The organism is Streptomyces sp. NPDC052036, assembly GCF_040680495.1.
Lineage (GTDB): Bacteria > Actinomycetota > Actinomycetes > Streptomycetales > Streptomycetaceae > Streptomyces.
This window is the reverse complement of the sequence record NZ_JBFAWW010000028.1, coordinates 1-97,045: the sequence shown is the minus strand read 5'-3', so window position 1 is coordinate 97,045 and position 97,045 is coordinate 1. Positions and strand designations below refer to the sequence as shown.

Genomic DNA, 97,045 nt, shown 5'->3' with positions numbered 1-97,045 from the left:
CGGGGGGGCGGGCCTGGGGGGGGGGGGGGGCCGGGGGGGGCTCACCCTACCCGGGGGGGGGGGCGCACCGGTTCCGGTGCGCCCTCCCCCCTGTGTACGGGACGTACGTCTCAGTGCCCCGTCTGCGCCAGCCGCAGCAGGTGGTCCGCGAGCGCCTGGCCCCCGGTCGGGTCCCGGCTGATCAGCAGCAGGGTGTCGTCACCCGCGATGGTGCCGAGGATGTCGTGCAGTTCCGCCTGGTCGATGGCCGAGGCCAGGAACTGGGCCGCTCCCGGCGGGGTACGCAGGACCACGAGATTCGCGGACGCCTCCGCGGAGATCAGCAGTTCCTGGGACAGCCGCCGCATCCGCTCCTCCTTGGCCGACCCGCCGAGCGGTGCGCGCGGGGTGCGGAAGCCGCCCTCGCTCGGGACCGCGTAGATCAGATCGCCGTCGGAGTTGCGGATCTTCACCGCGTTCAGCTCGTCCAGGTCCCGGGAGAGCGTCGCCTGCGTGACGTTCAGCCCGTCGTCGGCGAGGAGTTTCGCCAACTGGCTCTGAGAGCGCACTGGTTGCCGGTTGAGGATGTCCACGATCCGGCGGTGGCGCGCGGTGCGGGTCTGCGGCACGGCTGGGCCCGTGTGCTCGTGGTCCTGCGCCTGGGTCATCGTCGTCTCATTCTCCGGATCGTCCGTCCCCGTTCAGTGCGCCGAGGACACCGGGAAGCGCCCGGAGGAACGCCGCCACTTCGTCATCGCCGAGGTTCAGCGGCGGCATCAGCCGTACGACGTTCGGGGCGGGCGCGTTCACCAGGAGACCGGCGTCCTGAGCCGCCTGCTGCGCCTGCTGTGCGAACGGCTCGCTGAGCACGATACCCAGGAGCAGTCCCGCACCCCGGACATGGTCGATCAGTGGGTGCCCCAGCGACTCGATTCCCTCCCGCAGTCGCTCGCTCTGCCGCTTGACGTTCTCCAGGAGGCCGTCGGCCGCGATGGTGTCGAGAACGGCGAGTCCGGCGGCGCAGGCGACGGGGTTGCCGCCGAAGGTCGTGCCGTGCTGGCCCGGCTGGAGCAGTTCGGCGGCGCGGCCGAAGGCGACGGTGGCGCCGAGCGGCAGTCCGCCGCCGAGCCCCTTGGCGAGCGTGACCACATCCGGCAGGACGCCCTCGTGGGCCTGGTACTCGAACCAGTGGCCGGTGCGGCCGATGCCGGTCTGCACCTCGTCGAGCACCAGCAGCGCCCCGGTGGCCGCGGTGATCGCCCGGGCCGCCTTGAGATAGCCGGCGGGCGGGACGACGACCCCGTTCTCGCCCTGGACGGGCTCGATGATCACGAGGGCGGTGTCCTCGGTGACCGCGGCGGCCAGTGCCTGCGCGTCGCCGTAGGGGACGTGCGTGACCTCGCCGGGCAGCGGCCGGAACGGTTCCTGCTTGCCGGGCTGGCCGGTGAGCGCGAGGGCGCCCATGGTGCGGCCGTGGAAGCCGCCGTGGGTGGCGACCATATGGATGCGCCCGGTGAGCCGGCCGATCTTGAAGGCGCCCTCGTTGGCCTCGGCGCCGGAGTTGCAGAAGAACACCTTGCCGTCCCGGCCGAAGAGCTGGAGCAGCCGTTCGGCGAGGGCGACGGGCGGTTCGGCGATGAACAGGTTGGAGACATGGCCGAGGGAGGCGATCTGCCGGCTGACCGCCTCGACGACCGCGGGGTGGGCGTGGCCGAGCGCGTTGACCGCGATACCGCCGACGAAGTCGAGGTACTCCGTGCCGTCGGCGTCCCACAGCCGGGTGCCCTCGCCGCGGACCAGGGGCAGCCTCGGGGTGCCGTAGTTGTTCATGAGCGCGCCGCGCCAGCGCCGGGTCAGCTCGCCGTTGGCGGAGTGCGTGACGCCCGCGGAGTCGGCGGTGGCATCGGTCATGCCGGTCATGCGGTGGCCCCCTGGCTGAATTCGTCGGGCACGACCATCGTGCCGATGCCCTCGTCGGTGAAGATCTCCAGCAGGATCGAGTGCTGGACCCGGCCGTCGATGACGCGGGCGGTGGTGACGCCGTTGCGCACGGCGAACAGACAGCCCTCCATCTTCGGGGCCATGCCGGAGGACAGCTCCGGCAGCAGCTTCTCCAGCTGGGAGGCGGTGAGGCGGCTGATCACCTCGTCGGAGTGCGGCCAGTCCTCGTAGAGTCCCTCGACGTCCGTGAGGACCATGAGGGTTTCGGCGCCCAGTGCCGCAGCGAGTGCCGCAGCCGCCGTATCAGCATTGACGTTGTAGACATGTCCGTCGTCCTGACTGCGGGCGATCGAGGAGACGACCGGGATACGGCCGTCGGCGAGCAGCGCCTCGATCGCGCCCGTGTCGATCGCAGTGATCTCGCCGACCCGCCCGATGTCGACCAACTGGCCGTCGATCTCGGGCCGGTGCTTGGTGGCGGTGATGGTGTGCGCGTCCTCGCCGGTGATGCCGACGGCGAACGGGCCGTGCTGGTTGAGCAGCCCGACCAGCTCGCGCTGCACATGACCGGCGAGCACCATGCGCACTACGTCCATGGCGTCCTCGGTGGTGACCCGAAGACCTGCCTTGAACTCGGTGGGGATGCCCTGACGGTCGAGTGCCGCGCTGATCTGGGGGCCGCCGCCGTGCACGACGACGGGCTTGAGGCCGGCGTGCCGCAGGAACACGACGTCCTGGGCGAAGGCGGCCTTCAGCTCGTCGTTCACCATGGCGTTCCCGCCGAACTTGATGACGACGGTCTTGCCGTGGTGACGGGTCAGCCAGGGCAGCGCCTCGATGAGGATCTTGGCCTTGGGCAGGGCGGTGTGCTTGCGCGTCTTTCCGGTGCTCATCGCGTCTTTCCGGTGCTCATGAGGAGTAGGCGCTGTTCTCGTGGACGTAGTCGGCGGTGAGGTCGTTGGTCCAGATGGTGGCGGTCTCGTTGCCGGCGGCGAGGTCGGCGACGATGTGCACCTCGCGGTAGCGCATGTCGACCAGCTCGCGGTCCTCGCCCACGGAACCGTTCTTGCAGACCCAGACGCCGTTGATGGCGACATTGAGCTGGTCGGGCTCGAAGGCGGCCCGGGTGGTGCCGATCGCCGACAGGACACGGCCCCAGTTGGGGTCCTCGCCGTGGAGCGCGCACTTGAGGAGGTTGTTGCGGGCGATGGAGCGGCCCACCTCCACGGCGTCCTCCTCGGTGGCGGCGCCCACGACCTCGACCTTGATGTCCTTGCTGGCGCCCTCGGCATCCCCGATGAGCTGGCGGCCCAGGTCGGCGCAGACCTCCCGGACGGCCTCGGCGAACTCCTCGTGCTCCGGGGTGATGCCGGACGCCCCGGAGGCGAGCAGCAGGACGGTGTCGTTGGTGGACATGCAGCCGTCGGAGTCGACCCGGTCGAAGGTGACCTTGGTGGCGGCGCGCAGGGCCCGGTCCAGGGTCTCCTGGTCGGCGTCGGCGTCCGTGGTGAGGACGACGAGCATGGTGGCGAGGCCGGGCGCGAGCATGCCGGCGCCCTTGGCCATGCCGCCCACGGTCCAGCCTCCGCGGGTCACCACGGAGGTCTTGTGGACGGTGTCGGTGGTCTTGATGGCGAGGGCGGCCTTCTCGCCGCCGTGCTCGGACAGCTGGGCGGCGGCCGTGTCGATGCCCGGGAGCAGCTTGTCCATGGGGAGCAGGACGCCGATGAGGCCGGTGGAGCAGACGGCGACCTCGATGGCGCCCCGGCCGAGGGCCTCGGCGACCTTCTCGGCGGTCGCGTGGGTGTCCTGGAAGCCCTTGGGACCGGTGCAGGCGTTGGCACCGCCGGAGTTGAGGACGACCGCGGAGACCTGGCCCGACTTGAGTACCTGCTCGGACCACAGCACCGGCGCGGCCTTCACACGGTTGGAGGTGAAGACGCCCGCGGCGGCGCGGCGGGGCCCGTTGTTGACCACGAGGGCCAGGTCCGGGTTGCCGTTCCCCTTGATCCCGGCGGCGACACCGGCCGCCGTGAACCCTTTTGCTGCCGTGACACTCACGGTGCGACTCCGATCGTGGAAAGCCCGGTGGTCTCGTCGAGCCCGAGGGCGATGTTCATGCTCTGGACGGCACCGCCCGCGGTGCCCTTGGTCAGATTGTCGATGGCACTGATCGCGATGATGCGATGCGCAGCGGCGTCGTACGCGACCTGCACCTGAACGGCGTTGGAACCGCAGACGGACGCGGTGGCGGGCCACTGTCCCTCGGGAAGCAGATGGACGAAGGGCTCGTCGGTGAAAGCCTTCTCGTAGGCGGCGCGGACGGCCTCGGCGGTGACACCGGGCCTGGCCTTCGCGTTGCAGGTGGCCAGGATGCCGCGGGGCATGGGCGCGAGGGTGGGGGTGAAGGAGACCGAGACGGCCTCCCCGGCGGCCGCGCTGAGGTTCTGGATCATCTCGGGGGTGTGCCGGTGGACGCCGCCGACGCCGTACGGGGACATCGATCCCATGACCTCGCTGCCCAGCAGATTCGGCTTGAGCGCCTTGCCGGCGCCGGAGGTGCCCGAGGCGGCCACGATCACGGCCTCGTTCTCGGCGAGGCCCGCGGCGTACGCGGGCAGGAGGGCGAGGGAGACGGCGGTCGGGTAGCACCCGGGCACCGCGATGCGCCGGGTCCCCGTGAGCCGGGTGCGGCCACCGGGCAGTTCGGGAAGGCCGTAGGGCCAGGTACCGGCGTGCGGGGTGCCGTAGAACCTCTCCCAGTCGGCCGCGTTCTCCAGCCGGAAGTCCGCGCCCATGTCGATCACCAGCACCTCCGCCCCGAGCTGCTCGGCGACCGCGGCGGACTGACCGTGGGGCAGGGCGAGGAAGACCACGTCGTGCCCGGCGAGCACCTCGGGGGCGGTCTCCTGGAGCACCCGGTCGGCCAGGGGCAGCAGATGCGGCTGCAGCGCGCCCAGGCGCTGTCCCGCGTTGGAGTTCCCGGTCAGAGCGCCGATCTCGACCTCGGGATGTGCCAGGAGCAGACGCAGCAGCTCCCCACCCGCGTATCCGCTCGCTCCGGCGACCGCCGCACGTACCGTCATGGAACCTCCTCCTGGATGGCATGACTATACGTTTCGCTGCACGTTTATGCAATCCGGGAGATCGAACCTCTTCCTCGATGGTGACCTCCGCGACGCGTCACCGCACCGGAGGCTGCGCCGGAGCACCCCTGTCCCGGGGAAGCATGATCGTCCGGGAGACGACGAAGGTGACGGGAATGGCCGCGGCGGAGGCGAGCAGCGGGGCCAATGTGTTCCCGGCGTGCAGGACGTCGACGATCACATACACGCCCGCCGTCGTGATCAGGAAATTGGTGGCGTTCGTCAGAGGGAACAGTAGGAATTTCCGCCAGGTCGGCCGCGTCCGATAGGTGAAATGTGCATTGAGAAAAAACGAACCGACCATGCTGAGGGCGAACGCGAGAACGTGCGCCGCAAGATAAGGCAAACGGAAGAGGAACAGAAGGTAAAGCCCGTAATACGTGGCGGTGTTGATGACGCCGACGACGGCGAAGGTGAGGATCTGTCTCGCCATAGGGCGCGTAGGTGCGAGGCGCATCAGGGAATGAGGTCCTTTGCCGTGCCACGGACCGCGCAGTCCTCTGCGCGCTCCACGTTGGTCGCCTTCACCAGGAAGTGCGGACGCCTCTTGACCTCGTAGTAGATCCGGCCGGTGTACTCCCCGATGACCCCGAGCATGATCATCTGTACGCCCGCGAGCGCCGTGACGGCGGTGATGATCGTGACATAGCCGGGTGTCTGCACACCATGGACCAGCGCGGCGACCACGATCCACGCCGTGTACACCCCCGCCAACAACAGCAGGCCCAGCCCGAGGTAGAGCGCGGCGCGCAGCGGCCTGTTGTTGAAGGAGAGCACTCCGTCCAGCCCGTAGTTGAGCAGGCTGCGGAAGTTCCACGAACTGCGGCCGTGCTCGCGCACCGCGTTGTCGTACTCGAAGGTGGTGCTGGGGAACCCGACCCAGGCGAACAGCCCCTTGGAGAAGCGGTTGTACTCGCTGAGGGACAGGACCGCGTCCACCGCGCGCCGGGACAGCAGCCGGAAGTCGCCGACGCCGTCCCTGAGCTCCACGTCGATGAGACGGTTGACCAGCCGGTAGTACAGGCGCGCCGTGAGCGTGCGGGTGATCCGGTCGCCGCTCCTGCTGCGCTGGGCTATCACCTGGTCGTAGCCCTGTCCGCACAGATCCACCATGCGCGGGATCAGTTCCGGCGGGTGCTGCAGATCCGAGTCCATGACGATCACGGAGTCCCCCGAGGCGTGGCGCAGCCCGGCGAGCAGTGCCGCCTCCTTGCCGAAGTTGCGGCTGAAGGAGACGTACCGCACCCGCGCGTCGAGGGCGGCCAGCTGCTTCAGGGCCGTGAGGGTTCCGTCACGGCTGCCGTCGTCGACGTACACGAACTCCATGTCGTGGCCGAGCGGAAGAAGTTCGTCCGCGACCTTCTGGACCTCGTCGTGGAATCGCCCGATGACTTCTTCTTCGTTGTAGCAGGGTGCGACGATCGAGATGAGCATGGTTCTCCCCTTGAGTGCGCGGTCGGGGTGTACGCGCGGTCGGTGAGCGTCGGTCATGCGCTCGGACGGGTGGTCGTGGGTGGAGCCGGGTGGGCCGCGGCACGTCGGCGGCGGACGGCGCTGACCACGCACAGCAGCACCAGGGACAGCAGCGAGACGGCCCCGACAGCCCCGCCCAGCCGCAGGCCGGGCGGATGGAAGGTGCAGGTGAGGCTGGTCGAGGAGCCGTCCAGCGGCACGGCGATCAGCCCGAGGTACTGCCCCGCGGGCACGGCGGAAGCATCACCCGAGGCGCAGCGCCAACCCGCGATACGGGGGGCCGCGATGACGGCGGTGCCGGTGCTGCCGGCGGGAAGCTGGGCCCGGACGGTGCCGTCCGAGACGGTCACCTCGGTGGCGCCGGTGGCCTTCAGGCGCTCGACGGCGGTGTGCAGCCGGCCGGTGTCCAGGCAGCCGACCGCCCCGTCCGGGATGAAGCCCGTCCGGTCGGGGGACAGCTCGATCCGCAGGCGGCCGGACGCCGGAACGCTGCCCAGCCGCTGCATGGCGGCGATCTTGGTGACGGGGTAGTCGGACCGGAACCGCCCGGTCGGGCCGGCGGCGGAGTCGCTCGCGAGCCGCGCGGTGCCCGAGAAGTGCGGCGCCCACAGATACACCTGGCCGCCCGCCGGGCAGTCGGCGGTGATGGCCGGCTTGCGCACGGCATCGGGTACGGCACCGATGCGCAGGCCCGGCCGCGCGTCCTCGCTGCGGCTCGGCGGCCTTCCGGCGCTGGTGCGCACCGTCAGCCGGGGCACGGTGTAGACCCGGGCGCCCAGCAGCAGTTCCTGGTTGCGGTACGGCGACGCGCCGAAGGACGTGAGGTCCCTGCGCCCGGCGGACGGCCGTACGGTGACCAGGGGCGGTACGTCCTGCCGGGACACGGTCACTCCGCTGCCGTCCTGCGGGAACCAGTTCTGGTGCGGGTCCGGCGGGGAGTGCACCCGCGCGCCCACGGAGAAGATCGCGTCCGTGACCGCGTTGTCCAGGCTCTGCAGATTCCGGCCCCGCGAGGTCCAGCCGTCTCCCAGGGCGGTCAGCGTACGGCTGAGGACGTCGGAGGTGAGGCTGCTGTAGTACTGGGCGCCCTGGCCGCCCACCAGCAGCGGATCGTTGCCGACGGTCTGCTCCCGGCCCGGATCGGTGCGGTACCGGGGCCAGCCGTCGGCCTCGGCGATCGCGTCCGCCTGCCGCTGCTGGCGTGCGCCCCAGGGCGCGTAGTCGTCCATGAGCGCGAGCCGCAGCCGGGTGGCCACGGCGGCGGTGGCGGTGGTCTCGCCGAACTGCCCGCCGAGGAGCAGTGCCACGGCGAGCCCGGCCAGGGCGGTGCGGCGCCCGCCCCGGGCGAGACGCCCGCCGTCGGCGAGGCCGAGCAGGGCCAGCCCGCCCAGGGCGCCCACGGCGGCGAGCAGCAGCACCGGCCAGGCGAAGGAACGCACCAGAGCGCTGCGGCCGGCCACGGCGGCGATCAGCGCCAGCAGCGCGCCCGCCGCGGCCAGCGCGCGCGGGCCGGGCACGCCGTAGGCGAACGCGTGCCACGCGGCGATCACCAGCAGCGCACACAGGACGAAGGCCTGCCGGTACGCACTGCCCTGCGGGGTGGTGAAGGCGTGCCAGACCAGACTGGTCGGCGCCCATTGCAGGGACAGGTCGACCGCGACCACCAGCAGCGTCCACCCCGTGCGCACCCGTCGGGGCACCCCGCGGTGGAAGGGCAGGGCGAGGGCGAGCAGCAGCGCGGTGATGCCCACGTACACGGCCGGTGTGCTGAAGCTGTAGGTCGTCGGCAGCAGGCGGGCCAGCAGGTCCTCGCTCGCCACCGGGACGAACCGGCTGGTCCTGCCCGGGTAGGCGTGCCTGGTGCCCAGGTACACCACCGTCACCAGCGGTGCCGCCAGACCGACGCCGAGGGCGACGGTGACACAGGCCCGGCCCATCGCCGCGAGCGCCTGCCGGCGCGGAGGCCCGGCGAGCCAGAGGCGGAGCAGCAGCACCAGAGACGCGGCGAGGGTCGCCATGTACGCGGTGTAGAAGTTGGCGGTCCAGAAGACCGCCACGACCAGGACCCCGAGCACCCGCCGCCGTCCGCTCAGCGCCCATTCGCCGACCAGACACAACAGCGGCAGGGCGATGAGGCCGTCGAGCCACATGGGGTTGTACGCGGCGTCGGCCACGCTCCACCCGCACAGGGCGTAGGACGCGCCCAGCACTCCCGCCCCCCACCAGCGGCCGGGGCGCAGGGCGAGCAGCAGCACGGCCATGGCGGCGGCCGCCGCGGCCGTCTTCAGCACCGTGATCACATAGACCGCGAGGTCGATCTCGTCCCGTGGGAACACCGCCACGAGCAGGGCGAACGGGCTGCTGAGATACGTACCGAGGTCGGGTAGGAAGCAGGCGCCGAAGCCGGACTGCCAGTTGACCAGAAGACCGCCGTCGGCCTTTCCGTGCAGCAGGTCCCACAGGTGCGCGTGGAAGGGCACGTACTGGTTGCCCAGGTCGTTGATGCTGCGGGTGCGGGGGCCGAGGGGGAAGGTGCGGGCGACGACACCGGCGGCGCAGGACACCGTGACGGTGATGACCGCCGCAAGCAGGGCGGCGGCCGGCCCCGGTCGGGTCGGCCGGGGCAGCCGGAGGCGCGGACGGCGGCCGGCCGGACGAGCCGGTGACGGATCGACAGGCCGGTGCGGGACGGGCACGGGTGGCCGGCCGACCCCCTGGGGCGCCTCGGTCTCCGGCTCGGGAGGGGTGGTGGGCTTCACGTCCTCTCCCTGTTCGCACGACGGCGCGGGTTTCCGTGAGGAATGTCTCTTCCATGGCGGGAACCGGCCGCGCTTTCCCGGAAGGAGCGGGCGGAGAGAGATTCGGCGGCTGCCGGAAGCACCGGGGATACATACGGATAACCGGCGATGGGCAGGGTCGGGCACACCATTTCTCGGCAGGCTCCCAGGGAATAGGGGACGCGAGACGTCCCATCCGGGGATGTCGCTCCCCGTACGTCATCGATTCGCCGACTTAGACCGGCAGTTCTTCGAAATGGTTGCACCCTCGCCGGAAAGTGAGGCGATTAATTCCGAATGCACACGGGGGTGTTGGGCCGCCGTCCTGGGCCGGGGGCGCGGGCGGTTCCGGGCACGCGCGGTCCCGGGCATAGGGTCGACGGCATGGATTCCAGCTTCTGGCCCGTGCCGGACGTGCTCGCTCATCTCGCCGGGCGGTGGAGCGTCGAGCGTGTCGTACGCGATCTCGCGAGCGGCGAGGAGGGCCGCTTCACCGGGACGACGGTGTTCTCGCCGCTGGAGGACGGCGGCGACGGGCTGCTGCACCAGGAGTCGGGCACGTTCGTCTGGCGGGGCACACCACGGCCCGCCGAGCGGACGCTGTGGTTCCTGCCCGGAGACTCCGCCGGCACGGCGCGGGTGCGGTTCGTGGACGGCCGCCCGTTCCACGACCTCGATCTCAGCACCGGCCGCCATGTCGCCGACCATCCGTGCGCGGCGGACCTGTACCGCGGCGAGTTCACCGTCCGGGACGCGGACCACTGGCGCACGGTGTGGCGCGTGGGCGGGCCCGCGAAGGACCTGGAGCTGACCACCGCGTACGCGCGCGAGCGCTGGCTTGATCTTTGACGTCGCCAGGCGTCTGGTGCCGCCGTCCGGTCTAGCGGGCCTCCGGCTCCAGGCGGAGGTTCCAGCGTCCGTCCCGTCCGGCGAGCGTGACCGTCGACAGCGGGCGGACGTCGATGTTCCAGTACGACGACGGCTGCGCCCGCAGCGCATAGACCAGGGCGGCCCGTACCACCGACGGCTCCGCCACGGCCACGACGTTGCTGCCGTCGTGCACCGGACGGGTCTCCAGCCAGCCGCCCACCCGGGAGATGAACGCGTGCAGCGACTCGCCGCCGTGCGGTGTGGAGTGGGGGTCCGCGAGCCAGGCGTCCACCGCCGAGGGCTCCCGGGCCATCGCCTCCCCCAGCGTGAACCCGCGCCAGCGGCCCATGTCGCAGTCCCGCAGCGCGAGTTGCACCAGCGGTGCGTACCCGAGTGCGTCCCCGGTCGCCCGGCTTCGCGGCGTCGGAGAGCAGTAGCGCAGCTCGGCCGCCGCCAGCGGCACCAGATCCTGGGCGGCCCGTTGCACCTCGTCCCAGCCCGCCTGGTCCAGCGGGCGGTCGTCCTCGAAGCGTTCCGCGAGCAGCGAGGAGCTGCGCGCGGCGGCGACGAACGTGACCCGAACATGCACACGGCGATGGTGTGACGCGCAAGTGCGCAGGTCAAGACCCGTTACCCAGGAGATACCAAGGGCATCGTCCGCACCGGTGGGCCCCGAGGGTGCGTCTGTGGGCCGGTGGCCCGTTTCGTCCGCCGGCCCGCGTCCATGGATCCCCCCGGACCGGAACCCACGGCTACTGGAGGCCGAGCACCTCGTCGCAGGCAGTGCGCAGGCGTCGAACGCCCTCCATGATCTCCCCGGTCCCGGCGACGGCCGCGAAGCTCAGCCGGAGGTGGGCGGCGGGAGGTTCGGCGCTGAAGTAGGGGCGGCCCCGGGCGACGGCGACGCCCGCCCGCAGGGCGCCCGCGACGAGGGACGACTCGTCGGTGCCGTCGGGCAGCCGGGTCCACAGGTGGTATCCGCCGGAGGGGATGTGCGGCAGGGCGAGTTCCGGCAGGTGCAGGCCGAGGGCGGCGGTCAGCGTGTCCCGGCGCTGCTTCAACTCGGCGGCGACAGTACGCAGATGGCGGGGCCATGCGGGCGAGCCGACGAGTTCGAGCGCGGCCTCCTGCAGCGGGCGCGGCACGAAGAAGGTGTCGACGACCTGGATCGCGCGCAGCCGCTCCAGGACCGGGCCCCGTGCGGCCAGCGCGCTGACCCGGAAGCTGGGCGAGGTGGCCTTGGTGAGCGAGGAGACATGCACGACGACCCCGTCGGGATCCTCCGCGATCAGCGGGGCCGGCAGCGGACCGGCGTCCTCGTGCGCCAGTCGCCGCACGAAGTCGTCCTCGATGACGAACGCGCCGGCCTCGCGCGCGATGTGCAGCACCTCGCGCCGTCGCTCCGGCGCGAGCACGGCGCCGGTCGGGTTCTGGAACAGCGGCTGACAGACGACGACGCGGGCGCCGCTCGCCCGGAACGCGTCCGCGAGCAGGTCCGGTTTCAGCCCGTCGGCGTCGACCGGCACCGGCACGGGCCGCAGACCCGCCGCGCGGGCGATCGCCAGCATGCCGGGATAGGTGGGCGACTCGACCAGCACGGGCGCGCCGGGCGGTGCCAGGGCCCTGAGGGCGGTGGTCAGCGCGGACTGGCCGCCTGCCGTGATCAGTACGTCGGCCGCGGTGATCACGCCGCCGATCCCGCGCGCGAACCACTCGCGCAGTTCGGCGACACCCTCCACCGGCGGCCGGGCCCACACACCGGGGCGGCGCCCGGCCCGGGACAGGGCCGCGCCCATGGCACGCTCCGGTTGCAGGGTGGGGTGCAGATAGCCGCCGTTGAACTCGATGACGCCGGCGGGCGGGGCGGCGAGGGAGTCCAGCACGCCGGAGGCATCGACGCTCCGGGGCACGAGCTCGGCGGCGGCCTCCGCGCTGAGGGTGACCTCCTGCCAGGCGGTGTCCCCCACCGCCGGGGCCGTCGCTCGCGGCTCGGCCCGGAAGGCACCGGCCCCGGGCCGCGTCACCACTAGCCCCTCGCCGGCCAGTTGTGCGAGCGCGCGGGAGACGGTCACCGGGCTGACCCGGAACCGCTCGACGAGGGCCCGACTGGACGGCAGCTTCTCTCCCGGAGAGTAGCGCTTCACCTCGGACCGCAGCCTGCCTGCCAGTTCACCGACACTGCTACGCTCTTGCATGAGAGCTCAGGATAGCGCTACCGAACCTTCGGCGATAGCGGCCGCGGGGTCCGACGACGGCACCGCCACCCGCCCGGCCCCGCGATACGGCGGCACCCTGCAGGCAGCCCTCGGGGTCGTCGCCTTCTCCCTCACGTTCCCCGCCACCGCCTGGGGACTGGAGGGGTTCGGGCCCTGGTCGCTGGTGGCGGTGCGCAGCGCGCTGGCCGCCGTCATCGCCGGCAGCTGTCTGCTCGCGCTGCGGGTCCCGCTGCCCGCGCGGTCGCACCGGGCGGGGCTCGCCGTGGTCGCGGCCGGGGTCGTGCTCGGCTTCCCGCTGCTGACCACCCTCGCGCTGCGCACCTCGACGACCGCGCACGCCGCGGTGGTCGTCGGACTGCTCCCGCTCACCACCGCCGTCATCTCCGCGCTGCGCGTCGGCGCCCGCCCCTCCCGTACCTTCTGGCTCGCCGCCCTGGCCGGCGCCGCGGCTGTCATCGCGTTCACCGTGCAGCAGAGCGGCGGCGCGCTGACCGGCGCGGACGCCTATCTCTTCGGGGCCCTGCTGATCTGCGCCGCGGGCTACACCGAGGGCGGCCGGCTGGCCCGGGTCATGCCCGGCTGGCAGGTCATCGGCTGGGCGCTGGTGATGTGTCTGCCGCTCAGCGTGCCGGGCGCGCTCCTCGCCCTCTCCTACGAGCCCGTCCACCTCACCGCGCACAGTGTGGCGGGGGTGCTGTGGGTGGCGGCCGGCTCCCAGTTCCTCGGCCTGGTCCTCTGGTACCGGGGCATGGCGGACATCGGAATCCCCCGTGCCAGCCAGTTGCAGCTGGCACAGCCGCTGCTCACACTGGTGTGGTCGGTACTGCTCCTCGGTGAGCATCTCACCCCGGCCGCTCCGCTGACGGCCACCGCGGTGCTCGTGTGTATCGCGGTCACCCAGCGGGCGCGAGCCTGACCGGGTTGGGGCGCGCGGACCGGGTCGACCGGCGCCAACGGCCGTACAAGACGGCCACGGACCGAAACTCCCGCATGTGACGAGGAGGCCCCCCAGATGCGCGCGACTGTGGGCGACAAGCTGGTGCAGCACGGCAGGATCGTCGGGCAGCACGACAAGGTCGGCGAGATCGTGGAAGTGATGGGCTCGAACGGCACCCCGCCGTATCGCGTCCGCTTCCAGGACGGGCACGAGGGCGTGTGCTCCCCCGGACCCGACACCGAGATCCGCCACAAGGAGATGGGTCAGCAGGTCGGACAGTAGGGCGAGGACCGGACGCCGGCGCCCGGATCGGCGTGGTTCCCGCCCTCGTGCGGGGCACGGCGGCCCGGGCACGGACTCAGCGCGGGGGCCCTGCGGGCTGCCCGTAGTGGTCGGCGACGACCTGCGCCATCGCCCCGGCCGGGTCCGTCCTCACCTCTTTGGCGGCGAAGAAGACATGACCGCGCACCTGCGGGTACCACGCGGCCAGGCTGAGGTGGCGCAAGAGTTCCGCCGGGTCCTGCCAGGCCTCGGGCTGTGTCGGGTCCCCGGCCTTGTAGAGCGCCTCGCCCACGTACAGCTGCACGCGTGTGCCCCGGGTCACGTCCGCCCACCAGGGCACGAGCGCCGCGTAGTCGGCGGCGGGGAAGCCGATGTTCCAGTAGATCTGCGGGCAGATGTAGTCGAGCCAGCCGGACCTCACCCATTTCCGGGTGTCCGCGTACACGTCGTCGTACGTCTGCACTCCGGCCCTGGTGTCCGAGCCCCGGGGGTCGGTGTCGGCGTTGCGCCACACCCCGAAGGGGCTGACGCCGAAGCGCGCGGCGGGCCGCAGCGCGTGGACGCGCGCCGCGGTCTCCTGCACCAGGAGGTCGATGTTGTGGCGCCGCCAGGCGGCCCGGCCGGCGAACCCGGCGCCGTAGGCCGCGTACGCCGCGTCGTCGTCGAAGACCGCGCCCTGGACGGGGTACGGGTAGAAGTAGTCGTCGAAGTGGACGCCGTCCACCGGATAGCGGCGTACGGCGTCGAGGATCGCGTCCTCGACGAATCTGCGCACCTGCGGCAGTCCGGGGTTGTAGTAGAGCTTGCCGCCGTAGGGCACCACCCAGTCCGGGTTCCGGCGGGCGGGGTGCCCGGGGGCGAGCCGTGTCAGGTCGGTGTGGGAGGCCACCCGGTACGGGTTGAACCAGGCGTGCAGCTCAAGATCCCGGGCGTGCGCCTCCTCGACCGCCGTGCCGAGCGGGTCCCAGCCCGGGTTCTTCCCCTGGGTGCCGGTCAGGAACTGGGACCACGGCTCGTAGGGCGAGGGCCACAGCGCGTCGGCCGAGGGGCGCACCTGGAAGAAGACGGTGTTCAGCCGGCGCCGTACCGCGGCGTCGAGGTAGGTGCGCAGCTCGGCACGCTGCACGGAGGCCGGCAGTCCGGCCCGGGAGGGCCAGTCGCGGCAGAACACGGTCGCCAGCCACATCCCCCGCATCTCCCCGACCGCCGCCGCACGGGCAGGCTGGGCACGGGCGTCACTCGCCGTCACCAGGGTCGACAAGGCGGCCACCATGAACGCCCTGCGTGACACTCGTCGCATGCACTCGTCCCCATACGTACCGATTTCGTCCGTCATGGATCGTATCCCCTGGAGGCGGCCCCGACCCGGACGATCGATCATCGGCACGCCGGGGGTAACGTGCAGGGTCGAGAGCAGGCGCCGAACCACGGTGGGCCTGCCCCAGGGCGTCCTGTGATCGCGCGAGCCGGTGTGGTGCGCAGGCCCCCTCCCCAGGCCCGATGATCAGCGAAAGGGACGATGTGACCGACATCGAACGCGTCGGAGTGGTGGGCTGCGGCCAGATGGGAGCGGGCATCGCCGAGGTGTGCGCCCGCGCCGGACTGGACGTGAAGGTCGCCGAGACCACCGGCGAAGCCCTGGAGATCGGCCGGACCCGCCTGCTCAACTCCCTGTCCAAGGCGGCCGAGCGCGGCAAGATCTCCGAGGAGGAGCGGGACGCGACGCAGGCCCGCCTCACCTTCACCACCGACCTCGGGGAGTTCGCCGACCGCGACCTGGTGATCGAGGCCGTCGTCGAGAACGAGCAGGTGAAGACGGAGATCTTCCAGGTGCTCGACCAGGTGGTGACCCGCCCGGACGCGATCCTCGCCTCCAACACCTCCTCGATCCCGCTGGTGAAGCTCGCGGTCGCCACCTCGCGGCCGGACCAGGTGGTCGGCATACATTTCTTCAACCCGGCCCCGGTCCAGAAGCTCGTCGAGCTGATCCCGGCGCTGACCACCTCCGAGGGCACGCTCAGCCGGGCCCAGCTGTTCGCGGAGAAGGCCCTCGGCAAGCACGCGATCCGTGCCCAGGACCGCTCCGGTTTCGTGGTCAACGCGCTGCTCGTGCCCTATCTGCTCTCCGCCGTCCGGATGTTCGAGTCGGGCATCGCGGGCCGCGAGGACATCGACAACGGCATGGAGCTGGGCTGCGCCCACCCGATGGGCCCGCTGAAGCTCTCCGACCTGATCGGCCTGGACACCATCGTCTCCATCGCCAACTCGATGTACGAGGAGTACAAGGAGCCCCTGTACGCCGCTCCTCCGTTGCTCCAGCGCATGGTGGAGGCGGGCCGGCTGGGGCGGAAGACGGGTTCGGGCTTCTACACCTACAGCTGATCCAGGGGTTTTTCGCCCCGCCTGGTCACAGACCGTGAGTCTCGGGCCGGGTCGGACGGGCCCGGCGCCGATTTCGGTGCCGGGCCCGTGTCATTCACACACCGTGTGTGCCGGGGACACGCATATGCCTTTCGCACACTCTCCCCACGCGTCCACCAGGCGAGTTGACTCTTCATGCGCATGCAAGGGATGTGACGACTACGGAAAGGAGCGGACACGTGACCGCCGACCCCGAGCATCCCGTCGTCCATGGAGAAGTCGCAGAGTTACGCCGTCGCCTTGATGTGGCGCACGCGCGGGTCGAGGGAGGGCTGACGCTGCTCAGTCATCGTGCCGAGGAAACCGCCAAGGATCTGGACGAGTTGAGCCTGAGGGTGGGCGCGCTGGAGCACACGCGCTGGCCGCTGCCCGCGGTGGCCGCCCTCACGGCGGTAGGCGCCCTCGTCGTGGCGATCTGGCAAGCACTGGGACGTTAGCCCTGTCGGACGCGGGTCAGGGCAGTGTGTCCTGCCCGAGCCTGAGATGGTGCAGCAGCAGTAACGCAGCCGCCATGTTGGCGGCCGGTACCTCTCCGCGGGCGACCAGGTCGGGGGCGAGCTTCAAGGGGACCCACTCCCGGCGGTCCGACTCGAAGTCGTCCACGGGGTGTCCGACGTACTCACCCTCGTCGGCCCAGTAGACGTGGTGCCGGGCGTCGGTGAGTCCGTTGGAGGGCTCGACGCTCATGAGATGGCGCAGAGGTCCCGGCCGCCAGCCGGTCTCCTCCTCGAGTTCGCGGGCCGCCGCGGCGGCGATGTCCTCGCCGTCCTCCACGACCCCGGCCGGGAGTTCCCACCCCCAGCTGTCGGTGATGAAGCGGTGCCGCCACAACAGCAGTACCTCGTTGGCCTCGTTCACGACGGTGGCCACGGCGACGGGCCGCAGCCGGATCAGGAAGTGGTCGAGGTGCCGGCCGTCCGGCAGCTCCACATCGGCGAGATTGACGCTGAACCAGCGGTTTGCATACACAGTTTGTTCGTTCAGTTTCGTCCACTGCACGGTTCTGCCACCTTCCGCTGAGTAAGTGGCAATATCGCAGCAGGAGCGGTCTCTCAGCAGGCTCACAGCGGCGCACGCCCGGCGCAGCGGCGGACATGGGTCCGCGCCGGCGGGGATCCCGGTGGGCCCACGCGGCGCTCCGGCAGGGGCCGACGCGGTGGCTACAGCGGTACGCGCAGTGCGCCGTCGATGAGTTCGGCTGCCTCCGCCGTTCCCGCGGAGCCGTTGCGCACCAGGTGCTCGCGTACGGCGCGCAGTCTGTCGCGCAGCCGCATGGACTCCATCCCCCGCGCCCGCTCGGCCATCTCGACCGCGGTGGCCGCCGCTCTGTCGGCGTTGCCCTGGCGCAGTTCGATCTGGCTGAGCATGGCGAGCCGGTGCACCCGGCCGCGGTCGTGCGCGGGCGTGTCGACGGCCGCCACGGCGTGCTCCCCCGCCGCTGTCAGATCACCGAGGCTGAGCAGTGCCTCCGCGACCTGGACATGGACGAGGCCGGGCTGCACATAGCCGGTCTCGTCCGGTTCGTGGCCGCGCCGGATGCGTTCGGCGGCCGACTCGGCCTGCCGGATGCAGGCCAGCGCGCTCGTCGCGTCGCCCAGATGCGCGTACGCCTTCGCCTGCATCGCATAGAGATCGGAGGCGAGCGCCGGGGTGATGTGGCGGCCCGCGGTGCGCAGCGCGGCCTCCGCGAAGGCGACGGCCTGCCGGTACTCCTTCATGAACAGGGCCTGGTTGACCAGCAGCGCTATCACATACGCGCCGAGCCCCCGGTCCCCGCTGGCCTTCGCCAGCCGCAGCGCCTGGTGGAAGTAGCGCTGGGCGAGGCCGTGAGCGTCGGAGTCGTAGGCGCAGATGCCGGCGATCGCCACCAGACCGCCGGTGGCGCGGTGCAGTTGGCGGCCCATCGCGTCGGTGTAGCTGCCGCGCAGCAGCGGCGCGGTCTCGGCGTTGAGGAAGCCGACGATGCGGCTGCGGGTCGCTATACCGCCCGCCTTGCGGTACATCTGCTCGTAGTGGCTCCGGGCGGCGCGCAGCATCTGGATGTCGGCGGGGGTGACCCGGTGCCGGCCGCCGCGCGAGACGTCCACGTCCTCGGGCGGGTTCTCCCACTCCCACACCGGCATCACGGCGGGTGTGCCCGTGACCGCGGGGGCGTCGAGTATGTGCGGGCGCTGCTGTTCGTCGGAGCGCCACAGGGCGGTGGCCCGTTCGACGAAGCCCGAGAGGCCCGAGCCGTGCGGGGCCGCCGGTTCGCCGGGCACGCCGAGTCCGATGTCGTCGAGGGTCACGGGGCGGCGCAGCCGGGCGGCGAGCACGTCGCAGATCAGGTCGGGCACCTGGCCGCGAGGCCGCTGGCCCTTCAACCACCGTGCCACGGCGGTGTGTTCGTACCGGAGTGCCAGTCCGCGGGCACGCCCCGCCTGGTTGACATGCGCGGCGAGTCCCGCGTGGGAGATCCCGGCCTCGTCGAGGATCGCGTCGAGCAGGGTGTTGGGCTGCATGGGATGCCCTCCGGTGGCTCGGTGCGCACAGCGTAGTGCGTCCGGGTTCACACGGGGTGTGAACGGAATACGCGCATCCGGGCTGTACGTACGCTGTTGCGGAGAGTTTCCGGCCGGTTGACTGAAACCCCTCGTAAGGGGCCGACGGGCCGCCGGCTCCCCCTCGTACAGTGCGGCGGCCCGGCTCCGCGCCGTCCGTCCCGCTGCCTGCCCGACACTCCGTGGCGGAGCGGACGGCGCGTCGGCGTTCCGCCGGGAACGGCGGGCGGCTACGCGTGGTTCGTCCGGTGCGGACCCGTCGTCGTGTGTCCCGCGGTGCCCCGCGCACCCGACGGGGCGTCCCCGCGGCGGTCGTTGCGCACCACCAGGAGGGCCACGTCATCGGTGAGGCGTGCGCCCGTGTGGCGGAGCAGACCGGCGAACAGGGTGCGCAGCACTCTCTGGGGTACGACGTCGTCGCGGACGGCCTCCGTCAGGGCGGCGGCCAGGGGGAAGAAACGCCCCTGGGGGTCCCGGGCCTCCTCGGCTCCGTCGGCGTGCAGGAACAGCGCCTGTCCGGGCTCCAGCCGTCCGCAGTCGGTGGCGGGCAGATCCTCCGGCAGCGGGAACGGCCCGAGCGGAGGCAGGGGTTCGGCGCTGTCGAGGGGCGCGGCCCCGCCCCGGTCGAGCAGATACGGCCATGGATGGCCGCAGTTGAGGACGCGCAGCTCTCCCTCGCGGCCGATCTCCAGAAGCAGGAGGGTCACGAACTCCTCCGCGGCCGGGCTCTGCGGATCCCGGCCGGACGAGGGGTGTTCCTCCCGGGCCCGCTCGCGCAGATGCCGGGCCAGCGCCCGGTCCAGCCGGCGCAGCACCGGGGCGAGTTCGGACTCGTCGTGCACGGCCTCGCGGAAGCTGCCGAGCACGGCGGCGGCGGTGGCGAGGGCCGCGAGTCCGTGTCCACGCACATCGCCCATCACGATGCGCACCCCGTGCTCGGTGGCGATCACCTCGTACAGGTCGCCGCCCACGGTGGCTCCGCGGTCCGCGGACAGCTGCGCGGCGGCCACCCGCAGCCCGTCGACCCACGGCGGCAGCGGGCGCAGCAGCACGCTCTGGGCGACGCCAGCGACCCTGCGGGCCTGTCTCAGCTCCCGCAGATACAGGTGCCGGACGTGCAGCAGCAGCCCCGCGCCGGCCGCCAGGAACACGGCGCTGCCCGCGATCCGCGCACCGAGGGCCTGCTGCTGGGCGAACGGGCAGGCCAGTTTGTACGTGACCACGGTCGCGCCCCACACGGTGGGCAGCCCGACCGAGAACGCCCGCCCCAGGCGCCGGGGGCCCGTGCGGACGCGGTGCCCGACGCCTCGGGCGACGGCCGTGCCCAGCCGGCCGCCGGACGCTACACCCGGCCGCGGCCCGCGAGGGGACCCAGCCTTGATACGGATCATGCCGGCCCCCCATGAGAGCCCCGAGTGCGCGGAATCGGCCCGCGGAGTCCCACCTCACGCCCCAGGGCCGGTCCGATTCTGTCGACGGGACCGGCTGCCGATCGGGATCATCGGGACTTGCCACCCTAATGAGTGAGATGGCTCGAAGGGGTACGAGGGCACACCCCGTCAACAACGAGGGGAGCCGCGCAGCCGCGCAGCTCCCCTCGACCTCGGTGCGGGGTACTAACTCCGCAGCGCGGCCCCGGTGCGCTCCGCCGCCAGCGCGACCGCCGCGTCACGGGCCGCAGAGGCCTCGTCGACGGTCAGGGTGCGGTCGGGGGCGCGGAAGCGCAGCGCGTACGCCAGCGACTTCTTGTCCTCGCCGAGCTGCTCGCTCTCGTAGATGTCGAACAGCCGGATGGACTCCAGCAGTTCACCGGCTCCCTCGCGCAGCGCGGCCTCGACGTGCGCGTGCACGACCGTCTTGTTGACGACCAGGGCGACGTCCTGGGTGGCGACCGGGAAGGCGGAGATGTGCGGCGCCTGCGGGGTGTCGGTGCCCGCCTGCTCCAGGACGTCCAGGTCCAGCTCCATCGCGCAGGTGCGCTCCGGCAGGCCCAGCGTCTTCACCACGCGCGGGTGCAGCTCGCCCGCGTGGCCGACGACCTGCTCGGTGCCGTCCACGGCGACCGCCAGCTCCGCGCAGCGGCCCGGGTGCCACGGCCCGTACTGGCCCTTGCGGACGATCAGCTCGGCCCCGGCCTCGCGGGCGACGGTCCGTGCCGCCTCGACGGCGTCGGCCCAGTCGGCCGGACGGCCCTTGCCCCACCAGCCGGCCTGTTCCCGGGCGCCCGTGAGGACGACGGCGACGTGGCGCGGCTGCTCGGGCAGCGCGGCGTTCAGCCCGGCGATCTCCTCGTCGGTCGGGCGCCGGTCGACGGACAGATGCCCGGCGGCATGCCGCTCCGCCGCGGGGTCCTCGGCCCGGGGCTGGAAGACCAGACCGGTCTCGAACAGCGCCAGGTCGTGGTTACCGCGGCCGTCGTTGCGGCGCAGCGCGCCGAGCAGGCCCGGCAGCAGCGTCGTACGGAGCGCGGGCTCCTCGTCGTTGAGCGGGTTGACCAGCTTGACGACCCGGCGGGCCGGGTCGTCGGCCTCCAGGCCGAACTGGTCGAAGACCTGCTCGCTGACGAACGGGTAGTTCGGCGCCTCGACATAGCCCTCCCCGGCGAGGACCCGGCCCACCCGGCGGTGCAGTCGCTGCCGCTGGGTCAGCCCGCGTCCCGAGGGAGGCTTGGGCAGTGTGGAGGGCAGGTTCTCGTAGCCCTCCAGGCGGATGACCTCTTCGGCCAGGTCGTTGGGGTCGGTGAGGTCGGGCCGCCAGGACGGGACGGTGACGATCAGCTCGTCCTGCCCGTACACGTCGCAGCCGACCTGCTGGAGGCGGCGGACGACGGTCTCACGGCCGTACTCGACACCCGCCACCCGGTCCGGGTGGTCGGCGGGCATGGCGATGGTGTGCGGCGCGGAGGGCGCGATGACCTCGGTGATGCCGGCGTCGGCCGTGCCGCCCGCGAGCAGCACCAGCAGGTCCGCCGTGCGCTGGGCCGCAGCGGAGGCCGCCTGCGGGTCGACACCGCGCTCGAAGCGGCGGGACGCCTCGGTGGACAGCTTGTGGCGGCGGGCGGTGCGCGCGATGGAGATCTGGTCGAAGTGCGCGGCCTCGATGACGACCTCGGTGGTCACGTTCTCCGGGTCGCCGGCGTGATCCGCGATCTCGGTGTTGGCGCCGCCCATGACGCCCGCGAGGCCGATGGGGCCGCGGTCGTCGGTGATCACGAGGTCCTCGGTGTGCAGCGTACGCGTCTGACCGTCGAGGGTCGTGAACTTCTCGCCCTCCTCGGCCCGGCGCACCCCGATCGTGCCTTGGACCAGCGTGCGGTCGTAGGCGTGCAGCGGCTGCCCGATCTCCATCATCACGTAGTTGGTGATGTCGACGGCGAGCGAGATCGGGCGCATGCCGACCTTCTGCAGCCGGCGCTGCAGCCAGATCGGGGAGCGCGCGTGGGGGTCGAGACCGGTCACCGTGCGGGCGGTGAAGCGGTCGCAGCCGCGCGGCTCGGAGATCTTCACCGAGGGGCCGAACGCGTTGGGACCCGGGACGTCGAGCAGCGCCGGGTCGCGCAGCGGCAGGCCGTAGGCGATGGCGGCCTCGCGGGCGACACCCCGGAGGGACAGGCAGTCGCCGCGGTTGGCGGTGACGGCGATGTCGAGGACCTCGTCCACCAGCTCCAGCAGCTCGATGGCGTCCTTGCCGACCTCGGTCTCCGGCGGCAGCACGATGATGCCGTGGTTGCCGTCGTCGCCCATGCCCAGCTCGTCGCTGGAGCAGATCATGCCGTGCGAGGTCTTGCCGTACGTCTTGCGCGCGGCGATCGCGAAGCCGCCAGGGAGCACGGCGCCCGGCAGGACGACGACGACCTTGTCGCCGACGGAGAAGTTGCGGGCACCGCAGACGATCTCCTGGGGCCGGCCGGTGCCGTTGGCCTGACCGACGTCGACGGTGCAGAAGCGGATCGGCTTCTTGAAGCCCTCCAGCTCCTCGATGGTCAGCACCTGGCCGACGACGAGCGGCCCCTTGAGGTCGGCGCCGAGCTGCTCGACGGTCTCGACCTCGAGGCCTGCCGAAATGAGCTTGGCCTGGACGTCTCGCCCGGTCTCAGTTGCCGGCAGGTCGACGTACTCCCGCAGCCAAGAAAGCGGGATCCGCATCAGATCTCCATCCCGAACGGCCGGGTGAACCGGACGTCACCCTCGACCATGTCTCGCATGTCTTCGACGTTGTGGCGGAACATCAGCATCCGCTCGATGCCGAACCCGAAGGCGAAGCCGCTGTACTTCTCCGGGTCGATGCCGCAGGCGGTGAGCACCCGCGGATTGACCATTCCGCAGCCGCCCAGCTCGATCCATCCCTCGGACGAGCAGGTGCGGCAGGGCCGGTCGGGGTTGCCGACGGACTCGCCCTTGCAGACATAGCAGAGCATGTCCATCTCGGCGCTCGGCTCGGTGAACGGGAAGAAGTTCGGCCGCAGCCGCGTCTTCATGCCCTCGCCGAACAGCGACTGGACCATGTGGTCCAGGGTGCCCTTGAGGTCGGCCATGGTCAGGCCCTCGTCCACGGCGAGCAGCTCGACCTGGTGGAAGACGGGCGTGTGCGTGGCGTCCAGCTCGTCGGTGCGGTAGACGCGACCGGGGCAGATCACGTAGACCGGCAGCTCGCGCTCCAGCATGGAGCGGATCTGCACCGGCGAGGTGTGCGTGCGCAGCACGACGCCGGAGTCACTGCCGCCGTCGGGGCCCTGCACGAAGAACGTGTCCTGCTCCCCGCGGGCAGGGTGGTCCGGACCGATGTTGAGGGCGTCGAAGTTGAACCACTCCGCCTCGACCTGCGGGCCCTCGGCGACCTCGTAGCCCATGGCCACGAAGATGTCCTCGATGCGCTCGGACAGCGTGGTCAGCGGGTGGCGGGCGCCGTCCGGGACACGGTCGTAGGGCAGGGTGACGTCCACCGACTCCTCGACCAGGACCCGGGCGTCCCGTTCGGCCTCCAGCTCGACCTGACGGGCGGCGAGGGCCTTGTTCACGGCGCCGCGTGCCATGCCGACGCGCTTGCCGGCGTCGGCCTTGGCGTGCGGGGGCAGGGCGCCGATCTCGCGGTTGGCCAGGGACAGCGGCGAGGCGGGGCCGGTGTGGGCGACCTTGGCCTCGTGGAGCGCGTCGAGGGAGTCCGCGGCAGCGAAGGCGGCGAGCGCCTCCTCCCGCATGCGCTCGATCTCTTCCGGTTTCAAGGCCTCGACCTCAACAGGGTCGTACGACTTATTGGGTGCCGACATCTCTTCCCGTGCTTCCGATTGGCTGGCTGAGGGTCCCCGTCACCGACTCAAGGACGAGTCGTCTCCGTCTTCGGGACGCAAAGGTGCCAAAGGTCGAGTCTAACGGTGCCGGGGAAAGCGAATGCGCCCGTGGGGGCTCGGGCGGCGCCTACAGCAGGTGCGCCGGGGTCCCCACGGGCAGGGTAAATCGGAACTCCGCGCCGCCGCCTCGGGCGCGGCCGACCGTGATGGTGCCGCCGTGAGCCTCGACGATGCCCTTGACGATATAGAGCCCGAGCCCCGTGCCACCGCGCTTGCTGCCCCGCCAGAAGCGGGTGAAGACGCGGTTCATGGATTCCTCCGGGATGCCGGGGCCCTCGTCGCTCACGGTGACCGACGTGGCGGTGTTCTGTTCGTCTTCCCCTTCGCGGGGTGACACCGCGGGTGTGACGTCAATCGTGACGGTTCCCTCGCCGTGGCGCACGGCGTTTTCGATGAGGTTGCTGAGCACCTGGTCGATCTTGTCGGGGTCCGCCCACAGGTCGGGCAGGGGCTGCTCGCTACGGAGCAGGAAACGGTCCGCGGGCTGGCCCGCGGCGACGTAGGCCTGGATGTGCCGGCCGACCGCCGCGCCCATGTCGACGGGCTGCCGTCGCACCTCCAGCCGCCCGGAGTCGATACGGGAGATGTCGAGCAGTTCGGCGATGAGCCGGGTGACCCGGTCCGCGTCGGCGTCGACGGTCTCCAGCATCAGCCGTTTCTGGTCGTCGGTGAAGCGTTCCCACTTGGCGAGCAGGGTGGCCGTGAAGCCCTTGACGGAGGTGAGGGGCGAGCGCAGCTCATGAGCCACGGTGGCGATCAGCTCGGCGTGGCTGCGCTCGGTGCGGCGCCGCGCCTCGGTGTCGCGCAGGGAGACGACGACCCGGCGGATCGGCCCGGTGGGGTACGCGCGTACATACCGGGCCGAGACGAGGACCTCGCGCCCCCCGGGCAGCAGCAGATTGCGCTCGGGCTGCCGGACCCGGATCGCGAGCCCGCCGTAGGGGTCGGTCAGCTGCCACCAGCGGCGGCCCTCCAGGTCCTCCAGGGGCAGCGCGTGGTCGAGAGGCCTGCCGAGAGCCTCGGCGGCGGGGACGGCGGTGATCCGGGCGGCCGCGGCGTTGAAGCAGATCACGCGGCCGTGTTCGTCCGCGACCACGAGTCCGTCGGGGAGTTCGTCCGGGTCGATGCCGAGTTCGGCGAGATCACCGCACCGGGACGCGGGCGCGCGGTGCGCGTCCCGTGCTCCCGGTGCTCTGCTCGTGCCGATACCCATCCCCGTACCTCACCTCTCGTCCGGCGTGGGGAAACCTGCCTCCTCGCTCGAGCCGAGAGCTGGGGGGAGGGCCCCCGAACCCGCCACCCTACTAGCCGGTGGTGATGGAACGGCACCCTCCGTAGGCGCGCTGTGCCCGAGCGGAGGCATAGAGACATACGGCGGCGGCGGTCGCGAGGTTCAGGCTCTCGGCCTTTCCGTGGATCGGCACCCGTACGACCGCGTCCGCGAGCGCGCGCGTCTCCTCGGGCAGCCCCCAGGCCTCGTTGCCGAACACCCAGGCGGTGGGGGTGCCCATGGTGCCCTGGTCCAGCTCGTCGTCCAGGTCGCGGTCTCCGGCGCCGTCGGCGGCCAGGATCCGCACACCGGCCTGCTTCAGGCCCGCCACGGCGCGCTCGACGGGGACGCCGACGGCGACCGGGAGGTGGAAGAGGGACCCGACGGAGGCGCGGACGGCCTTGGGGTTGTAGAGGTCGACGGAGGCGTCGGTGAGGACGACGGCCTCGGCCCCGGCGGCGTCCGCGCACCGCAGCACGGTCCCGGCGTTGCCGGGGTCGCGGACATGGGCGAGGACCGCGACGAGCCGGGGGCGGCTGCCGAGGATCTCGTCGAAGGGGGTGTCGAGGAACCGGCAGACACCGACCAGCCCCTGCGGGGTGACGGTGGTGGAGATGTCGGCGATCACGTCCTCGTCCGCCAGGTGGACCCGGGCGCCGACGGCCTGGGCCTGCCCCACGATGTCGGCGTACCGCTCCACCGCCTCCGGGGTGGCGAACAGCTCCACGAGGGTGGCCCCGGCGGCGGTGCTGTGCCCGGCGGCCTCACGCACCGCCTGCGGCCCCTCGGCGAGGAACAGCCGCTCCTTGCCCCGGAAGTTCCGCTTGGCAAGCCGTCGCGCCGCGCTGACGCGGGGCGAGCGGGGAGAGATCGGCTCGGGGGCGGCGGGGGGCATGTGTGTCACCTTCGGGAGTTCAGAAGTCTCTGTTCGACGACGGCCGCGCGGGGTGCGCGGTGCGGGTCGGCGAACACAGTCGGACCCGCAGGCTGTGCAGCCTGCGGGTCCGTTCAGTCACGTCGGCCGGGCCGACGCGGCGTTCAGGCCGCCTTGGGGGCGTTCACGTCCGCCGGCAGCGCCTTCTGGGCGACCTCGACGAGCGCGGCGAACGCGCTGGCGTCGTTGACGGCCAGCTCCGCGAGGATCTTGCGGTCGACCTCGACGTTGGCGGCCTTCAGACCCTGGATGAAGCGGTTGTAGGTGATGCCGTTGGCGCGGGCAGCGGCGTTGATGCGCTGGATCCACAGCTGACGGAAGTCGCCCTTGCGCTTCTTGCGGTCGTTGTAGTTGTAGACCAGCGAGTGGGTGACCTGCTCCTTGGCCTTGCGGTACAGACGCGAACGCTGACCGCGGTAGCCGGAGGCCTGCTCGAGGATCGCCCGGCGCTTCTTGTGGGCGTTGACTGCCCGCTTGACGCGTGCCACTTGTTAACTCCTTGTAGCGGGGCCGCGGTGGAACTCACACGGCCCGGAATCGATTGGGTCCCGGTTCGGACGTTCGGCGCTCAGGAGCGCCGCCGCGTCACTTGCCGAGAAGCTTCTTGATCTTCTTGGCGTCGGCCGGGGCCATCTCGGCGTTGCCGGTGAGGCGACGCGTCAGACGGGACGACTTGTGCTCGAGCAGGTGGCGCTTGCCGGCGCGCTCACGGAGCACCTTGCCGGAGCCGGTGACCTTGAAGCGCTTGCTGGCACCGCTGTGCGACTTGTTCTTCGGCATAGCGCCGTTCTCTCCTCGTCGGTGGCGCTCCGGTGCCCGGTTGCGAAAACCGGGCACGATGGAGCGTCGCTCTTGTATCGGTTACATCCTGGGACTGCTGTCCCGGGCTTTTCCGGGGTCCGTACGTCCCCTCGCTGTGGTCCGTACGTCCGTACGTCCGGTGCTCCCCCGGGGCCTCGGCCCCGGGATCACGCCTCGGCGGAAGCCTCGGCCGGGGCCTCAGTGGTCTCGGCCTCAGCGGCGTTCTGCGAGCGGCCGGGATGGGCCTTCGCTTCCGCCTTGCGGGCCTCCTGTGCCTGACGAGCCTCGGCCATCGCCTCGGTCTTCTTCTTGTGCGGACCGAGAACCATGATCATGTTTCGGCCGTCCTGCTTCGGGTTCGACTCGACGAAACCGAGGTCCTGGACGTCCTCCGCGAGACGCTGCAGCAGTCGGTAGCCCAGCTCGGGCCGGGACTGCTCGCGACCACGGAACATGATCGTGATCTTGACCTTGTCGCCCTGCTTGAGGAACCGGACGACGTGACCCTTCTTGGTGTCATAGTCGTGCGGGTCGATCTTCGGCCGGAGCTTCATCTCCTTGATGACCGTGTGCGCCTGGTTCTTGCGCGCCTCACGGGCCTTCATGGCCGACTCGTACTTGAACTTCCCGTAGTCCATGAGCTTGCACACAGGCGGACGGGCGTTCGCCGCGACCTCGACCAGGTCCAGGTCGTACTCCTGCGCAAGCTCGAGGGCCTTGGCAAGCGGCACGATACCGACCTGCTCGCCACTGGGACCGACAAGTCGCACCTCGGGAACGCGAATCCGGTCGTTGATGCGGGGCTCGGTGCTGATGGATCCTCCTCGGTAGCACCACACGGCCGCCTGGCAGACAGCCGCGTATGTCCGGTTGACATAAGGACCAACCACCGCGGCACATGAAAAATGCCCCGGACGGTTCACAGGCGGGACTCCGAACACTCCGGAGCACCGCCGCGGTGACCGCGGGGCGCACTCTCGGGCGACTCCACCGTCCGTACGGAACGGTGGGGGCCGCCTGACCGGTGACCCGCCGCCCCGAAGGGCGGTCAGGTGGGAGATCGGAGCCTCCACTTGTGGGCCGGGCACAACGTGCACGGCCGGTCGTCACACAAGGTTAGCAGCTCCCCGGGTGAGGTGCGAACCGGCGTGCACCGGGCATCCGCGGCCCCGGTCGCCGGGCCTCCCGCGCGCGGGAGGGAGCGCGCCGGGGCCTATGGTGTGAGGCATGAGTGACACCTCCCCCGAGGAATCCCCGGCGGCCGCAGCTTCTTCGGCTTCCGCCGAGAGCCCCGACTTCGACGCCATGGCCCGTGACATCGCGGAGGTCCCCGCCGTCGAGGTGATCGTGACCGTCGCCGTCAACCTGATGAGCGCCGCCGCCGTGAAGCTCGGTCTGACCGAGGAGGGCGACACGTACAAGGACCTGGACGAGGCCCGCAAGCTGGTCACCGCCCTCGCCGGTCTGCTCGACGCGAGCACGACGGAGATCAGCTCCTTCCACGCGGCTCCGCTGCGCGACGGCCTGAAGTCGCTCCAGCTGGCGTTCCGCGAGGCGTCGATCGTCCCGGACGAGCCGGGCCAGGGTCCGGGCGAGAAGTACACCGGGCCGGTCTACGGCTGATCCGGACCCGCCGTCACGGCCGGCCCGGACGCCGTCGTCACGGCTGATTCATCCTCGTACGTACAAGGGCTCGCCCGGAGGCGTCACCCCGGCCGGCAGCAGTGCCAGGTCGAGACCGCGCACCAGGCGGGCCCTCAGCGTCTCGTCGGCCGCCAGCCGGCCCGCCACCGCGCGCGCGGCCTCGGCCGGAGGCGCCGACGCGTCGAGAACGAGTGCCAGGATGCCGTCGGCCTCGCCGGGACCCAGATGGGCGCGGACCACCGACGGCTCCGCGGCGACGGCGTCACGCACGGCCTCGCGCACCGCGGGGTCCGCGAGCGGGTCGACGCTGGTGCGTCCCTCGGCGAGCGCCAGCAGCGCGGGGCCCGTCAGCTCGAAGGCCACCGGCCCGGACACGTCCAGCACGATCGTGTCGGCCTTCTCGTGCGCCGCCGCCTGTAGGGCCCGGTGCAGGGGTACGGCCACGGGGCGGGCGGCGGGGTCCCAGCGCGCCAGCGCGTCCGTGGACGTGAAGGCGGGCAGCGCCGTACGGCCGCCGGCCCGGAGTGTCGGCACGGCCATGTCGCTGGTCTTCTCGCGGCGCAGGCCGTTCTCGTCCTCCTCCACCTCCCCGAGGACCGCGACGACGGGCACGAGGAGCCGTGCTCCCTTCAGCGCCTCCAGGACCGGCCCCACGGCCGCGCGGTCCGCGGCCCACGCGGCGAGCGCCGCGCTGAGCCGGGGGTCGGCCGCACCGTCGTCGTCGGAGAAGCCGGAGTCGGGAATGTTCTTGTTCGCCACGGTCACCGACCCTATCGGGGGGTCCTGGCCGGCCCGGTGCCGCCCCTGACGCACGGCGGACTCCGGTTTCCTGGTCTCACGGGTTTCTCAGGGTGTGCTGACACGGATCTCACCTCCGTCCAACGGCGCGCACAGCACCGGCCCCGAGCATCACGGCCATGGAGTCCCACAGAGCCCCCCGTCGCCGCCGCGCCCGCCCCTCGCGACGCCGGCCGCTGCTCCGGACGGCGCTGGCGTCCGTCGTCCTCGCCGTCGGTACGGTCGCCGCGACCGCGTATGTGAGGGCGCAGGCGCACGCCGCCGCGGACGCCGTATCGTCGCAGTCGTCCGCGACGCCCCGGGCGTCGGCCTCGGTGACCCAGGAGGCATCGGTGGAACCTGCGGCGAAGCCCTCGGCGGACCGCGACGCGCTGCTGGCGAAGGCCATGAAGGCCCTACCCGTCGGGGACGGCGCGGACGTCGCCGTGACGGTGCTGGAGACGGAATCCGGTGAGAGCGCCGCGTACGGCGGCGACACCGCCTTCGAGACGGCCAGCATCGTGAAGGTCGACATCCTGGCGACGCTGCTGCTCCAGGCGCAGGACGCGGACCGGCGGCTGACCGAGCAGGAGCGGGCGTACGCCACAACCATGATCGAGAACAGCGACAACGACTCCGCGTCGGCGCTGTGGAAGGCCGTCGGGCAGGCGGACGGCCTCGACACCGCGAACAAGCGCTTCGGCCTCACGGACACCACGGGCGGTGACGGTGCGCTGTGGGGGCTGACCCGGACCACGGCGGCCGATCAACTCGCCCTGCTCCAGCAGGTGTTCGGGGACGACTCGAAGCTGAGCGAGGCATCGCGGACGTATCTCCAGGGACTCATGAGTCAGATCGCCGCGGACCAGCACTGGGGTGTGTCTGCCGCCGCGGACGGCACGCGGTGGGCGCTGAAGAACGGCTGGCTGCCGCGCAGCACGACCGGACTGTGGATCATCAACAGCATCGGACGGATCACGGCCGACGGGCACGACTATCTGGTGGCGGCGCTGTCGAACGGCAACTCCACCAAGGAAAAGGGCATCTCCCTGGTGGAGGCGGCCGCGCGGGCGGCGGTCTCCGCGTTCGCGGACGACCCGGCCTGAGCTTCGGGGAGGACCGCGGTCAGAGGTCCTGGGGGCGTGTTCTGGTCCGGCCGCGCCACAGCACCACCGCCGCCGCCAGCAGCGCCACGCCCAGTCCGCCCGCCAGCGGGACCCCCCAGTCCGGGGAGCCCGTACCGCCGCGGGCCGAGTCGGGACCGGGGCCGAAGTACTTCGTGGCGTACTCGGCCGCCCCGGGGTTCCCCGGCTTGAGCTTCGCCGCCGCCTTGACGGCCGCCGCGGGATCCACGAGGCCGAAGCCGCGGGCGTCGTCCCGGCCGCCGGTGGGGACGTCGCGGGCCGTCTGCTCCAGGAGCCGCTTGATCTGGGCCGGGGTCAGGCCCGGTCGGGCCGCCTTGATCAGCGCGACGACGCCCGAGACGAAGGCGGAGGCCGCGCTCGTGCCCCAGCCCTCGTAGTACTTGCGGTCGGGGTCGGCTATGACGACGTCGACACCGGGCGCGCTGACGGTGGCGTACCAGCGGCGGGTGGAGAAGGAGGCGCGGGTGTCGTTGCGGTCGACGGCGGTCGCGGCGATGACGCCCGGGTAGGCCGCCGGATACGAGATGTGGTCTCCCTTGTCGCCGCCGTTGCCGGCCGAGGCCACGACGACGACGCCCTTCTTCAGGGCGTACTGCACCGCCTCGTCCTCGGCCGCTTCGGGGTGCGCGGAGTCGGAGTCGTCGCCGAGGGAGAGGTTGATGACGTCGGCGCCGTGGTCGGCGGCCCAGCGGATGCCCTCGGCGAGGGCGTTGCCCCGGGTGTTGCGGGCCTTCGTACGGGCCGGGTCGCCGTCCTCCAGGATGACGCGGACCGGGAGGATCTTCGCCTCGGGGGCGATGCCCATGACGCCGTCGGAGTCGCCGATGCCATGGCCGTGACCGGCGATGAGGCCGGCCATGGCGGTGCCGTGCCGTGCCCAGGGGCGGTCGCCCTGCTGGGCGCCGAAGCCCACCATGTCCTTGTCGGGGAGCACATTGCCCGCGAGGTCGGGATGGGTCGCGTCCACACCGGTGTCGAGGACGGCGACGGTGACGCCCTTGCCCTTGGTCGTCTGCCAGACCTGCTGGGCGTGCAGGGCGTCCAGGGCCCACTCCTGGGCGCGGATGCTGTCGGCGTGCGCGACCGTGGAGGGCAGCAGGGCCAGGGAGCCGGCGAGCAGGACGGTCAGGAGGCGCGCACCGGTCCTGGGGCGGGTCGTGACGGCGTCTTCGGCGGCGAGGCGGGGGCTCGTGGCGGGGTTCATGACGGCTTCTCCGTGGCCGCGGTGACCCTCTTGCGGAGGGCGGCGGCGATGCGGTCGGCGAGGCCCGTCGCCTCGTTGCCGAGACCCGCCTGGGCGGGGGCCGTGGTCGCGCCGGTCTTCATGGCGTCCACGGCGGGCTGCGGTTCGGTGACGGTACGGCCGTCGGCGAAGCCGGAGACGGCGTAGACGACGACGGGCAGGTCCGTGCGGATCGAGATCGTCCAGGAGGCGCGCTGGTCGTCGCCGAAGCCCGCCGCGACGGTGCCGTGGGCGGCGTAGGGGCGGGGCATGAGGTCGGTGCGCCGGTCGAGGCCCTCGTTCTTGAAGCGGCGGGCGAGGGCGGTCATGGCGGCGGAGTCGGCCCGGGTGAAGAGCAGGCCGACGGTGGTGACCTCGCTGCGGGTCGCGTCCGTGTAGGTGGCGCGCAGCAGCCGCAGACAGCCGGCGGGGGCGAGGGCCTTGCGCAGCAGCGGGTCGAAGGCGTCCGCGCAGCCGCTGTCGGGGGCGACGGCGACGCGTGTCCAGGTGCGGTCGGCGCCGCCGGGGCCGGCGCCCGGGCCGTGCACGGTGGGCGGGAAGAGCTGGTCGACGGGCGCGTCGTGCCAGAGGCTCCCGGCGACGGCGTACGCCCCCTGCGCCCCCTCTCCGGAACCGCCGCCGACGAGCCAACCGCCGGTCACGGCACCGCCGATGAGCCCGAGACCGAGGACCAGGCAGACGGCGGCCCCGGCGGTGCGGGGGCCCACCAGGATGCCCAGCAGCCGCGGGCGCGCGGTGTCGGCGTCGCGGATGTCGGGTTCGGCGAAGCTGACGACGGGGCGCGGCGAGATGACGCGGCGGGCCGTGTCGGGGCCGGGCCCCAGGCGCGCGGTCGTCTCCACGATGCCCTCGGCGGGCCCCGGCGGTGCGGGGGCCGTCCCGGCGCCCGGCAGGGACACGCCCACGGTGGGCGGTGCGTCCGGGAAGCGCGCGGTGGGCGCCGGCGCGGGCGGGGCGGCGGGCCAGTCCTGCTGGTCGAGCCGGGGGTGGGCGGCGACACCGCGCGCGTAGGCGTCCGAGGCGCCGACGGGGGCGGGGGCCGCCGTGCCGCCGGAGGCCGGGGTCGCCGTGGCACCGGACGGCCGGGGCGCCGGGCCGCCGGAAGCCGTGGGCCGCGCGCCGGCCGCGCCGATCCGGAAGGGCCGCGTGGTCGCACCGGCTTGGGAGGGCGGGGCGACGGGAGCGGACCCGCCCGGCGAACCGTTCGCACCGGCCCGCTCGAAGGAGGCGGGCGCGTCCGTCGGCAGCGACGCGTTCGCCGCGGCCGAGGGCGCGGGGGCCGACGGGTGGCCGGCGGGGCGGGGCGGAGCCGTGCGCGCGGAGGGCCGCTCCTGCGGTGCGGGGATCCTGTGCGGCGGCGCGCTCGGCCGGGGCTGCGCGGCCGGGCGGGCGGGGACGTCCCGCCGGGGTGCGGTGCCCGGCGCGGGCGGCTGCTCGGGGCGGGGCGGAACCTCGGCGTGGTCGCGCGGCCCCGGCACGGGCGGGCCCTGCGGAGCGGGCGGCGTGCGGTCGGGCTGCGCGGAGGCCGTGCCCGGCGGGCTCGACGGGCGGGGCGGATGCGGAGGGCGCGGAGGGATGGAGGCGCGGCGCGCTTCCGTGCTCATGCACCCCCCGTTTCGTTGTGGCCGGGCCGCCCCGGGGTGTCCCGGGGAGTTCGACCGCCCGTGGGAGCGGTCCGTACGCGCGATGCGGACGCACCGCCCGTCCCTGGGCAGGCATACCCGCGTGACCGGACACGCATCCCCCGGTACATACGCCTGGGCGGCGCCCCTCGCTCATCGCGTGCGCGTCACTCTACGGGCTGATGCCCCTCGAACGGGAACCAGACGCCCGCACCGGGGCATCTGCCCGGATCGTCCCCCTACCCTGCGGAATTCGCGTCTGGCAGGCTTCGTTCATGACTGCCCGCGCCGCAGACCGGGCCCGCTACGACCGGGCCACCGCCCATCTCGACGCGCCTGTCGCGATCGTGGACCTGGAGGCGTTCGACGCGAACGCCGACGATCTCCGCCGCAGGGCCGGCGGCAAGCCGATCCGGGTCGCCAGCAAGTCCGTGCGCTGTCGTGCCCTGCTCGAACGGATCCTGGCCCGGGAGGGTTTCGCGGGCATCATGTCCTTCACGCTCGCCGAGTCGCTGTGGCTGGCCCGGTCCGGCTTCGACGACGTGCTGCTCGCCTATCCGTCGGCCGACCGCCGGGGCTTCGCCGAGCTGACGGGCGACCCCAAGCTCGCCGCCTCCGTCACGGTGATGATCGACGACCCGGCCCAGCTGCGTCTCATCGACGGCGCCCGCGAGGGCGGCACCGAAGTGGTACGGGTCTGCCTGGAGTTGGACACCTCGCTGAAGCTGCTCGGGGGGCGGGTGCGGGTCGGTGCGCGGCGCTCACCGCTGCACTCGGCCGCCCAGGTCGCGGAGATGGCCCGGGTGGTGGCGCGTACCCCCGGCTTCCGGCTGGTGGGCCTCATGGCCTACGAGGGCCATATCGCCGGTGTCGGTGACGCGGTGGCGGGGCGGCCGGTGCGCTCGCGGGCCATCCGGCTGATGCAGGCCACGGCTCGCAGGGAGCTGGCCCGGCGGCGTGCCGAGGTGGTGCGTGCCGTCCGGGCCGTGGCGCCGGACCTGGAGTTCGTCAACGGCGGCGGAACGGGCAGTGTGCAGTACACGGCCGCCGAGGACGCGGTGACCGAGATAGCGGCGGGCTCGGGGCTGTATGTGCCGCGGCTGTTCGACAACTACACCTCGTTCCACGGTCGGCCGGCCGCGCTGTTCGCCCAGCCCGTCGTACGCCGGCCGGGGGTGGGCGTGGTGACCGTGCTGGGCGGCGGCTACCCCGCCTCGGGAGCGGCGGGACCCGACCGGCTGCCCGTCCCGTATCTGCCCGAGGGACTTGTCTACGACCCCCAGGAGGGTCCGGGCGAGGTGCAGACGCCGCTGCTGGGCGCACCCGCCGACGACCTTCTCATCGGCGACAAGGTGTGGTTCCGGCACGCCAAGGCGGGCGAGCTGTGCGAGCGGTTCGATGCGCTGCACCTGGTGGCGGGCAACGGGGTCACCGCGACCGTGCCGACCTACCGGGGCGAGGGACACACCTTCCTGTGACGAGCGCCCGGCCGTGCGGGTCCGCGACCGCCGGGACGGCGGCCGCGACCCGGCCCACAGGCCCCCTTCCGCCCGTCCTTACAGCGGCGTGACGTACGCGCCCGAGATGCCGCCGTCCACCAGGAAGTCGGCGGCGTTGACGAAGGAGGAGTCGTCGCTGGCGAGGAACGCGACGGCCGCGGCGATCTCCTCGGCCTCCGCGAACCGCCCGACCGGGATGTGCACGAGGCGGCGTGCGGCGCGCTCGGGATCCTTGGCGAACAGCTCCTGCAGCAGAGGGGTGTTGACCGGCCCGGGGCACAGCGCGTTGACCCGGATGCCCTCGCGGGCGAACTGCACGCCCAGTTCCCGGGACATGGCGAGCACGCCGCCCTTGGAGGCGGTGTACGAGATCTGCGAGGTGGCCGCGCCCATCCGGGCGACGAACGACGCCGTGTTGATGATGGACCCCTTGCCCTGGCGGCGCATATAGGGGATCACGGCCTTGCAGCACAGATAGACAGAGGTCAGGTTGACCTCCTGGACCCGCTTCCAGGCTTCCAGGCCGGTCTCCAGGATGGAGTCGTCGTCGGGCGGTGAGATGCCGGCGTTGTTGAAGGCGATGTCGACGCTGCCGTAGGTGTCGTAGGCGGCCTTGAAGAGCGCTTCGACCTGGTCGGCGTCGGTGACGTCGACCTTCACGAACAGCCCGTCGACCTCGTCGGCGGCGGCCTTGCCGCGGGTCTCGTCGATGTCGCCGCAGATGACATGGGCGCCCTCTGCGGCGAGCCGGCGCGCGGTGGCGAGGCCGATGCCGCTGCCGGCTCCGGTGACGACGGCGGTCCGGCCGACCAGGCGGCGGCAGATGATGTCGGGTGTCTGCGAGGTCACTGTGCGGGGCCCTCCGTGCTGATGAAGACGTTCTTGGTCTCGGTGAAGGCGGTCAGGGCGTCCGGGCCGAGTTCACGGCCGATCCCCGACTGCTTGAAGCCGCCGAAGGGGGTCCAGTAGCGGACGCTGGAATGGGAGTTGACGGACAGATTGCCCGCGCGGACGGCCCCGGCGACCCGCAGCGCGCGGCCGACGTCCCGGGTCCAGACGGAGCCCGAGAGGCCGTAGGAGGTGTCGTTGGCGAGGCGGATCGCGTCGGCCTCGTCCTCGAACGGCAGCACGACGGCGACCGGCCCGAAGACCTCCTCGACGGCCACGCGCGCATGCGGTTCGACACCGGTAAGGACGGTGGGCGGGAACCAGAATCCGGGGCCCTCGGGGGCCTTGCCGCGGATGCCGGGGGCGTCGGCGTCGACGTAGCCGCGGACCCGTTCCAGCTGGGTCCTGGAGATCAGCGGTCCCATCTGGGTGCTCTTCTCGGCCGGGTCGCCGACCACGACCGCTTCGATCGCGGGGGCGAGCAGGTCGAGGAAGCGGTCGCGGGCGGAGCGCTGGACGAGGATGCGGGTGCGGGCGCAGCAGTCCTGGCCGGAGTTGTCGAGGAAGGACATGGGGGCGGCGGCAGCGGCGGCGTCGAGGTCGGCGTCGGCGAAGACGATGTTGGGGCTCTTGCCGCCGAGTTCGAGGGTGACGCGTTTGAGGAGGGCGGAGCCCTTGGCCAGCACGTTTTTGCCCACGGCCGTCGACCCGGTGAAGACGATCTTCGCCACGCCCGGGTGCTCGACGAGTGCGGCGCCCGCGACGGGGCCGTGGCCGGGCAGCACCTGGAACAGTCCGTCCGGCAGGCCCGCCGCAAGCGCCAGTTCGGCCAGGCGCAGGGCCGTGAGGGGGGTCGTCTCGGCGGGTTTGAGCAGCACCGCGTTGCCCGCCGCGAGCGCCGGGGCGGTGCCCCACGCCGCGATCGGCAGCGGGAAGTTCCAGGGCGCGATGACGCCCACGACGCCGAGCGGTTCGAGGATCGTGATGTCCAGCCCGCCCGGGACCGGGATCTGTCGGCCGGTGAGCCGCTCCACTCCCCCGGCCGCGTAGTCGAGCAGATCACGGACGTTGCCCGCCTCCCAGCGGGCGTTGCCGATCGTGTGTCCCGCCTCGCGGACCTCCAGCCACGCGAGTTCTTCGAGGTGTTCGTCGACCGTCACGGCGAACCGGCGCAGCAGCCGGGCACGGTCGCCGGGCGGCAGCGCCGCCCACCGGGACTGCGCCCGGGCGGCGCGTACGACGGCGGCGTCCACGTCGGCCGCGGTGGCGGCGGGGACGGTGGCGACGACCTCCTCGGTGGCCGGGTTGAGTACCTGCAGCTCATGCTCGTTCGGCACGAAAGGACCTCTCACATGCGTTCGAAGGAGCGGCGCAGCTCCCAGTCGGTCACCGCGGCGTCGAAGGCGGCCAGCTCGACGCGGGCCATGTTGAGGTAGTGCGCGACCACCTCGTCGCCGAAGGCGGCCTTGGCGACGGCGCTGTTCTCCCAGAGTTCGGCGGCCTCGCGCAGCGTGGTGGGGATGTGCTCGTACTCGGCGCTGTAGGCGTTGCCGGGGCAGGGGTCGGGGAGCTCCAGCTGCTGCTCGATGCCGTACAGGCCGGCCGCGACCATGCCGGCGACCGCGAGGTGCGGGTTGACGTCGCCGCCGGGCACCCGGTTCTCGAAGCGCAGCGAACGGCCGTGCCCGACCACGCGGAGGGCGCAGGTGCGGTTGTCGTGCCCCCAGGCGACCGCGGTCGGGGCGAAGGAGCCGGGCTGGTAACGCTTGTAGGAGTTGATGCCCGGCGCGTACAGGAGCGTGAACTCGCGCAGGGCGGCGAGCTGTCCCGCGAGGAAGTGCCGCATCACCTGCGACATCCCGCCGGGGTCGTCGGGCGCGCCGGGCATGACGGTACGCCCGTCCTCGTCCGTGAGGGAGAGGTGGATGTGGCAGGAGTTGCCCTCCCGCTCGTTGTACTTCGCCATGAAGGTGAGCGAGACGCCCTCCTGGGCCGCGATCTCCTTGGCACCGGTCTTGTAGAGGGCGTGCTGGTCGCAGGTGACCAGGGCCTCGTCGTACCGGAACGCGATCTCGTGCTGGCCGGGGTTGCACTCGCCCTTGGCGGACTCGACGACGAGGCCGGCGGCCGCCATCTCGTTGCGGATACGGCGCAGCAGGGGCTCGATGCGACCGGTGCCGAGCACGGAGTAGTCGATGTTGTACTGGTTGGCCGGGGTCAGGGCCCGGTAGTTCGCGTCCCAGGCCTGCTCGTAGGTGTCCTTGAAGACGATGAACTCCAGCTCGGTGCCCACCTGGGCGGTGAGTCCCAGGGCGGCGAGGCGCTCCAGCTGGTGCCGCAGGATCCGACGGGGCGCGGCGGCCACGGGGGATCCGTCGCTCCAGGCGAGGTCGGCGACGACCAGGGCCGTGCCCTCGTGCCAGGGCACCCGGCGCAGGGTGCCGAGGTCCGGGTGGAGGGCGAAGTCGCCGTAGCCGCGGTCCCAGGAGGACATCTCGTAGCCGTCGACCGTGTTCATCTCGGTGTCGACGGCGAGGAGGTAGTTGCAGCCCTCCGTGCCGTGCTCCAGCACCTCGTCGAGGAAGAAGCGGGCGGCGAACCGTTTGCCCTGGAGACGCCCTTGCATGTCGGGGAAGGCGAGGACGACGGTGTCGATCTCGCCGCCCGCGACGAGGGCATGGAGTTCCTCGACGCCGAGCGGGGGTGTGCGGTCTGCCACGGAAGGTCTCCTTCGGTCCGCCGAGAGTCATAAGGTATTTCCGAGAACCATTTCTTGGGAAGGGGGCGCGGCCCGATGTCGCAGGCGGAGTCCGGCGGCGGCCCGCGGGACCGGCTGACCCCGGTGCTGCGGCCCGTGCGGGCGGGCAACGGCTTCGAGGAGGCGCTGGAGCAGATCCTCCAGATCGTCCGCCTCGGACTGGTACCCGGAGGCGAACGGCTGCCCGCGGAGCGGGAGTTGGCGGAGCGGCTGGGGATCAGCCGGGTGACGCTGCGCGAGGTGCTGAAGGTGCTCCAGGACCAGGGCCTGGTGGAGTCGCGGCGCGGGCGCTACGGCGGCACGTTCGTGCGGCCCCGGGCCGACGCGGGCGGCGGGGACGAGCTACGCCGGCGGGTCGCGGGCAGCGACATCGAGGACGTGCTGCGGTTCCGCGAGGTGCTGGAGGTGGGGGCGGCGGGCCTGTGCGCGGCCCACGGCCTCACCCGGGAACAGGAGGCGCGGCTGCGGGAGGCGCTGGCGCGCACCCAGGACGCCCCGCTCGCCGAGTACCGGCGGCGGGACACCCTGCTGCATCTGACCCTGGCCGAGCTGTGCGGCTCGCCGTCGCTGACGGCGCAGTACGCGGCCGTCCGCGCGACGGTCAACGACCTGCTGGACTGCATCCCGCTGCTGGTGCGGAACCTGGAGCACTCGCAGCGCCAGCACGAGGCGCTGGTGGAGGCGGTGCTCGACGGGGACGCGGACGGAGCGCGGGAGATGATGCGGGAGCACTGCGCCGGGACGGCGGCGCTGCTGCGGGGGTTCCTGGCGTGAACACACCTCGTGCGGGACACACATCCCAGTGCCGGGTAAAGGTATGAGTTCACTCCATTGGAGCCAGGGGAGGCCGATGTGACCGCACGACCACTGATCGGTGTCAGCACCTATCTGGAGGCCCGCACCCGCTGGGGCCGGTGGGAGCTGGACGCGGCGCTGCTGCCCGCGGGCTATCCGCTGCTGGTGCAGCGGGCCGGCGGACTGGCCGCGATGCTGCCGCCGGACGATCCGGCGCACGCGGCGGCGACGGTGGCCCGGCTGGACGGTGTGGTGATCGCGGGCGGCCCGGACGTCGACCCGTCCCGCTACGGTGCCGAGCGCTCCCCCCGGACCGGTGGGCCGGCGCCCGAGCGGGACGCCTGGGAACTCGCCCTGATCGAGGCGGCGTTGGCCGCCGGCACTCCCCTGCTCGGCATCTGCCGCGGGATGCAGCTGTTGAACGTCGCCCTGGGCGGCACGCTCGTGCAGCACCTCGACGGGCACGCCTCCGCACAGGTGGGGGTGTTCGGACAGCACACGGTCAAGCCGGTGCCGGGCACCCGGTACGCGGAGGCGGCGCCGGAGCCGGTGTCCGTGCCGACGCACCACCATCAGGCGGTGGACCGGCTCGGGGCGGGGCTGGTGGTTTCGGCCCACGCCGAGGACGGCACGGTCGAGGCGGTGGAACGGCCCGGGGGCGACTGGGTGCTGGGCGTCCAGTGGCATCCGGAGATGGGCGAGGACGTACGGGTGATGAAGGCACTGGTGCGGGCCGCGTCGACCCCCTGACCGCGGCGGCGCCCGCTACCCGCGCGTCAGTCCCAGCAGGTCCCGCCCCGGGCCCGTCGGCCGGTGGCCCGTGCGCCACACGGCCCGCAGCGCCCGGTCCAGTCGTACGCCCTCCACGGGGACGCTCACGAGGCGGCGGGCCGAGAGTTCCTCCCCGACGGCGAGTTCGCTCAGCACCGCCGGACCCGCCCCGCTGACCGCGGAGGCCTTGACCGCCGTCGTCGAGGACAGTTCGAGCAGGGGGCGCGCCAGGCCCCCCAGGGCCGTCTGGAGGACCTGCCGGGTGCCCGAGCCCTCCTCCCGGAGGATCAGCGGGGTCGAGGCCAGTTCCCCGGCGGACAGGGGCGCACGACGGCGCGCCCAGGGGTGCCCCGGGGCCGTCACCACGATGAGGCGGTCGTGGGCGACGACGGCGGCGTCCAGACCCGTCGGCACGGTGAGGCCCTCCACGAAACCCAGGTCCGCCTCGTCCGCGAGCAGACGTCCGGCGACCGCCGCCGAGTTCCCGGCCAGCAACGACACCGCCGTGTCCGGGCGTTGGGCCCGTAGCGCGACCAGCCAGCCGGGCAGCAGATACTCCGCGATCGTCATGCTCGCGGCCACCCGCAGCCGCGAGTCCCGGCGGCCCCGCAGCGCCTGTGCCCCCGCGTCGAACGCCTCCGCCGCCTCCACGATCCGCTGCGCCCAGTCGGTGACCAGCGCCCCCGCGTCGGTCAGCCGTGAGCCGCGCGGCGAGCGGTCCACCAGCGCCACGCCGAGCTGCCGCTCCATCGACCGGATCCGGCTGCTGGCCGCGGGCTGGGTGATCCCCAGCTCCCGCGCCGCACGCCCCAGACTGCCCAGCCGGGCGACGGCGAGCAGCAGCTCCAAAGCCCCCAGGTCCGGCACCCGGCGGGCCAGACCGGCCACCGGGATCCCCTCGTCGTCCGCCATGCTCATAAGACCAGCTTATGCCCTCATAGAGGCATAGTCCCTGGTCGGCGGGGCGGTCCTGGGAGATGGTGCAGTCATGGTCACCGCAGCCCAGCCCCTGGTCCTTCCCTGCGCCCCCCGGCGTCGCGCCACAGCCGTCCGCCACCTCGGCCCGAACTGGTACGCCTCCGTCATGGGCACGGCGATCGTGGCGACGGCCGGTGCGGGGCTGCCCGACGCCGCGCGGATGCCGGGGCTGCGGACCGCCTGCGCGGCCGTCTGGGCGCTCTCGCTGGCCCTGCTCGTGCTCCTCCTCGGCGCCCGCGCCCTGCACTGGATCCACCACCGCGACCAGGCCCGCGCCCATCTCCGCGACCCTGCCATGGCCCCCTTCTACGGCTGCCTCGCCATGGCCCTGCTCGCCGTGGGCGGCGGTGCCATGACGGTGGGCCGGGACTGGATCGGGCCCGGCCCCGCCGTCGCCCTGGACACCGTCCTGTTCACCGCCGGCAGCGCCGCCGGGCTGGCCGTCGCCGTGGCCGTGCCGTATCTGATGGTCGCCCGGCATCGCATCGAACCGGACCAGGCCGGCCCGGTGTGGCTGCTGTGTCTGGTCGCCCCCATGGTCTCCGCGGCCCAGGGACCGCTGCTGGTCCCGCATCTGCCCGCCGGGCAGGGCCGGGAGACGCTGCTGCTGTGCTGTGTGGCGATGTTCGGGCTGAGCCTCCTGGCCACGCTCGTGATGCTGCCGCTCATCCTCGCCCGGCTGATCATCAGGGGCCCGCTGCCGCTCGCGCAGACGCCGGCCCTGTTCCTGGTCCTCGGTCCGCTCGGCCAGTCCGTCACCGCCACCGGCGCGTTCGCGGCCGTCGCGGCGGGGGTCGTAGCGCCGCAGTACGCCCGCGGATTCGACGTCCTCGCCCTGCTCTACGGCGTTCCGGTGCTGGGCTTCGCCCTGCTGTGGCTGGCCCTCGCCGGCGCCCTGACGGTGCGCGCACGGCGGCGGGGCATGGGGTTCACGATGACCTGGTGGGCGTTCACGTTCCCGGTCGGCACCTGTGTCACCGGCGCGGAGGCGCTGGCCCGGCGCACCGGGCTCACTGCCTTCGACGCGCTCGCGACCGGGCTGTATGTGCTGCTCGTCGCCGCCTGGGCCGTCGCCGCCTGCCGCACGGGCCGGGGAGTCGTCAGCGGGGAGCTGCTCGCAGCGCCTCGGCGATGACGCGCGGCGCCTCGGCCAGGGAGGGGCCGTACCAGGTGAGGTGACGTCCGTCGACCAGTGCGCACGGCGTCCCCGGGAACGCCTCCGGGCCGTCCTCGGCCGTGAAGCGGTAGGGCTCGTCGGGCAGCACCACGACGGAAGGGGCCGCCGCGTGCAGCTCCTCCAGGGGGATCCGCGGATAGCGCTCCGGGTGCGCCGCGTACACGTTGTCCACGCCGAGCCGGGCCAGGACGTCCCCGGCGAAGGTGTCGCGGCCCAGCACCATCCAGGGCCGCCGCCAGACGGGCACCACGGCGCTCGTACGGCGCTCGGGCACCGGCAGCCGCGCCCAGGCGGCGCGGGCCTCCTCCAGCCAGCGCGGCCGGGCGGGCGCCCCGCACGCGGCCACGACCCGCTCCAGTTCGCGGAAGGCCCCCGGCACGTCCCTCACCTCGGTGACGAGGACCGTCAGTCCCGCCGCGCGCAGGGCGGCGAGATCCGGCTCGCGGTTCTCCTCCTCGTTGGCGAGCACCAGGTCGGGGGCGAGCTGGACGATCCGCTCGACCTTGGGGTTCTTGGTGCCGCCGATCCGGACGACATCGAGGTCCTGGGGGTGGCTGCACCAGTCGGTCGCGCCGACCAGCGCGCCGGGCACGGAGGCGGCCACGGCCTCGGTCAGCGACGGGACGAGCGAGACGACACGCATCGAGGCCTCCTCGGACCCGGCGGGCGGTGACGGGGACCCGGCGGGGTCAGCGGCGTCGGCGGGCGGGGTCCTCGACCGCCTCGACATGGTCGGAGACCGCGACGACGATCACCCGGGTGTCCGGCACGGTCGCCCGCCAGCGGTGGCGCACTCCCCCGCTCAGATACAGGGTGTCGCCGCGCCCGAGGCGGTGCGCCCGGCCCTCCGCCTCCACCTCGACGGCGCCCTCGACGACGTACATCAACTCGTCGTTGCGGTGCTGGAATTCACGGCCCTCGTCATGGTCCCCGATGAACTCCATCGCATGCAGCTGATGGTGTCCGCGCACCAGCGGGCGCACCAGCGCCCGGCCGGGCTCGACGGCCTCGTCGACGGCGCGCAGGACGTCCACGCTGCACGCCGGGTCGGCCGCCGCGAGCAGTTCGACGGCGGTGGTGCCGAGCGCGTCGGCGATCCGCTCCAGGGAGGGACGGCTGGGGCGCGCCCGCTCGTTCTCGACCTGGCTCAGGAAGGGGACGGACAGGCCGCTGCGCCGGGCCACGACGGCGAGGGTGAGCTCCAGCGCCCGGCGCCGCCGTCGGACGGCAGCGCCCACCCGAAGGGGCTGTTCTTTGTGGTCGCCCATCGCTCCGGCTCCCTCCCTGGCTCGTCGGTCCGACCGCCCTGCACGGCAGACACGCCGCCGGGCCCGATGATGCATCGCTGCACTGCTTCTGTTGAGTTGTCTGCACCCTACGCATGTTCGGCAAACCGTTTCATGCGCCCGTCACATCGGTGTCACATACAAGAGTGGTGAGGGTCCCGGTTCGCGCCACCGGACGAGCCATTCCGCCGCCCCGCGCACGCCGTCCACGTACTGAACGAAAGCGCTGATCAGAGGTGCTGCCAGCACCTCCGCCAGGGCTCCGCCGAGGTCCGGAGCAGGGCGGTCGGCCGGGTTCCGGAGGCCGGAGCGGAGCATCCCGCCGGTCGGGGGTCCCGGGGTCGTCCGGGGGGCCCGAGCAGCACGGGCGGGACCGGGGTTGCCGGTGCGGCGGACGGCACCCCCGGGGCGGCCGGGAGACGGTGCGGCGGCCCCCGGGAGCCGATCGGGTTGTCCGGATCCCACTCGTACGTCCGTACGGATCGGACCGTACGCCTGTGCGGAAGCCGGGTCCACCGCCGAGGACCGGCCGGCCCCGGACAGCCCCCCGGGAGCCTTCGGGTCGCTGTCGGTGCCGTACGGCATGATGCGGAAGGTGACCCGACGCCTGATGCTCCTCGACACCGCCTCGCTCTACTTCCGCGCCTACTTCGGCGTCCCGGAGTCCGTGAAGGCCCCGGACGGCGCACCGGTGAACGCCGTGCGCGGGCTGCTCGACTTCATCGACCGCCTGGTCCGGGACCACCGCCCGGACGAGCTGGTCGCCTGCATGGACGCGGACTGGCGCCCGCAGTGGCGGGTCGAGCTGATCCCGTCCTACAAGGCACACCGGGTGGCCGAGGAGCACGCGGCGGGCCCGGACGAGGAGGAGGTGCCGGACACGCTCTCCCCCCAGGTGCCGGTCATCGAGGAGGTACTGGACGCGCTGGGCATCGCGCGCGTCGGCGTGGCGGGGTACGAGGCGGACGACGTGATCGGCACGTTCACGGCCCGCGCGAAGGGCCCGGTCGACATCGTGACCGGCGACCGCGATCTGTACCAGCTGGTCGACGACGCGCGCGGGGTGCGCGTGCTGTATCCGCTCAAGGGCGTCGGCACGCTCCAGCTCACGGACGAGGCGGTCCTGCGCGAGAAGTACGGCGTCGACGGCCCCGGTTACGCGGATCTGGCGCTGTTGCGCGGCGACCCGAGCGACGGGCTGCCGGGGGTGCCGGGCATCGGCGAGAAGACCGCCGCCAAACTGCTCGCGCAGTTCGGGGACCTCGCGGGGATCATGGCCGCGGTGGACGACCCGAAGTCCGCACTCACCGCGGCCCAGCGCAAGCGGCTCGACGAGGCACGGCCGTACGTGGCGGTCGCGCCGCAGGTCGTACGGGTCGCCGGCGACGTCCCCCTGCCGGAGGTCGGCACGGCCCTGCCGCACGCGCCGCGCCACCCTGCGGCCCTGGACGGACTGGCGGCCCGCTGGGGCCTGGGCAGCTCACTGCAGCGCCTGCTCACCACGCTCGGCACCTGAGTGCCGGCTCCGCAGCGGCGCGCCCGACGCACTTCCCCGAAACATGCCGGCCGCCCTTCCCTGAAAGAGGTGTTGACGGGTATGAGATGCTAACTTAGGTAACCCTAAGCAATGATTGGGGAGGCCGTCATGGCAGAGCGCCCGGCAGGCAGAGCACGCAAGGCCCACGCGGCGCAGGTCGTCCGCACGGAGCGGCTGACTCCGCACATGCAGCGGGTGGTGCTGGGCGGCGAGGGGCTCGCCGAGTTCGCCGCGGGCAGTTGCACGGACCACTATGTGAAGCTGCTCTTCCCGGCCGAGGGCGTCACCTATCCCGAGCCCTTCGACATGCAGCGCATCCGCGAGGAGTTCCCGCGTGAGCAGTGGCCGGTGACGCGGACGTACACGGTGCGCGGCTGGGACCCCGAGCACCGTGAACTGACCCTGGACTTCGTCATCCACGGCGACGAGGGCCTGGCCGGCCCCTGGGCGCTGCGCGCTCAGCCGGGCGAGACCGTGCGGTTCATGGGTCCCGGCGGCGCCTACGCCCCGGACGCGAGCGCCGACTGGCATCTGCTCGCCGGGGACGAGAGCGCACTGCCGGCGATCGCGGCCGCCCTGGAGGCACTGCCCGACGGCGCCGAGGCATACGCCTTCGTGGAGGTCGCGGGCCGCGAGGAGGAGCAGAAGATCGACTCCGATGTGGAGGTCGTCTGGCTGCACCGCGGCGACCGCCCGGTCGGCGAGGCCCTGGTCGAGGCGGTGCGGGCGCTTCGGTTCCCCGAGGGCCGGCCGCACGCGTTCGTCCACGGCGAGGCCGGCTGGGTGAAGGAGCTGCGCCGGCTGCTGCGCGTCGAGCACCAGATCCCGCGCGAGGACCTCTCCATCTCCGGCTACTGGCGCCTCGGCCACAACGAGGACGGCTGGCAGGCGTCCAAGCGGGACTGGAACGCCCGCATCGAGGCAGAGCAGGAGAGCGCGTCCGCCGCGTGAGGACCGCGGAAGAAGACGGAAGAACCGGGAAGAACCGGGAAGACGCACAGGGGCGGCACCTGCGCGGTGCCGCCCCTTCGCGTACGCGGATCAGACCGGCCGGGGGATCAGACCGACCGCTGGTAGGACCGGAACGTGCCGATCGACAACCACACCGCGGCGATCGCGAGCCCCAGCAGCGCCCCGCCGCGGCCGAGCGCATCGCCCCAGTCGGGGTGCGCGGACATCGCCGAACGGCCCGCGACCATCGCCCAGTCGAGCGGGTTGAAGTCGGCGACGTGGCGGATCCACGAGGGCATCTGCGAGGGCGCCATGAAGGCGGAGGACAGGAAGGTCAGCGGGAGCAGCAGGAAGGTGTTGATCCCGATGATCGACTCCCTCTCCCGCACCAGCATGCCCAGCGCGTTGGACAGCGCCCCGAAGACGGTGCCGAGCAGCACCGAGGCGACGACGAGCACGGCGACACCGCCGATGCCGCCCGGGTAGTCGGCGCCGCCCAGCAGACCGAGCAGCACGATGACGACCGACTGCAGGGCCGTGATCAGACCGTTGTTGACGACGTTGCCGTTCATCAGCGCGGCCCGGCTGACCGGCGTGGTCAGAAAGCGGTTGAGCGTGCCCCGCTGGATCTCCTCCAGGGTCCCCATGCCCGCCCACATGTTGGAGCTGAGGGCACTCATCACCACCACGCCCGGGACGAGGTAGTCCAGATACGAGGTGGTGCCGAAGCCGCCGAGTTCGACGACCTTCTTGAACAGGCCGCCGAAGAGGAACAGCCAGATCACCGGCTGGATCAGGGTGATGACCGCGTACGCGGGCTGCCGGGCGAAGACCATCAGCTGACGCCTGGTCATGTACCAGGTCTCGGAGAGCGAGGCACTCATCGGGCACCTCCCGCGAGGACGAGGGCGTCGGCGCCGAGGGACGCCGCCTCGGAGTAACGGCGGCCCGCGTACCGGAGATAGACGTCGTCGAGCGAGGGGCGGGCGACGGTCACGGAGGCCACACCCGACCCGGCCCGCTCCAGCGCGCCGAGCAGCGCGGGCACGGCGGCCGCTCCGTCGTCGGCGCGGACGCTGACACGGCGCCCGTCGAACAGGACCTCGTGCACGCCCGGGAGCGCCCCTAGGGCGCCCCGCAGCGCTGCCCGTGCGCCGTCTTCGAGCGTCTCGCGCAGCTCCACATGGACGGCGTCGCCGCGCAGTTCGCCCTTGAGCGCGTCGGGAGTGCCCTCGACCACGACCCGGCCGCGGTCGACGATCGCGATGCGGTCGGCGAGCCGGTCGGCCTCCTCCAGATAGTGCGTGGTGAGCAGGATGGTCAGTCCCTCGTCACCGGCGAGCCGGGCGATCTCGTCCCACATCGCAGTGCGCGCCTCCGGATCGAGACCGGTGGTGGGTTCATCGAGGAAGAGCACATCGGGGCGGTGGACGAGCCCGAGAGCGACGTCGAGGCGGCGTCGCATACCGCCGGAGTACCCCTTGACCTGACGCCGGGCGGCCTCGGTGAGGGTGAAGCGCTCCAGGAGTTCGTCCACGCGCGCGGTGAGCCGGCGACCCCTCACCCCGTAGAGGCGACCCTGGAGTTCGAGGTTCTCGCGGCCCGTGGCGACAGGGTCGGCTCCCGAGTTCTGCGCCACCACCCCGATCGTCCTGCGGACCCGGTCCGGGTGGCGCAGGACGTCGTGCCCGGCGACGGTGGCCGAGCCCGAGTCGGGGCGGGCCAGGGTGGTGAGGATCTTGACGGTGGTGGACTTGCCGGCGCCGTTCGGGCCGAGGAGCCCGAAGACGGTACCGGGTTCGACGGTGACGTCCAGGCCGTTCAACGCGGTGACGTCACCGGGATAGGTCTTGACGAGCTGACGCGCCTGCACTGCGGGCGCACGGGTGTTCATGACGGCTGTTCTCCTCATGAGCTGCATGAGCGGGGTGGTCGGGATCCGCTGTGCGCGGAAGGACGACTGATCCGCGTGAGGAGCGCCGGGCTATCCTGGGTGTGCCGCACCTCGATCGCCTGGATGTGCCTCACGGCGGATTCAGCTCGGGGTTCGAGACCCCGGCCGGGCTGCTGCAACAGCCCGGCCGGGGTCTTTGCCGCTACGGCGGCTACGGTCCGTTCACGTCGCCGCCCTCCGCCTTCCGGTACGCCTCCGGGATCTCTCCCGTCTCGTGAAAGGTCCGCCACTCCCCTACGCCGGGAAACGTGCCGGACTGGAGCTCCGCGAGGAGGCCGCGTACCCATGCGGCCTCCGCCTCGACCATGTGGAGCTCGTACTCGCTCTCGATCAGAAAGAGCCGGGGCAGGGTCTCGTGGAGCTTGTCCAGCACGCCCCGCAGGGCCGCCGCCCGCACATCCAGGCCGCCCAGCCGCTCCGCGAGCAGACGGGCCACCTCCTCGGGGTGGAGCACGCCCATCAGCGACAGTGCCGCCTCGAAGACGGGGAACTCCGCCACCGGGACGGCCAGCAGGTCCGACAGCCACTCGGTGGCCTCTACCCGGCCGGCGTCCGTGATGCCGTAAAGCGTGCGTTCGGGGCGGTTGCCCTGGCGCTGCACCTCGGCGACCTCGACGAAACCGTGCTTCTGCAGGTTCTGGACGACGGTGTACAGCGAGCCGTAGTTGATCTTCAGACTGGTGTCCTTGCCGCGGCGGCGCAGGGTCTGAGCGATCTCGTACGGGTGCATCGGCCGCTCGATGAGCAGCACCATGACCGCGAGCGCGAGCGGATTGCTGAGCTTCCGGCGCTTTGTCGCCATAGGGGTGTCACCTCGCCTCCGAATATCCGTGGCCGAACATATCGCGACTCATCGCTCGGCGCAATACACACGACATATCGCGAACGGAGGGTCGGCGCAAGGGGGCACCTGGGCCCGCGGGTGGGCACGGCGCCGCGTCCCGGCATGCCGGCATGCCGAAAACGGGCCGCCGCCCGGCTCCCCTGCCGGGCGGCGGCCCTCACGAAGGCGGCCTCCTTGGCCTCCTGCCTTTCCTGGCCCTCCGGGGCCGCGTCGCCCCGGACCCGGGCGTGCAGGTGCAGGTCGTGCCAGCCGTCCGGATGGAGCAGGGCACTGCGCTTGGTGCCCTCGAGGGCGAAGCCCGTCCTCGTCGCGACCCGGCAGGACGCCTCGTTGCATGCGTCAGTTCGAGGCGGTGGAATCCGATGACGTCGAAGGCCCAGCCGGTGGGCACGGTCACCGCACGCGAGGCCACACCCCGGCCGCGGGCGGCCGGGACCGTCCAGTACGCGACCTCGGCCACACCGTCCGCCAGCTCCATGTTGCGCAGCGCCGCACGGCCGAGCAGTCGATCGGTGCCGGCGTCCGCCACCGCCCACTGGGCGTTGCGCTCCCCCTCCCAGGACCGCACCCACTCGTCGATCCAGCCGGTGACCTCGTCCTCGGAGTCGGCGGCGGACAGATGCCACCGGCGCATGGCCGGGTCCTGGAACGCCTGGTACGCCGACGGCGCGTCCGCGGCCGACCAGGGCCGCAGGACCAGGCCGTCGCCGGTGAGGGTGGGCTGGGGGGTGCGGGCAAGGGTTCCGGGAGGCAGGACGTCGCCGACGAGGTAAGGCATGCGCGCCATCCTGTCAGCGGGTCGGGGCGGGGCCCAGGGGATTTCGCCCCTTTTGGCACCGGGTCCGCCGACAGCCGCGCCGGCCCCGCTCCGCCGCGTGCCCGGGGCCGCCTCGGCACCTCGTACGCTTGGCCGTGATGCGACGCAAGACCCGGATCCCGCCCCCTCCCCTCCCCCAGCGCGACGGGGTCGATCCGGTGCGGGTGCGCCTGCCGTTCGGGCAGGAGTGGGCCACCGTGCGGGACCACCTCGTCGCACGGCTCGCGGCCGGGGACGGGGTCATCGACGAAATGTTCGACGCGGGGCTGATCGTCGGGGCGGACGGGCGGGCCGTCGCACGCGACACGGCCTATGTGCCCGGTATGTATGTGTGGTTCCACCGTGATCTGCCCGCCGAGGTACGGGTGCCGTACCCCGTCGAGGTGGTGTACCGCGACGAGCACATCGTCGTCGCCGACAAACCGCACTTCCTCGCCACCACCCCGCGCGGCAGTCATGTCACCGAGACCGCCCTCGCCCGGCTCCGGCGCGACCTCGGCATTCCGGCGCTGGGCGCCGCGCACCGGCTGGACCTGCTCACCGCGGGCCTGGTGTTGTTCACCGTGCGCCCCGAGGACCGCGGCGCCTACCAGTCGCTGTTCCGCGACCGACAGGTCACCAAGGAGTACGAGGCCATCGCCCCGTACGACCCTGCGGTGCCCCTGCCGCGCACGGTACGCAGCCGGATCGTGAAGGAGCGCGGGGTCCTCGCGGCCCGCGAGGTGCCCGGCGAGCCCAACGCCGTCAGCCGGATCGAGCTGCTGGACCACCGGGCGGGCCGCGGACGCTACCGGCTGCTCCCCGCCACCGGGCAGACCCATCAGCTCCGGGTGCACATGGCCGCGTCGGGGCTGCCGATCCTCGGCGATCCGCTCTACCCGGTGGTGACCGGCCCGCGGCCGGCCGGTGACTTCCGGCGCCCGCTCCAACTGCTGGCGCGGGTCCTGGAGTTCACCGATCCGGTCACGGGGCACGCCCACCGTTTCGTCAGCGGGCGGGTGCTCGAAGCCTGGTCGGCGTACGAGGACTGGGCCCGGTAGCGGTTCAGTCCCCGCGCCACCAGCGCAGCACCCGCTGCCACAAGCCGGGACGGCGCGGCGGTTCCGCGTCCCGCCGCGGATGTGCGGCCGACTCCGTCGGAGTCGAGCGCGCGGCCGATTCCGGCGGCAGCGGCCAGCCCGCCGCCAGTTCGGTGGTCTTCGGCCCGTCGGTCGTGATCAGCCAGCCGGGGCGCTGGGCGGGCAGCGGGCGCAGGGCCGGCCGTTGTGTCACGTCCTGCGGCGGCCTCGACTCGAACCGCACCGGCAGCTCCACCAGATGCCGGGACGCGATGGACGCCGTCCATCGCAACTCCTCCTCCGGGCAGTCCAGCCGGATGTCCGGCAGCCGCATCAGCAGCGCGTCGATGCCGGTGTCGGCGATGGCGCGGCCGATGTCCTGGCCCGGGCATTCGTGCGGGCCGCCGCCGAAGGCGAGGTGGGAGCGGTTGCCCTGCATGCTGGCGGACAGGTCGGGCCTTACGCGCGGGTCGAGGTTGCCCGGCGCGATACCGAAGAGCAGCCCGTCCCCCTTGCGGATGCGCTGGCCGCCCAGCTCGGTGTCCTGCTTGGCGAAGTAGCCGAGGATGCCGCTGAACGGCGGCTCGTCCCACAGGGACTGCTCGACCGCCTCCGGCACCGTCATCTGCCCGCCGTTGAGCTGGGCCCTGAAGCGCGGGTCGGTGAGGATCACGCGCAGCACGTTGGCGATGAGGTTGGCCGTCGCCTCGTAGGCGGCGATCAGGACCAGCCGCAGATGCTCCCGGATCTCGTCGTCGGTCAGCCGTGCCGGGTGGTTGACGAGGTGGGTGGTGAAGTCCTCCTCGGGCTGGGTACGGCGGCGGGCGGTGAGCCGGGTCAGGGCGTCCACGATGTACTGGTTGCTGGCGATCGCGGTCTCGGTGCCCTTGAGCATGTCGCGCGCGGCGTGCACGATCCGGTCGTTGTACTCGTCGGCCATGCCGAGGACCTCGCACATCACCGCCATCGGCAGATGGTCGGCGAACTGGCCGACCAGGTCGGCCCGGCCCTCCTCGCAGAACCGGTTCACGAGGCTCTGCGTCGCCCGGTTGATGTACCGGCGCAGTCCCCGGTAGTCGATGGTCGACATCGCGCCGGTGACCGCGCCGCGCAGCCGCAGGTGCTCGTCGCCCTCGGCGTAGGAGCAGATCGGCTGCCAGGCGAAGTGCGGGGTGAGCGGGTGGTCGGGCTTGACCCGGCCGGACCTCAGCAGCTCCCAGGTACGGCTGTCCCGGGTGAACTGCGAGGGAGAGCGCACCATGTGCAGGTTCTCGCTGTGACCGAGCACCACCCACATCGGCACGTCGTCGTGGATCAGCACCGGGGCCACGGCGCCGTGCTCGGCACGGAGTTTCTCGTACAGGGCTCCCAGGTCCTCCGCCTCGGGCCCGTACAGCCGGCGCGCTCCGCCGGGTCCGAGGGAGTGGACCGGACAGCCGGGCGGCGGCACTGGGGCGTCGGCGGCGGGGTCCCGGTCGGTGCGGGAGTGGGATTCAGGCGTCACGATGGTCGCTCCGGAGCGTCGGGGGGCACGAGGCGTGGGAAGGGGGAACGCACGTCGAAAAATGCGGAACGGAGAACGGACGTCGGGGGTGGGGGCCGGAACGTCCGGAACCGAGCACGAGTCAGGGACGGGTACGGCGCAGACGTGCCCCGGTCAGGCAGGCGCGCGGGTCAGCGCCAAGGAGTGCAGGAAGCGCATCAGCGTCATCAGGACCTCGCGGCTGGAGGCCCGGCGCCGTGCGTCGCACTCCGTGATCGGGATCTCCTTGGGCAGGTCGAGCGCCCCGCGCAGTTCCTCGATGGGGTAACGGGGCGCGTCCGGGAAGGAGTTGACCGCGACCACGAACGGCACGCCGCGCTCCTCCAGACGGCCGATGACGTCGAAGCTGACCTCGAGCCGGCGGGTGTCGAGCAGCACGACCGCACCGAGCGCGCCCTCGAAGAGGCCGTTCCACAGAAACCAGAATCGCTCCTGGCCCGGGGTGCCGAACAGATACAGCACCAGTTGCTCGGTGATGCCGATCCGGCCGAAGTCCATGGCCACGGTGGTGGCCGTCTTGGTGTCGGAGCCGAAGTTGTCGTCGACCCCGATGCCCGCCTGGGTCATGGTCTCCTCGGTCGTCAGCGGCCTGATCTCGCTGACGGAACCGACCATGGTGGTCTTGCCGACCCCGAAGCCGCCCACGATCACGATCTTCACCGCGGCCTGTGTGGTGTGCGGCAGGTGGTCCTCGGCCCGTGGACCGGGGACGGTGTCAGAGCTTTTGAAGTCCATGCATCACCGCTTCGAGGAGGGATCGGTCGGGCACCGCCTGACGGACGATCGGGGCGCGTGCCTGGACCAGTTCGGCCGCCAGCAGATCGGTCAGCAGGACCGTCACCACACTGAACGGCAGGCTGAGATAGGCCGAGATCTCGGCCACGGACAGAGGGGCCCGGCACAGCCGCAGCAGCGCCGACTGCTCGGGCGTGGCGGTGGGCGGCGGGTCGGCGCCGGTCACGATGAGGGTGACGAGGTCGATCGGGGCGCGCTCGCCCCCGGCTGCCGCTCCGGTGAGGATGTACAACCGCTCGGGGTGCTTCTGTTCACCCTGCTTGCGCTCACCCTCCCGGTGCTCGCCCCCGTACGGTTCGCCCCCCTTCGGGCCGCCTGCCGCGACGAGCTCCGGCGGGGGCTGCTGCCTGGGCTGACGCCGGCGGCGTCGCGAAGGAGTCATACGGTCTGCCCGTTGCGCCGTGGCGGACTGGTCAGATGGGAGCCGATACGCAGGACGAGATCGCGCATGCGGTTGCTCATCAGGCCGGCCTCCGCGACCGTGTCGGCGAGGACCGCGAGGTAGGCGTTGGGTCCGGCCGCCATCATGTAGAAGTAGCCGCCGTCGATCTCGATGATGACCATGCGCATCCGGCCGTCGCTGTCCGGGATCTCGGCCGCGACCGCTCCGGCCAGGCTCTGCAGTCCGGCGCAGGCCGCGGCGACGCGGTCGGCCGCGTCCGGGTCGCCGCCGTAGCGGGCGATGCGCAGACCGTCGGCGGAGAGCACCACGACCTGGTGGACGCCCGGTACACCGTCGGCGAGTTCCTTCAGCAACCAGTCGAAATTGCCTCGCTGCTGGATCACTTGTGGTCCCCCTCGTCGTCGGCCTGGGCAGGCGCCGGCTCGTCGTGGCTGATGAATACGTGCGGGTCGTCGGCCGGGGGCCCGGCGGAGAAGGCGTTCGGGTCGGGGGCCTTCTTGAGCCCGTTCATGAACGCCTCCACCCACAGTCCGGGCGCGGGCTCCTCCTTCTCCGGTTCGGGCTCGGGGTTCCAGGGGGTGTGCGTCGCGGCCTCGACGGCCTGGGCTGCGGCCTCGGCCGCGGCCGCCTCGGCCATGCGCTGACTGAGCGGGGTCTTCACCCGGCTGCGGCGCTGCGGCAGACCGTTCGCGGTCCACTCGGTCACCACGGGGATGTCGTCCTCCATGGTGAACTGCTCGGGGATGCGCGGCCCGGTGGTGGGACGGCGCCTCTTGCTCGTGCGCTCGGGCCCCTCGACCCCGTCGTTGTCCAGGGTCGGCACGGAGGTGGCGCCGATGCCGTGCGCGAACCCGGGGGCGGGGTCGGTGGTGAGCATGTCGTTCGGGATGACGAGGATGGCGCGGACGCCGCCGTAGGCCGACTGCCGCAGCGAGACATGCATGTTGAACATCGTCGACAGGCGCCCGACGACGGCGATGCCGAGGCGCGGCGCCTCGCCGATCTCCTGGACGTCCACCCCGGCCTGGGCCTCGGCGAGCATCCGCTCGACCTTGGCGCGGTTCTCCTCGCTGAGGCTGATCCCTCCGTCCTCGATCTCGACGGCGATCCCCGACTGCACCTCGGTGGCGGTGATGTGCACCTTGGTCTGGGGCGGGGAGTAGCGGGTGGCGTTGTCGAGGAGTTCGGCCGCGGCGTGGATGATCGGCTCGACGGAGGTGCCCTTGATGTTGACCTTTGCGATGGAGTGCAGCTCGATGCGGGTGTACTCCAGGATGCGGGACATCGCGCCGCGCAGCACGCTGTAGAGCGGTACGGGCTGCGGCCACTGGCGGCCTGGCCGGCCGCCGCCGATGACGGCGATGGAGTCGGCGAGGCGGCCGATCAGCGCGGTGCCGTGGTCGATGCGCAGCAGGTCGTCGAAGACCTCGGGGTTTCGGCCGTGGTCCTCCTCCATCTCTCTGAGTTCCTTGGCCTGCTGGTGGACGAGGGCCTGGACACGGCGGGCGATGTTGACGAAGGCGCGCAGCGCGGAGTCGCGCCGCGCGATCTCTCGGTCGACGATCTGGAGCACGGTGCGCAGCAACTGCCGCTGCGGCTCCGGCAGTCCGCGGAAGTGGGGGTTCTCGTCGACGACCGTGCGGATCACCTCCGCGGGGGAGATGCCGCCCCGGACCGTGTCGAGCGCCCTGGGCACGATCTCGGTACGGAAGAACTCAAGGTCGTCGTCCTGGGAGGCGACGCGCTGTTCGAGATACGCGGTCCGCTGGACGAAGTCGGCGCGCAGCGCACGCAGGGCGCGGTCCCTGCGTGCCGCCAGGACCGCGACGACGCTCACCAGAACCGTGGCCGCGGCACCGAACCAGCCGACGGCGGACCTGGCCGGAGCCGTCACCAGTGCGACGACGGTCCCGGTGGCCGCGGCCATCAGTATGGCGGGCACCAACAGCACGGGTGCGTAGGGAAGTTCGCGGCCGCCGGGAGGCGATGGAACACTCACCATGTATGCCCTCTGAGACGAATCGGCTGGATCGGGAGGCTGCTCGGCACAGGTGCCTGCCGGGCAGAGGGGGCCCACACCGGAACGGAATCCGGCATCGACGGATCTTCGGCATGTTGGGGAACAAGCGCACGAATACGCCTCAACTCGGTGCGCTGCGGGCGAGCTTAGTCCGACCGGATCATCGCGATGTCATATTCCGCAAGCACCTGAAATGCCCCTGGGGGCAGGAGTACGCTCGACTCCTTTTGCACGCTGGGCCCCCGTTCGCACACGGTGTGTGACGGCGAACGGGTGTCGGGAGTGATTAGCCCAGGTGGGTGAAATTCCTCCGTCGTACCTGACGTGAGGGGCCCTCAGGTCAGGGGTTTCAGCACCGGCGCGATCGAGACGGAGGTACGGCGCCGGTGGGTGGAGTGCCCGGCGGCTGTCCGGACCGTCTTCTGGAGACGGTCCGGACAGCCGCCGAGAGCCACTGACGGCCGGGGCTGCCGGGTGTGGCCGGTCTGCCGGATGTGGCCGGTGCGGCGGGTATGGCGGGTGCGGCGGGTGCGGTGGTCAGCCCACCGAGGAGTAGGCGACGACACCGCGCAGCAGGGCGTCGACCGCCTTGCGCGCGTTCCGTACCACCGTGGAACCCTCCACGGGAGCCGCCGCCGCGATCTGGCCGAGGACGTCGATGACCTGCTTGCACCAGCGCACGAAGTCGCCGGCCGGCATCTCGGCCTCGCGCAGGACCTCGTCCAGCCCCTTGCCACTCGCCCACATGTGCGCGGCCCAGGCGAAGCCCAGGTCGGGCTCGCGCTGGCCCACGCCCTCGGTCTGGTTGATGCGGAACTCCTCCTCCAGGCCGTCCAGCCGACCCCAGATGCGCACCATCTCGCCGAGCGCGGCCTTGGCCTTGCCCGACGGCAGCTTCGGCGCCATCGCGTCGTCCCCCACCCGGGCCTCGTACACCAACGCCGAGACGCACGCGGCCAGTTCGGCCGGGTCGAGCCCCTCCCAGACGCCCTCGCGCAGGCATTCGCTGGCCAGCAGGTCCAGTTCGCCGTACAGCCGCGCGAGGCGCTTTCCGTGTTCGGTCACCTCGTCGCCGCGCAGGTAGTCCAGCTCCGTGAGCAGGGCGACGATGCGGTCGAAGGTACGGGCGATGGTGTTCGTCCGGCCCTCGATGCGGCGCTCCAGCTGGGAGGTGTCGCGCATCAGACGGTGGTAGCGCTCGGCCCAACGGGCGTGGTCCTCGCGGTCGTTGCATCCATGGCACGGGTGGGAGCGCAGGGCGGTGCGCAGCCGGGCGATCTCGCGGTCGTCGGCGGCCGCCGAGCGCTTCTTGCGGTGCCGCTCCGGCGGGATGTGCGCGGCCTTGGTGCGCAGGGCGGAGGCAAGGTCGCGACGCGACTGCGGCGAGCGGGGGTTGAACGACTTCGGGATGCGCATCCGCTCCAGCGCCTCCACCGGTACCGGGAAGTCCATCGCCGCCAGCCGCTTGACCTGCCGTTCGGCGGTGAGGACCAGCGGGCGGGGGCCGTCGTGGTACTCCAGACCGCGGTGGCCGCCCGCACGGCCGGCGGGCAGTCCGGGGTCCAGCACCAGAGCCAGGCCCGCGTACTTCCCGGTCGGCACATGGATGACGTCGCCGGGCTTGAGCTTCTCCAGGGCGACGGCGGCCTCGGCGCGGCGCTGGGACACGCCCTGGCGGGCCAGCTCCGTCTCGCGGTCCTTGAGGTCGCGGCGCAGCCGCGCGTACTCGTCGAAGTCGCCGAGGTGGCAGGTCATGGCCTCCTTGTAGCCGGTCAGACCCTCCTCGTTGCGCTGCACCTGGCGGGAGATACCGACGACCGACTTGTCGGCCTGGAACTGCGCGAAGGACGTCTCCAGCAGCTCACGGGAGCGGTGCCGGCCGAACTGCTCCACCAGGTTCACGGCCATGTTGTACGACGGCTTGAAGCTGGAGCGCAGCGGATAGGTCCGGGTGCCCGCCAGGCCCGCGAGGTGCTCGGGGCTCATCCCGCGCTGCCACAGCACGACCGCGTGACCCTCGATGTCGATGCCACGACGGCCGGCGCGGCCGGTGAGCTGGGTGTACTCGCCGGGGGTGATGTCGGCGTGCTGCTCGCCGTTCCACTTGACGAGTTTCTCCAACACCACCGAGCGGGCGGGCATGTTGATGCCCAGCGCGAGGGTCTCGGTGGCGAACACCGCCTTCACCAGGCCGCGGACGAACAGTTCCTCGACGACTTCCTTGAACGTCGGCAGCATGCCCGCATGGTGGGCGGCGATACCGCGCTCCAGGCCCTCCAGCCACTCGTAGTACCCGAGCACATGGAGGTCCTCGGTGGGGATGGAGGCGGTGCGCTCCTCGACGAGCGCCCGCACCTGCTCCCGGGCCTCCTCGTCGTTGAGCCTGAGGCCCGCGTACAGGCACTGCTCGACGGCGGCCTCGCAGGCGGCCCGGCTGAAGATGAAGGTGATCGCGGGCAGCAGGCCCTCGGCGTCGAGCCGCTCGATCACCTCCGGCCGGCCCGGCGTCCACACCCGGGAGCGCTGTCTGCGCTCCCGCTCCCGGTCGGCCTCGCGCATGGACCGGCCGCGTCTGCGGTCCTGGTAGGACGGGCGGGTGGCCTCCATCCTGGCCAGGCGCGTGAGGTCGGGGTTGACGGCCTTCTTGTGGCCCTCGCCCTCCTCGAACAGGTCGTACATCCGGCGGCCGGCCAGCACATGCTGGAACAGCGGCACGGGCCGGTGCTCGGAGACGATCACCTCGGTGTCGCCGCGGACGGTGTCGAGCCAGTCGCCGAACTCCTCGGCGTTGGAGACGGTCGCCGACAGCGACACCAAGGTCACCGACTCGGGCAGGTGGATGATCACTTCCTCCCAGACGGCGCCGCGGAAGCGGTCGGAGAGGTAGTGCACCTCGTCCATGACCACATAGCCGAGCCCGAGGAGGGTCTGGGAGCCCGCGTACAGCATGTTCCGCAGGACCTCGGTCGTCATCACGACCACCGGGGCGTCGGAGTTGACGCTGTTGTCGCCGGTGAGGAGGCCGACCTTGTCCGTGCCGTAACGGCGGCACAGGTCGGAGTACTTCTGGTTCGACAAGGCCTTGATGGGTGTCGTGTAGAAGCACTTCTTGCCCTGGTTCAGGGCCAGGTGGACGGCGAACTCGCCGACGATCGTCTTGCCGGAGCCGGTGGGGGCTGCCACCAGTACGCCCTTGCCCTCTTCGAGCGCCTGGCAGGCCTCTATCTGGAAGGGGTCGAGGCCGAAGTCGTACATCTCGCGGAAGGAGGCGAGCGCGGTGGCCTGCTCGGCAGCGCGCCTGCGTGCTGCCGCATACCGCTCGGCCGGTGAGAGGTCCTCTGTCATCGTGCTTTCGAGCGTACCGGGCACCACTGACAACGCGACGATCATTATCCGGATCGGAACGGTAGGTACGGGGACGGTCACTCCGGGCCGCCCCATGGTGAGCGGATCGCGCAGGCAGGCTCGGCCCGGGCCGAGCAGCGGCCCGCGCGGCCGCACCAACGGCGTGGGCCCCACCGATTCCCTCGGTGGGGCCCACAGCCGTTGTCACGGCACCACGAAGCGCGTTCGCCGGCTCACGTCACGTCGTCGTAGCCGTTCGCCCGGTCATGGTCCGAGCCGTCCGACTCCGGGAGGGCACGGGACGCCGGTACCGGTTCGACCTCGCCGATCCCCTCGGGGGTCAGGTCCAGCTCGGAGGCCTCGTCGTCCGAGAGACCCTGGTCGTCGCGCCGGGCCCGGCGGCGGTCGTTGAGCAGGGAGAAGGCCACGGCGACGAAGTACAGCACCCAGATCGGCGCCGCCAGCGCGAGCATCGAGATCGGGTCGGCGCCGGGCGTGGCCACGGCCGCGAAGGCGGCGATACCGACAACCATGCCGCGCCACCAGCCGAGCATGCGCCGGCCGGACAGGATGCCGGTGAGGTTGAGCATGGCGAGCAGCAGCGGCATCTCGAAGGCGAGGCCGAAGACCACCACCATGCGCGTGACCAGGTCGAGCAGGTTGTCCAGCGGCAGCAGGTTCTCCGCGCCAGGCGGCGTGAGGTCGATGAACACCTTCGCCGTCTTGGGCAGCACCTTGTAGGCGAGGAAGCCGCCGCTGAGGAAGAGGGGGAAGCCGAACCCGACGAACGCGTAGGCGTACTTCCGCTCGTGGCGGTGGAGGCCGGGCGCGACAAACGCCCACAGCTGGTACAGCCAGATCGGTGCAGCCAGCACGACACCGGCGGTGAGCGACGCCTTCAGCGCCAGCGTGAAGGGTGTCAGCAGGCCACTGACCGTGAGGTGCGCACAGTGCACGTCGTGCTTTGCCGCCGTCAGCTGCCCGAAGGACTGCGTACAGCCGACCGAGTCGAGCAGCGGCTTGGTGATGAAGTTGATGATGTGCTGGTAGAAAAAGGCGGCCACGATGGTGACGACGACGATCGCCAGCACGCCCTTCGCGAGCCGGTTGCGCAGCTCACGAAGATGGTCCGCGAGCGGCATGCGCCCCTCGGCGTCCCTCTCCCTTTTGCGGGCAGGCTTGAGCAACCCACATCCTCATCTCGTGCAGTGGACCGGAGAACCGGCCCTCGCCTCAGCGCTGGGTCGTGGTGTCCGTCGGCTCGCTGACCGGCCGGGAGCTGGCCACGTCGCCGGGGGACGCCTGGATCGTACGCTGAGCCTGAGACTGCTCTTCGGTCGGCTGGGCGGACGGCTGGGCAGCCGACTTGCCCTCGTCCTTCATCGCCTTGGCCTCGCTCTTGAGGATCCGCGCGGACTTGCCCAGCGACCGCGCCATGTCCGGAAGCTTCTTCGAGCCGAACACGAGGACGATCACCAGAACCAGGAGCACCAGGTGCCACGGCTCAAGTGCGTTGCGGAACATAGTCTTCACCTTCTCACTGAGGCGGGGCAGCAGTGCATGTGACCGGTCGGACAGGCGTCTGACCATCGTGCTGGCAGCGATCGTATCGTCCGGGGATGAACACGAGACCATCCCTGTGCGTACTTCCGCGTCCACGGGCCGCGCCTTGTTCTTCGGACCGCGACTAGCAGCGTACCTAGCCGCGAGGGCGAAGCGCCCCATAGCGCACGACGTTCGGCAGCTCACAGGAGTTCCCGTTGCGGCTCACAGGGAGTCCGCCGCCCGGGCCGCGTTCACGGTCGCCTGCTCCAGTTCCTCGGCCGCCCGGTTGATACGGGCCGCCGCGTCCGAGACCTGCCTGCCCAGGCGCTGCGCCTCCAGGAAGACGCGGACGGCCAGCACGCCGAGGACGGCAAGTCCCACGAAACCCAAAGCTACTGCGAACATCGGCCAGAACATGACGCCGAGCCTAGACGGTCCTGGGCAGGTCCGTTCAGGTCAGCGGGCGGACCGGAGGAAGGGGCCGCGCCGTGGAGTCCGAGCGAACAGATGGTGGCGTCCTTCTTACAACTGATCTTGACAGGCGGCGTCGATCTCCGTTTATTATCGGCTCGACCAGAGACCGGGGGAACACCAATAACTGTCGTCCATGAAATGGACTGACGGCCGAGCTGTTGCGTTTCCCTCGGCCTTCATCCACTCAATTTCATGGGGGAAAAACGTGAAGCTCAAGCAGCGCTTCAGCCTCATCGCCGCCGGCTCTGTCGCGATCCTCAGCATAACCGCCGCCACTCCGGCGAGTGCGGCGACCATGTCGGCGGATTCCGTCCACCGTGGCAGCGTGGGTTGCTTCAACTATTCCTGGGGGGATGGAAGCGCGACCTACACCATCTACTACCACAACACCTGCAACGTGAAGTCGGCCATCGCCGGCACCACCAACGCGCTGTTCAACAACAAGTGGTGCGCCGATGTGGCTGCGGACGGCAAGGGCCACACCGTGGTGTACAACAAGCCCATGGGCTTCTCGTCCGCCAAGGGCGGCCGCTGCTGACCTGCCGCAAGGCAGAATGCCCGCCGGATTAGGAAATTCATTCGGACCAGCTTGAGCGGCAATTCCGCGCCGCTGGTCGGGGGTCGGGTCACAACAATGTGACCCGGCCTTCTCTCGATCAAGGCGCCGAATGAGAGAAAAGCCTTCGACTGGTCCGCGCTGAATGTCACCGCCGGCATGAGTCACCATGTCGACGGTCAGTGAAGCGGTGTGTGCAATCACTTCTTCATAGCGTCGAATGACCGACCGGTATCGCCTGATGCCGGTCCCCTTGCACATTCTCGGAACCGAACTGCCGGCGCACCGGACCGATCAGTGCAGTCGCAGGGTCCTGACCCCGCCCCCGGTGAGCAGTTCGATGATGCGCTCCCCCGCCGGCTTGCGCACGGACGTGCCGCACTCGGGGCAGGTGAACGAGTAGAACGTCGTCTTGCTGCTGGCTCCGATCACCAGCCGCAACGCGCTCGCGCCCAGTTCGAAACGGGCCCCGCAGTCCGGGCAGCCGGCTCTGAACACCACGTCGGCCACCCGACGCATGCCGGCGAACGCCGTCCGCACCGACATCTCGGCCACCCCCGGCGCCTGCGGCGCACCCGCCACGGCATCCGACTGCTCCGACGCACCAGACATCGCCGACATGCTCACAGCCCCTGCTCCCGCCTGTCGTACAGCCCGTCCTGAACTCCGTCCGGCTCGTCGTACGCCACGAGCGCCGCACGGGCCGCACGGCGGGCGCTCTCCGTGAGGTCCGGCGGCGACACGATCCGGCCGTCCCGCCCGAGCCGCAGCGCCAGCCGTCGCAGCGACGCCGGGTCCGGGGTCCGCAAGGTGATACGCAGCCCGCCGTCCGGCAGCTCATCCGCCCGGTCGTGCGGGTAGTACTCGGCGACCCAGCGCCCGGCCGGGCCGACCTCGACGACCACCTCGGGGTCCTCGGCGGCGGGCTGGACCAGCCCCGCCGACAGATCCCGCAGCTCGACCTCCGGCGGCGCCGACGGCTCGTCCAGGATCCTGATCTCGGCGACCCGATCGAGCCGGAAGGTGCGGCGCGCCTCGGAGCGGCGGCACCACGCCTCCACATAGGTGTGCCCGACGCTGACCAGGCGGATCGGGTCGATCTCGCGCTCGGTGACCTCGTCACGGGCGGGCGAGTAGTAGCGGATCCACAGCCGGCGGCGCTCGGAGATCGCGCGGTCGACGTCCGCGAAGACGCCGCCCTCCGACTCGAACGTCACCGACAGGCGTGAGCTGGCACCCGCGGCCTCACCGGCGGCGGTCTCCACCTTGGCGGTGGCGCGCAGCAGCGCCTGCCGGTCGCTCTCGCGCAGTCCGGGCAGGGTGGCCACGGCCCGCGCGGCGACGAGCAGCGCGGTCGCCTCGTCGGCTGCCAGCCGCAGCGGCTCGGCGGCCTCCGCGCCCAGGGCGGCAGGGTTGTGCCACCAGATGCGCTCACCGTCGGTGTCGATGTCGAGCAGATCGCCCCCGCGGAAGCTGGTGCCGCACATGGGCAGCACATCGAGGTCCGAGACCAGCTCGTCCTCGGTGATCCCGAAGGCCCGGGCGACGTCCTCGATGCGCGCACCGGGGCGCTCCCGCAGATACGTCACCAGGGAAAGCATCCGCCGTGTCTGGTCGATGGCGTTCGCGGGCCTGGCCGGCTTGGCTGCCACTGTGCTCCGTCCCCCTTCTCAGCCCTTGGCCACGGCACGCAGCCGGTCCACCACATCGGCCCGCAGCTCGACGGGCTCCAGGACCACCACATCGGGCCCGAACTCGACCAGCCAGGCATCAAGGCCGTGCCCGTACGGAATCTCCAACTCGTCCCAGCCGTCGCCGAGTTCCCGTACGGCGGTGGCTTTCGCTCGAAGGGGGTATCCGGCGCCCGTGCGCAGCCGGATGCGGGCCGAGCGGTCCGCGGTCTCCCCCGCCCAGCTCGCCACGGTCTCCCGGACTGTGACCACGTCGGGCACCGGCGCGGTGAATCCGCCGCCGCGGCTGCGCACCTTGCCGGTGATCCGGGACAGCCGGAAGACCCGCTCCGCGTCCCGGTCCCGGTCCCAGCCGGCCAGGTACCAGTGGCCGCGCCAGCACTCCAGCGCCCAGGGCTCCACATGCCGGGGCTCGGGGCGGGCGGCGGTGGCCTTGCGGTATTCGAAGACGACGGGGCGGCGGTCCCGGCAGGCCAGCATCAGCGGCTCGAAGGCCGCCTCGTGCACGGGGATGCGGGGCTCCAGCGCGCCATGGACCTCGTACGGGTCGACGTCCTCGGGCAGGCCCGCGGCGCGCAGCTTCTGCAGCGCACCGCTCGCCGCACCGGCGAGCCGGGCCTGCTGCCACACCTTGGCGGCCAGACCGAGCGCGGCGGCCTCCTCGGCGTCGAGCGTGATGGGCGGGAGCCGGTTGCTGTCGTGGCGGGCGAGATAGCCGATCTCGCCGTCCAGGTTCTCCACGGTCTCGATGACCAGGCCCAGCTCGCGCAGGTCGTCCTTGTCGCGCTCGAACATCCGGTTGAAGGAATCGTCCGACCCCGCCTCGAGATAGGCCTCGATGGACTCGCGCAGCTCGCGCTTGCTGAGCGGCCGCCGCGTCCCGAGCAGACACAGTGCCAGGTTCATCAGCCGCTCGGCCTTGGCAATGGCCATCGACGCCCTTCGCCTCCCTATGGTGCTTACGATCGACGACCGTACCGCTCCCAGCGGGCACGGCAAAGCCGAGCGCCCATGCCCGCACGGGCATGGGCGCAAGATGATCGGTTCCGATCGCCCCTGTCACACCGGGCGCCCCCCACCCGGGCCGTGGCGCGTGGGCGCGAGGCCGGCCCGAGCGGGCGCCGGTGGCCGGGGATCGGATCAGACCGCGACCAGGTCGCAGACGAAGATCAGCGTCTCGCCGGGCTTGATGCGGGCGCCGGCGCCATGGTCACCGTAGGCGAGGTGCGGGGGGATGGTCAGCTGGCGGCGGCCGCCGACCTTCATGCCCTGCACGCCCTGGTCCCAGCCCTTGATGACCCGGCCGACACCGAGCTGGAACTGCAGCGGGGCGCCACGGTTCCAGGACGCGTCGAACTCCTCGCCGGTGGAGAAGGCCACGCCCACGTAGTGGACGGAGACGGTGTCGCCCGCCTTCGCCTCCGGACCGTCACCCTCCCAGATGTCCTTGATCTCGAGGTCGGCCGGCGGCTCGCCGCCCGGGAAGTCGATCTCGGGCTTCTCGATGCTCACGTCAAAAGCTCCTGCTAGTTGGGGTTGAGGCCATTACGGCAAGACCGACATTCTCACATCGCCGCGAGGGTTTACATCTTCGCCAGGATGTCAACCGAGAAGACCAGCGTGGAGTCCTTCTTGATGCCGCTGCCCTGGGGCGGGTTGTCGCCGTAACCCAGCTTCGGCGGGATGACGATCAGGACCCGGCTGCCCACCTTCTTGCCGGTGAGTCCCTCGGCCCAGCCCTTGACGACCTGCTGCAACGAGAACGACGTCAGCTGCCCGCGGCCGTAGGTGGAGTCGAACTCCTTGCCGGTGTCCCAGAGCACGCCCTTGTACTGCACCAGGACGGTGCTGTCCGCCGCGACCTGGTCGCCGGCGCCCTCGATCACGTACTTCGAGACCAGACCCGTCGGCGGCTTGACCTTCGGGATGTCGATGGACGGGGCGTTGCCGTCGGTGTTGGTGCCGACCTTCGGCACGTTCGCGTCGCTCTGCGCCACGGCCTTGCCCTTGGCCGAGCTCTTCGCGTTGAACGAGTTCTGGATGTCCACCACGAACACCAGCGTGTCGCTGCCCTTGATGCCCGCCTGCGGGTTGCCCTGCGAGCCGTAGCCCCAGGTCGGAGGCACGGCCATCAGCACCCGGCTGCCGACCTTCTTGCCCTGGAGCGCATACCGCCAGCCGTCGATGATGCCGCCCTGGGCGAGCTGGATGACCAGCGGCGTCTTGCGGTCGTAGGAGTTGTCGAAGACCTTCGCCGTGTCCCAGATCTGGCCCAGGTAGTTGGCCTGGATGTAGTCGTTCTCCGCGACGATCGGGCCGCTGCCCGCGATCACCGTCTTGACCGCCAGGTCCTTGGACGGGGCACCCGTGCCCTTGGCCACGGTCGGCTTCTCGCCGAGCTTGGTCCCGGCGGTGATCGCCGGGAGCGGCGCCTCCACGATCTTCGGCGGCGGGGCGGCGGACGGAGCCGAGGCCGAGGCCGAGGGGGAGGGACTGGTGCCGGTCTTGCTCTTGCCGGATCCGCTGTCGCCGCATCCGGCGAGCGTGACCAGTCCGGCGGGCAGAGCGGCAAGGAACAGCGAGCGTCGGCGCACGATGGGGCCTCGTATCGATCGATCTTGACGGTTGTCGTGCGCGCAACTCTACGGCGTGACAAGGGCGCCGTACGGCAAACGTACGGCGCCCGTGTTGCGTTCCGGCGTCCGGCCCGAACGCAACCGTCACATGCCGGCGATCAGCTTCTCCACCCGGTCGTCCACCGAACGGAACGGGTCCTTGCACAACACGGTGCGCTGTGCCTGGTCGTTCAGCTTGAGATGCACCCAGTCGACCGTGAAATCACGCCGTTGTTCCTGCGCCCGGCGGATGAAGTCGCCGCGCAGCCGCGCCCGAGTGGTCTGCGGGGGAACCGACTTGCCCTCGAAGATCTTCAAGTCGTTGCAGATCCGGGTGGCTTGACCCTTCTTTTCCAGCAGGTAGTACAGACCACGACGACGGTGGATGTCGTGATAGGCGAGGTCTATCTGCGCGACCCGCGGATGCGACATCGTCATGTTGTGCTTGGCGCGATACCGCTCGATGAGCTTGTACTTCATCACCCAGTCGATTTCGGTACCGATCCGGTCCAGGTCCTCCGCCTCGATCGCGTCCAGCGTACGGCCCCACAGCTCCAGGACCTGTTCGACCGTGCCCGTACGGATGCCGCGGCGCTCGCAGAAATCCACGGCCTTCTCGTAGTACTCGCGCTGGACCTCCAGCGCCGAGGCCTCCCGCCCGCTCGCCAGGCGCACCTTGCGACGGCCCGTGATGTCATGGCTGACCTCGCGGATCGCCCGGATCGGGTTCTCCAGGGTGAGGTCCCGCATCACCGTGCCCGCCTCGATCATGCGCAGCACCAGGTCGGTGGCGCCCACCTTGAGCAGCATCGTCGTCTCGGACATGTTCGAATCACCGACGATGACGTGCAGACGGCGGTAGCGCTCGGCGTCGGCGTGCGGCTCGTCCCGCGTGTTGATGATCGGCCGGGAACGCGTGGTCGCCGAGCTGACACCCTCCCAGATGTGCTCGGCGCGCTGGCTCACGCAGTACACCGCGCCCCGGGGGGTCTGGAGCACCTTGCCGGCGCCACACAGCAGCTGCCGTGTGACCAGGAACGGAATCAGGATGTCCGCGAGCCGGGAGAACTCCCCGTGCCGCGCCACCAGGTAGTTCTCATGGCAACCGTAGGAGTTGCCCGCCGAGTCCGTGTTGTTCTTGAAGAGATAGACGTCGCCCGCGATTCCCTCCTCGTGCAGGCGGCGTTCGGCGTCGACCAGCAGCCCCTCGAGAATGCGCTCGCCGGCCTTGTCGTGGGTGACCAGTTCGATCACATTGTCACATTCGGGTGTCGCGTATTCCGGATGTGAGCCCACGTCGAGATAGAGACGGGCACCGTTGCGCAGAAAGACATTGCTGCTACGGCCCCATGACACGACACGGCGGAAGAGGTACCGCGCCACCTCGTCAGGCGACAGGCGGCGCTGTCCCCTGAACGTGCACGTGACGCCGTACTCGTTCTCCAGCCCGAAAATGCGGCGGTCCATGACTGAACATTACGCCCGATCCCCCGAGCTGAAACGGGGTTCGACAGCACGGTTTGGATCATTTTCCGATGAAGCCGCAACCACCGCGCCCTCCCCGGGAGCTGCCAGGACCCGCCCGGTGGCCAGCAGGACCAGCAACGACACCGCCCCCGCGACACCCGGCACCGCGAACCCCCACCGGGCGCCGCCCGCCTGCACCACCGTCCCCGCCACGCCCGTACCGACCGACGCACCCACGGTGAACGTCGTCACAAGCCAGGAGAACGCCTCGGTGACCGTCCCCGTCGGCGCATGCCGGTCCACGATGATGAACGCACAGGCGATGGACGGTGCGAGGAAGACCCCCGCCAGCACCGTCAGCAGCACCATGGCCACCGCACCCGGCACCAGCGTCAGTGGCAGGTAACACACCGCCAGAAGCCCCACCAGCACACGCAGTCGCCCCTCCGGCGCACCGCGCCACTGCCGCGCCCCGTACAGCGTGCCCCCGGCGAGCGCGCCGAGGCCCAGCCCGGCCATCAGCCACCCGTACACCGTGTCCCCGCCGTGCCCGTCTGCGTACGACACCGCCGCCACCGTGATGGAACCCAGCGCGATCCCGACGCACAGGAACGCCCCGAGCAGTGCCAGCAGCCCCGGCGAGCGCAGGGCACCGAGCCAGTGCGCGGCGCGCGGCGCCGACCGCCACGCGCGCGACGGCGGCGAGACGACCACCGACAGCGCGCCCAGCACCCCGAGGACGCTCAGCACCACGAGCGCGACGCGGGCCGACCACAGGGCGGTGCACAGCGTCACCAGCAGCGGTCCGACGGTGAACATCACCTCCTGGGCGACCGCGTCCATCGCGTACGCGGTGTGCACCTGTTCCTCCCGGCGCAGCACGGAGGGCCACAGCGCCCGCAGGCCGCCCTCCAGGGGCGGTGTGAACAGCCCCGCGACCGCCATGGCGGCATACGCCACCACGCGCGGCTCCAGGCCCGTCAGCGCGAAGGCGGTCATGGCGAGGGCCGAGACCAGCGCGGCGGGCAGCTGGACACGTGGCTGGCCGTGCAGGTCGACCAGCCGGCCGAGCAGCGGCTGCCCCACGGCGTTGGCGACCCCGTACACCGCCGCGAGCACGCCCGCGAGGCTGTACGTACCGCTCTCGGCGCGCACGAAGAGCACCACCGCGATCGCCGCGGTGGCGTTCGGCAGCCGGCCCACGAGCGTCCCGACGAGCAGACGCGCGGCGTGCCTCGCCCTCAGGATCTCCAGATAACCCGCGGCCATCCCGCCCTCTCTCCGTGATTGCGCGCGGCCCGCCCGCTCCCGCGTGCCGGGTCCGCGCTCTGTCCGTACCGTCCCCCGTGTCCGGGCGGATTCCCGCCGACCGCGCGCCGGTTCCGGGCCCTTTCCAGGCCCTTTCCAGGCCCGTACCGGGCCGTTTCCGGGCCGCTTCCGGGCCGTTTCCGGGCCGCTTCCGTATCGTTCGCAGAGGACGTTGTACGTATAACGTCGCCCGTCATACGTACCATGTGCGCTGTCCACGAGTCCAGACGAAAGAGCAGGCCCACGGTGGCATCAGGTAGCACGCGACCCACCAGCCGCGATGTCGCCCAGGCCGCCGGAGTCTCCCAGGCCGCGGTCTCCCTGGTCCTCGGCGACAAATGGCGCGGACGCGTCTCCGCGGCCACCGCCGAACGGGTGCGCCAGGCCGCCCGGGAACTCGGCTACCGGCCCAACCTCGCCGCGCGCAACCTCCGCCTCGGCCGCACCCGCACCGTCCTCCTCGTCGTCCCCGCCCTCACCACCGAGTTCTTCGCCGGCGTCTACACCGGAGCCGCACGCATCGCCGCCGAGCACGGCTTCGGCGTCGTCCTCTACCCCTCCCCCGAAGGCGTCGGCCCCGCCCGAGACCCCTTCCACTCCGCGCAGGCGGCCCTCGACGGTGTGATCGCCTCCTCCATGGCCGCCGACGCCCTCACCGCCATCCGCGGCGACCAGCTCCCCCTCGTGATGCTCGACAGCGACCCGCACGGCAGCCTCGGCGCCGCCACCGTCAACCTCGACATCGCCGACGGCGTACGCCAGGTGGCTGACCACCTGCTCGCCCTCGGCCACCGCCGTTTCCTCCACCTCGCCGCCGACGTCCCCTCCTGGACCTTCCGCATCCGCGCACGAGAACTGGCCGCACGCCTCGCCGGCACACCCGGCGCCACCCTGCGCACCACCCGCGCGCCCATCTCCATCGAGGACGCCCTCGCCGCCGCCGAAGCCGCCCTCGCCGCCCCCGGCCCCCGGCCCACCGCCCTCGTCTGCGACGACGACAAACTCGCCGCCGGCGCCTACAAGGCCGCCCGGCGCCTCGGCCTGCGCATCCCCGAGGACCTGTCCGTCACCGGCCTCGACGACCTCGCCCTCGCCACCGCCCTCGACCCGGAGCTGACCACCGTCCGCCTCGACGCGGAACTCTTCGGCGAACGGGGCATGGAGGCCCTCCTCGCGGTCCTGGAAGGCCGGACGCCGGAACAGGGAGACATCCCCGTCCACCTCGTCGTACGGGGCTCCACGGCCCCGCCCCGCCCCTGAGACACACCCCACGGCCAACGCCGCGCACCCCGACCGGAAAGGGCCGGGGCGCGCGGCGATGCACTGGATGGACGTCACGCCCCTCACGAGGCGTGACGCTGGATCACTCCTCGTCCTCGGAGGACTCGTCCTCCGCCTCCGCGGCGGTGTTCGCACCGTCGGCCTGCAGCAGCCGGGACAGCTGACGGCCCACGATCCGCCGGAACTTCCGCGCCTGCGGACGCGTACGGTCCAGCACCGCGACCTCCAGGCGCTCGGCGGGGATCTCCCGCTCGCTGCCGTTGGTGTCCCGGGACAGCGCCTGCACCGCAAGCTTCAGCGCCTCCGCCAGCGTCATCCCGTCCTGGTGCCGCTGGTCCAGGAAGGTGCTGATCTGCTCCGCGTTGCCACCGACCGCCACCGAGCCGTGCTCGTCCACGATCGATCCGTCGTGCGGCAGACGGTAGATCTGGTCGCCGTCCGGGGTCTCCCCCACCTCGGCGACCACCAGCTCCACCTCGTACGGCTTCTCCGCCGCACTCGAGAAGATCGTGCCCAGCGTCTGGGCGTACACATTGGCCAGACCCCGGGCGGTCACATCGTCCCGGTCGTAGGTGTAGCCCCGCAGGTCGGCATAGCGGACCCCGCCGATGCGGAGGTTCTCGTACTCGTTGTACTTGCCGGCCGCCGCGAAACCGATCCGGTCGTAGATCTCGCTGAACTTGTGCAGCGCACGGGACGGGTTCTCACCGACGAACACGATGCCGTCGGCGTACTGCATCACGACCAGGCTGCGGCCGCGCGCGATGCCCTTGCGGGCGTACTCCGCCCGGTCGGCCATGGCCTGCTGGGGGGAGACATAGAACGGCGTCGACACCGGTTATCCGTCCCTTTCTGTCAAAGTCACACGATCACCTTCACCACAACCAGGCCCGGCGTCAGAGCAGGGCGGCCCTGGGGCCGTCCGGCTGGTCCAGACGGTGCTGCAGGACCGCGCGGGCGACGTCACCCGACTCGTCCTCGGTGAGCCGGCGGAAGCCGTCATCAGTGATCACGGTGACGATCGGATAGATCCGGCGGGCGACATCGGGACCGCCGGTCGCCGAGTCGTCGTCTGCCGCGTCGTACAGAGCCTGGACCACCAGCGTGGTGGCCTGCTCCTCGGTCAGATCATCACGGTAGAGCTTCTTCATGGCGCCGCGCGCGAAGATCGAGCCGGAGCCCGTGGCCGCGAAGCCGTACTCCTCGGAGCGGCCGCCCGTCACGTCGTAGGAGAAGATGCGGCCCCTCTCCCGGTCCAGGTCGTACCCGGCGAAGAGGGGCACCACGGCCAGGCCCTGCATGGCCATGCCGAGGTTGGAGCGGATCATGGTCGACAGGCGGTTGGCCTTGCCCTCCAGAGAGAGCTGGGTGCCCTCGACCTTCTCGAAGTGCTCCAGCTCCAGCTGGAACAGCTTCACCATCTCCACGGCGAGGCCGGCGGTGCCGGCGATGCCGACCGCGGAGTACTCGTCCGCCGGAAACACCTTTTCGATGTCCCGCTGGGCGATCACATTGCCCATGGTCGCCCGGCGGTCACCCGCGAGCACGACGCCCCCCGGGAACGTCGTGGCCACGATCGTGGTGCCGTGCGGGGCCTCGATCACGCCCTGGGTGGGCGGCAGCTGCCGTTTGCCGGGCAGCAGCTCGGGCTGGTGCTCGGAGAGGAAGTCCATGAAGGACGACGACCCGGGCGTCAGGAAGGCGGCCGGTAGACGCCCGGTGCTACGAGGGTTGGCTTCCACGCGTTTCCTTCCAGGTAGTCGGCAGCTCGGTACATCGCTTCGGGGTTGTCCCCCAACAGGCCGAGGCCGGAATTGCAGTTGAAGCACAGTACGCCACGGACCCTACCCGTCTGATGACAGTGATCAACCTGGGTCGCCGGGGCCGCCGAACAGACACCGCAGACACCTCCCTGGGAGGCGATCAGCCGGTCACGTCGCGGCTCGGTTGCTCCGCGGCCCTGGCGGTACGTGTGGGCTTGCAAGAGAGCCGCGGGCGGCGGAACCGTCCTGCCCATGGCCCGCCGACGCTCGAGACCCGATGCAGTCGCGTCTGCGCGGCAGCGGCGCCGCAGGCCGTCGAGGTTCGTCCGCTCGACGGCGAAGGCTGCGTGCGGCTTGACCTCGCCGCACCGCCCGCAGCGCTTCGCCTCCGACTCAACCGCCACCCGAAGCCATCTTCACCTTCGAATCAAAGGCGAAGGTGGCCTACTGCCCGCCCTTTTGCACGAAGGAGCGCACGAAGTCCTCTGCGTTTTCCTCGAGCACGTCATCGATTTCGTCGAGAACCGAGTCCACGTCATCGTTCAGCTTCTCGTGCCGCTCCTTGAGATCGTCGGAAGCCTGCGCGTCCTGCGCCTGCTCCTCGACCTCCTCCGTGGAGCGCGTGGCCTTCTGCTGTCCGCCGCCGGTGTCCTTGGTCGCCATAACCCTCACCCCGCTCAGTTCGCCCGACATGGTCGGCATTCCTGCCGATCGGTGATGATCAGACCCTACAAGCCCGGTCCGACATCGGCCCCGTGGTTGCTCCAACGTACGGGGACCGCCTCGATGATTCCCGGACGCCGGGATTTACTACCCTGCCCGGCCGAGGCGCCCGCACACCCGCTCAGCCACCGGAGAGCACCCTGACCAGGTCCTCCGCCGTGCGGCAGCGGTCCAGCAGCTCCTTGACGTGATTACGCGTTCCGCGAAGCGGTTCGAGGGTTGGGACGCGCTGGAGGGAGTCCCGGCCCGGGAGGTCGAAGATCACCGAGTCCCAGGAGGCCGCCGCGACATCGTCCGCGTACTGCTCCAGGCAGCGGCCACGGAAGTACGCACGCGTGTCCTCCGGCGGCTTTGTGCGGGCCCGCTCGATCTCGGCCTCGTCCAAGAGCCGCTTCATACGGCCACGCGCCACCAGACGGTTGTAGAGGCCCTTCTCGGCGCGTACGTCGGCGTACTGGAGGTCCACCAGGTGCAGCCGGGCGGCGTCCCAGTCGAGGCCGTCGCGGCGCCGGTAGCCCTCCATCAGCTCGCGTTTGGCGACCCAGTCCAGTTCGCCGGCCAGGCTCATCGGGTCCCGCTCCAGACGGTTGAGCGTGTCCTCCCAGCGGGTCAGGACGTCCTTGGTCTGGTCGTCGGCATCGGTCCCGAAGCGCTCCTCCACGTATTTGCGCGACAGCTCGTAGTACTCCATCTGGAGCTGGACGGCGGTGAGCGTCCGGCCGCTGCGGAGGGTGACGAGGCGCTTCAGTCCGGGATCGTGGGAGACCTGGTGGAGGGTGCGTACGGGCTGGTCGACGGCGAGGTCGACGGCGATGAAGCCGTCCTCGATCATCGACAGGACCAGGGCGGTCGTGCCCAGCTTGAGATAGGTCGAGATCTCCGACAGGTTCGCGTCGCCGATGATCACATGGAGGCGGCGGTACTTCTCCGCGTCCGCGTGCGGTTCGTCCCGGGTGTTGATGATGGGCCGTTTGAGTGTCGTCTCCAGGCCGACCTCGACCTCGAAGTAGTCGGCGCGCTGGCTGAGCTGGAAGCCGTGTTCGTGGCCGTCCTGGCCGACGCCGACGCGGCCGGCACCTGCGACGACCTGGCGGGAGACGAAGAAGGGCGTGAGGTGGCGCACGATGTCCGAGAAGGGGGTCTCCCGCTTCATCAGGTAGTTCTCGTGCGTGCCGTAGGAGGCGCCCTTGTTGTCGGTGTTGTTCTTGTAGAGGTGGATCGGCTGGGCTCCGGGAAGCTGGGCGGCGCGTTCCGCGGCCTCGGCCATGATCCGCTCGCCGGCCTTGTCCCAGAGGACGGCGTCGCGGGGGTTGGTCACCTCGGGGGCGCTGTATTCGGGGTGGGCGTGGTCGACGTACAGTCGCGCGCCGTTGGTGAGGATCACATTGGCAAGGCCGATGTCCTCGTCGGTGAGCTGGCTGGCGTCGGCGGCCTCACGGGCGAGGTCGAAGCCTCGCGCGTCCCGCAGCGGGTTCTCCTCCTCGAAGTCCCAGCGGGCCCGGCGGGCCCGGTGCATCGCCGCCGCGTAGGCGTTGACGATCTGGGATGAGGTGAGCATGGCATTGGCGTTGGGATGGCCGGGGACGGAGATGCCGTACTCCGTCTCGATGCCCATTACTCGCCGTACGGTCATGCGGCCCTCCTTGCCAGGCGGCGCCCTCGGTCGGGGGCGGCGCTCAAGTACCGCTGGTGCTCCGGTGCGCGTGCGGTGCCCGTCCCCGCACGGCGCGACGCGGCGGTACGAAAGAGCCTAGAACGCCTTTGCGCTGGTGGGGAGATCATTTGCGTCATTGCCTTGCTCCGGACGTGTCCGGAAAAGCGTCGGCTGCGGGTGCCCGGTGACGGGACCCGCAGCCGCCTGCCTTTTACAGGTACTGACCGGTGTTCGCCACCGTGTCGATGGAGCGTCCGGTGTCCGCGCCCTGCTTTCCGGTGATCAGCGTACGGATGTAGACGATCCGCTCGCCCTTCTTTCCGGAGATCCGGGCCCAGTCGTCCGGGTTGGTGGTGTTGGGCAGGTCCTCGTTCTCCTTGAACTCGTCCACACACGCCTGGAGGAGGTGGGAGACCCTGAGGCCCTTCTGGTTGTGTTCGAGGAAGTCCTTGATCGCCATTTTCTTGGCGCGCCCGACAATGTTTTCGATCATGGCGCCGGAATTGAAGTCCTTGAAGTAGAGGACTTCCTTGTCACCGTTGGCGTAGGTGACCTCCAGGAAACGGTTCTCGTCGGACTCGGCGTACATCTGTTCCACGGCGGTCTGGATCATGCCCTGGACGGTGGCCGCCTTGTCGCCCCGGTGCTCGCTGACGTCGTCGGCGTGCAGGGGGAGGTTCTCGGTGAGGTACTTGCCGAAGATGTCCCGGGCCGCTTCGGCGTCGGGACGCTCGATCTTGATCTTGACGTCGAGGCGGCCGGGTCGCAGGATCGCGGGGTCGATCATGTCCTCGCGGTTGGAGGCGCCGATGACGACCACGTTCTGCAGGCCCTCCACACCGTCGATCTCGGCGAGCAGCTGGGGGACGATGGTGTTCTCCACGTCCGAGCTGACACCGGAGCCGCGGGTGCGGAAGAGGGACTCCATCTCGTCGAAGAAGACGATGACGGGGGTGCCCTCGCTGGCCTTCTCCCGAGCGCGCTGGAAGACGAGGCGGATCTGCCGCTCGGTCTCGCCGACGTACTTGTTCAGCAGCTCGGGGCCCTTGATGTTCAGGAAGAAGCTCTTCCCGGAGGCCTGGCCGGTCACCTCGGCGACCTTCTTGGCCAGGGAGTTGGCCACGGCCTTGGCGATGAGGGTCTTGCCGCATCCGGGAGGGCCGTAGAGCAGGACGCCCTTGGGCGGGCGCAGTTCGTGCTCCTTGAAGAGGTCGGGGTAGAGGTACGGCAGCTCGACCGCGTCGCGGATGGCCTCGATCTGGCCCGCGAGGCCGCCGATCTGCTCGTAGCCGATGTCGGGGACCTCTTCGAGGACGAGCTCCTCGACCTCGCTCTTCGGTACGACCTCGTAGACATAGCCCGAGCGGGGTTCGAGCAGCAGGGCGTCGCCGGGGCGGATGGTGACGTCCAGCAGCGGCTCGGCGAGCCGTACCACCCGTTCCTCGTCGGTGTGCCCGAGCACCAGGGCGCGCTCGCCGTCCTCAAGGACTTCCTTGAGGGTGACGATGTCCCCGACACGCTCGTACTCCATGGCCTCGACCACGTTGAGCGCTTCGTTGAGCATCAGTTCCTGGCCGCGGCGGAGTTCCTCGAGCTCCACGCTGGGGCTGACGTTCACCCGGAGCTTGCGACCCCCGGTGAAGATGTCGGCCGTGCCGTCCTCGTTAGCCTGCAGGAAGACACCGAAGCCGGCCGGCGGCTGGGCGAGCCGGTCGACCTCCTCCTTGAGGGCCACGATCTGGTCGCGGGCCTCACGGAGCGTGTTGGCGAGCCGCTCGTTCTGTGCGGACACGCCGGCCAGGTTGGTCTGCAGCTCGACGATCCGCTCTTCGAGAATCCTCGTGTGTCGCGGAGAGTCGGCGAGCTTGCGGCGCAGGACGGCGATCTCCTGCTCAAGGTAGGCGATCTGCCCGGCCGGGTCTTCGGACCCGCGTCCCGGGCGGATGCCGCGGTTAATGTCGTCGTCGTGGGCTGCCACGGTCCTCACCTCCTCCAAGGGGAGCTGGACGCTTCCAGACCCTACCTGGGTGGGTGTCGATTGAAACCCCTAGATCACAAAGACGGTCGAGGTGTGTCCGATCTTCACCCTTGCGCTCTCCCTCACGCCAGGGGAATACCCACCGAACATGATTGGAAAGCGGCCGAAGGTAAGGTCAGGGTGTTCAACACCCGTCAGGGCTGGCCGGATTCCCGGCGGCTCTGCGCAGAAAAACGGCAGGAGAGATGACCGTGCAGCAGGCCGGAGTCGACAGCGAGGCGCTGGAGGTCTGGATCGACCAGGATCTGTGTACCGGTGACGGCATCTGCGCCCAGTACGCGCCCGAGGTGTTCGAGCTGGATATCGACGGTCTGGCTTACGTGAAGGGCCCGGACGACGAGCTTCTGCAGGCCACGGGCGCCACAACGCCCGTGCCGCTGCCGCTTCTCACGGATGTGGTCGACTCGGCGCGGGAGTGTCCCGGTGAGTGCATCCATGTACGTCGAGTTTCGGACAAGGTGGAGATCCACGGCCCCGACGCCGAGTGATCGTACGACCACAGACTGTCATTCATGTCTGTTTTCTCACACCGGGTTCGCCCGGCCGACGTCTGAACGCCCCCGGGCGGCCATGGGCCGTGGGTCCCGGGGGCGGTGAGCCGTGTCACACGGTCCGGGCTCCGGAGGGGGTGGAGCGGATGAACGCGCCGCCCTTCCACTGCCATTCGGCGGAGCTCTTCACGTCGGGGCAGCAACTCGGTACCTCGGGCGAGGAGTAGCCGAGCGTGCTCGCGGTGACGGCGCCGTCGTGGACGGCGAGACGCGTGACCGTGAGGCGGTCCTTGGGATCGACGAGGGTGGCGACCACGCGGGGTTCGGTGGCGTCGGCGGCCTGGGTGAGGACGTAGGCGCCGTCGGGCGGGGTGCCCATGCTCGCGTCGCAGTGGACGACGGCCACGGTCTCGGGGCGGCCGTCGCCGTCGAGGTCGCCGATGGCTCTCTTGGCGACGAGGATCTTGGTGGGGCCGCAGTCGAGGGGGAAGCGGACCTTGGCGGGGTCGGGCGGCAAGGCCGCGACCGGGTCCGCCTTGGTCCGGGCCTGGGGCTGGGCCGCGGTCGCGGCGCCGGGTTGCAGCAGGGATGTCAGAGCGATCACGCCGGAGATCGCGGTGGCTGTGGCGACCCAGTGAATGGGTCGGGTGGTGGTGTGCGCGAGTTCCGGAACGGCGGGGTGCTGCACGAGAGAAGTGTCTCCTGTGAGGGCTGTGCCGGTGGGGTGCCCCGCATCGTGCCACACGTCACAGTGTGGGGGAACGGCGGGTGCCTGCTTCCTCAGGCACTTCGGGTTCCGGGACGCGTCGGAGTCTCAACGCGCGAGCGCCGTGGTGGAGTTCCGCAAGGGGTACGGGAACTCGGCCACGGCGCTCGTGCGTTGGGTCGGGTGCGGGGCTCGGCTCAGCGGCCGGAGCCTCCGTCCGCGTTGGGGCCGGCGTAGTCCTCGCCGTAGGCGCCCTTGGCGGGGCGGCGGCGACGCATCGGCGGCTCGACGCCGTCCGCGAGGCGGCGGGCGGTGAGGAGGAAGCCGGTGTGGCCGATCATCCGGTGGTCCGGGCGGACGGCCAGGCCTTCGATGTGCCAGTTACGGATCATCGTCTCCCAGGCGGTCGGCTCGTTGAAACAGCCGATCTCGCGGATGGACTCGACGGTCCGGGCGAGCTGGGTGGTGGTGGCCACGTAACAGCACAGGATGCCGCCGGGGACGAGCGCCTTGGAGACGGCCTCCAGGCACTCCCAGGGGGCGAGCATGTCGAGGATGACACGGTCGACGTCGGTGTCGCTCAGGTTGTCCTGGAGGTCGCCGACGGTCAGCTGCCAGGCGGGGTGCGGGCCGCCGAAGTAGCGTTCCACGTTCTGCTGGGCGATCTCGGCGAAGTCGGCGCGGCGCTCGTAGCTGTGCAGCATGCCCTGGTCGCCGATGGCGCGCAGCAGGAAGCTGCTGAGCGAGCCGGAGCCGACGCCGGCCTCCACGACGCGGGCGCCGGGGAAGATGTCGGCGAAGGCGAGGATCTGCCCCGCGTCCTTGGGATAGACGACGGCTGCCCCACGGGGCATGGACAGGACGTAGTCGGGGAGCAGGGGGCGCAGCGCGAGGTAGGCGACGTTCCCCGTGGTGCGGACAACGCTGCCCTCGGGTGCGCCGATCAGTTCGTCGTGCGGGAAGGAACCCTTGTGGGTGTGAAAGTTCTTCCCGGCTTCGAGCGTGAACGTGTAGTGGCGGCCCTTGGGGTCGGTCAGCTGTACCTGGTCCCCGACCTTGAAGGGCCCGCGACGGCGGGCGGCACCGGTCGGTTCGGACATGTGACCAGCCTACCGGTCGCCGGAGGGGCCGCCGACCACGCGCGGGGCCGGGGCCTCAGCTGGGACGGGCCATGGCCTTCACGAAGGCGCGCTCGACGTCCGCGGCGGACAGGACGCCGTAGATGTCGCCGTTCTCCTCGACGACGAGGTACTCGGTCGCGGGGGCGGCACGCAGGACGTCGAGGAGCTCCTCGCCGGCGAGCTCCGCGGAGACGCGCATGCCGTCGGTGAGGTCCTGGGCGAGTTCGCTGGCGTTCACCCAGGGCCGGCGGTGCTCGGGGACGCCGACGATCGCGGACTCGCGGACGAGCGAGATGGGCTGGCCGTGGCCGTCGACGACGACGAGGGCTCGGGCGCCGGCGGCGTTGGCGCGGCGCAGGGCCTCGGACAGGGAGGTGGCGGCCTCGACGGGCACCGCGCGGCGGGTGAGGGTGCGGGCGCGCAGCTCAGGCAGGTGTTCGCGCAGCCGGGCCATGCGGAGGCTGTTGCCGGCGCCGGTCCAGATGATGGCGGCGAGGATGGCGGCGAGCAGGGCGTCGGTGACGGTGTCCATGCCCACGTTGTCCTCGGCGGTGGTGCCGAGGGCGCCGGACTGGGTGAGCAGCGGCAGGCCGATCAGGACCGCGATGGCGAGGGCGCGGCCGACCCAGGCGGCGGCGACGGTGCCGGTCATCGGCCGCCCGGTGATCTTCCAGACGACGGCGCGCAGCATACGGCCGCCGTCGAGGGGGAGGCCGGGGAGCAGGTTGAAGGCGGCCACGATGAGGTTGGAGATCATGAGGCCGGCCAACAGGACGCCAGGGACGGTGCCGGGCCGGACGGGCTGCATGGCGAGGTAGAAGATCCCGGCAAGGACCAGGGAGAGCAGGGGGCCCACGAACGCGAGGACGAACTCCCTGCCCGGGGTCTCGGCCTCCTTCTGGATCTCGGAGACACCGCCGAAGAACTGGAGCTGGATACGGCGCACCGGGAGCTTGAAGCGGAGGGCGGCGACGGTGTGGGCCAGCTCGTGGACGAGGACGGAGGCGTAGAAGGCGACCGCGAAGAAGAGGGAGACCAGGTAGCGGGCGGCGCCGAGCTGGGGCAGCACGCGGTCGAGCTGGCCGCCGAACACCCAGGTGATCAGGGCGGCGACGAGGAACCAGCTGGGGGCGACGTAGACGGGGACACCGAAGGGCCGGCCCATGAGGATGCCGCCGCCGGGTTCCTTGGGGCGCTGCGGGGGACGTCCCTGGCCGTCGGCTCCGGAGTGGGCGTGGCTGCGGAACGAGGGGGCGTGCGGGTCGTCGCCGGGGGGTGTGGCCGCGGGGTCGCCGGGGCGTGCGGGGTCGGACTCGGGGGCGGGCGACGGGGTGGCGGCGTCGTGCGGCTCGGGGGCCGCTGCGCTGCCGGAGTCAGCCGGGCCCGGCTGCGGTGCGCGCGGTCCCGGGGAATCCGGCTCGGCGGCGGGCTCGTCCTCCCGGTCCGGCCGGGTGCCCTCGTCGTCCGTGGCCGCGGCCGGTTCGCCGTCGGCGGGATGCGCCTGCTGCTCGGGGCGCGCGGCGTCGTCGGCGGGCCGTGCCGTGGGGGCCGCCTCGGGGTCGGTCGTCCCGCCGTTGCCGGGGCGCGGCTGTCCGCTCCCGCCGCTCTCGTCCACGATGTCCCCTCGATCGAAGCGTCTCCCCGGCCCGGGTGGGAGGGTCTGGGTCGATGGTATGCGGCCGTCGCGTCGTGTTCCGCCCCGGCACCCCCTCTGTTCTCTCCACTGTCGCGCGGGCCGTTCGTCCCGCCGTCGCGCGGACCGTCCGGCCGTACCGGTGCCCGGATCCCGTCGGGCCGGGACGGGCGCGACTGTGTCACTGTCAGTGGCGAGCCGTATGGTCTGTGGGCATGGATACCAGCACCGACGGCTCCGCCGAGCAGCCCGCCGTGGCGGCCGCGCCTCCGGGGTCGCTGTCGCCCTCGCGCGCCGGCGACTTCATGCAGTGTCCGCTTCTCTACCGCTTCCGGGTGATCGACAAACTGCCCGAGAAGCCGAGCGAGGCGGCGACCCGGGGCACGCTGGTCCATGCGGTGCTGGAGCGGCTGTTCGACGCTCCCGCCGTCGAGCGGACCGCGCCCCGGGCCAAGTCGCTCGTCCCGGGCCAGTGGGACCGGTTGCGGGAGACGAGACCGGAGGTCGCGGAGCTGTTCGCGGACGATCCGGAGGGTGAGCGGCTGGCGCGCTGGCTGGGCGAGGCGGAGCAGCTCGTGGAGCGCTGGTTCACGCTGGAGGACCCGACCCGTCTGGAGCCGGCGGAGCGCGAGCTGTTCGTGGAGGCGGTACTGGATTCCGGGCTGAAGCTGCGCGGGATCATCGACCGTGTCGACGTCGCGCCCACGGGCGAGGTGCGGATCGTCGACTACAAGACGGGCAAGGCGCCCCGCCCCGAGTACGCGGAGAGCGCGCTGTTCCAGATGAAGTTCTACGCCCTGGTGGTGTGGCGGCTGAAGGGGGTCGTGCCGCGGCGGCTGCAGCTCGTCTATCTCGGCAGTGGCGATGTGCTGACGTACGACCCGGTGCCGGCGGATCTGGAGCGCGTCGAGCGCAAGCTGCTCGCGCTGTGGGAGGCGATCCGGCTGGCGACGGAGACGGGCGACTGGCGGCCGCGCCCCACCAAGCTGTGCGGCTGGTGCGATCACCAGGCCGTCTGCCCGGAGTTCGGCGGCACTCCCCCGCCGTATCCGCTGCCGGTACGAGGCCCTGACGGGGTCATGGCGTCGGGTCCGGGGGGCGTCCCCCGGCAGACACTGCCGCTCCCGGTGCAAGCCACCGGCACGGACAACGCTGCGGGCCCGACAGGCGGACCTGGGGAGGTGTAGTCGGCGGAGGTCAGGGTGCCCGGACCGGAGAGCGCCGAGCAGGGCAGAATGGGGCCGGACTAGCGAAGGAGACTTACGTGGCCATCCGCGTCCTACTGGTCGACGACCAGCCGCTGCTGCGCACAGGCTTCCGGATGATCCTGGAGGCCGAGCAGGATCTCGCGGTCGTCGGTGAGGCCGGAGACGGCCTCCAGGCGCTCGACCAGGTGCGTGCCCTCCAGCCCGATGTGGTGCTGATGGACATCCGTATGCCGCGGATGGACGGGGTGGAGGCGACCCGGCAGATCACCGGGCCCGGGCGGGACGGCCCGGCCAAGGTGCTGGTGCTGACCACCTTCGATCTCGACGAGTACGTGGTGGAGGCGCTGCGCGCCGGTGCCAGCGGCTTCCTCCTCAAGGACGCGCCGGCCAACGAACTGGTGCAGGCGATCCGTGTGGTCGCGGCGGGCGAGGCGATGCTCGCGCCGAGCATCACGCGCCGTCTGCTCGACAAGTACGCGGGCCATCTGCCGTCCGGGGACGAGCCGGTTCCGGACACCCTGCACACCCTCACCGAGCGCGAGGTGGAGGTGCTGAAGCTGGTGGCGCGCGGACTGTCCAACGCCGAGATCGCCGCCGACCTGTTCGTCAGCGAGACCACGGTCAAGACGCATGTGGGTCATGTGCTGACGAAGCTGGGGCTGCGGGACCGGGTGCAGGCCGCGGTGTACGCGTACGAGAGCGGGCTGGTGCGCCCCGGCGCCCAGTAGTCACGCGCCCCGCGGGCGGCACGGCGTCCTCACGGTCGCCTCGAACGACCCGTCGGCGATGGGCTGTTGGGCGGTGTTCCGCACAGATATGCCAAGCCCCCCGGGCCGAACGGCCCGGGGGGCTTGCTGTTCGGATCGGGTCAGCCGCTCACACCGCGGCCGAGCTCCCACAGCTGCAGCGTGGAGGAGGAGTTCATCGCGTACTCGCTGCCCGTGATGTCGTCACGGGTGGCGACGTACTGCTTGCCCTGCCACAGCGGGAGGATCGGCACCTCGTCGGCGACGATGTCCTGGATGGTGGTGAGGCTCTTCGACGCGTTGAGACGGTCGGCCTCGCGCCGCGACTGCGGGATCAGCGTGTTGCGGATCTCCGTGTTGTCGTACGGCGAACCGAGGGTGTTGTCCTTGTCCAGGAACGGCGCCAGGTAGTTGTCCGCGTCCGGGAAGTCGGGGAACCAACCCATGCCGTAGACGTCGTACGCGCCCTTCTTCTCGGCCGGGCGGAACTTGTCCCAGGGCGTGCCCTGGATGTCGACGTTGAACAGCCCGCTGCCGTTGAGCTGCTCCTTGAGCACCTCGAACTCCTTGGCGGTGGCCGGGCCGTAGTGGTCGGTCGTGTAGTGCAGGGTCAGCTTCACCGGCGTGGTGATGTTCGCCTTGTTCAGCAGCGTGCGGGCCTTGGCCACGCTCGGGTCGCTGTACTTGTTGAAGAAGGCGTTGGAGTGGCCGGTGATGGTGGCCGGGACCAGCGAGTACAGCGCCTCGGCCTGGGAGCCGTACACCTTGGACACCAGGGCGCTGCGGTCGATGACCTGGGCCATGGCCTCGCGGACGGCCTTGCTCTTCACCGTCGGGGCGTCGGTGTTGAAGCCCAGGTAACGGATTTCGAGGCCCGGCATCTCCACGAGGTTGATGGCGCCGGACGTGTCGTTCTGGAGCTTGCGGATCTGCTCCGGGGACATCTGGCGCGTCATGACGTCGATGTCGCCCCTTTCGAGGGCGGCGCCCATGGCGTCGGCGTCCTTGAAGGACTCCAGAACCGCCTTGTCGTTCTTGGGCTTCAGCAGGCCCTTGTAGTTGGGGTTCTTGGTGAAGGTCGCCTTGACCAGCTCGTTGTTCGACACCTCGGCCTGCATGGTGTACGGGCCGGAGCCGTCGACCTGGAAGCCGTCGCGCAGCTTGTTCTTCTGGTAGTCCTTGGGGTTGACGATCCCCGCGACCGGTGTCGACAGCTTGAACGGGAAGGTGGCGTCCGCGGTCTTCAGATGGAAGATGACCTGGTCGTCGCCCTGCGTCTCGATGGTGTCGATGGTGGACAGCAGCGCGAAGACACCGCTGTCGGCCTTCAGCGAGAGGGCACGCTCGATCGAGAACTTCACGTCGGCCGCGGTCACCGGGTCGCCGTTGGCGAACTTCAGGCCGCTGCGCAGCTTGCAGGCGTAGCGCTCGTTGCCGGTGTCGGTGAAGCCGCAGCTCTCGGCGGCCTCGGGCTCGGGCTCACCGTCGCCGCGGGGCTGGACCATCAGCGTCTGCACGGTCTGCCGCAGGATGTTCCAGGTGCCGACGTCGTACGCGTACGCCGGGTCGATGGGAGCGGGCGTGTCGCCGGAGGCGGTGAACCGGTCGGTGGTGCCGACGACGATGGCGTCACCGCTCTTGCCCCCACTGTCGGACCCGCCACAGGCAGCGAGGACGGGGGCGAGCAGACCGACGACGGCCGGCAGCACCAAAGTCTTGCGGTTCATGCTCGAGTTTCTCCAGGGCTGTTGGATCCGTGTACCCGTCAAGCATGGAGGTGCGAGGGATCACGGGGTTGTGGCGATGTTCTCGCGATGACATTAGTCCGCGCCTGCACGAGGGTTCACCGCCACCGGAGTTGAGTTCCCATCACGCAGTGAAACCGGTTGCGGACGCACCGAAAGACCGCTCGGGGAAGGATTCGTGCAGCGTTCCACCAATCGGGACACAAGGGCCCGCCGGGGGCACCCGAACAGGGGGGATCTGCACACTTCGCCCCCACTGTCGACCCCCCTGCATGTGATGAACGTCACGCCGCAAAGTCCGCCGGACCGCACCCGAATTCGGGTGCGCGGCCGGGTATTAATTCATTCCGTTGGACACCCGGCGGTATTACGTCCATTCGGGATGCACGCTGGGTGAACGATCAGCGCATTTCCGTCATCAAACCACGGAGAAATGGCAGGTCGACCTCTTCGAGAGAGGCCACCACGGTGCGACGGGGGGCGGGGGCGATGGGAGCGACCGACGGCACGGCGACCACCAGGCAGCCCGCCGCCTCGGCGGCCGCGACGCCGGTGGCGGTGTCCTCGACGACCGCGCACCGGGCGGGGTCCGCGCCGAGGCCCGACGCCGCCAGCAGATAGGGGTCCGGGAACGGCTTCGTGCGCTCCACCTCGTCCCCGGCCACGGTGAGCTTGAAGTACTGGGGGCCGATCGAGGCCAGCACCCGGTCGATGATGCGCCGGTGCGAGGCGGAGACCAGGGCGGTGGGGATCTCGTGCGCCGCCAGTTCGGCCAGCAGCCGGGCCGCGCCGGGCATCAGGGGCAGTCTTCGGTCGATGCGGTCCTCGAACCCGTCGTTGAGCAGCACGCTGAGTTCGTCGAGGGAGATGTCGGCGCCGGTGGCCTCGATCAGGAAACCCGCGCTGCGCGCCATGGGACCGCCCACGACGACATGGCGCCAGGACTCGTCGAGGGTGTGGCCGAGCGAGGCGAAGACCTCGACCTCGACGTCCCACCAGAATCCCTCGGTGTCCACCAGTGTGCCGTCCATGTCGAGGAGCACAGCCTGCAGGGCGGAGCCTTCGGCCGTACGGGTTCGGAGCGCGGGGACCGTAGTGGTCATGCGGCGTACCTCCTTCAAGGGACGACCAGGCCGGTTCCCGGAGGGGGAACCGGCCTGCGGTGGACCGACCAGTGTACGACGGTCGCGGGGAAAGTGCGTGGTGACGCCCGGGCGGGCGCGCCCGACGCGTACGAGAGCGCGCTGCGTACGAGAGCGCGCTGCGTACGAGAGCGCGCTGCGTACGAGAGCGCTATCGGGCGTTGAAGTACTTGGCCTCCGGGTGGTGGATCACGATCGCGTCCGTGGACTGCTCCGGGTGGAGCTGGAACTCCTCGGAGAGATGGACACCGATCCGCTCCGGCTCCAGGAGCTGGGCGATCTTGGCGCGGTCCTCCAGATCGGGGCAGGCGCCGTAGCCGAGCGAGAAGCGGGCACCGCGGTACCTGAGGGCGAACATGTCCTCGATGTCGGCCGGGTCCTCGCCGGCGAAGCCGAGTTCGGCGCGCACCCGCGCGTGCCAGTACTCCGCGAGCGCCTCCGCCAACTGCACGGACAGCCCGTGCAGTTCGAGGTAGTCCCGGTAGGAGTTGGACTCGAAGAGGCGGGCGGTCTCCTCGCCGATCCGGGACCCGACGGTGACGACCTGGAAGCCGACGACGTCCTGTTCGCCGGACTCCTCGGGGCGGAAGAAGTCGGCCAGGCACAGCCGCCGGCCCCGGCGCTGGCGCGGGAAGGTGAACCGGGTGCGCTCGTTGCCCGCCTCGTCGAGGACGATCAGGTCGTCGTCCTTGGACACGCACGGGAAGTAGCCGTGGACGACGGCCGCTTCGAGGAGGTTGTCCGTCTGGAGCCGGTCGAGCAGGCCACGCAGCCGGGGCCGGCCCTCGGTCTCGACGAGTTCCTCGTACGTCGGCCCCTCGCCCGTGCGGGCCTGCTTCAGACCCCACTGGCCCTTGAACAACGCGCCCTCGTCCAGCCAGGAGGCGTACTCCTTGAGCGGGATGCCCTTGATGACGCGGGTGCCCCAGAAGGGCGGGGTGGGCACGGGGTTGTCGGTGGCGACGTCGGAGCGGACATGGCCCTCCTCGGGCCGCTCCTCGATCTCGACGCCGGCGGCCCGCACCCGGCGCTGCCGCAGTTCGGGCAGCTTGACCCCGGGCACGCCCCGCTTGACCCCGATGAGCGCGTCCATCAGACGCAGACCCTCAAAGGCGTCGCGGGCGTAGCGGACCTCGCCCTCGTACAGCTCGTACAGGTCCTGTTCGACATACGCGCGGGTGAGCGCCGCGCCGCCGAGGATGACCGGGTAGGTGGCGGCGAGGCCCCGCTGGTTCAGCTCCTCCAGGTTCTCCTTCATGATCACCGTGGACTTGACCAGGAGCCCGGACATGCCGATGACATCGGCCCGGTGTTCCTCGGCCGCCTCCAGGATCGCGGAGACCGGCTGCTTGATGCCGAGGTTGACGACGTTGTAGCCGTTGTTGGACAGGATGATGTCGACGAGGTTCTTGCCGATGTCGTGGACGTCGCCGCGCACGGTCGCGAGCACGATGGTGCCCTTGCCGGCCTCGTCGGTCTTCTCCATGTGCGGTTCGAGATGGGCGACGGCGGTCTTCATGACCTCCGCGGACTGGAGCACGAACGGCAGCTGCATCTGGCCGGAGCCGAACAGCTCACCGACGACCTTCATGCCGTCCAGGAGCGTCTCGTTCACGATGTCGAGCGCCGGGCGGGTCTGAAGGGCCTCGTCGAGGTCGGCCTCCAGGCCGTTCTTCTCGCCGTCGATGATGCGCCGCTTGAGGCGTTCCTCCAGCGGCAGCGCGGCCAGTTCCTCGGCCTTGCCCGCCTTCAGCGACTTGGCGGTGGCGCCCTCGAACAGCGCCATCAGCTTCTGCAGCGGGTCGTAGCCCTCGGTGCGGCGGTCGTAGATCAGGTCGAGGGCCGTCGTGACCTGTTCCTCGTCGAACCGCGCGATCGGCAGGATCTTCGAGGCGTGCACGATCGCGGAGTCGAGCCCGGCCTTGACGCACTCGTCGAGGAAGACGGAGTTGAGCAGGATGCGGGCGGCCGGGTTGAGCCCGAAGGAGATGTTCGACAGACCCAGGGTGGTCTGCACGTCGGGGTGGCGCCTCTTCAGCTCGCGGATCGCCTCGATGGTGGCGATGCCGTCCTTGCGGGACTCCTCCTGGCCGGTGCAGATGGTGAAGGTCAGGGTGTCGATGAGGATGTCCTCCTCGTGGATGCCCCAGTTCCCGGTCAGGTCGGCGATGAGCCGTTCGGCGATCTCGACCTTCTTCTCGGGGGTGCGGGCCTGGCCCTCCTCGTCGATGGTCAGCGCGATGAGCGCGGCGCCGTGCTCGCGCGCGAGCCGGGTCACCTTCACGAACCGCGACTCCGGCCCGTCTCCGTCCTCGTAGTTGACCGAGTTGATGACGGCCCGGCCGCCGAGCTTCTCCAGGCCCGCCCGGATGACCTCGACCTCGGTGGAGTCGAGGACGATCGGCAGGGTGGAGGCGGTGGCGAAACGGCCGGCCAGCTCCTCCATGTCGGCGACGCCGTCGCGGCCCACGTAGTCGACGCACAGGTCGAGAAGGTGGGCGCCCTCGCGGATCTGCTCCCGGGCCATCTCCACACAGTCGTCCCAGCGGCCCTCCAGCATGGCCTCACGGAACTTCTTCGAGCCGTTGGCGTTGGTGCGCTCGCCGATCGCCAGGTAGGAGGTGTCCTGGCGGAAGGGCACGCTCTGGTAGAGGGAGGCGGCGCCCGGCTCGGGCCGCGGATTGCGCTCGACCGGGGCGAGGTCGCGGACCCGCTCGACGACCTGGCGCAGATGCTCGGGGGTGGTGCCGCAGCAGCCGCCGATCAGGGAGAGTCCGTAGTCGCGGACGAAGTTCTCCTGGGCGTCGGCGAGGCCCTCCGGGCCGAGCGGGAAGTGCGCGCCGTCCTTGGTGAGCACCGGCAGTCCGGCGTTCGGCATGCACAGCAGCGGAATGCGGGAGTGGCGGGTGAGGTAGCGCAGGTGCTCGCTCATCTCGGCGGGGCCGGTCGAGCAGTTCAGGCCGATCATGTCGATGCCGAGGGGTTCCAGCGCGGTCAGCGCCGCGCCGATCTCGGAACCGAGCAGCATGGTGCCGGTGGTCTCGAAGGCCATCGAGCACAGCAGGGGCACCTCGATGCCGGTGGCCTCCATGGCGCGACGGGCGCCCAGGACCGAGGCCTTGGTCTGCAGCAGGTCCTGCGTGGTCTCGACGATGAGGGCGTCGGCGCCTCCGGCGAGCAGGCCCTCGGCGTTGGCCTGGAAGCCGTCACGGATCGTGGTGTAGGCGACATGGCCGAGGGTGGGCAGCTTGGTGCCGGGGCCGATGGAGCCCAGTACCCATCGGCTGCGGCCGTCGTCCGCGGCGAACGTGTCGGCGACCTCGCGGGCGATCCGGGCGCCCGCCTCGGACAGCTCGTACACCCGGTCGGCGATCTCGTACTCGGCCATGGCCGCGTGGTTGGCCCCGAAGGTGTTGGTCTCCACGCAGTCGACGCCCACGGCGAAGTACGCCTCGTGGACGGAGCGGACGATGTCGGGGCGGGTGAGGTTGAGGATCTCGTTGCAGCCTTCGAGGCCCTGGAAGTCCTCCAGGGTCGGATCCTGCGCCTGGAGCATCGTGCCCATCGCGCCGTCGGCCACCACGACACGGGCGGCGAGGGCTTCCCGGAGGGCGTCGATTCGGGTCCGGCTGTCGGTGGAGGAGAACGAAGGGGACGGATTCGGCAACGAGGCCATGGAAGATGCTCCCTGGAGTGCGACGGCTGTCGGCTTTGCGCTTCCCGCGGAAGGCGCACGCGGCCAGGGTAGCCCGCGGTAGGCCCTACGGTCAGAGGCGTCCACGGGGCGGACGGGCGTGCCTCAGGTGGCTCGCACGGAGATTCTCGCGGAACGAATGGCGACCACCCATTAGCGAGAGGTCGGCAACGACCGGTAGTGTTCGGCATTGCCGAACGACGGTCTACGACGGTCGGCGATCGGTCGAAGGACGGAGGCAGGACGGCGATGGCACGGAACATCCAGTCGCTCGAACGGGCGGCCGCGATGCTGCGGCTGCTCGCGGGCGGCGAGCGACGGCTCGGCCTGTCGGACATCGCCTCGTCGCTGGGCCTCGCCAAGGGCACGGCCCACGGCATACTCCGTACGCTCCAGCAAGAGGGGTTCGTCGAGCAGGACACCGCCTCGGGCCGCTATCAGCTGGGGGCCGAACTGCTGCGCCTCGGGACCACCTATCTCGATGTGCACGAGCTGCGGGCGCGCGCCCTGGTGTGGACGGACGACCTGGCCCGCGCGAGCGGCGAGAGCGTCTATCTCGGGGTGCTGCACCAGCAGGGCGTACTGATCGTGCACCACGTCTTCCGGCCCGACGACAGCCGGCAGGTCCTGGAGATCGGGGCCATGCAGCCGCTGCACTCCACGGCCCTCGGCAAGGTGCTGTCGGCGTACGACCCGGTGGCGCACAGCGAGGCGCTGGAGAACGACCGGAAGGCGTTCACCGACCGCACGGTGTGCGAGCTGGACGACTTCGAGCAGCTCCTCGACCTGACCCGGGCCCGCGGGTATGCGGCCGATGTCGAGGAGACCTGGACCGGGGTGGCCTCGGTGGCGGCGCCCATCCACGACCGGCGGCGGATGCCGGTGGGTGCGGTGGGCATCGCCGGCGCGGTGGAACGGGTGTGCCGGGACGGTGAGCTGCGCCCCGAGCTGGTCGCGGCGGTCCGCGACTGCGCCCGCGCGGTGTCCCGGGACCTGGGCGCCGGGCGGTTCTGAGCCTCGCGCGTCCCCGGACTCCCGTAGGAGCCCAGGAACACCAGGAGCACCAGGCCGGTACGCGTACGACGTAGCGGCCCCCTTTGGCGCGCCTGCGGCCTTCGGCGCACCCGCGACCTTTTCGCACGCCCGACGCCTTTCGCACGTCGAGGGGTTCTCACAGGCGTGCGCGGACCCTTCCGTACACCCACACGACCCTCGCGCGCGTTCGCACCCCGTTCACCGGGCCGCCGACCACCGGCACAAGGTCGCCATCGGGCGCCCCGCCCCTGACCGCCCCCGGCGGACACGAAACGTGCCTGCTCGCGCGCGGTGCGCACCCGTTCCAAGATCGATAACTCGCGACGATCAATAACGATCCCGCATTCGATTACCGAACTCTTGACGTCTCGGCGAACCGGAAGCGAGACTCCCGTCCATCGGTCGGCATTGTCGAACACCTACCGGCAATACGCGTTAGAGTGTGACAGCGCCAAGGGCCGACATCGCTCTCACCCCCGAGGGCGCGGACCACCGGAGGGACCCGGGGTTCGCCTTCCCCTGGACGAAGGACAAAGGAGTCGCGGGTGTCCAGCTCCGACATCTTCATCGGCGAGACCATCGGTACCGCCATACTCATCCTGCTCGGTGGCGGCGTCTGCGCCGCCGTCACGCTGAAGGCCTCCAAGGCGCGCAACGCCGGCTGGCTCGCCATCACCTTCGGGTGGGGCTTCGCCGTTCTGACGGCGGTCTACACCTCGGCGCCGCTGTCCGGTGCCCACCTGAACCCGGCCGTGACGCTCGCGCTCGCCATCAAGGACGGCGGCTGGAACAACGTCCCGATCTACTGGGCCGGTCAGCTGCTCGGCGCCATGATCGGTGCCACTCTGGTCTGGGTCGTCTACTACGGCCAGTTCCAGGCCCACCTCACCGACAAAGAGATCGTCGGCGGCCCGGGGGCACAGGACACCAAGGCCGTTGAGGCCGCGGAGGCCCAGGCCGGCCCCGTGCTCGGCATCTTCTCCACCGGTCCCGAGATCCGGAACGCGGTGATGAACCTCGCCACCGAGATCATCGGCACGATCGTGCTGGTACTCGCGGTCCTCACCCAGGGCCTGAACGACAAGGGCAACGGCCTCGGCACCCTGGGCGCCCTGATCACCGCGCTCGTCGTGGTCGCGATCGGCCTCTCCCTGGGTGGCCCCACCGGCTACGCGATCAACCCCGCCCGTGACCTCGGTCCGCGCATCGTGCACGCACTCCTTCCCCTGCCCAACAAGGGCGGCTCCGACTGGGGCTACGCCTGGATCCCGGTCGTCGGTCCGCTGATCGGCGGCGCGATCGCCGCAGGCATATACAACGTCGCCTTCGCCTGAGAAAACTGAGCCTCTCCGGACGCCTCGCTCTCAGTACCGCGCCGTACAGACCGCCCCACCAGCTATGGAATCCCAGGAGCACACCGTGACCGACGCACACACCGCCGGCCCCTTCATCGCCGCCATCGACCAGGGCACCACCTCTTCGCGCTGCATCGTCTTCGACCGGGACGGCCGCATCGTCTCCGTCGACCAGAAGGAGCACGAGCAGATCTTCCCGAAGCCGGGCTGGGTCGAGCACAACGCCACCGAGATCTGGACCAACGTCCAGGAAGTCGTCGCCGGAGCCATCGAGAAGGCCGGCATCACCCGTGACGACATCAAGGCCATCGGTATCACCAACCAGCGCGAGACCACCGTGCTGTGGGACAAGAACACCGGCGAGCCCGTTCACAACGCCATCGTCTGGCAGGACACCCGCACCGACGCGCTCTGCAAGGAGCTGGGCCGCAACGTCGGCCAGGACCGCTTCCGCCGCGAGACCGGCCTGCCGCTGGCCTCCTACTTCGCCGGCCCCAAGGCCCGTTGGCTGCTCGACAACGTCGATGGGCTCAAGGAGCGCGCCGAGGCGGGCGACATCCTCTTCGGCACCATGGACACCTGGGTCATCTGGAACCTGACTGGTGGTGTCGAGGGCGGCCACCACGTCACCGACGTGACCAACGCCTCCCGCACCCTGCTGATGAACCTGCACACCCTGCAGTGGGACGACAAGATCTGCGAGTCGATCGGTGTCCCGCAGCAGATCCTGCCCGAGATCCGCTCGTCCGCGGAGGTCTACGGCGAGGTCAAGGGCGGCAAGCTGGGCGAGCTGCTCGGCGGCATCCCGGTCGCCTCCGCGCTCGGCGACCAGCAGGCGGCCCTGTTCGGCCAGACCTGTTTCTCCGAGGGCGAGGCCAAGTCCACCTACGGCACCGGCACCTTCATGCTGATGAACACCGGCGAGAAGATCATCAACTCCTACTCGGGCCTGCTGACCACGGTCGGCTACCGGATCGGCGACGAGAAGCCGGTCTACGCCCTGGAGGGCTCGATCGCCGTCACCGGCTCCCTGGTGCAGTGGATGCGCGACCAGATGGGCCTGGTCAAGACCGCCGCCGAGATCGAGACGCTGGCGCTCTCGGTCGAGGACAACGGCGGTGCCTACTTCGTGCCGGCCTTCTCCGGTCTGTTCGCCCCGTACTGGCGCTCCGACGCCCGCGGTGTGATCGCCGGCCTGACCCGGTACGTCACCAAGGCACACCTCGCGCGCGCCGTCCTGGAGGCCACCGCCTGGCAGACCCGCGAGATCACCGACGCCATGACCAAGGACTCCGGCGTCGAGCTCGCGGCCCTCAAGGTCGACGGCGGCATGACCTCCAACAACCTGCTGATGCAGACGCTCTCGGACGTCCTGGACGCACCGGTGGTGCGCCCGATGGTCGCCGAGACCACCTGCCTCGGCGCCGCCTACGCCGCCGGCCTCGCCGTCGGCTTCTGGACCAGCACCGACGACCTGCGCGCCAACTGGCGCCGGGCCGCCGAGTGGACGCCCCACATGGACGCGGAGACCCGCGACCGTGAGTACAAGAACTGGCTCAAGGCCGTCGAGCGGACCATGGGCTGGATCGAAGACGAGGAGTAATTCGCGATGACCACCCTGCAGAGTGTCCCGGCTCTGGGGACCCACCCGGCATACGGCTCCACCCCGAGCCGCGCCGAGACCCGGGAGCAGTTGTCCAAGGCGACCTACGACCTCCTGGTGATCGGCGGCGGAATCCTGGGCATCTCCACGGCCTGGCATGCCGCACAGTCGGGCCTGCGGGTGGCGCTGGTGGACGCCGGCGACTTCGCCGGCGCCACCTCCTCCGCCTCCTCCAAGCTGCTCCACGGCGGCCTGCGCTATCTGCAGACCGGTGCGGTGAAGCTGGTGGCGGAGAACCACTTCGAGCGCCGTGCGGTGTCCCGTCAGGTGGCCCCTCACCTGGCGAACCCGCTCACGTTCTACCTCCCCGTGTACAAGGGCGGGCCGCACGGCGCGGCGAAGCTCGGAGCGGGCGTCTTCGCCTACTCCGCACTCTCGGCGTTCGGTGACGGCGTGGGGCACCTGCTGTCGCCGGCCAAGGCGCAGCAGGACGTGCCGGAGCTGCGCACCGAGGACCTCAAGGCCGTGGCCGTGTACGGCGACGACCAGATGAACGACGCGCGCATGGCGCTGATGACGGTCCGTGCGGCCGTCGAGGCGGGCGCCGTCGTGCTGAACCACGCGGAGGTCACCGGACTGCGCTTCACCAGGGGCCGGGTCACCGGCGCCGAGCTGAGGGACCGGGTCTCCGGGGACGAGTTCGGTGTCGACGCGCGGCTGGTGCTGAACGCGACCGGCCCGTGGGTGGACCACCTGCGTCGTATGGAGGACCCGAACGCGGCCCCCTCCATACGTCTGTCCAAGGGGGCGCACCTGGTCCTCAAGCGCACCTCCCCCTGGAAGGCGGCGCTCGCGACCCCGATCGACAAGTACCGCATCACCTTCGCCCTCCCCTGGGAGGACATGCTGCTGCTCGGCACCACGGACGAGGAGTTCGAGGGCGACCCGGCCGAGGTCTCGGTGAACGAGAAGGACATCGACCAGATCCTCGACGAGGCGGCCTTCTCCGTCCGCGACCAGCAGCTGCGGCGTGACCTGATCACGTACTCCTTCGCCGGTCTGCGGGTGCTGCCGGGCGGCCCCGGCAGCACCGCCAAGGCCAAGCGCGAGACCGTCGTCACCGAGGGCCGGGGCGGCATGCTGTCCGTCGCGGGCGGCAAGTGGACCACGTTCCGCCACATCGGCCGTACGGTCATGAAGAAGCTGGAGGCCCTCCCGGGCCGTCCGCTCGGCGACGACTTCGAGCCGATCTCCACGCTGCCGAGGAAGCTGCCGCTGCCGGGCATCGCCAACCCGCGCGCGATCGCCCACCGGCTGGTCGTCGACGGTCCGGCGCCCGGCCCGCGCATGGCGCCCGACACCGCCAAGCACCTGGCCACCCACTACGGCTCGCTGGCCTTCGACATCGCGCGGCTCGCCAACGACAACCCCGAGCTGGGCGAGCGCGTCCACCCGGACGCGCCGGAGATCTGGGCGCAGGTCGTCTACGCCCGCGACCACGAGTGGGCCGAGACGGCGGACGACGTGCTGCGCCGCCGCACCACCCTGACGATCCGTGGCCTGGCCACGGACGAGGTGCGCGGCAAGGTGCAGGACCTGCTCGACAAGAAGTAGGTCCCCCACGACAAGGGGCGGCTCCCCGCACGGAGCCGCCCCTTTCGCGTGCGTGGAGGCGGCGCCGCCGACCCCCGGCCGGTGATCACGGGCTGGGCCGCGCTGCGTACGGTGGGCGGTGTGCGCCGTGCGTTCGCCGCGCGTGCCGCTGCTCGGTCTCGCCGACCCACCGGAGCCGCCCGATGACGCAGGACCTGTCGCCCGTCACCCGCATCCCGCGCACCGGGCTGCCCCCGTACGCCGTCGTCGTGGGCGACCCGGCGCGCACGGCCACCGTCGCCGCACTCCTCGACGGGGCCGAGGAGGTGTCGTACCACCGCGAGTACCGGGTGTTCCGGGGGAGCTGGCAGGGCCTGCCGGTGACGGTCGCCTCGCACGGGGTGGGCGCGCCGGGCGCCATCCTGCTCTTCCAGGAGCTGGCCGACGCGGGCGTCCGGGCGGTGCTGCGGCTGGGCACGGCGGGCGCGATGAGGCCGGGGATCGGCGACGGGGACCTGGTCGTCGCGGAGGCGGCGGTCCGCGACGACGGCGTCACCCAGCAGTTGCTGCCGCCCGAGTACCCGGCGGTGTCCGCGCCGGAGGCGGTTCTCGCCCTGGTACGCGCGGCCCGGGAAGCGGGTGTGCCGCACCATCGGGGGATCGTGTGGACCCGGGCGGCCTTCCAGCCCGGGCTGATCCCGCTGAACGCGTACGACGGGGCGCGGCTCGCGGCGATCGAGATGGAGCTGTCGGCGCTGCTGGTGACCGCCTCGCTGCGCGGGCTGGTCGCCGGTGGTGTGCTGGTGGTGGACGGGGTCAACGCCGACGAACTGCTCGACGAGGAGGCGTCCTTCTCCACGGGCGGCTACGACCCGCACCGCGAGGTGGTGGCCCGGGGCGTGGAACGCGGCGCGGTCGTCGCCCTGGAGGCGCTGCGGCTGCTGGCGCGTGCGGAGGCGGCGTCGGCGGATCCGGCGGAGCCCGGGGCGTCGGCCTGAGCGGGCCGGAGGGCGGTTTCCCCTTCTGCCGTCGGGATTCCCTCCCCCGTTCAGCCCACTGGCGCCGCATAATGAGCTGATACATCGGATGTCTCGGCGACAGGGAGGCGCGTCATGGCGGTCACCGATGAGGCGATCGAGAAGATCAAGGGAATGATCGTCTCCGGCGCGCTGCGTCCCGGCGACCGCCTGCCCAAGGAGAGCGAGCTGGCCGCCGAACTCGGGCTCTCCCGCAACTCCCTGCGCGAGGCCGTACGGGCCCTGTCGCTGATCCGCATCCTGGACGTACGGCAGGGCGACGGCACGTATGTGACGAGTCTCGACCCCCAGCTGCTGCTGGAGGCGCTGAGCTTCGTCGTGGACTTCCACCGCGACGACACCGTGCTGGAGTTCCTCGCGGTGCGCCGCATCCTGGAGCCGGCCGCGACGGCCATGGCGGCCTCCCGGATCAGCGAACAGCAACTGGACTCGCTCACGGCCCAGTTGGACAAGCTGGGTGCCGATCCTTCGGTGGAGGAACTGGTCGCCAGCGACCTGGAGTTCCACCGGGGCATCGTGCAGAGTTCCGGCAACTCGGTGCTGTGCTCACTGCTCGACGGCCTGTCCGGGCCCACCACCCGGGCCCGGATCTGGCGGGGCCTCACCCAGGAGGACGCGGTCAGCCGGACCCTGCACGAGCACCGGGCGATTCTCGGTGCCCTGCGCGACCGGGACGCGGAGGCGGCCCGCTCCTGGGCGACCGTGCACATCGCGTCCGTGGAGCAGTGGCTGCGCTCGACGCTCTGACCGCTCGGAGGAGCGGATCACCTGGTGGGGTGGGCCCAGGGTGACGATCATGGGTGTTCGAGGGCCCCGTACGGGGCAGTCATCCGTTCACTCCCCCGTGCAAGGGGGCTGCGGGCGTCCCCGCCGCACGCCGTAAGGTTGGGACGTACGCGAGGGCACGTCGGAAGGAGGCGCTGGGTGATCGAGCTCGAGGGGGTTCCCGAGCTGATCGACCCGGTCATGGTGGCCGCGTTCGAGGGCTGGAACGATGCCGGCGACGCCGCTTCCACCGCGGTCGCGCATCTGGACAGGGAGTGGAAAGGCGAGGTCTTCGCGGCGCTGGACGCCGAGGACTACTACGACTTCCAGGTGAACCGCCCCACCGTGTTCATGGAGGCCGGGGTCCGCAAGATCACTTGGCCCACGACCCGTCTCTCGGTGGTCCGCGTCGGCGGCGAGAAACCGCGCGACCTGGTACTGGTCCGCGGCATCGAACCGTCGATGCGCTGGCGCTCGTTCTGCAACGAGCTGCTGGGCTTCGCCCATGAGCTGGGCGTGGAGCTGGTCGTCATCCTGGGCGCCCTGCTCGGGGACACCCCGCACACCCGTCCGGTGCCCATCAGCGGGACCACGTCCGACGCGGACCTGGCCCGCCGGATGGACCTGGAGGAGACCAAGTACGAGGGCCCCACGGGCATCGTGGGCGTTCTGCAGGAGGCCTGCACGCACGCGGGCGTCCCGGCCGTCTCCCTGTGGGCGGCGGTCCCGCACTACGTCTCGCAACCGCCGAACCCGAAGGCCACGCTGGCCCTGATCAACCGTCTGGAGGACCTGCTCGACCTGCGCATCCCGCTGGGCGAGCTGCCGGAGGACGCGCGTGCCTGGCAGCTCGGCGTGGACCAGCTGGCGGCGGAGGACAGCGAGGTCGCCGAGTACGTCCAGACGCTGGAGGAGGCCCGGGACACCGCGGAGCTGCCGGAGGCGTCGGGCGAGGCGATCGCCCGGGAGTTCGAGCGGTATCTGCGCCGACGGGACGTCAACCCGCCCGGCGGGCACGCCACGGCGGACGGCGGCGAGGGCGGCCCGTACCGGCGGGAGGGCCCCGGCGGCCGTCCGCGACCGCCGAAGCCACCGCGGACGGGCGGCGAGGACGAGGACTCCACGGAGGACTGACGGGCTGTCGGCCGGTGACGGTCCATGAGGAGCGTTCAAGCCCGGTCGCCGGGCCCGGCCGGACGTGACACCGGTTCAGGACCGTGGGTCTTTGGCCACCTACGCCGAGCGGCGCGGTGCGGATCGTGACGATCCGCA

87 protein-coding genes and 1 pseudogene are annotated in these 97,045 nt (G+C 71.2%); 26 read left to right on the top strand and 62 right to left on the bottom strand.

Features of this window, described 5'->3' with window-relative positions; translation table 11 throughout:
- Positions 1–110 precede the first annotated feature (110 nt).
- From AB0L95_RS30325 to AB0L95_RS30290, 8 genes are all read right to left on the bottom strand, one after another.
- Entirely contained in the window at positions 111–647 is a 537-nt protein-coding gene (locus AB0L95_RS30325; protein WP_365166925.1) for an arginine repressor, read from the bottom strand.
- A gap of 7 nt (positions 648–654) precedes the next feature.
- Positions 655–1,890 carry an acetylornithine transaminase gene (locus AB0L95_RS30320; protein WP_365166941.1) on the bottom strand — a complete coding sequence of 412 codons (1,236 nt, stop codon included), beginning with the start codon at positions 1,888–1,890 and terminating at the stop codon, positions 655–657.
- 5 nt (positions 1,891–1,895) lie between these two features.
- Positions 1,896–2,813, bottom strand: coding sequence for an acetylglutamate kinase (gene argB / locus AB0L95_RS30315; RefSeq protein ID WP_365166923.1), 918 nt, complete (start codon positions 2,811–2,813; stop codon positions 1,896–1,898).
- 16 nt (positions 2,814–2,829) lie between these two features.
- Positions 2,830–3,981, bottom strand: coding sequence for a bifunctional glutamate N-acetyltransferase/amino-acid acetyltransferase ArgJ (gene argJ / locus AB0L95_RS30310; protein ID WP_365166921.1), 1,152 nt, complete (start codon positions 3,979–3,981; stop codon positions 2,830–2,832).
- The gene (argC, locus tag AB0L95_RS30305) at positions 3,978–5,006 is read right to left on the bottom strand and encodes an N-acetyl-gamma-glutamyl-phosphate reductase (protein ID WP_365166919.1); all 1,029 of its coding nucleotides are present in this window, start codon (positions 5,004–5,006) and stop codon (positions 3,978–3,980) included. The genes argJ and argC overlap by 4 nt, the downstream gene beginning before the upstream one ends.
- 97 nt (positions 5,007–5,103) lie before the next feature.
- Positions 5,104–5,523, bottom strand: coding sequence for a GtrA family protein (locus AB0L95_RS30300; protein WP_365166917.1), 420 nt, complete (start codon positions 5,521–5,523; stop codon positions 5,104–5,106).
- The gene (locus tag AB0L95_RS30295; protein WP_365166915.1) at positions 5,523–6,500 is read right to left on the bottom strand and encodes a glycosyltransferase family 2 protein; all 978 of its coding nucleotides are present in this window, start codon (positions 6,498–6,500) and stop codon (positions 5,523–5,525) included. Before AB0L95_RS30295 ends, AB0L95_RS30300 begins: the two co-directional genes overlap by 1 nt.
- Positions 6,501–6,553: 53 nt before the next feature.
- On the bottom strand, positions 6,554–9,166 hold the full coding sequence (locus AB0L95_RS30290; RefSeq protein WP_365166939.1) for a YfhO family protein: 2,613 nt from the start codon (positions 9,164–9,166) through the stop codon (positions 6,554–6,556).
- Positions 9,167–9,700: 534 nt separating this feature from the next.
- Between AB0L95_RS30290 and AB0L95_RS30285 the strand changes: the two genes are divergently transcribed.
- Positions 9,701–10,165, top strand: coding sequence for a DUF6314 family protein (locus tag AB0L95_RS30285; protein ID WP_365166912.1), 465 nt, complete (start codon positions 9,701–9,703; stop codon positions 10,163–10,165).
- Between the two features lie 31 nt (positions 10,166–10,196).
- Here the strand turns inward: AB0L95_RS30285 and AB0L95_RS30280 are convergent, their stop codons facing one another.
- Positions 10,197–10,775 (bottom strand): histidine phosphatase family protein, encoded by a 579-nt coding sequence (locus AB0L95_RS30280; protein ID WP_365166909.1) that lies wholly within the window; start codon positions 10,773–10,775, stop codon positions 10,197–10,199.
- Between the two features lie 163 nt (positions 10,776–10,938).
- Positions 10,939–12,381, bottom strand: a complete 1,443-nt coding sequence (locus tag AB0L95_RS30275; protein ID WP_365166907.1) for a PLP-dependent aminotransferase family protein — start codon at positions 12,379–12,381, stop codon at positions 10,939–10,941.
- Between AB0L95_RS30275 and AB0L95_RS30270 the strand changes: the two genes are divergently transcribed.
- Positions 12,380–13,318 carry a DMT family transporter gene (locus AB0L95_RS30270; protein ID WP_365166904.1) on the top strand — a complete coding sequence of 313 codons (939 nt, stop codon included), beginning with the start codon at positions 12,380–12,382 and terminating at the stop codon, positions 13,316–13,318. The genes AB0L95_RS30275 and AB0L95_RS30270 overlap by 2 nt on opposite strands.
- Positions 13,319–13,414: 96 nt before the next feature.
- Positions 13,415–13,621 (top strand): DUF1918 domain-containing protein, encoded by a 207-nt coding sequence (locus AB0L95_RS30265; RefSeq protein WP_365166901.1) that lies wholly within the window; start codon positions 13,415–13,417, stop codon positions 13,619–13,621.
- A 76-nt stretch (positions 13,622–13,697) separates the two neighbouring features.
- On the opposite strand, the gene AB0L95_RS30260 is transcribed toward AB0L95_RS30265, so the two are convergent.
- On the bottom strand, positions 13,698–14,921 hold the full coding sequence (locus tag AB0L95_RS30260; RefSeq protein ID WP_365166898.1) for a family 10 glycosylhydrolase: 1,224 nt from the start codon (positions 14,919–14,921) through the stop codon (positions 13,698–13,700).
- 221 nt (positions 14,922–15,142) lie between these two features.
- On the opposite strand from AB0L95_RS30260, the gene AB0L95_RS30255 reads away from it, so the two are divergent.
- Entirely contained in the window at positions 15,143–16,003 is an 861-nt protein-coding gene (locus AB0L95_RS30255; protein ID WP_365166937.1) for a 3-hydroxybutyryl-CoA dehydrogenase, read from the top strand.
- A 218-nt stretch (positions 16,004–16,221) separates the two neighbouring features.
- Positions 16,222–16,479 carry a hypothetical protein gene (locus AB0L95_RS30250; protein ID WP_365166896.1) on the top strand — a complete coding sequence of 86 codons (258 nt, stop codon included), beginning with the start codon at positions 16,222–16,224 and terminating at the stop codon, positions 16,477–16,479.
- Between the two features lie 16 nt (positions 16,480–16,495).
- Here the strand turns inward: AB0L95_RS30250 and AB0L95_RS30245 are convergent, their stop codons facing one another.
- The 10 genes from AB0L95_RS30245 to infC form a co-directional block, all read right to left on the bottom strand.
- Positions 16,496–17,041, bottom strand: a complete 546-nt coding sequence (locus AB0L95_RS30245) for an NUDIX domain-containing protein (protein WP_365166894.1) — start codon at positions 17,039–17,041, stop codon at positions 16,496–16,498.
- A gap of 161 nt (positions 17,042–17,202) precedes the next feature.
- The gene (locus AB0L95_RS30240; RefSeq protein ID WP_365166891.1) at positions 17,203–18,543 is read right to left on the bottom strand and encodes a transcriptional regulator; all 1,341 of its coding nucleotides are present in this window, start codon (positions 18,541–18,543) and stop codon (positions 17,203–17,205) included.
- Between the two features lie 269 nt (positions 18,544–18,812).
- Positions 18,813–19,973, bottom strand: coding sequence for a PP2C family protein-serine/threonine phosphatase (locus AB0L95_RS30235; protein WP_365166888.1), 1,161 nt, complete (start codon positions 19,971–19,973; stop codon positions 18,813–18,815).
- A 225-nt stretch (positions 19,974–20,198) separates the two neighbouring features.
- Positions 20,199–22,727 (bottom strand): phenylalanine--tRNA ligase subunit beta, encoded by a 2,529-nt coding sequence (gene pheT / locus AB0L95_RS30230; protein WP_365166886.1) that lies wholly within the window; start codon positions 22,725–22,727, stop codon positions 20,199–20,201.
- Positions 22,727–23,848: a phenylalanine--tRNA ligase subunit alpha gene (pheS, locus tag AB0L95_RS30225; RefSeq protein ID WP_365166884.1), complete on the bottom strand. Its 1,122-nt coding sequence runs from the start codon at positions 23,846–23,848 to the stop codon at positions 22,727–22,729. The genes pheT and pheS overlap by 1 nt, the downstream gene beginning before the upstream one ends.
- Before the next feature lie 148 nt (positions 23,849–23,996).
- Positions 23,997–25,142, bottom strand: coding sequence for an ATP-binding protein (locus AB0L95_RS30220; RefSeq protein ID WP_365166881.1), 1,146 nt, complete (start codon positions 25,140–25,142; stop codon positions 23,997–23,999).
- 91 nt (positions 25,143–25,233) lie between these two features.
- A complete protein-coding gene (locus AB0L95_RS30215) occupies positions 25,234–26,094 on the bottom strand; it encodes an RNA methyltransferase (RefSeq protein WP_365166879.1) in 861 nt (286 codons plus the stop codon).
- Positions 26,095–26,237: 143 nt separating this feature from the next.
- Entirely contained in the window at positions 26,238–26,621 is a 384-nt protein-coding gene (gene rplT, locus AB0L95_RS30210; protein WP_067134332.1) for a 50S ribosomal protein L20, read from the bottom strand.
- Positions 26,622–26,718: 97 nt separating this feature from the next.
- Positions 26,719–26,913 (bottom strand): 50S ribosomal protein L35, encoded by a 195-nt coding sequence (gene rpmI, locus AB0L95_RS30205; RefSeq protein ID WP_055470308.1) that lies wholly within the window; start codon positions 26,911–26,913, stop codon positions 26,719–26,721.
- Between the two features lie 188 nt (positions 26,914–27,101).
- Positions 27,102–27,773, bottom strand: coding sequence for a translation initiation factor IF-3 (gene infC, locus AB0L95_RS30200; protein ID WP_365166935.1), 672 nt, complete (start codon positions 27,771–27,773; stop codon positions 27,102–27,104).
- 388 nt (positions 27,774–28,161) lie between these two features.
- On the opposite strand from infC, the gene AB0L95_RS30195 reads away from it, so the two are divergent.
- Positions 28,162–28,557: a DUF1844 domain-containing protein gene (locus AB0L95_RS30195; RefSeq protein WP_365166876.1), complete on the top strand. Its 396-nt coding sequence runs from the start codon at positions 28,162–28,164 to the stop codon at positions 28,555–28,557.
- Between the two features lie 48 nt (positions 28,558–28,605).
- On the opposite strand, the gene AB0L95_RS30190 is transcribed toward AB0L95_RS30195, so the two are convergent.
- Positions 28,606–29,337, bottom strand: a complete 732-nt coding sequence (locus AB0L95_RS30190; RefSeq protein WP_365166874.1) for an SseB family protein — start codon at positions 29,335–29,337, stop codon at positions 28,606–28,608.
- Between the two features lie 158 nt (positions 29,338–29,495).
- Here AB0L95_RS30190 and AB0L95_RS30185 point away from each other — a divergent pair, with 158 nt between their 5' ends.
- Complete coding sequence (locus AB0L95_RS30185) at positions 29,496–30,461, top strand: serine hydrolase (protein WP_365166871.1); 966 nt, start codon at positions 29,496–29,498, stop codon at positions 30,459–30,461.
- Positions 30,462–30,480: 19 nt separating this feature from the next.
- On the opposite strand, the gene mycP is transcribed toward AB0L95_RS30185, so the two are convergent.
- Both mycP and AB0L95_RS30175 read right to left on the bottom strand, forming a co-directional pair.
- Positions 30,481–31,704, bottom strand: coding sequence for a type VII secretion-associated serine protease mycosin (mycP, locus tag AB0L95_RS30180; RefSeq protein ID WP_365166868.1), 1,224 nt, complete (start codon positions 31,702–31,704; stop codon positions 30,481–30,483).
- Entirely contained in the window at positions 31,701–33,347 is a 1,647-nt protein-coding gene (locus AB0L95_RS30175) for a hypothetical protein (RefSeq protein WP_365166865.1), read from the bottom strand. The genes mycP and AB0L95_RS30175 overlap by 4 nt, the downstream gene beginning before the upstream one ends.
- 293 nt (positions 33,348–33,640) lie before the next feature.
- On the opposite strand from AB0L95_RS30175, the gene AB0L95_RS30170 reads away from it, so the two are divergent.
- Positions 33,641–34,843 (top strand): amino acid deaminase/aldolase, encoded by a 1,203-nt coding sequence (locus AB0L95_RS30170; protein ID WP_365166862.1) that lies wholly within the window; start codon positions 33,641–33,643, stop codon positions 34,841–34,843.
- Positions 34,844–34,921: 78 nt separating this feature from the next.
- Here AB0L95_RS30170 and AB0L95_RS30165 read toward each other — a convergent pair whose 3' ends face one another.
- From AB0L95_RS30165 to AB0L95_RS30155, 3 genes are read right to left on the bottom strand one after another with little or no spacing between them, the layout of a single operon-like run.
- On the bottom strand, positions 34,922–35,713 hold the full coding sequence (locus tag AB0L95_RS30165; protein ID WP_365166859.1) for a 3-oxoacyl-ACP reductase: 792 nt from the start codon (positions 35,711–35,713) through the stop codon (positions 34,922–34,924).
- Positions 35,710–37,089, bottom strand: a complete 1,380-nt coding sequence (locus tag AB0L95_RS30160; protein ID WP_365166856.1) for an aldehyde dehydrogenase family protein — start codon at positions 37,087–37,089, stop codon at positions 35,710–35,712. Before AB0L95_RS30160 ends, AB0L95_RS30165 begins: the two co-directional genes overlap by 4 nt.
- An 11-nt stretch (positions 37,090–37,100) precedes the next feature.
- Positions 37,101–38,471, bottom strand: coding sequence for a glutamine synthetase family protein (locus AB0L95_RS30155; RefSeq protein WP_365166853.1), 1,371 nt, complete (start codon positions 38,469–38,471; stop codon positions 37,101–37,103).
- Between the two features lie 75 nt (positions 38,472–38,546).
- On the opposite strand from AB0L95_RS30155, the gene AB0L95_RS30150 reads away from it, so the two are divergent.
- Both AB0L95_RS30150 and AB0L95_RS30145 read left to right on the top strand, forming a co-directional pair.
- Complete coding sequence (locus AB0L95_RS30150; protein WP_365166850.1) at positions 38,547–39,284, top strand: FCD domain-containing protein; 738 nt, start codon at positions 38,547–38,549, stop codon at positions 39,282–39,284.
- Between the two features lie 78 nt (positions 39,285–39,362).
- The gene (locus tag AB0L95_RS30145) at positions 39,363–40,055 is read left to right on the top strand and encodes a gamma-glutamyl-gamma-aminobutyrate hydrolase family protein (protein WP_365166847.1); all 693 of its coding nucleotides are present in this window, start codon (positions 39,363–39,365) and stop codon (positions 40,053–40,055) included.
- 15 nt (positions 40,056–40,070) lie between these two features.
- Here the strand turns inward: AB0L95_RS30145 and AB0L95_RS30140 are convergent, their stop codons facing one another.
- On the bottom strand, positions 40,071–40,988 hold the full coding sequence (locus tag AB0L95_RS30140) for a LysR family transcriptional regulator (RefSeq protein WP_365166933.1): 918 nt from the start codon (positions 40,986–40,988) through the stop codon (positions 40,071–40,073).
- A gap of 76 nt (positions 40,989–41,064) precedes the next feature.
- On the opposite strand from AB0L95_RS30140, the gene AB0L95_RS30135 reads away from it, so the two are divergent.
- Positions 41,065–42,189 carry a TDT family transporter gene (locus tag AB0L95_RS30135; protein WP_365166844.1) on the top strand — a complete coding sequence of 375 codons (1,125 nt, stop codon included), beginning with the start codon at positions 41,065–41,067 and terminating at the stop codon, positions 42,187–42,189.
- Here the strand turns inward: AB0L95_RS30135 and AB0L95_RS30130 are convergent.
- Both AB0L95_RS30130 and AB0L95_RS30125 read right to left on the bottom strand, forming a co-directional pair.
- The gene (locus AB0L95_RS30130; RefSeq protein ID WP_365166842.1) at positions 42,155–42,874 is read right to left on the bottom strand and encodes a helical backbone metal receptor; all 720 of its coding nucleotides are present in this window, start codon (positions 42,872–42,874) and stop codon (positions 42,155–42,157) included. The two genes, AB0L95_RS30135 and AB0L95_RS30130, sit on opposite strands and share 35 nt — an antisense overlap.
- A 46-nt stretch (positions 42,875–42,920) precedes the next feature.
- Positions 42,921–43,499, bottom strand: coding sequence for an XRE family transcriptional regulator (locus AB0L95_RS30125; protein WP_365166839.1), 579 nt, complete (start codon positions 43,497–43,499; stop codon positions 42,921–42,923).
- Positions 43,500–44,103: 604 nt separating this feature from the next.
- Between AB0L95_RS30125 and AB0L95_RS30120 the strand changes: the two genes are divergently transcribed.
- Entirely contained in the window at positions 44,104–45,033 is a 930-nt protein-coding gene (locus AB0L95_RS30120) for a 5'-3' exonuclease (protein WP_365166931.1), read from the top strand.
- Between the two features lie 129 nt (positions 45,034–45,162).
- Positions 45,163–46,005, top strand: coding sequence for a siderophore-interacting protein (locus AB0L95_RS30115; protein ID WP_365166837.1), 843 nt, complete (start codon positions 45,163–45,165; stop codon positions 46,003–46,005).
- A 107-nt stretch (positions 46,006–46,112) separates the two neighbouring features.
- Here AB0L95_RS30115 and AB0L95_RS30110 read toward each other — a convergent pair whose 3' ends face one another.
- The 4 genes and pseudogenes from AB0L95_RS30110 to AB0L95_RS30095 form a co-directional block, all read right to left on the bottom strand.
- Complete coding sequence (locus AB0L95_RS30110; RefSeq protein WP_365166834.1) at positions 46,113–46,889, bottom strand: ABC transporter permease; 777 nt, start codon at positions 46,887–46,889, stop codon at positions 46,113–46,115.
- The gene (locus AB0L95_RS30105) at positions 46,886–47,899 is read right to left on the bottom strand and encodes an ATP-binding cassette domain-containing protein (RefSeq protein WP_365166831.1); all 1,014 of its coding nucleotides are present in this window, start codon (positions 47,897–47,899) and stop codon (positions 46,886–46,888) included. The genes AB0L95_RS30110 and AB0L95_RS30105 overlap by 4 nt, the downstream gene beginning before the upstream one ends.
- A gap of 211 nt (positions 47,900–48,110) precedes the next feature.
- Complete coding sequence (locus tag AB0L95_RS30100; RefSeq protein WP_365166829.1) at positions 48,111–48,761, bottom strand: PadR family transcriptional regulator; 651 nt, start codon at positions 48,759–48,761, stop codon at positions 48,111–48,113.
- A 251-nt stretch (positions 48,762–49,012) separates the two neighbouring features.
- A pseudogene (locus AB0L95_RS30095) lies at positions 49,013–49,581 on the bottom strand (GNAT family N-acetyltransferase); the annotation flags it as partial.
- A gap of 137 nt (positions 49,582–49,718) precedes the next feature.
- Here AB0L95_RS30095 and AB0L95_RS30090 point away from each other — a divergent pair.
- A complete protein-coding gene (locus tag AB0L95_RS30090) occupies positions 49,719–50,660 on the top strand; it encodes an RluA family pseudouridine synthase (protein WP_365166827.1) in 942 nt (313 codons plus the stop codon).
- A 4-nt stretch (positions 50,661–50,664) separates the two neighbouring features.
- Here the strand turns inward: AB0L95_RS30090 and AB0L95_RS30085 are convergent, their stop codons facing one another.
- From AB0L95_RS30085 to AB0L95_RS30045, 9 genes are all read right to left on the bottom strand, one after another.
- Positions 50,665–52,182 (bottom strand): cytochrome P450, encoded by a 1,518-nt coding sequence (locus tag AB0L95_RS30085; protein ID WP_365166825.1) that lies wholly within the window; start codon positions 52,180–52,182, stop codon positions 50,665–50,667.
- Between the two features lie 153 nt (positions 52,183–52,335).
- Complete coding sequence (locus AB0L95_RS30080) at positions 52,336–52,956, bottom strand: ATP/GTP-binding protein (protein ID WP_365166823.1); 621 nt, start codon at positions 52,954–52,956, stop codon at positions 52,336–52,338.
- Positions 52,937–53,398 carry a DUF742 domain-containing protein gene (locus AB0L95_RS30075; RefSeq protein ID WP_365166821.1) on the bottom strand — a complete coding sequence of 154 codons (462 nt, stop codon included), beginning with the start codon at positions 53,396–53,398 and terminating at the stop codon, positions 52,937–52,939. The genes AB0L95_RS30080 and AB0L95_RS30075 overlap by 20 nt, the downstream gene beginning before the upstream one ends.
- The gene (locus tag AB0L95_RS30070; RefSeq protein ID WP_265559338.1) at positions 53,395–53,802 is read right to left on the bottom strand and encodes a roadblock/LC7 domain-containing protein; all 408 of its coding nucleotides are present in this window, start codon (positions 53,800–53,802) and stop codon (positions 53,395–53,397) included. The genes AB0L95_RS30075 and AB0L95_RS30070 overlap by 4 nt, the downstream gene beginning before the upstream one ends.
- Positions 53,799–55,421: an ATP-binding protein gene (locus AB0L95_RS30065; protein ID WP_365166819.1), complete on the bottom strand. Its 1,623-nt coding sequence runs from the start codon at positions 55,419–55,421 to the stop codon at positions 53,799–53,801. The genes AB0L95_RS30070 and AB0L95_RS30065 overlap by 4 nt, the downstream gene beginning before the upstream one ends.
- A gap of 555 nt (positions 55,422–55,976) precedes the next feature.
- Complete coding sequence (locus AB0L95_RS30060; protein ID WP_365166817.1) at positions 55,977–58,829, bottom strand: DEAD/DEAH box helicase; 2,853 nt, start codon at positions 58,827–58,829, stop codon at positions 55,977–55,979.
- A gap of 188 nt (positions 58,830–59,017) precedes the next feature.
- Positions 59,018–59,971: a twin-arginine translocase subunit TatC gene (tatC, locus tag AB0L95_RS30055; RefSeq protein ID WP_365166814.1), complete on the bottom strand. Its 954-nt coding sequence runs from the start codon at positions 59,969–59,971 to the stop codon at positions 59,018–59,020.
- 46 nt (positions 59,972–60,017) lie between these two features.
- The gene (gene tatA / locus AB0L95_RS30050; RefSeq protein ID WP_365166811.1) at positions 60,018–60,308 is read right to left on the bottom strand and encodes a Sec-independent protein translocase subunit TatA; all 291 of its coding nucleotides are present in this window, start codon (positions 60,306–60,308) and stop codon (positions 60,018–60,020) included.
- 243 nt (positions 60,309–60,551) lie between these two features.
- Positions 60,552–60,746, bottom strand: a complete 195-nt coding sequence (locus AB0L95_RS30045; RefSeq protein ID WP_365166808.1) for a hypothetical protein — start codon at positions 60,744–60,746, stop codon at positions 60,552–60,554.
- A 262-nt stretch (positions 60,747–61,008) separates the two neighbouring features.
- Between AB0L95_RS30045 and AB0L95_RS30040 the strand changes: the two genes are divergently transcribed.
- A complete protein-coding gene (locus AB0L95_RS30040; RefSeq protein WP_365166806.1) occupies positions 61,009–61,341 on the top strand; it encodes a hypothetical protein in 333 nt (110 codons plus the stop codon).
- Between the two features lie 312 nt (positions 61,342–61,653).
- Here AB0L95_RS30040 and AB0L95_RS30035 read toward each other — a convergent pair whose 3' ends face one another.
- The 7 genes from AB0L95_RS30035 to AB0L95_RS30005 all read right to left on the bottom strand — a co-directional run bounded on the left by AB0L95_RS30035 (position 61,654) and on the right by AB0L95_RS30005 (position 68,401).
- Positions 61,654–61,971, bottom strand: coding sequence for a hypothetical protein (locus tag AB0L95_RS30035; RefSeq protein WP_365166804.1), 318 nt, complete (start codon positions 61,969–61,971; stop codon positions 61,654–61,656).
- An 11-nt stretch (positions 61,972–61,982) separates the two neighbouring features.
- Positions 61,983–63,011 (bottom strand): WYL domain-containing protein, encoded by a 1,029-nt coding sequence (locus tag AB0L95_RS30030; RefSeq protein ID WP_365166802.1) that lies wholly within the window; start codon positions 63,009–63,011, stop codon positions 61,983–61,985.
- A gap of 18 nt (positions 63,012–63,029) precedes the next feature.
- The gene (locus AB0L95_RS30025) at positions 63,030–63,983 is read right to left on the bottom strand and encodes a WYL domain-containing protein (RefSeq protein ID WP_365166800.1); all 954 of its coding nucleotides are present in this window, start codon (positions 63,981–63,983) and stop codon (positions 63,030–63,032) included.
- A gap of 207 nt (positions 63,984–64,190) precedes the next feature.
- Complete coding sequence (locus tag AB0L95_RS30020) at positions 64,191–64,562, bottom strand: FKBP-type peptidyl-prolyl cis-trans isomerase (RefSeq protein ID WP_365166798.1); 372 nt, start codon at positions 64,560–64,562, stop codon at positions 64,191–64,193.
- Positions 64,563–64,633: 71 nt separating this feature from the next.
- Positions 64,634–65,644: an FKBP-type peptidyl-prolyl cis-trans isomerase gene (locus AB0L95_RS30015; RefSeq protein WP_365166796.1), complete on the bottom strand. Its 1,011-nt coding sequence runs from the start codon at positions 65,642–65,644 to the stop codon at positions 64,634–64,636.
- Between the two features lie 126 nt (positions 65,645–65,770).
- Entirely contained in the window at positions 65,771–67,132 is a 1,362-nt protein-coding gene (gene pafA, locus AB0L95_RS30010) for a Pup--protein ligase (RefSeq protein WP_365166794.1), read from the bottom strand.
- Between the two features lie 9 nt (positions 67,133–67,141).
- Positions 67,142–68,401 (bottom strand): MFS transporter, encoded by a 1,260-nt coding sequence (locus AB0L95_RS30005; protein WP_365166791.1) that lies wholly within the window; start codon positions 68,399–68,401, stop codon positions 67,142–67,144.
- A 285-nt stretch (positions 68,402–68,686) separates the two neighbouring features.
- Here AB0L95_RS30005 and AB0L95_RS30000 point away from each other — a divergent pair, with 285 nt between their 5' ends.
- Complete coding sequence (locus AB0L95_RS30000) at positions 68,687–69,700, top strand: LacI family DNA-binding transcriptional regulator (protein WP_365166788.1); 1,014 nt, start codon at positions 68,687–68,689, stop codon at positions 69,698–69,700.
- Positions 69,701–69,803: 103 nt separating this feature from the next.
- Here AB0L95_RS30000 and prcA read toward each other — a convergent pair whose 3' ends face one another.
- The 6 genes from prcA to arc all read right to left on the bottom strand — a co-directional run bounded on the left by prcA (position 69,804) and on the right by arc (position 75,839).
- Entirely contained in the window at positions 69,804–70,556 is a 753-nt protein-coding gene (gene prcA, locus AB0L95_RS29995; RefSeq protein WP_365166785.1) for a proteasome subunit alpha, read from the bottom strand.
- 61 nt (positions 70,557–70,617) lie between these two features.
- The gene (prcB, locus tag AB0L95_RS29990) at positions 70,618–71,463 is read right to left on the bottom strand and encodes a proteasome subunit beta (RefSeq protein WP_365166783.1); all 846 of its coding nucleotides are present in this window, start codon (positions 71,461–71,463) and stop codon (positions 70,618–70,620) included.
- Positions 71,415–71,738: an endonuclease VII domain-containing protein gene (locus AB0L95_RS29985; RefSeq protein WP_365166929.1), complete on the bottom strand. Its 324-nt coding sequence runs from the start codon at positions 71,736–71,738 to the stop codon at positions 71,415–71,417. Before AB0L95_RS29985 ends, prcB begins: the two co-directional genes overlap by 49 nt.
- Before the next feature lie 190 nt (positions 71,739–71,928).
- The gene (locus AB0L95_RS29980) at positions 71,929–72,147 is read right to left on the bottom strand and encodes a ubiquitin-like protein Pup (protein WP_365166927.1); all 219 of its coding nucleotides are present in this window, start codon (positions 72,145–72,147) and stop codon (positions 71,929–71,931) included.
- Between the two features lie 181 nt (positions 72,148–72,328).
- A complete protein-coding gene (gene dop / locus AB0L95_RS29975) occupies positions 72,329–73,840 on the bottom strand; it encodes a depupylase/deamidase Dop (protein ID WP_365166781.1) in 1,512 nt (503 codons plus the stop codon).
- A gap of 232 nt (positions 73,841–74,072) precedes the next feature.
- Positions 74,073–75,839, bottom strand: coding sequence for a proteasome ATPase (gene arc, locus AB0L95_RS29970; protein ID WP_365166778.1), 1,767 nt, complete (start codon positions 75,837–75,839; stop codon positions 74,073–74,075).
- Positions 75,840–76,084: 245 nt separating this feature from the next.
- Between arc and AB0L95_RS29965 the strand changes: the two genes are divergently transcribed.
- Positions 76,085–76,387: a ferredoxin gene (locus AB0L95_RS29965; protein ID WP_365166775.1), complete on the top strand. Its 303-nt coding sequence runs from the start codon at positions 76,085–76,087 to the stop codon at positions 76,385–76,387.
- A gap of 115 nt (positions 76,388–76,502) precedes the next feature.
- Here the strand turns inward: AB0L95_RS29965 and AB0L95_RS29960 are convergent, their stop codons facing one another.
- The 3 genes from AB0L95_RS29960 to AB0L95_RS29950 form a co-directional block, all read right to left on the bottom strand.
- Positions 76,503–77,078 (bottom strand): hypothetical protein, encoded by a 576-nt coding sequence (locus tag AB0L95_RS29960; protein ID WP_365166773.1) that lies wholly within the window; start codon positions 77,076–77,078, stop codon positions 76,503–76,505.
- A 215-nt stretch (positions 77,079–77,293) separates the two neighbouring features.
- Positions 77,294–78,196 carry a tRNA (adenine-N1)-methyltransferase gene (locus AB0L95_RS29955; protein WP_365166771.1) on the bottom strand — a complete coding sequence of 301 codons (903 nt, stop codon included), beginning with the start codon at positions 78,194–78,196 and terminating at the stop codon, positions 77,294–77,296.
- A gap of 55 nt (positions 78,197–78,251) precedes the next feature.
- Complete coding sequence (locus tag AB0L95_RS29950) at positions 78,252–79,832, bottom strand: site-2 protease family protein (protein ID WP_365166769.1); 1,581 nt, start codon at positions 79,830–79,832, stop codon at positions 78,252–78,254.
- A 233-nt stretch (positions 79,833–80,065) separates the two neighbouring features.
- On the opposite strand from AB0L95_RS29950, the gene AB0L95_RS29945 reads away from it, so the two are divergent.
- Together AB0L95_RS29945 and AB0L95_RS29940 are read left to right on the top strand one after the other, a co-directional pair.
- Positions 80,066–81,037: a RecB family exonuclease gene (locus AB0L95_RS29945; RefSeq protein ID WP_365166767.1), complete on the top strand. Its 972-nt coding sequence runs from the start codon at positions 80,066–80,068 to the stop codon at positions 81,035–81,037.
- 77 nt (positions 81,038–81,114) lie between these two features.
- A complete protein-coding gene (locus AB0L95_RS29940) occupies positions 81,115–81,786 on the top strand; it encodes a response regulator transcription factor (RefSeq protein ID WP_010988071.1) in 672 nt (223 codons plus the stop codon).
- A gap of 140 nt (positions 81,787–81,926) precedes the next feature.
- Here the strand turns inward: AB0L95_RS29940 and AB0L95_RS29935 are convergent, their stop codons facing one another.
- From AB0L95_RS29935 to metH, 3 genes are all read right to left on the bottom strand, one after another.
- Positions 81,927–83,531 (bottom strand): ABC transporter substrate-binding protein, encoded by a 1,605-nt coding sequence (locus tag AB0L95_RS29935; RefSeq protein ID WP_365166764.1) that lies wholly within the window; start codon positions 83,529–83,531, stop codon positions 81,927–81,929.
- Positions 83,532–83,950: 419 nt separating this feature from the next.
- Positions 83,951–84,652, bottom strand: a complete 702-nt coding sequence (locus tag AB0L95_RS29930; RefSeq protein ID WP_365166762.1) for an HAD family phosphatase — start codon at positions 84,650–84,652, stop codon at positions 83,951–83,953.
- Positions 84,653–84,842: 190 nt separating this feature from the next.
- Positions 84,843–88,367: a methionine synthase gene (gene metH / locus AB0L95_RS29925; protein WP_365166760.1), complete on the bottom strand. Its 3,525-nt coding sequence runs from the start codon at positions 88,365–88,367 to the stop codon at positions 84,843–84,845.
- Positions 88,368–88,634: 267 nt separating this feature from the next.
- Between metH and AB0L95_RS29920 the strand changes: the two genes are divergently transcribed.
- From AB0L95_RS29920 to AB0L95_RS29890, 7 genes are all read left to right on the top strand, one after another.
- Positions 88,635–89,399 carry an IclR family transcriptional regulator gene (locus tag AB0L95_RS29920; protein WP_365166758.1) on the top strand — a complete coding sequence of 255 codons (765 nt, stop codon included), beginning with the start codon at positions 88,635–88,637 and terminating at the stop codon, positions 89,397–89,399.
- Positions 89,400–89,965: 566 nt separating this feature from the next.
- Positions 89,966–90,754: an MIP/aquaporin family protein gene (locus AB0L95_RS29915; protein WP_365166756.1), complete on the top strand. Its 789-nt coding sequence runs from the start codon at positions 89,966–89,968 to the stop codon at positions 90,752–90,754.
- Between the two features lie 85 nt (positions 90,755–90,839).
- Complete coding sequence (gene glpK, locus AB0L95_RS29910) at positions 90,840–92,378, top strand: glycerol kinase GlpK (RefSeq protein WP_365166754.1); 1,539 nt, start codon at positions 90,840–90,842, stop codon at positions 92,376–92,378.
- A gap of 6 nt (positions 92,379–92,384) precedes the next feature.
- A complete protein-coding gene (locus tag AB0L95_RS29905) occupies positions 92,385–93,992 on the top strand; it encodes a glycerol-3-phosphate dehydrogenase/oxidase (RefSeq protein ID WP_365166752.1) in 1,608 nt (535 codons plus the stop codon).
- 182 nt (positions 93,993–94,174) lie between these two features.
- Positions 94,175–94,969: a nucleoside phosphorylase gene (locus AB0L95_RS29900; RefSeq protein WP_365166750.1), complete on the top strand. Its 795-nt coding sequence runs from the start codon at positions 94,175–94,177 to the stop codon at positions 94,967–94,969.
- Positions 94,970–95,083: 114 nt separating this feature from the next.
- Positions 95,084–95,755 (top strand): FadR/GntR family transcriptional regulator, encoded by a 672-nt coding sequence (locus tag AB0L95_RS29895; protein WP_365166748.1) that lies wholly within the window; start codon positions 95,084–95,086, stop codon positions 95,753–95,755.
- 177 nt (positions 95,756–95,932) lie between these two features.
- Positions 95,933–96,907, top strand: a complete 975-nt coding sequence (locus tag AB0L95_RS29890; protein WP_365166745.1) for a PAC2 family protein — start codon at positions 95,933–95,935, stop codon at positions 96,905–96,907.
- Positions 96,908–97,045: the final 138 nt, after the last annotated feature.

Bases quoted from the DNA above. Each gene is read 5' to 3' on its own strand.
- AB0L95_RS30260 (WP_365166898.1), bottom strand. From the start codon at position 14,921: ATGCGACGAGTGTCACGCAGGGCGTTCATGGTGGCCGCCTTGTCGACC.
- AB0L95_RS30275 (WP_365166907.1), bottom strand. From the start codon at position 12,381: ATGCAAGAGCGTAGCAGTGTCGGTGAACTGGCAGGCAGGCTGCGGTCC.
- AB0L95_RS30025 (WP_365166800.1), bottom strand. From the start codon at position 63,983: ATGGCCATTGCCAAGGCCGAGCGGCTGATGAACCTGGCACTGTGTCTG.
- AB0L95_RS30090 (WP_365166827.1), top strand. From the start codon at position 49,719: ATGCGACGCAAGACCCGGATCCCGCCCCCTCCCCTCCCCCAGCGCGAC.
- AB0L95_RS29985 (WP_365166929.1), bottom strand. From the start codon at position 71,738: ATGGGCAGGACGGTTCCGCCGCCCGCGGCTCTCTTGCAAGCCCACACG.
- AB0L95_RS30295 (WP_365166915.1), bottom strand. From the start codon at position 6,500: ATGCTCATCTCGATCGTCGCACCCTGCTACAACGAAGAAGAAGTCATC.
- AB0L95_RS29930 (WP_365166762.1), bottom strand. From the start codon at position 84,652: ATGACCACTACGGTCCCCGCGCTCCGAACCCGTACGGCCGAAGGCTCC.
- AB0L95_RS30150 (WP_365166850.1), top strand. From the start codon at position 38,547: ATGTCGCAGGCGGAGTCCGGCGGCGGCCCGCGGGACCGGCTGACCCCG.
- AB0L95_RS30285 (WP_365166912.1), top strand. From the start codon at position 9,701: ATGGATTCCAGCTTCTGGCCCGTGCCGGACGTGCTCGCTCATCTCGCC.
- AB0L95_RS30045 (WP_365166808.1), bottom strand. From the start codon at position 60,746: ATGTTCTGGCCGATGTTCGCAGTAGCTTTGGGTTTCGTGGGACTTGCC.
- AB0L95_RS30075 (WP_365166821.1), bottom strand. From the start codon at position 53,398: ATGACTCCTTCGCGACGCCGCCGGCGTCAGCCCAGGCAGCAGCCCCCG.
- AB0L95_RS30100 (WP_365166829.1), bottom strand. From the start codon at position 48,761: ATGGCGACAAAGCGCCGGAAGCTCAGCAATCCGCTCGCGCTCGCGGTC.
- AB0L95_RS30175 (WP_365166865.1), bottom strand. From the start codon at position 33,347: ATGAGCACGGAAGCGCGCCGCGCCTCCATCCCTCCGCGCCCTCCGCAT.
- AB0L95_RS30080 (WP_365166823.1), bottom strand. From the start codon at position 52,956: ATGGACTTCAAAAGCTCTGACACCGTCCCCGGTCCACGGGCCGAGGAC.
- AB0L95_RS30135 (WP_365166844.1), top strand. From the start codon at position 41,065: ATGGTCACCGCAGCCCAGCCCCTGGTCCTTCCCTGCGCCCCCCGGCGT.
- AB0L95_RS30130 (WP_365166842.1), bottom strand. From the start codon at position 42,874: ATGCGTGTCGTCTCGCTCGTCCCGTCGCTGACCGAGGCCGTGGCCGCC.
- AB0L95_RS30035 (WP_365166804.1), bottom strand. From the start codon at position 61,971: ATGTCTGGTGCGTCGGAGCAGTCGGATGCCGTGGCGGGTGCGCCGCAG.
- AB0L95_RS29980 (WP_365166927.1), bottom strand. From the start codon at position 72,147: ATGGCGACCAAGGACACCGGCGGCGGACAGCAGAAGGCCACGCGCTCC.
- AB0L95_RS30185 (WP_365166871.1), top strand. From the start codon at position 29,496: ATGGAGTCCCACAGAGCCCCCCGTCGCCGCCGCGCCCGCCCCTCGCGA.
- AB0L95_RS29900 (WP_365166750.1), top strand. From the start codon at position 94,175: ATGACGCAGGACCTGTCGCCCGTCACCCGCATCCCGCGCACCGGGCTG.
- AB0L95_RS30105 (WP_365166831.1), bottom strand. From the start codon at position 47,899: ATGAACACCCGTGCGCCCGCAGTGCAGGCGCGTCAGCTCGTCAAGACC.
- AB0L95_RS29955 (WP_365166771.1), bottom strand. From the start codon at position 78,196: ATGTCCGAACCGACCGGTGCCGCCCGCCGTCGCGGGCCCTTCAAGGTC.
- mycP (WP_365166868.1), bottom strand. From the start codon at position 31,704: ATGAACCCCGCCACGAGCCCCCGCCTCGCCGCCGAAGACGCCGTCACG.
- dop (WP_365166781.1), bottom strand. From the start codon at position 73,840: ATGACCGTACGGCGAGTAATGGGCATCGAGACGGAGTACGGCATCTCC.
- AB0L95_RS30215 (WP_365166879.1), bottom strand. From the start codon at position 26,094: ATGCCCCCCGCCGCCCCCGAGCCGATCTCTCCCCGCTCGCCCCGCGTC.
- AB0L95_RS29935 (WP_365166764.1), bottom strand. From the start codon at position 83,531: ATGAACCGCAAGACTTTGGTGCTGCCGGCCGTCGTCGGTCTGCTCGCC.
- pafA (WP_365166794.1), bottom strand. From the start codon at position 67,132: ATGGACCGCCGCATTTTCGGGCTGGAGAACGAGTACGGCGTCACGTGC.
- pheS (WP_365166884.1), bottom strand. From the start codon at position 23,848: ATGTCGGCACCCAATAAGTCGTACGACCCTGTTGAGGTCGAGGCCTTG.
- AB0L95_RS29895 (WP_365166748.1), top strand. From the start codon at position 95,084: ATGGCGGTCACCGATGAGGCGATCGAGAAGATCAAGGGAATGATCGTC.
- tatA (WP_365166811.1), bottom strand. From the start codon at position 60,308: ATGTTCCGCAACGCACTTGAGCCGTGGCACCTGGTGCTCCTGGTTCTG.
- AB0L95_RS30270 (WP_365166904.1), top strand. From the start codon at position 12,380: ATGAGAGCTCAGGATAGCGCTACCGAACCTTCGGCGATAGCGGCCGCG.
- AB0L95_RS30115 (WP_365166837.1), top strand. From the start codon at position 45,163: ATGGCAGAGCGCCCGGCAGGCAGAGCACGCAAGGCCCACGCGGCGCAG.
- argC (WP_365166919.1), bottom strand. From the start codon at position 5,006: ATGACGGTACGTGCGGCGGTCGCCGGAGCGAGCGGATACGCGGGTGGG.
- AB0L95_RS30140 (WP_365166933.1), bottom strand. From the start codon at position 40,988: ATGGCGGACGACGAGGGGATCCCGGTGGCCGGTCTGGCCCGCCGGGTG.
- AB0L95_RS30265 (WP_365166901.1), top strand. From the start codon at position 13,415: ATGCGCGCGACTGTGGGCGACAAGCTGGTGCAGCACGGCAGGATCGTC.
- AB0L95_RS30065 (WP_365166819.1), bottom strand. From the start codon at position 55,421: ATGGTGAGTGTTCCATCGCCTCCCGGCGGCCGCGAACTTCCCTACGCA.
- AB0L95_RS30220 (WP_365166881.1), bottom strand. From the start codon at position 25,142: ATGGGTATCGGCACGAGCAGAGCACCGGGAGCACGGGACGCGCACCGC.
- AB0L95_RS29905 (WP_365166752.1), top strand. From the start codon at position 92,385: ATGACCACCCTGCAGAGTGTCCCGGCTCTGGGGACCCACCCGGCATAC.
- AB0L95_RS30195 (WP_365166876.1), top strand. From the start codon at position 28,162: ATGAGTGACACCTCCCCCGAGGAATCCCCGGCGGCCGCAGCTTCTTCG.
- AB0L95_RS30060 (WP_365166817.1), bottom strand. From the start codon at position 58,829: ATGATCGTCGCGTTGTCAGTGGTGCCCGGTACGCTCGAAAGCACGATG.
- AB0L95_RS30240 (WP_365166891.1), bottom strand. From the start codon at position 18,543: ATGCAGCCCAACACCCTGCTCGACGCGATCCTCGACGAGGCCGGGATC.
- AB0L95_RS30005 (WP_365166791.1), bottom strand. From the start codon at position 68,401: ATGGCCGCGGGTTATCTGGAGATCCTGAGGGCGAGGCACGCCGCGCGT.
- AB0L95_RS30325 (WP_365166925.1), bottom strand. From the start codon at position 647: ATGACCCAGGCGCAGGACCACGAGCACACGGGCCCAGCCGTGCCGCAG.
- AB0L95_RS29965 (WP_365166775.1), top strand. From the start codon at position 76,085: ATGACCGTGCAGCAGGCCGGAGTCGACAGCGAGGCGCTGGAGGTCTGG.
- AB0L95_RS30300 (WP_365166917.1), bottom strand. From the start codon at position 5,523: ATGCGCCTCGCACCTACGCGCCCTATGGCGAGACAGATCCTCACCTTC.
- AB0L95_RS30235 (WP_365166888.1), bottom strand. From the start codon at position 19,973: ATGATCCGTATCAAGGCTGGGTCCCCTCGCGGGCCGCGGCCGGGTGTA.
- AB0L95_RS29945 (WP_365166767.1), top strand. From the start codon at position 80,066: ATGGATACCAGCACCGACGGCTCCGCCGAGCAGCCCGCCGTGGCGGCC.
- AB0L95_RS30170 (WP_365166862.1), top strand. From the start codon at position 33,641: ATGACTGCCCGCGCCGCAGACCGGGCCCGCTACGACCGGGCCACCGCC.
- pheT (WP_365166886.1), bottom strand. From the start codon at position 22,727: ATGCGGATCCCGCTTTCTTGGCTGCGGGAGTACGTCGACCTGCCGGCA.
- AB0L95_RS30125 (WP_365166839.1), bottom strand. From the start codon at position 43,499: ATGGGCGACCACAAAGAACAGCCCCTTCGGGTGGGCGCTGCCGTCCGA.
- AB0L95_RS30110 (WP_365166834.1), bottom strand. From the start codon at position 46,889: ATGAGTGCCTCGCTCTCCGAGACCTGGTACATGACCAGGCGTCAGCTG.
- argB (WP_365166923.1), bottom strand. From the start codon at position 2,813: ATGAGCACCGGAAAGACGCGCAAGCACACCGCCCTGCCCAAGGCCAAG.
- AB0L95_RS30320 (WP_365166941.1), bottom strand. From the start codon at position 1,890: ATGACCGATGCCACCGCCGACTCCGCGGGCGTCACGCACTCCGCCAAC.
- AB0L95_RS29920 (WP_365166758.1), top strand. From the start codon at position 88,635: ATGGCACGGAACATCCAGTCGCTCGAACGGGCGGCCGCGATGCTGCGG.
- AB0L95_RS30120 (WP_365166931.1), top strand. From the start codon at position 44,104: ATGCGGAAGGTGACCCGACGCCTGATGCTCCTCGACACCGCCTCGCTC.
- rpmI (WP_055470308.1), bottom strand. From the start codon at position 26,913: ATGCCGAAGAACAAGTCGCACAGCGGTGCCAGCAAGCGCTTCAAGGTC.
- metH (WP_365166760.1), bottom strand. From the start codon at position 88,367: ATGGCCTCGTTGCCGAATCCGTCCCCTTCGTTCTCCTCCACCGACAGC.